The organism is Butyrivibrio sp. INlla21 (genome assembly GCF_900116875.1).
GTDB lineage: Bacteria > Bacillota > Clostridia > Lachnospirales > Lachnospiraceae > Butyrivibrio.
Window position 1 is genome coordinate 1 of sequence record NZ_FPCC01000007.1, and the last position, 115343, is coordinate 115343.

Below are 115343 nucleotides of genomic sequence, written 5' to 3' on the forward strand. Positions count from 1 at the left end.
GCTTTTGTTCTGTCCGTTAATTTACTAATTTGTTCTGAATTATTCTCTTGGAATTTTTCAGGGTTGCATTACTGTTTATTTGTCAAGGTACTTGTGTTCTTGCAGCTTAGCGCCGCAACTCATTTAGAATATCACAGGAGCTTGTCACTGTCAAGAACTTTTTTAAAACTTTTTTCGAAACCCGCGCTGTTCTGCGGTTTTCGGCCCCTCTCTCGAGCGGGCAAAAGTTATTATAGCAAAGGGAATACCCGAATGCAACACCTTTTTTCAGAATTTTTCAAAAATTATTTTGGCCACTATATATTGTGTTAAAAGCAGTCTGCAACTACAATTTCAGCGCTTTCGATGCCTTCCCGAATGCTTTTATTCTATTATCATCGGACTATTTTGCGCTCTTACGACGCAAATACCACATAAAAAAAGGAGCCCTTAGGCTCCTTAAACTTATTATCTATCTCTTATCTTATTATATAAGAAAACTCCCAAGGTTATAAATCCTTGAGAGCTAAAACGGAGAAAGCGGGATTTGAACCCGCGCACCGCGTGAACGGTCTACACCCTTAGCAGGGGCGCCTCTTCAGCCACTTGAGTATTTCTCCATGCCTGAATCCCTCTACCAAATATGGTTTGAATTCTCTTGGCCAAACAGCCAAGACGCAAATGTAATTATACAAAGCCGCTCAGGCTTTGTCAATTCTTTTATTGTTTTTCTTTGTTATACAATTTATCGGCTGTCTCATATAAGTTGTTACCCTGTGAATCAATTACAACAATCGCAGGGAAGCGTTCTACCTTAAGTTTCCTAATTGCTTCTGTCCCGAGGTCATCGTATGCAACAACTTCAGACTCTGTTATAGCCTTGGATAAAAGTGCTCCTGCTCCTCCAATTGCAGCGAAGTAAACTGCACCGTTACGAACCATGGCATCTATTACTTCCTTAGATCTTTTTCCTTTTCCGATCATTCCGCCAAGTCCCAGATCAAGAAGTCTGGGTGCGTACTTGTCCATTCTGCTTGCCGTTGTGGGGCCGGCAGATCCTATGGGTCTACCCTCTCTTGCCGGAGACGGTCCCATATAATATATGAGGTTTCCCTTCATATCTATAGGAAGCTCTTCACCATTTGAAAGCGCCTCATCCATTCTCTTGTGCGCGGCATCTCTTGCCGTGTAAATAGTTCCTGTAATATATACCATATCGCCCGCACGAAGCTCTTTTGCTACTGCCGATTCTATAGGCGCTTGTATCTCTTTGTTCATCTTTAGTCCTTCTCACATAATCGTACTTATTACATATAAGAATATGTTTCGTTTTTGGAAGATATAACACGCATCACACGGTAACGGTGACATGTCTGTTTACGTGACAACAGATATTGACCGCAACGGGAAGTCCCGCGATATGTGTCGCATAGCTGTTGATGTTGACCGCAAGAGCCGTCATCCTTCCGCCAAGTCCCGCAGGACCTATACCGGTCTTATTGATCCTATCAAGGATCTCCTCTTCCATCGCCTTAATATGCTCTTTATCAGAGTGCTCGCCCACAGAACGTGTAAGCGCCTCTTTTGCCATCTCGGCGCACTTCTCGAACGTTCCTCCGACTCCGACTCCGACAACCATAGGCGGACACGCGTTGGGGCCTGCATCTTTGACTGCCTGTACAACTGCGTTCTTGACGCCTTCCTCTCCATCCGCAGGCTTAAGCATGTATACTTTGCTCATATTCTCGCTTCCAAAGCCCTTGGGTGCGCAAGTGATAACCACTTTGTCTCCCGGAACTATATCATAATGAACAACAGCAGGAGTGTTGTCGCCTGTGTTCTTTCTTATAAGAGGGTCTCCCACAACGGATTTTCTAAGATATCCTTCTGTGTAGCCCTGTCTTACGCCTTCGTTTATGGCATCCGAAAGGTCGCCGCCTACGAAGTGCACATCCTGTCCTATCTTGAAAAAGAAAACTGCCATTCCTGTATCCTGACAGATCGGAATATCATCGTTTTCCGCTATTTCCAGATTCTCCATCAGCTGGGCAAAAATCTGTTTTCCAAGCTCTGACTCCTCCTTGTCTTTGGCTGAAAGCAGAGCCTTTTTCATATCATCTGAAAGAGTGTAATTGGCACTGATGCACATACCCTTAACAGCTTTGGTTATTTCAGAAACATCTATCTCGCGCATTACAAACTCCCATTAAGCATTGGTAATAATATTCTTGATCTCAACAAGTTCTTCCGGAGAAGGACTGGTGGGTTTCCACAAAATATGCTGTCCGTCGTCTTTATATCTGGGAATGATGTGAAGATGGAAATGCATAACGGTCTGACCTGCGGTTTCTCCATTGTTCTGAACAAGGTTAAGTCCGTCGCATCCAAGCTTCTCTTTCATGATTCCGGCAACCTTCTTGGCAACTTTGGCAGCTCCTGCCACAGTCTCTTCGGGAATCTCAAAAAGATCCGCATAGTGCTTCTTGGGAAGAACGAGCGCATGTCCCTTAGTCGCAGGACCCAGATCAAGAATCACTCTGAAATCATCATCCTCATATATTGTATTACTCGGAATCTCTCCGTTTGCGATCTTGCAAAAAATGCAATCACTCATTATGCCAATCCCTCCATATCTTTATTGTTATTCATGATAACTATATTAATGTATCCCATGATAAATCCCGTTATAAAACCTCCAAGATGAGCGACTGTGTTGGCTCCTTCCTGGAAAAAACAGGAATCGATAATAAATATAGTAAGAAACACTATTCTAAATAGAAGATTTCTGTTTTTTAATATGCCTTTTTTATTGGCAAATATCCAAAAAGCAAGATATCCGACAATGCCCATTGTACCGCCGCTTGCTCCAAGTGAATATCTGACTATGTGTCCTACGATCTCATACATCATGCTAAGAACATTACCTACTATGCCTGATGCAAAGAACATAATCCCATAATACAGATGTCCGGAGTGCTTTTCAACAATTCCTCCGGCCAAAACAAGCATTAGCATATTGGAAAAAAGATGATTAAGATCCGCATGGAGAAACATAGATGTTATAAATCTATACCATTCTCCGCGAGAAAGAATCCAATCAGTTGCCATTATACCTATATCATATATCGAGGTATTAGCAAGGCACGCTATAAACACCAAAACATTAAGTGCAAGAATCGCTATGCTGACATAAGCAGTCTTATAAATCTGTGACTGCTTGTTCCAAAAATCATCGACGTTATTAAAATCTCTGTTCTGTGTATCTTCCATAATTACCGATCACTTATTTCTAATATATTGTCCGTGTCACTCGGATTTAAGCGCAAAAAGCTGATCCATGCTTCTAAGAAGCTTGAAGTCGCCTTTCATCTTAACACTTCCGTCCATGAATGCTCTCTGGAAGGTTATTCTTCCGTCCAAGATCTCCTCAAAAACCTTCTGATCGGATGTTATTACAACATCACAATCTCCTTCGTCACCTGTCCTGAAGTCACACTTGCTGTTATCTACATCAATGACAACCGGCTTAAGCTTGGCGTTATCAAGGAATGCAACTTTAAACTTGGCGCTGATTCCCGCAACGGGAGTAAATGCCTTTTTAAGGACCTTAACATATTCATCAGAACTTCCCGATGTCGAATCATCTCCCATCTTATCTCGGAATATGCTTGCAAGCTCCTGAAGATCCTCTTTCTGCTTGCGAACAAACTTATCATCGGATGCGTACTCAGAGAGTTGCTCTGATTCCTGCGGAGTAAGATCCATGCTCTTTGCTATCGATACTTTATTGATAACAGCCTGATTGCTTGCGGGAAGAACAGGAATCTTCTGGTTTATCATCCTGTAAAAGTTCTCTGTTTTCTTCTCGATCACCTTGGTGTATTCAGAGCTGTTCTCGAGTCTTGTCGTATCAGCTATATAGCCGCAGATTCCGTCACATACCATTCCGCCAAGCATCTCCCACGCAGACGAAAGACTCATCATTCCCTCGCGTTCTCCGTGAGTTGTCGACATTACAACAGGCGCCATGTATATGCTCTTTATCTTATCCTTATCGCCGTAAAGCCAGCATGCATCAAGAAACTGCATCATATATCCGCCGACACCATACCACTCCACTGTTGACGCAAGGATAACACCGTCCGCATCTTTAAGAGTGTTGGGCAGCGCTGTGATACCGTTTCTCTGCTCATATAGATTGTACTGCTGAACCTTGACATTAAGCTCATTTAAAACTGTAGTGATCTGTGAGATTACGCACAAAGTGGGATCGTCAATTATCCCTCTTCCGCCGTAATAGATATTAATCTTCATGAGAACCCCTCCAACCGGTTAAGGGTATTATATCATATAATGCGGTGATGATAGAATCTATCTGCAATCAAAACATACTCTTCCGATTTTTATCTCATCTCCTTCTTCTATATAATTCTTTTCCTTTGGAGAAAGTCTGACGCCGTTTTTGAAGGTACCATTGGTTGAACCTAGATCCATAATAGCTACCCTTTTCCCGTCATTTACGAACTTACAGTGTATCCTGGAAACGCTCATATCGCTTATTATCTTATCCACGCAGCCTTCCATTTTTCCTATGACAACCGGCAACTTATCAAGGCTTATCCTTACGGTTTTATCAAGGTTTCTGCTGTAAAGAGTCATATTCTCATCTTCATCGCACTCAAGGACCATCGTCTCATCGCCATTCTTGCTTACTCGCTCATCATTTTTTACTATGGAATCCTCTGTCTTAAAAGAAGATGTTATCTTAATGGGGCTCCTGTATACGTCTTCATATGCATAATCCTCATCATCGTAATCATCAGCATAATCATCTCGGCTCTCGTGCTTTTTTCCGTTTCTGTACTCCTCCTTTGCTTTTCTTATCCCTCTTGTTCCCGATATAAAAGCCACAACTCCTGTAATTCCCGACACAAGCATGACTCCCATGGACAAAAGATTCTCCTCCTCCGACAGGATGTAATTCATTCTTATATACGTTACCGCTCCTATCACGCACGCAAAAAGAAGGGAAAAAAGAAGCTGCGTTTTTCCTCCAAGCACTTCTTTACTCATCTTCATTCTGCTGCGGACAGCCGGTTCCGGAACTTCCTCCTGTTCTTCATATGTGTAATCGAAGGCGTCTTCTTCATATGTTTCTTTAACCTCTTCAACATCTTCTCCTTTGTCGGTTTCCGAATCAATCCCTAGTACGTCGTCAATAACTGAAAGAATCATCGCCCCTTCTTCTTTTGCTCTTTCACAAAGTTCATAGATGAGCGTCGAAGCCCTGTCATCTTCATAATCAACATACTCTAGCAATTCCTCGCAGAATTCAGCGAATCCGGGGTTTTCATCCGAATAAGGAAAGAACATAAATCCAAATTCATTCGATGACAATCCGGTAAATACACTACCAACCTCGAATATTATTCCCTCTTCTCCCAACAGAAATTCCGACATGCTCTCAAGCATATTTTTCATATCTGTCAAAAGAGCTCTGACCTGCTCATAATTCATTTTCTTAACCGAAAATCTGTCTTCCAAGCTCATCATGGAAGTTACGTCGTAATACAAAAAACTGTCATCATTTATCTGTCGTAGACTACAAGGGAGAAGCTTTTTTACTCGTTTCCCTTCCAAAACTTTAAGTTGGTATCTATATCCGGGAGTATTCTCATCCTCTTTTACATCTACTATTGCATAGCTATGCTTTAAATCCCTGTAATATCTATGTTCCATTATGATTTATCCTTCCTGTTTAGTAGGTTCTCTCCAATATCTTTTACTCGTTTAACCATTCTGATATGCTCTATCTGTTCCAGCTTTCTTGCTTTTCCCGCTGCTTCGTAGTCCCATCCGCTCTTGGGCTTTAAGAAATAGCTTCCCATTGCCCTGCTTCTTACCGTCGTCTTTCCGGAAACCCTTACTTCTTTTCCGTTTGTGCTGACACTGATGACAGGCTTATTTGCTCCGAAATACTTCCTCCCAAGCACTCTCTCCTCTTTCTCTGAGACTACACTCACGGCATCTTCAGAAGAAATTGAAGCCCTGAAAGCCAGAATATAAGTATCCTGTGATAAGATGCATCTTCCGTAAAGGTAGTAGGAAAAATAGATTAAAAGTGCAAAAACACAGATTATCATCGGAACGACCAAAGAAGCTTCAAGTGTCATATATCCTTTAAATTTTCGCAAAGTAAGCCACCGCCGTTCCCAGAGTTATAAAAGGCACAAAAGGAATTCTGCTTTTTCTCTTAGCTTTTTTTACGAAAACAAGAATCATCGAAAAAACTCCGCTTCCAAAAAATGCAATCAACAACCCTATAATCAATATTTCTATTCCAAGCGCAGGTCCCAAGATCAGCGCAACAAGCCCATCTCCGTAACCTATCTGCTGCCTAGTCACAAAAGATAACAAAAGCAATAAAGCTCCCGGTAAAAGAGAAAGCGCGATATCATAAAGGCTCATATTATCTATAAGAACCCCGATCAAAGCTCCTATTACCGAAATAATCATTCCTATTATCAACAGTTTTGCGGAAATCTCTTTTCTTTTTATGTCCTGCACAGAAAGCGCCAGCATAACAAATAACATCAATATATAAATAACCATTTCTTACCTCCCACAGCTGCTACACGGTCTCCTTCCACCGACTTCCGAGATAGGGATCGTGTAAATCTTTCTCTTAAGTCCCGGACAAGATACGCTGCTGTGATATCTGTCTCCATAATCTGTTATGAATACGCTTCCCGCCGAGATTCTTTTTGCGCAATATTCGCACGCATAATATTTTCCTCTGTCTGCGTTCCTGGCATTTTTGACAGACTCATAATTTATGGTATGAACATTCAACTTAAGATGTTTACAATTTATATTTCTGTGATAAACCTCTCCGTGTTCAGTGACATAAACCATCTCCTCTTCGGGCCGTTCGCTTCCTCCTTCACCGGTTATGTCGTAGCCTGTCCACGCATGTCCGTAATATCTTCCTTCAACAGGAAACTCCTTGAAGCCTATCAGCGAAATAAGCGGATGGACCTTGTAATCTACAACGATATCCACAATATCGTTACCGGCCATTATTCGGGAATTTCTAAAAGACATTCCGGAGAAACCGTCTGTAACGCAGCTCTTATCTATCCCCTCGCCAAGATACTCATGAACAAGCTCTTTTGCATAAAAAATTGAAGCAACACCCGTCGCAAAATCTATAGCTCCTGCATCTTTAACAATGGTCTGTGCCGCCTCCTTCTCATCATATGAGATAAGACATATCCTGTTTCCAGCTTGATGAAGCGCAGCTTCAAGATCCGTTTGCACCTTGATGATATTGAACATCACCAGAATATTTGCAAAAAAGAAAATAAAAAGCGGCAACGCGATCGAAGACTCCACAGTCATGGAAGCGGTTAGAGACACTTCTTTCCTTCCTGTCGCCCGGAAAAACGATCGTTTTATTTTTTTGTAAAAAGCTTCTAACTTAAAAGAAGTGCCTTTATCCGCTCCCGGACTATTCTTCATATCCGTAAATCCTTTCTATCTTGGTTTCATATCCGTATGATGTCTCCACGGTTATTTCCCCGCAAAACGTATCCAAACAATGGTCTATCATAAAAGAATCGTTTCCCGGCGTAAGTCTTATATCCATTTCAATTATGTCCATAAGCCTTTTTGTCTTTTCTTCATGACCGGTCATAAGCAATCTGATCCTTAAGTAATCTTTATAATAAAGACCTGAGCCACAGTCTCCTTTTCCCAGGTTGTTTCTAAATCCAAGCATTTCCCAGAATCCAAGCTGCCATGTATCATCGCTTTTAAACAACGGAACACGTCCGCCTCCCAAAAGTATTGATATGTCGGAAATACTCTCTGCAAAAGACCAGGCAAAGAGAATCGAATACTTTACAGGCTCCTCCAGTTCAGACACCATCAACACCGCTGTGAGTGCTGTGGCTGCAGTTTCCGCGGCACTGACCTTGCTTGAGCTTGTGAGAATATACGCAAGATTAGAAGCCTCTCTCCAAAAAAGAAGTGTTTCTGCCATCTTTTCAAGATTTTTCCAATCAGAGTTTTCCCCGTAGCAAAGATACTCAAGCTGATATTTTAAAAGAGATTCATCAAGCTCATTTCCGTATCTTCCACACTTTTCAAAGTAATATTGTTCAAGGAGAATTTTATCCATGACAGATAATTCGCATCTGTCATTCAAGCCCGTTCCTTTATTCTTGGATCTATGGGAACTGTATTCATTTAAATTGGCATACGCCTCCGATATTTCATATCTTCCGCCTACTGCCAGATTAAGAACGCCCACACCTTTTTGCGAATTAACTTCATCGGCCGGATTTGCAAGGCTGACCTCCTCTTCTTCACCATCCTCATTAATGATCGTAGGAAGCTCTATGGAATCAATTTCCTCCTGGTTAGCTCTTGCCATCTCCTCGACATCGGTTGTATCAAATCCCGCTTCTTCAAGCTGTCTTTTGTTTTCCTGTGCTTCAAACAGTGCATGTTCTATAGGTTCTGCTTTCATATAAGCGAGAATCTGTCTGTTAAGAACCGCTCCTGCGTTGTCAGTTGCGTAGGATGTTCCGCTTATTCTCGCATCTTTGCAATAAATCGAAGTCATTGTCTGTGCATTTCTCACCTTGCCTTCCAGACTTCTCGAAAAGTTCTTTTGAGCATAGTTTTTTAAATGTTCCTCGGTATTCGTTATTGAATGATTACCGCTACCGTATGACGTCTCGACCATCAGTAATGAAAATCTGTCGAACAATTCCCTGTTGTACTCTGCCAGAATCGAATTCATGGAAACATCCGCCACACATTCGGTCTTCATCTTCACCGCACCTATCCTGGCGCCCTGGTAGAGCGCCAAGATAAGTGACAAGATGATTGTTATTGACAGCGATAAGAATACCGTTGAGTATCCTTTAACCTGTGATGATATGTGTATCTTCTTTGATTGACTTAAATACATCTTCAACAATTCCGGCAATCTGCTGTTTAAATACAATTACAAGTCCGATAAGAACAACAATGATAAGAATAACTTCTACGGTTCCCATTCCCGATTCATCGTTCCAAAATCCTTTCACGGCGTTTTTGATTCCTCTTCCGAGATTTCTTGTTTTTTCAGCTAATTTATTCATTCTTTTTCCTTCTTTCTTTTTAATAGTCTTTAAAATGACAGATATGCAGGGATCATAATAATGACCATTACAATCACAAGCATCATGATCATGGGCAAAAGAAGTCGTGTTCCGGCTTCTTCTCCAAGTTTTCTGACTCTGTCCATTCTCTCCTCAAAAGCCTTTTTTGATTCCTCTTGAAGAATTTTCAGCATCTCACTGTTTCCCTTCCTAAGATTCTGGGATAAAAGCGCGCTTAATCTTGTATATTCCCTGTTCTGGCAGCGAAGCCCAAAGTTCTCATACGCGATTGCCTCCGGTACCCCCGCTCCCATTTCTCTTACTGTTCGCAATATTTCTTCATATACGTATCTGGAAGGCGCTCCTCTCTCTCGCTTTTTCGCATAATTAATCCCAAGTCTTTCGAAAATATTCCTCATTGTCATGCCTGCACCAAGATACAGTGCCAATCTTGAAACCAGCTGCGGATAATCACTAAGCATTTGCATCGACCGGTTTTCGATCCCTCTTTTCAGCTCCTTGTCTCTAAGTACATACGACGCAGCGCCGCCGATAAGCGTAATGATAAGTATCATCAAACTGTTGTCTTCTACATGTTCACTCCAGCTCACATGCTTTCCCTGAATGTCTTTTGGAAGTTCAAAACTTCCCTCATTTATTGTCTGTTCATCATTTTGCTTAATCAGCTTTCGTAAACTTTCATATACCTGCTCGCTCGCAGACAGCTGTCTTGCTACAAGATTTGCATGCAACACCTGCGAATAATCGTAATCGCCATACTTATATTTCGCAGTGAGCGATACGATTTCCCCTTCCTTTGAGATCAGATCCTTTTCCAATCTTCCGTCGTAGTGGACCAGTTCGTAATTGTCCACGCTCCACGAAATACTAAACGGATAGCCATCAAGTTTTTCCGGAAGCTTAAGATCCGATTCCACCCTATCAAGCGATTCATTATCCAAAAGGATCACTCGTTCCATTTCCTTAGAAGCACTTTCAAATAGTGCATCTGTTTCCTCTTTTGTATAAACCCTCTCTTTTACAGAAACGTCATATCTTCCGAGCTCATTTCCGGATTCATCGCTTGCGATCAAGTGCGCAGTATATTCGCCGTCACCGTCTTCGTTTCTTTGGAGTTCTTTTCCTTCTATGAGCTTCTCCGAAGAGCCCTGGCTTACATACATAAGAATCGATAAAAAGCTTCCGGCAAGCGCCATTAGGATCACTATGCTTATCTTTCTTATGTAGTATTCCGTTTCAACCCTTTCTATATCTCTCTTATCGTTAAGCGTCTTTAGGTATCCGCGTACCTTTTCTCCGGCAAAAGACATCCTGTTTTTAAAGAGTTTGTTGAAAATAAAAAGAGAAATCTTCAAGACTTCACGGGTTATCCCCGTCTCTTCCATCCCCGAAGGTAACTCATACTCTTTTGACAAAAACCAAAGTATGAATATTCCTAGGGGAATAGCCAAATATAAAACAATCATTTTTAAAATAATCCTTTGATCAAATTGTGATGTTTACGATTTTTTCAGATAAAAGATATGCCGCAAAATATACGAACATACAGATTGTCATCAAAATGACTCCGGGAAAATTATGATACAGCGGAGCAAAGAAACCGGGGCTCGTTATACTTATGTAAAAGATAATAAAGAAAGGCACAAAGTTCATGATCCGTGCCTCAAGTTTCTTGGCACTTATAAGAACTTCTATTTCTTTTTCCACGTCCATTTTTCTTGAAATAACAGATATTGTTCGTTCAATCGTCTCCGTCATATTACCTCCGCTTCTTTTGGCGATGGCAAAAACTCCCGCAAACTCCTCAATATCCGCATTCCCGCTTTCTTTTCCAAAATTTAAAAGAAGCTTCTCAAGAGGTACGTTGTTCCTTAAACCCTTGTACACTTTATCCATGTACCGGCTTATATAGCTCTTTTTCCCATATAGAAGATTTATGTCCCTACCGGCTTCTCTGAATGCATTCTCTACGGAGTATCCGGCCTTAAGGCTGGTCAAGACGGAACTTATAGCATCTCTAAATTGAATTCCCACAATTCTGCTGATGCGAATTTTCTCTGTCTTTTTCCTGTAAATAAACCATGGGATAACCAGCGGTAAAAGTATTATGATCGCTATGACAGAATCATAAAAAAGTTTTCCGAAAAGAGCCGCGATACCGATTCCCTGCAATAAAACAGGAAGATCGCTAAGGCATGGACGGTAGTTTATAACCTGATGAAAATAGTTTTTCAGTATTTTTAATTTCACCTACTTTCCTCCATTCTCCTTTTATCATTCCCTCTTCATTTTCACCCGTCTCTTCAAACCTAAAGAGTGGATTTGTAAGAATCTTTCCCGAAATCGGATCAAGTTCTTTTTTGATCTCGCAGATTTCAAGAAGTTTTCTGGACCTGTCGCGAAGTCTTCCCAGGTGGACAATTATATCTATTCCCGAAGCAATCTGACCTCGTATCGCGGGAAGCGGTATATCCATTCCCATAAGTACCATGGTCTCGATTCTCGCAAGCATGTCCTCCGCGCTGTTTGAATGACCGGTCGACATCGCGATATGTCCCGTATTCATGGCCTGTAGCATGTCCACACACTCGCTTCCCCTGACTTCTCCAACGATAATTCTATCGGGACGCATTCGGAGAGACGACTTTATGAGATCCCTTATCGTTATCTCTTTGCAGCCTTCAACATTAGCGTTTCTGGCTTCAAGCCTTACTAGGTTCGGAACCTCTCTGATCTGAAGTTCCGCGTTATCTTCGATGGTAAGAACTCGACTGTCCTTGGGGATATAATTTGAAAGTGCATTTAAAAATGTCGTCTTTCCCGAACCGGTTCCTCCCGAGATAAAAATGTTGTATCCGGCTTTTACAAGTATCGCCAGATAATCTCTCAGATAGTCAGTAAGCGCCCCGAACCCAATGAGTCTTTCCATTGTCATAGGATTTTCCGGAAATCTTCTTATTGTTATCACAGGACCGTTTAATGCTATCGGAGGAAGAACGATATTCACTCGGGATCCGTTCTCAAGTCTTGCATCCACTATAGGTGAAGCCTCATTAACAACCCTATTACAGGAAGCAACTATCTGCTGAACAACATCCTCAAGTTTTTCTTTTGACTCAAAGATAGTTTCATGTCTTGATAGTTTGCCGTCTCTTTCTATAAAGATGCTGTCTGCTCCGTTTATCATTATTTCTGTAACCGACGGATCATCGACAAGCTGCTGCAAGATATCGAGCTTTCTTATTGAGTGAAAGATACCCGTTCGAAGACGCTTTCGATCTTCAACGGAAACAGCCAGATTCCTAAGCTCTTTCGCCATGAGATCATCGATAATGGAAAGCATCTCTTCATCTGAGATGTCTTTTGAAAAGTCCATCTCACGTATGATCTTTCCCTTTATCTCACTCCTTAATACGTCAAATCTTTTCTCCACTTCTAGATTTCCTCCGCGTACAGAAGTTTCCTTGCGCACTCCGAAAGCTCCATATCTCCTGCTCCGTCCGGTATAGAAACTTTTATTCCGGACGCACAGATATCCTCATATCCGTTTTGGCTCAGTACTTCTTCGTAGCGCCTCAGCTTATATATTTCTGCTTTGGTTTTTCCCGTTATTGTGAAAACCTTATTGCAGAATCTCAAAATATCAAACAATCCGCTCGGAAGATCGCTAAGATCAAGCACCACATTCTCATATCCACACTCTTCAAAAATAAGCTTTATAAGACTTCTCAATCTTTCATTGTCTATCTCCTTGATCTGCATCGCGGTTGCCGCAGGCGGGATATAATCAAATCCTCCTATGCTCTGCTTGATTTTTTCAAGATAGATACAGAATCTGCTTTTTTCGCATTCCGAATAATACAAAAGATCCGTTATATCGCCTTCCGTATGACTACCTAAGATCATCGGAAGAGGTGAAAAATTATCAAAATTTAAAAGTAGTGTTTTTCCGTGCTTAGACAGTTCTTCGCACATTTTTAGGGCTAAAGCGGTCTGTCCGCATCTGGCTATCGGAGAATAGAGTCCGATCACCGTTCCTTTCCCGTCACCGCGTCTTATGCCGACATTCTCAAAATCATCGGGACTCTTGACGCAAAGATCCAGAATATGACAAACGATCTCACTTGCCGGACTGAACTTACTTATATGTTCTGCATTTACTTCCCCAAGCAAGCCTTCCTCCGGTAATCCGTCATCCTCTCTGATAACTGATAGTTCTTCATCAAGGATCAGGATATTTTTTATGCCGGATTCACTTACTCTTGTTTTAAGTTCTTGTACCGCACTCTGTGCAATAACAAGTAATGAAATAAGATTTTTTCCGGCGAACTCCTCCAAACTTTTTACCTGCGTAAATGCATGTATATCGAATGAAAGATTTAGATTTTTTCTTAAATATTCATCCAACCTCCCGCAATACCTGCTTTCTGTATCACAGATGGCCAGTACCGGTCTGCTCATAGCGTACCTCCTACCGAAAAGAGAACGCCCACAAGTGCAGGTATCGCGAAATGGATTCTAGCTTCTTTGTTTCTTTTTATGATGAGAACAGCAAGCGAGATAACGCCTGCAACGACAAATGCTGTAATAATACTTGAAACCGTGTCCGATACGGACAGAAAAGATGCCGCTGACATGAATAATTTCACATCTCCTGCAGCAATTCCTTTAAAGAAGTAAACAGGAATCAGTAATAAGAATGCTATGCCGACCGCAGTCAGCGAAGCGATTAACGAGCTTTTGCCGCAGATCGCGGAACAAGTGATACCCGTCAGAAGTCCGGGGATTACCCAGAAATTGTAGATCTTATCCTTGTACAGATCGGTAAAAGCCGCACCGGATAAGAGTAAGAATAATAGAACTTGTATAAGATCGACTCCTCTCTCGTAATGTTTATTGCGAGCTCACGATTTAGAAATCTATCACTTGGTTTTTTCTTTGTAAACCCCCGAAAAGTTTTTTGACAGGTTGCACAATTAATAATTTAAAAGAACTTTTTCCGGAAGTTCTTTTTTCTAAAAACCCCAACAAAAATGCGGGGAAGGAAACAATGACAAACTCTAAGTTCCCGCCCCGCATGACGAATTGGCAAATATTTATATAGTTTTATATCGTAAAAATCGTCTGAAAATTAATACTCTTAAGATTTTCTTAAGATGGATATTTTTATCTGTTGTTTCTGTTCTTAAAGTAAGCAAACAGGCTCTGGAGGATGATGAAGAAGCACAGAAGTGCCGCTGTCATGATGTTACTCCAGCTTGAAAGGAGCTTACCGTTTGTGGTAACGAGCGTTGAGATCGTTCCATTAATGAGAACACCAAAGAGCGATCCTATAACGTTACCTACACCACCTGTAAGAAGCGTTCCACCGATAACGGATGAAGCGATAGCGTTCATCTCGAAGCCGAGCGCCTGCTGAACAGAACCTGACATTGTGTTGAGGCAGTAGCAGATTCCGCCGATGGAGCAAAGGAAGGATGAAAGGATATATGCCTTCATCTTGGTAGCCTTAACGTTAAGTCCCATCATTGTTGCAGACTGCTGATTGCCACCTACTGCGTAGAGATTTCTTCCAAACTTAGTGTACTTAAGTATGAAGAAGATAATCGCTACAACAAGAAGTGCGATTACAACGGTAGGTCTGATGAAAGGAACTACTGTCTTACCCTTCTTGTTCACATAACCAAGGAATCCCGGAAGATTGATCTTGGCATTGGCCCATTTGTAGAACATGGGGTTCATATCCTGGGTGATCGAGATCTGGTCTGTACAGATAACCGCTGTCATACCTCTTGCAAAGAACATTCCCGCCATCGTTATGATAAACGGCTGGATCTTGAGGTAACCGATAAGGTATCCCTGAACCGCACCGAATACAAGTCCGATAACGAGGATCAGGATGATAAGCGGGATACAAGGCCATCCCTTAACGCCCATTCCGTAAGCAAGGATCATACAATCCATCGCGATAAGCGATCCTACGGAAATATCAATTCCACCTGTAAGCATTACACAAGTCATACCACATGCAACGCAGATAAGTCCTGCATTGGTGATAAGAAGGTTTAGGAAAGTCTGTACGTGTGTAAAGCCTTTCGCTGAGTAAATAACACAGCCTACTGCATACATTGCTACAAAAAGAACGATGGTGATCAAAAGAAGCACTGTGTTTCCGCTGAATTTGTTTATCTTCTTCATGCCTTCTGACCTCCCTCTGCCGCAAGGGCTCTCCTCTTTGCTTCGCTGTTTGAAAGCCATTCTTTAAATGTAGGTGCCTGAACTACTACTATGATAACAACGATGATGGCCTTGATAACCGGTGCCTGGTCAGTTGAAACACCCATGGCAAGAAGGGTTGTCGTGATAGCCTGGATCGTATATGCACCTACAACGGCACCTGCGAGATTGAACTTACCGCCTCCGAGTGAGTTACCGCCGAGGGCAACAGCGAGGATGGCATCAAGCTCGTAGTTAAGTCCGATATTGTTGGAATCTGCGGAATAGATACGGCTGCTGGCAACCATGCCTGCGATACCTGCGCAGAGACCGCATATTACGTAGCATACAAAGCAGATAAGTGCAGAGTTGATACCTGAAATTCTTGCTGCTCTGCTGTTGATACCTGCTGACTGAATATAGAGACCGAGCGCCGTCTTCCTAAGGAAGATCGATACGACTATGATAACCGCTATGGTTACGAATATCGCTGTCGGAATGGGACAGCCCGGTATAAAGTTACCCAGATATTTGTAAGGCTCGTATCTAATGTATGTAATCTGGTTGTTGCACAAAAGAAGTCCGATAGCCCTTGCCGCTGTAAAAAGAATAAGAGTTGCAACCATGGGCTGTATCTTGAGCTTGGCAACGAGTGCACCGTTAATGCATCCGCACACTCCGCCGAGTAAGATACCGAAGAGTATTCCAATCCCCATTGGAACCGCCAGCTGCGTTGTAGAGTTTACACCGTATCCTGCGAGCATCATGCATGTTCCGCAGGCTGAGAGGCTCATTACGGAACCTACGGAAATATCTGTTCCGGCTGATACGGCAACTACAAGCGTCTGACCCACCGCAAGGATTGCTATCTCACTTCCTCTGTTTAAGACATCTATTAATCTTCCATACAACACTCCATTTTGAATGCCAATGTTAAAAAATGTAGGACTCTTTATAAGATTTATAAGTAATACTAACAGAAGGCAGAAGAAGGGCAAAAATAGCTGCTGCTTCGTTATTTTCTTAATTGTATCCATTACTTCTCACCTCCCGCGATCGCACTCATTACGCTTTCCTGTGTCATGTCTCCTTCTATCTCGCCGACTTTTTCGCCGTCTCTCATGACACACATTCTTGTACAAGTACGAAGCATTTCTTCTATCTCCGAAGATATGAATACGACGCTCATACCTTCTTTGGCAAATTCTAATATAAGCTTCTGGAACTCTGTCTTGGTTCCGATATCAATACCTCTTGTGGGCTCATCCAAGATAAGGAAATCAGGATGTGTGCAAAGCCATCTTGCAAGAATAACCTTCTGCTGATTTCCGCCGGAGAGCTGAGAAAGAGGTGTTTCCCTGCTTGCAGTCTTGATCTGAAGCATGTCGATAAATTTATCCGCTATCTCGATCTGCTTAGCTCTGGGAACTTTCTTAAACATTCCGTTTCTTGCCTGAAGAGCAAGAATAATATTGTCTCTAACCGACAATTCACCGATACATCCGTCGGCTTTTCTGTCATCGGGAAGGTATGCCATACCTTTCTTTATTGCATCAATAGGTGCTTTAATATTGATCTCTTTGCCCTTCATGTACTCTTTACCGGTCTGAGCTTTATCTGCACCATAGATGCAGCGCACCATTTCGCTTCGGCCGCTTCCCAAAAGACCTGTTACGCCCACAACCTCACCTTTGTGAATCTCAAAATCAAAAGGCTTAACGGTTCCCTTATGGCTGAGTCCTTCGGCTTTTAACATTACTTCGGGGCTGATGTTTGCATCTCCCTCAGGCTTGATGGCTGCAAGATCGTCGAAATCTTTACCGAGCATGGCAGCTACAAGCTTAACTCTGGGAAGTTCGCTTATTGAGTAATCTCCTACAAATCCGCCGTTTCTCATAACGGTGATCCTGTCACATACTGCATAAACCTGCTCAAGGAAATGTGTAACGAATATAATTCCTACACCCTTTTTCTTGAGATCTCTCATTACGTCAAAGAGCTTTTCTACTTCGTGATCATCAAGAGATGATGTGGGCTCATCGAGGATAAGTACTTTACAATCCATGTCCACTGCTCTTGCGATAGCTATCATCTGCTGAATAGCCAGTGAATAATTCTCAAGCGCAACGGTAACATCGATCTTTATTCCAAGGCCGTCCATTATCTCTTTTGCCTTTTTGTTCATAGAGCGCCAGTCTATCGTTCCCAGCCTTGTAACAGGTTCGCGCCCTATAAAAAGATTTTCTGCAACCGAGAGGTTGGGACAAAGATTGACCTCCTGATAAACCGTTGCAATTCCTATTCTTTGCGCATCCTCAGTAGAGTGATTATAGACGTTTCCCTCTACGCCCTGCACATATACTTCTCCGGCATCACGCTCGTATACACCTGTGAGGCACTTGATAATGGTTGACTTTCCCGCTCCATTCTCGCCCATAAGTGCATGGATCTCGCCTTTATGAAGTGTAAGCTGTGCGTGATCCAGTGCAACGACACCGGGAAAGACTTTTACTATGTCACGCATAACGATAAGTTCATTCTGCTCCATAAAAAATACCTTCGCTTCTCCTTTTATTACTTCTGTTAATTAAATAGGGTAGTTCTTTCGAACTACCCTATTAGTTTTTTGCCTAAATACCTAAATTAGTAAGCTGCCTCAACTGTTGCTGCGTCAACTACTACAAGGGGTTCTGTTACATCCTGGCCTGCGTTGTTCTTGTAAGAGATATCCTTAAGAACATCTTCTGCTACATACCAAGGCTCAGCCATGAATGTCTGCTTCTCAATTGTCTCACCCTTCTGAAGAGCCTGGATAAGCTTTAAGCAGTCAGGTCCCTGAAGAGGATTGCACTGGAAGTCTGCGTTGATAGCTTTGTCGAGAACCATCTGAAGTCCTGCTGTGCAAGCGTCAAATGAGATAACGATTACGTCTTTGTCAACACCGTAAGAAACGCCTGCTGCCTTCATAGCATCGATAGCACCGAATGCTTCGTTATCGTTCTGGCAGATAACTACGTTGAACTTGCCTGCATAAGACTTGCAATATGACTCCATAACCTGCTGTCCGCCGTCCTGTGTGAAGTCTCCTGTCTGTGAATCGAGGAGGTTCCATCCCTCAGAATCAACATACTGATGGAAGCCCTTTGTACGTCCGATCTCAGCTGAAGAACCTGTTGTTCCTGTGATCTCGAGGATGTTGAGTTCCTTGATGCCCTTAGCTTCTGCGTAAGCCTTAAGCCATGCACCTGCTGCAAGTCCCTCGTTTGTGAACTCAGAACCTACCCATGATACATACTTATCGGAATCATCGATTGTACGGTCGATAACGATTACAGGGATTCCTGCGTCGTCAGCTTCTGTAAGAACTGTATCCCAACCTGTTGAAACAATAGGATCGATTACGATGTAATCAACGTCCTGCTCGATGAAGTTACGAACTGCTTCGAGCTGTGCTGCTGAATCGTTGTCACAGTCTACAAACTGAAGATCAATGCCGTTCTCATTTGAAAGAGCAGCCTTAACTGAATTTGTTGATGCTGTACGCCAATCTGACTCATGTCCAACCTGAGCGAAACCAACTTTGATAAGTTCGCCGTCTGCTGCGGGAGCTTCTGCCTCAGCAGCGGGAGCCTCTGCCTCAGCTTCATCTGCTGCAGGAGCTTCTTCCTCTGTAGCTGCGGGAGCTTCAGGAGCAGGAGCTGCGCCCTGTGAACCACATCCTGCAAGCAATGAAAATGACATTGCTGCAGCAACAATAGTTGCCAATACTTTCTTTTTCATGTTGTACCCTCCATTTACTTTATAATGGTTTTATTAAGCACATTTTACTTATTCGCATCGGGTATTCATAGTGCACAAAGTCACAATGCACAAGTTTCTATATTTTGACAATACAAATCTGCATGTTATACTGATATAAAAAAGTACAAATTTTTCGTAAAGCGTTTTCCAAAACTAATTTTGGTAAATTTCTTTATATTATTCAGAAAATTTTTTGGATAAAAAATTTTTTGACCGAAAAACCACTTTGATATTTTGAATAACCGCCACTGATTTTTCGATGATTATTTTTTATGGATGCAAAAAAGACAATTTTTTTACCCTTAAATTTTTATCCGGTTGAGGAAAAAAATGACCAAGACAGAAAATATTACTCATAAACTCCATGAAGAAATATCAAAAAGACTCATATCGGGTGACATGCTTTTTCCGACCGAAAAAGAACTCTGCGCTCAGTATTCGTGCAGTCGTCAGACTATACGAAAAGTCCTTTTGAATCTGAAAGAAGATAAGCTTATAACTTCCAGACAGGGAAGCGGATACAGACTTACGGGCATAAGCCCCGATTCAAAAAGAAATCATGTCTGCCTTTTATTTGCTCGCCCCGATGATTACATTTATCCGTCTCTGATATATGACATCGAAAAAGGAATCTCTCACGGACACGATGTTCCGATGACCGTATCCGTGTTTGAAACAGGAGCTGACTTTTATAAAGAAAGAAGGATATTAAAAGAGCTGCTTAAAAACCCGCCGCTTGCGATCCTGGCGGAATGCTTTTCACTTATGCCCAATCCCAATGCGGATCTGTATAAAGAGCTCGAAAAAAACGGCTGCGTTCCGATCTTTCTTTACGGAACCTACAGAAACATGAACTCGTATCCTTCGATTTCCGAAGGTGCTTACGACGCGGTTTATAATCTTATAAGAAAGCTTGTCCTTACGGGACATAAAAAAATCTGCGGTGTTTTCAAGGACAACAATCCGCAGGAGATTTCCAAATTATATGGATTTATCTCGGCGCTTCGAGACAACGATCTGGATTTTGGAAGTGACAGATACTTGCTTGCAAGGCCGGAGGTCGATTATTCGGCTCTTGCTTCTTTGTGCCAAAAGTCCGATGCCGTTATCTATTGCTGCGACGAGCTTGCCTATCCGGGTGTAAGGTGGTTACGTGAGCGGGGAATCATTAACCTTAACGACAAGCCGGTTTACAGCTTTGACAACAGCTATCTGTCGCAGGTCAATTCATTCAATCTTCCGAGCTTCCACCATACAAAACAGCCGCTTGCGCACGCCGTATCGAAAAGAATTCTTTCAATAATAAAAGGACAACCGAAAATTTCGATCGTCCTTCCTTATTAACTCCTATATGATCAGCCTGTCTGATTTCTGTATTCCTTGGGAGAAAGACCGTACATCTTTCTGAACACAAAGCTGAAATAGTGAGCATCCTTATATCCGACAGCCGCTGCAACATCCGCGGTGTGCATTCTCTCTTTTGCAAGGAGCTCTCTTGCTTTTTCCAAACGTTTAGAAGTTAGGAACTTTACAAACGTGGTATCCATCTCTTTACTGAAGATCGTGCTGAGATAACTGCTGTTTACGGAAAGCGCCTCGGCCACATCAACAAGCGAGCAGCCCTCGTTCATGTAATTCTCATCTATATATGCGATGGCGTCGCTGATAAGCTTATTTCCTCTTGTGTTGGAAGCACCGTCTCTTAGCTCCATCGCACTCTTTATAAGCTCCGTCAAGTATTCTCCGACCATCTCGCTTTTAATATCATAGCCACCTTCGGGGGCCGCGAGCTTGTCAGTTATCTCTTTTTTGGAAACGCCGCAGCTTTCAAGGAAGCTGCTTGCAGCAAACAGTGCATTAAGCACGAAGAAGTTTCTGAACACATGTCCCTTGAGCGCATCTCCCAGACTTGCCAGATACTCTGAAACAAATTCCGCGATCTCGCTCTCGCTTCCCGTCGATAAAAAGCTCTTAAGAACATTTCTGTCGACTTTGGCACTGTCGATGTTTTCTATTGAACCGTCGGTCTGCGATGTTGTGTACTTGGCCGATGTCTCTTCAGTCAAAATATGAGTGTCCTGCACAAAAAATCTGCAGGCAAATGCGTGATTAACCGTATTAAAGCAGTCCTCCAACGCACTGAATCTCTCGACGGGCTTACCCGCGGAAACATACCATTCTATCTTGTTATCTTTTCCCTCGCAGATCTCCGTTATCTTGGAAACGCCTCTGTCAACATACTCAGAGACAATTTCTTTTTCACCTTTAACAACAACAATATATGTGTTGAGCGACCATCTCGATAATATGTACGCGGGGAATCTCAGAAAATAGCTCATCAGCTCCTCGAGTGCCTTACAATATTCCTCAGATCCTATCTCTTCGAAGGGCTTCTCCTTATCTTTTATTGAAAAGAGAATAAGGCTGAATGCGGACGCTGTGATATCAAGCGACAACTTTCCCACTTCCACATATATATCTTTGACCGGCATGGTTCCCGTAAGAACCTTCTCAAGAAATTCTCTTCGCTGGAGCTGCTCATATTCCTGCGTCTCCATCTGATACTGCATAAGATAGCCTTGCTGCGTACGCTCGCTTTCTATCTTAGCCTTTACACTGTCAAGCGCCTCTTTCATTCCGAGCTTGGTTATCGGCTTTGAAATGTAATGATCAACGCCTTCTTTGATGGCGCGTCTTGCGTATTCGAAATCGTCATATCCGCTCATGATGATCATGCGCATCGACGGAAATTCTTTTCGCACGATATGACACAGGGATAAACCGTCCATAAACGGCATCTTGATGTCTGTGATAAGGACGTCGGGGGCCGTCTTTCTGATAAGCGGAAGAGCCATCTCGCCGTCACTTGCCTCTCCGACAAAGCTAAAGCCGTACTCTTCCCAGGGAATATTATCCCTGATACTTGCCCTCACAACACTTTCATCCTCCACAAGAAAAACCTTCAGCATAAAATAAAAACCTTCCCATTACTTAATAATTTCTGTCTTCAATGTAATCATCGACATTCTCTTTGGTAAAAACCATCTCTTCCATGTAGTTCGTCTTGTCCACATTCTTCCCCGCCTCAAGATCATTGATTATCTGTGCAAGAAGCTCTCCCGAATTGGGATTGCATTCAACGTCCACATTTATAACACCCTCTTTTACCAGCTCCAGAGCCTTCTTGGTTCCGTCAAAGGAAATAAGTATCTTATCTCCTTTCTCGCCGGTTGTGATCCCCGCATCATTCAGAGCTTCGAGTGCTCCGAATGCCATATCATCGTTCTGACAAACGATGACATCTATGTCATCAAACTCCCGAAGGAGTCTCTCCATAGTCTCTTTTCCCTTGGCCTGAGTAAATTCGCCGTTGGCGGATGCCTGCATCTTCCAGTTCATGTGCCGCGCCGCGATGGCTCCAAAGCCTCTTGTTCTTCCGACCTGGGCCGAAGAACCGGTTGTACCTTCAAGAACAACAATATTGATGTCCTTATCACTCACACCTTTTTCCTCAAGATATGCTTCAAGCCATTTGCCCGCAGCCGCTCCCTCTGCGTACATATCTTCTCCGACAAAAGTCGTATAAAGCGAATCATCATTGACTGCGATATTTCTGTCGAGCAAGATCACCGGTATTCCGGCCTCCTTGGCTTCAGAAAGTACCATGTCCCAGCCTTCCTGGATAACAGGACAGATGACGATGTAATCAACTCGCTGTGATATAAAACTTCTTACAGCCTTGAACTGTTTCTCCTGCTTTTGCCTAGCGTTGTCAAATATGAGAAAGAATCCGTTTCCCGTTGAAAGAGACGCCTTAACCGACTCGGTATTGGCACTTCTCCATGTAGATTCGCTTCCAAGCTGCGAAAATCCTACGCTTATAAGCTCATCATCTGCCTTGGTCTCAATGTCACCTTCTTCGGCCGTAACTTCGGAAACAGATAATCCCGTAAACGGACCGCAGCCCGTCAGTAAGATCGTAACCCCTGTCAAAAGAGCTGCTGCCTTATATCCTATTTTTTGTAATCCCTTAACTTTATTTATCCCCATTCTTATCCTCTTCGTTATAGTACGGCAACATCGGAAGAACCACGGATACTTTGGTTCCCTTTTCGGGAGTCGATTCGATGGATATTCCGTATCTTTCGCCAAAGTTCATCTTGATCCTCTCGTTAACGTTGGCCATACCAAAACCGGTGTCAGTATCCTTGGCAGGTTTGTTTATTTCTCTTCTTAAATGAAGGAGCATGTCTTCGTCCATTCCGACTCCGTCATCGCTTACTTCAAATCTGACAAGCCCATCAACTTCCCTTCCCGTGATCCTGATAAGTCCTGCACCTCGCTTATTCTTGATGCCGTGATAGAGCGCATTTTCTACAAGCGGCTGCAAAGTCATCTTAAGGATCTTGTAGTTGTAAAGCTTATCATCTATATCAATATAGTAGCTTAGGATATCCGAGTATCTTACGCGCTGGATCTCCAGATAGCTTCTGATATGCTGTTCTTCTTCGCGGATCGTGATGAAATCTTTTCCGTGGCTTAATGATATCCTAAAGAACTTAGAAAGGGATACAACCATATCTTCCGCTTCCTGGTTCTTTCCATCCTCGATAAGCCACACGATCGTATCGAGCGTATTGTATAAGAAGTGAGGATTGATCTGCTCCTGCAGGAGTTTGGCCTCCGCCATTCGCATTTTCTTTTCATCCTCTCTGATCTGCTCCATCTGGATTTCCAAATGCGCCGCCATGTCATCGACACTTTCCGACAATACCGATATCTCATCTTCCAGGTCAAAAGAGGTTCTGACGGTGAAGTTTCCTTCCGCGATCTCTTTGGTCGCCGAACCCAGGGCCTCTATAGGCTGAACTATGCTCCTTGCGACTTTGTCGGTTGTTATTATCGTACATAGGATTCCGAGAACCAAAAGAAGCACCAGCACAACAAGCAGCTCCTCCATCTCTTTGGTCAGACCCCTGTTTATTACTTCGATCGTCTTGGTCTGATAATAGATGTAGTACTGGATATTATCCTGAATAAGTTCTGTAAGTGAATAAATGTTGGAGTCAAGCATTTCTACATCTTCGTCGTAGTGTCCGCCCGCTTCAACGCTGACTCTTATATCATCAAGTCTGTCATTTAGCGTATCGACGTTTCTAAGAAGCGTTTCAAGCCAGGTCTTACTGTTTACCTCTGTCGTGATCGTCTTAAGGCGCGTAAAATCATTCCTTATGCTATCGACAAGGACATACGGATCATCCTCTTCCCCGCTTCCGAACACATCTCTTCCGACGATTATTCGGTAGACACTCTCATCCATCTGCTCCTTAAAAGTCAGGTTGTAGCTGTTTGCTACGGTCAGATTACTTACGATCGTGTTATAGGCATTACCGTAATTGATAAGCGAATAGACCATGTACAGAATGATAAGAACAAAAGGCACAGTGGTGCCCGCCGCCAATATGATCAGCCTCCTTCGAAGGGGCCTCTTAACCTTTGTTTTGTTATCCGCCAACTTAGTTTTCATACTGAGTTTAGTATACTACAAAAGCGAGAAAGACGTGACTTTTTTAGTCTGTCATCTTTCCCGCTTTTTTGGGTAAACCATATATTCACATCGGTTGTAAAGTTTGTTTTATGCCATGTATCCTCTGTTCATTGAAACTGCGGATACATCCTCGTTTAAGCTGTATTTACCGTATGTAAGTCCGGCATACACCGTCTGGGTATTTCCCATGATCGGAGTGCTGTTGTCTTTTTTCTCAAGCTCTTTGTATGAAGCGCAGAGCATTTTGAAATTCTGTCCTACCTTCCATACGCGGTGAATACTTCCGCTTGCTCCTGCCGCTATAAGCTCTTTTTTTGAAAAGATATATATTCCGTGGAGCATTCTTCCAAGCTCGTATTTAAGATCAACCGAGTGGATAAGCTCATCTATGCAGTTCTGCGCATATCTGAGATTCTTTTCCGCCTCTTCTTTTTTACTGATGCCGAGGGCATCTATAGCATCCTCGAGATATTCAATGACCATCTCATAAAGTATTGTTATCATCTGTGTCTTGTTGGCCTGCGATATCTTAAGGGTAAATTCCTGCTTTTTTTCCTGTGTCATATTCGCGCCTTTCTTTTGCTCAGACTCTTTTTACCAAAAAATATTACTGTAAAAGCTGCAATACCTGTGAGGGTCTTTCGTTTGCCTGTGCCATCATGGATGTTCCGGCCTGTGAAAGTACCTGCTGTGTTGAGTAAACAGTCATTTCTTCAGCCATATCCACATCCATTATTCTTGAATAAGCTGCTGTCATGTTCTCAACTGTTATATCCAGGCTGCTTACGGTGTGCTCGAGTCTGTTCTGATAAGCACCGAGTCTGCTTCTGATCGAATTTATAGTTTCAATCGCACCCTTGACGCTTTCGATAGCTTCTTTTGCACCCTTCTCGGTTGCCATGTCAAGGTTGTAAAGTCCGAGTGTTGTAAGTGATACTTCGGGAATCCTGATATCAAGAGTCTGGCCTTCATTGGCGCCAACCTGCATGGTCATTGCACCTGCTGCCGCGATCTCAACTTTAAGTGTTCCCGTATATTTCTCATCCATCTGAATCTGGATCTTTTTACCTGTGCTGTCGGAAAGTGTAAGTACATCCTCATTAACATCAGCGATCATGTTACTTGTCATGTACTTCTCTTCATTTCCGTTTTCATCGATCTTGTATATCTCGATGTTCTTCTTTACGGCTTCCGTGCAAATGAGCGCCTTCTTATCAACGCCTGTCTTTCCTGTAAGATTTATGAAATCTACGTCGATTCCTCTTATCTCATATTTTCCGGCTTCGAAGTTATCTGAATATGAACTTACTCTGAAATTGGGATTGGTCTTTCCCGAAGCATCGGTCACATAGCCTTTAAGGTCAAAAGAGCCGTCGAGAATGCTCTGTCCGTTGAACTGAGTTGTCTCGGCCATTCTGTCTATCTCTTCCTTAAGCTGGGTAACCTCTTCCTGGATGGTCTTTCTGTCATTCTCCGTAAGAGTTCCGTTGCTCGCCTGAATAGCAAGCTGGTTCATTCTCTGGAGAATTTCTTGAATCTCAGACAATGATCCGTCCGCAACCTGAACGATCGAGATCGCATCATTTGAGCTGTCATTAGCCACTCCGAGTCCTTCTATCTGTGAATTCATTCTTCTTGACATTGCAAGTCCGGACGGGTTGTCCTTGGCATTTGCAATCTTAAGACCGCTTGATAATCTCTGAAGAGATTCTGAAAGAAGCTTATCGTTTTTCTGTAATGCGTTGTTTGCTACCATCGCGGATATGTTGTAATTAACCTTCATCCTTACCTCGTTTCCGCACGTGTGGAGATCAGATGGCCTCCACAAATGCTTTTGCCATTTTTAGAAGTGTTCCCGTATCTGTAATGTTTTCTGTTTTGCCTTCCATGGCATTAGCACTCGTGCCTACTCCTGTAGGCTGAAGCTGTGCGTTGTAAAGGATAGCGATCTTTGTTTGGTCTACACCTGCTTCCTCTACCTTTTCCGTTAATTTCTCGCACATTCTCTTCTTTAAGCTTTCAAGATATTCGACCTCGTCTGCACTCTGGCTGTTTGTTGTTGTAAGCATTCCGTTTATTACTCCGTCCTGCTTATAAAGACTTGCCGTTATGAGTCCGTATTCAAAGGTCTGAACACTTGCTTCCATCCTTGAAATATTGCTGTTATCACTTTTTAGTGTGATGTGCATTGTAACCTTGCTTCCATCTATCTCGATGGGAACCTCAAAGCTTCCTCTCTCAGAGTTGTGAGACATTACCGACATCTGCTTTTGCATGAGCGTTATCGCTCTAAAATCGATGTAGGTATCTTCAGGGTTCATTAATATATCGGTCATCTTCTCTGATACATTAGCAAGTTTTTCTTTATAAATTTCTTCGTAGTTTTCTTCTCCGAGAAGATCCGTTACTTCCTTAAGCTCGTCATTAATTTCTTCATTGTCGAGCTCATCTGCCTTCTCCCAAATGTTTCCGGTCCTTCGATCTCTCCTGTTGGCGATCATGGCCTCGAGATTGTTGTATGTGACCTCAACTCCGTAGAAATTCATCTCGTTAAGAGCAGCCTCAGCACCTTTATTTCCTGCTGTCTGTCTAATCTGTCTTACCTGCTCCTCGCAATATTCTTTTTCAAGCTGCTCATCAATCTGTTCTTGTAAAAGAGCATTCGCAAGATCCGGTAAAAGAGTGTTGTTATCGGGTTTTGCAGCCATGAGCTTCTCAGGTTCGAGGTTCTCATATACTATATCGGCTTGAGCACTGTAAAATCTGAAGGCTGAATTTATCTGTTCATCAATTTTTACAGAAGTACTATCTTTTACTCCGAGTCCTCCGAAGCTGTCATCAACTGTATAATCAAGACCTCTTCTCGATGTCTTTTGAGTTCTTGTGGCGTCCAAAAGATTTCCGATCGTCATATCGCGACCTGTCTTTAAGATAGATCCTATGGCCTGATGGTCGGTAACCTTAAGCGTATGGAAAAGTCTGTATATTCCTATAAAAGAGGCTTTTTCAGCGCTTGTTATATCGCCCTTTTTCTCAAGCTTATAGAGGAACTTGGCATATTTCTCTTCGCCTTTTTTGGAGTTTCCGCCGTTTTCATTCTCTCCGTCCTTCATAAGGTTATCGAGACTTTCTGAGAGTTCTTCTATAGTCATGTTAAGAGGGTTCTTGCCTTCTCTTATAAGGTCAAGCACCGCACCGGGCTTAAGTCTTTCTATGGTTGCTTTGAGCTTTTGATCCCATGCACGCACGTTTTCAAAGTTCTCTTCATTTATTTCCATGCTGTTATAGCCAAGGATCCTTACGGCTCTTCTGTTTACTTCGTCGGTTTCATATCCCATGTCATTAAGGATATTGTCAACGTTTCCGAATGCCTTTCTCATGCTGTCGCCAAGATCGGATCTGGGCTTGGTCATCATGGTCTCGTATCCCTGACCTGCTGCCTTGAACTTCATGGCAAGGTTCTCGGATGCGCTGCTTATCTTACTGAGTGTCGCGGTCTCGAATTCACCCACAAGCGCACCTGACACATCGGCAGGTCCTCTGCTGATGATGTTTACTCTGGAAACCGTAAGCGAAAGCATTCTGACAACATTTCCGCCGGCAACCACAGGTGTGGTATCTGCATTTTTATCATTGGAAGCGGATGCTATATTTCCAAGCATCTCTTTTAACTTATCTATAAGCTGTTCCATTGGAGCCGTATCAACGGAAAATCCGCTGTCGAGCAAATTCTTGTTTGCTTCAACGGTCATTTTAAGGCGAACTTCTTCAAGCTGTAATCTCGCCTGTATAAGCTTTGGATCGTTTTCACTTATCTCATTTACAACAAAGAGATTCTTGGAGCTTTCCTGCCCGTTTGTTATATCTATGAGATTTTTAAGATTAACGTCTTTTCCCTGTGTAAGGGTCTTTTTTATTGCTTCGTCGGTTATCTTCCCTGTGTTTTCCACAAGCTTCATGGCTTTTTCAAGATTACTTGTGGGATCAAACAGATTTCCTTCAAAAGCTTTTTTGCCGTCAGAAATAGCTGCTGCCATAGCATTTGCCGCAGCCTCATCACTGATGGGGAAGTCCACATTTCTGATCTCGCTGAGCGAAATAAGATTCTCGGCAGTTAAAGGAATACCTTGGATAACCATCCACTTGGCATTTTGTTTGGAGGACTCATCCGCTGTATCAAGTCCTGCCTCTTCTATAACTTTATCCATCTGAGGCTCAAGCTGCTGCCAGTTGTAATCCTCAGCTTTCTGCGCATAATATCCGCCCGTCTCCTGGGCATAAAAACCTTTTCCCGTAGCGCTCTGTCCGTTTGTGCTGTGATTTGCAAAGTACAGATTGCCGATCGTCGGTCTTAAATTATTCAGAACCATGTATTTGATCGCATCGTCTGAAGGCTCCGATATGTTCGAAACCTGATCGTATGCGCCTGCCACCGCTCTTATGTTTTCTTGTGTTAATGGGATATCGTTCTCTGAAAAGCTCTTTTTGATAGCCATGGCAAAAGACTCGTTGCCTGTTATCTTGGCGAGTTTCTGCGTGCTGAGGTCATCGTTATATCCAATGATCTCCTCTCCGGACTCCAAAAGAACACTCTTGATCTTATCAAGAATGGTCACTGTCTCCGAGCTATTTAGATTCTTAATATCAAATCCGTCTTCAAGAGCCTTTGCATAGTCCTTCTCAGACATGGTATTTGATAATAAAGCCATATAATTATGCTGCGTCAAAACATCCGTGTTTTCTGCCATTTTGCTTATGTCATCTAAGCTTCTGGCACGCTGCGCATAAGCATCATTACTGAATATGCTTGTGTCCAGGTCTACAGCGAACGCACTACTGCTTGCTGCAGAAACCTTTCCGGCACTCATACCGATCCTCTCATCGGATTCCATTCCGGTGCGAAATGAGTCATCGGCTTTCTTGTTGCCGGCGATGGTCTGAAAATTAATGTTCATACGCGCCTCATATATTAATCGAAAAAAGGTGATGGACTATCCATCACCTTCTATTTCGGCTCTTATAAAATAATTCTTAAGTTTTTGATGACTTTTTATTTTCAGTATTTTTTGAAGCTTTCTTTTTTGCAGGCGCTTTGGTCGTTTCCGGACTTTGGAAAAGAAAAACCTCGGCTCCGTAAGGCGGAAGATTGAATGAGATACTGTAATCCTTGTAATCACATAGCCCTTTCACAGCCTTTATTTTGGCGGGGATATCACTTCCCGGCCCACCGAAGCGTTCCTCTGCGCTGTCAAGCAGATGTGTGTAGATTCCGCTGAAAGGAACTCCCACCATGAACTCTTTTCTCTCTACGGGAGTCATGTTTATTACAAAAAGGAGATTGTCCTTTCCGTTTATGGCTCTTCTGTAAAAGCTATAGGTGCTTCGCTCCTTGTCATCTGCGTTGATCCACTCAAAGCCGCCCCAATCGTTATCCACCTCAAACATTGCGGGATATTTTCTGTATATCTTAAGAAGATTGGAAACGTAGGCCTTCATTCCTTTGTTGAGTTCATTCTCTAAAAGAAACCAGTCAAGCTCTCTCTTTTCGCTCCATTCCCTCTCCTGGCCGAAATCCTGTCCCATGAAGAGGAGTTTTTTGCCTGAGTGACCGAACATATAGGTATAGCCTGCACGCAGATTGGCGTATTTATCAACCTTGTAACCGGGCATCTTCTCAACCATCGAGCATTTAAGGTGTACAACCTCGTCATGTGACAGCGGAAGGATGTAGTTTTCCGAGCTGTTGTAGCTCATCGCAAAGGTCATCATGTTGTGTGCGCCCTGCCTGAAATACGGGTCGAGCTTCATATATTCGCAGAAGTCATGCATCCAGCCCATGTTCCACTTAAATGCGAATCCAAGTCCGTCCTCTTCCGGAGGCGCTGTGACCTTGGGCCACGCCGTAGACTCTTCCGCGATCGTAAGAAATTCGGGATAAGTTCCCCTTACAACGCTGTTAAGATGCTTGAAGAACTCGATCGCGTCGAGATTCTCCTTGCCGCCGTTTTTATTCGGAACCCACTGGCCGTCTTTTTTGCCGTAATCAAGATACAGCATGGATGCGACCGCATCTACTCTGAGGCCGTCAACATGGAATTTCCTTATCCAGAAAAGAGCATTTGCTATAAGGAAGTTTTTAACTTCGGGCTTGGCGAGGTTAAAAATCTTGGTTCCCCAGTCGGGATGCTCTCCTTTACGCGGGTCCGGATCTTCATAGATACACTGTCCGTCAAAGCAGGCGAGACCGAATTCGTCAGTTGCAAAATGCGCAGGAACCCAGTCAAGTATTACTCCTATGTTGTTCTTGTGGAGTTTGTTGATAAGATACATAAAGTCCTTGGGCTCTCCGTATCTCGATGTCGGAGCATAATAACCCGTGACCTGATAACCCCATGAGCCGTCAAAAGGATGCTCTGCGATTCCTATGAGCTCGATGTGGGTATATTGCATGTCTTTAAGATACTCGACAATCCTATCCGCGAATTGTCTGTATGTATAGAATCCGTCTTCCGTGCCGTCGGGATGTTTCATCCATGATCCGATGTGGCACTCATATATCGCAAGCGGCTGTCTCGTGATCTCTTTTCCCTTGATATGGTCATACCACTTGGAATCGGACCACTTAAAGCCGTCAAGATCTGTTGTTTTTGAAGCATTTCCGGGGCGAAGCTCCGCAAAATTGGCATAAGGATCGGCCTTGTAGAGCTTACGTCCGTCCGGCGTCGTAATAAGATACTTGTACATTTCTCCTATTCCGACTCCGGGAATAAATGCTGTCCATATATTTCCGACCTTGGTTCTTTTAAGAGGATGCGAGGTTTCGTTCCAGTTGTTAAAAGAGCCTATGACATGAACGTCAGCCGCATTCGGTGCCCAGACCGCAAAAAAGTAGCCCTTTTTGCCTCCTTCTTCAGAAGGGTGCGCACCGAGTTTATCATAAATATCGTAATGTGTTCCCTGACCAAACAGATACTCATCCGCTTCAGATATGAATACTTTCTTACCCATACAAAATCCCCCTCGATGACTGTACAAGCATTAGTGCATAAAATCTTTTTCCCTAAGAATGATCATATCGTTTTCGTCGTAACGCTTATTTACGATTATATCCATAAGATGCGATACGGAATGCTTCTCCGCATAGTAGATGGCATCATCAATGATGTCTCTTACTTCGGAAACCGTAACCTCATGGTCAAGCGTCTGTCTCTCGGAAATCTTGGTGTGAAGCGCAAGTATTCCGAGGTTGTCGATGGCGAACTCTTTTTCAAGAGCATACTGCTTGGCGTATGCTACGAGTGAATCGTCATCAAGCGCCTCTATATCTACTCTTACATTGAAGCTCTGCTTGAGCGCAGGGTTCTTATCCAGGAATCTGTTGATGTCTTCCTTGGTATCTTCCATGATGACAATGATTCCTTTGTTCTCCTGCTGAAGAACTTTAATGAAATCGGCTACCGTCTCAGCCTCAAGATCGGCCGCTCTCTGAATAATAAGCGCTCCGTTTGCGAGCTTCTCAAATATCGCTTTGGGGCTCTTCTTGTTGAGAGTATTGGCCGTGATCTTGGCAACCTTTCCGCTGAAGTTGGAATCTGATGCCTGAACCGCACGAATAAGTCCCTTTGCAAGGTTGACGGTTCCGGCGCCTTCTTCACCGGTAACTATGGCATTTCCGCTGTAAGCATCCATGCTGAGGTTGTCGATAGCGTTTATGATCTGTCTTCTGGACTTCTTATGGTGGATATAAGGTCCAAAGAGCTCTTTCTCCTCGGGAGTCATTGTTCTTACGCGCTCATCAAGCTCTCTGTTACCCATATGGTGCTTCTTGGCGCGGTTCTGGTTCTGGTCCTGATTCTGGTTTTGATTCTGGTTTCCGGAACCTTTTCTATTTCTGTTCTTATTCCTTCTGCCTTCTTTTCCTTCTGAATTGGAAGGTTTCTTGGAATTAGCGTTATCATCTGCTTTATCAGACTTCTCCTCAGCATTTTTATCATCTGAATCTTTCTTTTCACCCTCGGTATCGGAAGCTGCTTCTTTGTTTTCGGAATCCTCAGAAGTCTCTTCAGCATCTTTCGAAGTCTCTTCGGAAGTGTTGTCGTCTTCCTTCTTTTCTTCGGGTGCCTCATCCTTAACCTCAGCATTCTCAACAGAAGTATCTTCTGCTTTAACGCTCTCATCCTCGGGCTTGGAATCTTCTTGTGTATCCTCGGTGTCAACGCCCTCGTTGTTTATAACTTCCGCAACGGCATCGTCTATAACATCGCTGTTATTTCTGGTCCAATCACCTCTTCCGGAAGCCTTGTCATGGCGTTCCTTCTTAAGAGCATCGGAAATAGCCTGCTCGATCTTTTCCTGAAGTCCTTCTTTGGTCTTCTCATCGTAATCGGCAAACATATCGCCCGTCTCATCGGCAACAAGCTTCTTAACCTGCTCGAACTGCTTCTGCTGTTGCTGTTTCTTGAACTGTTCCCAGTTCTCTATGTACTCGGAAATACTGATCTGTCCTGTGATCTGCTTCTCAACCTGAGGTTCAGGCTCAACAGCCATGGAAATCTGACCGTCATATTCCTGAGAAAGAATATTGTCAAAATGGCTGTGCATCTGGAAATTTGAATTGGGATGAATAACGGCTCCGGGAACCTCCTCTTCGAGAGGCTTGTCCTGATACACCGGTATGGATGCATAATCAAGGATTTTCTCCTCACCGAGTATAGGTCCGTTTCCGCCATACTTAATATCTATATTGAGCTTATGCTCTTCAAAATCCGTTTTCTCTTCTTCGGAATCTACATCGTCCTCGTCAAAAGCTGCTTCTTTTGCCTCTGCTATGAGCTCTTTTTCCTCTGAAAGAGCTTCGTCTTCCGGCTCATCTTCGTCAGCTTTTTCGCCCTTTGCATCTTCTTCATAAGGCTTGAAGTCCGCTTCGGAAGTCTGCTCGGATTCTCCTTCGGTTGCATCAAAAAATACTTCCTGCATGGCTCCCTGTGAATCATCTGCAGCTACTGCTGCCATAGGTGAAAAGACTCCGCTGTTATCGCCATCTTCTTCGTCGAAGATCTCCGCTGTGTCGGGCTTAATTACTGCTCCCGTAAATCCTTCGGCAGGAGCGGGCTCACTCGCCTCCTCGCTCTTATCTTCGTCGTTGTCGATAAAGCCCTTAAGCTCTTCCGCCAGGGCCTTTTGAAGATTCATTGTGTTGTACTGACTGACATCAACAGACGGTTCTTTTATCTCATCAATATGAGGATAAACTATCTTGTCGCTGTCAACGAGCTCCTGAGTAGGAGCTGCGATAACCGGATCGACACCTGCAGGCGCAGCGTACTGTGCCTGTGCTTCGTTTACGGCTTCGCCATTATTGAATGCATTTATAACCTCATCGGTCACAGGCGGCATTTCCTTGGTAGGCTGCTTGATCTCTACCGTTCCGGGCTCATCTTTTCCAATCTCATCCTTATCATAAACGATGGATCTGTCTACATATCCGCCGTGCTTTTCCTTATATCTTACATATCTGTCCTGCTGCTCGGGAGAAAGAGGCTCATGAAGTGCCTTAAGCTCAAGCGCTTTCATAACATATCTTCCGTCTCCAAGCCACAAAAACATCTCATCGCATGTCTCGATACACTCTGTTGTGAGACCCACGCGATGATAAAGATAAGCGAGCTCATACACCCACTTCTCTCTGTAGTCGTGCTTCTTGAACTCCTCAAGAACAGCAATCCTCTCTTCAAGGCTTACTTCCTGTGCCTCATAGAGCTTGTACTGCAAAATGTATCTGCCCGTATCTCTGGGCGCAATCCTTACGAACTCCTTGTAGTACTCAACCGCCTGAACAAACTCGCCCATCTTGATGGCAAGCTCGCACAGAGAATATACGATCGCTCTTCCCGTAGGATATCTGTCATACGCCATGAGAAGAACGTCTTTACTCTCCTCAAAACGACGATTAATCTTATATAAGTCGCTGATCATGCAAAGCATCTGTACACTCTTAACTCGTTTCCAGTCGATTGTGTCAGCTATCTTAACAGCCTCAGCGAATCTGTTTTCCCCAATCAAAGCTTTGATCTCGTCGGCTCTGATCTTGTACTCGACCTTATCCAAAATATCTACCTCATTGGTGCCAAAAATACTATATCTAGTAGTTAGTTTAACATAGCGTACTAGCTTTGTAAAATATCCGAAAGGGCTGCAAACTGAGAAAGTGTAAGGACTTCGCCCCTTATTTTCTCGTTAAGTCCCATGCTTACCAGTGCTTCCACCACTTTCTCTCTGGACACTTTCAAAGCAGGATTGTTTGATAATGAATTACTCAAGGTTTTCCTTCTTTGATTAAAAGAAGTTCTTATGATCTCAAACATGTATTTCTCATCTTTTACTTCTACCGCAGGCTTATCGAATCTCTTTAGATGAACAACGGCAGATCCGACTCCGGGCTGCGGTATAAAGCTGCTTGGAGGAACGTCCATAACAAGCTCTGCCGAAGCATAAAAGCCAACCGCAAGCGAAAGAGATCCGTAGTCCTTGTTTCCGGGACCCATGGACATTCTGTCCGCAACTTCCTTCTGAACCATTACCGTTACGCTCTCTATGGGAGCGCCGCTCTCAAACAGCTTCATAATAATGGGTGTAGTTATATAGTAAGGAAGATTGGCTACAACCTTGATCTTCTTGTTGTCGTTGTACTCTTTTATTATCTTGTCTATGTCTACTTTTAATATGTCTTCATTTATTACCGTGACATTGTCGTACTCGGAAAGGGTGTCGCCGAGCACCGGAATAAGGCTCTTATCTATCTCAACAGCGACAACTCTTTTGGCTGACTCCGCAAGATACTGCGTAAGACTTCCGATTCCGGGTCCGATCTCCAGAACGCAATCGTCCTTCGTAACGCCCGATGCATCCACGATTCCGCTAAGGACATTTGCATCTATAAGGAAGTTCTGTCCGAACTTCTTCTTGGCGCTCATATTATATTTACTAAGCACTTCCTTGGTACGTGCGGGATTTCCAAGATATGCCATTTGTTACTCCTTTATAAAAAGAAAATTTGATCTGAAATCATTACAAATGAAGATTGTACATTGTCTTCGCATTATTTTCCGTTATGCGGATCACTTCTTCTGCACTTATGTTTTTGATCTTTGCGATCTCTTCTACAACATAAGGAAGATAAAGGGAAGAATTTCTTTTACCCCTGTACGGCTCAGGTGCAAGATAAGGACAATCCGTTTCCAAAAGAATCTTCTCTATCGGTGTGATTTCAACGACTTCCCTAAGCTTCTTGCCGTTCTTAAAGGTCACAACACCTCCGACTCCTATGTAAAAGCCCATATCAAGGCACTCTTTTGCAATCTCTTTGGTGTATGAAAAGCAGTGCACAACGCCGCCTATTTCCTCGGCGTGCTCTTCCTTCATGATATCTACGGTATCCTTGGCCGCATCGCGGGAATGAATAACAACGGGAAGCTGTTTCTGCCTTGCAAGATCCAGCTGTCTCCTAAACCACTTCTTCTGAAGCTCTCTTCCGGGTTCCGGCCAATGGTAATCAAGACCTATCTCGCCTATTGCAACGCATCTGCCATCCTCACTCCATTCACGTAGAAGCTCGAAGCTGTCCTCTGTAAGCTCCTCCACTTCACTTGGATGCACTCCGACTGCAGCGTAAATAAAATCATATTTGTGCGCAAGCTCAAGCGCTTTCCTTGTAGTATCTACGCTCGCGCCTATATCAACCACGTTTCCGATGCCCGCTTTTTCAAGCGAAGCGATAAGACTGTCTCTGTCTTCATCAAAAGCGGGATCGTCATAATGGACATGTGTATCAAAAATCATTTCTTTTCCTCTGTAAAAAAACCGAATATATCTAATAATTTACCACAAATGAACATCTCTGAAAACCGCGCAAACACAGAGAAAATCAAATTTTTGGAAGTTTTTCAAAAAAAATTGAAAAAAGTACTTGCATTTCTCTTTTTGGCGTAGTAATATATCACTTGTCGTTGAGACACGGCAACAGAGCCGAATACAGAATGCGCTGCTAGCTCAGTTGGTAGAGCACCTGACTCTTAATCAGGTTGTCCAGGGTTCGAGACCCTGGCAGCGCACGCCGAGTACTGTTTTCGTAGGTATATCCTATGGGGATGGTACTTTTTCTTTTGGAATAAAACTCCAAGCGAAGCGGTTCCGAGTCTGTCGGCATGGCCTTCACCCTCTCATCAATTCTTTTTCATGATCGCGCAGCCACTTCCTTCTATCTTTGTAATCCGGAATAACCCTTTCCACTTCTCCCCAAAACGCCTTCGAATGATTCATATGTATCCTATGGCACAGCTCATGCACCACCACATAATCCACTATTTCTTCCGGCGCCCTCATCAGAACGCAGTTAAAGTTAAGATTCCCTTCCGCGCTGCAGCTTCCCCATCTCGTCTTTTGATTCCTTATCGTGATCCTTCCGTAAGTCACCCCTATAAGCTCTGCAAACTTCCTTACCTTTACGGGTATGACCCTCTTGGCTCTCGTTACAAGAAGTCTCATCTCCTGATCGCTGATGGGTTTTGACTCAGACTCTTCCTGCTGCCTTTCTTCCATCTTTTTAAGATGTCTGCTTATCCAATCCGCCTTTTCACCGATGAAACGGTCGATAACAGTCTTAGAAGCCCCATACGGCGCCTTTACAACGACGCGGCAGTCTGTAGTTATCTCTATCGCTATTGTCCTTCTTTTGCTTCTTATAAGCTCAATATCCATTGTCTATCCTATTTATATGATCTTTTCTTCCAAATAGTAAAAGAGATATACTCTCAATTTATCGAAAGTATACCTCTTGTAATATCGTTGTCAGATGCTGTCGTTCGCCTTCTCGGGGTGCTCAAGCATCTCCTGCATTGTGTGCCAGCCAAGAACCGCACATTTAACTCTTGCGGGCATATGGCTCACATCTTGAAGCGCTGCTGCTTCATCAAGGATCTCGAGAGTCTCTTCATCTGTGATCTCTCCCTTGACCATTCCCATGAATGTAGCAGCAAGCTTAAGAGCCTCTTCTTTGCTCTTACCTATTATCTGATCGACCATCATATCAACAGAAGCCTGTGAGATGGCGCATCCGCTGCCTTCATACATTCCTTCTGTTATAATGCCGTCCTTTATCTTAAGCTGCAATGTAATGTCATCTCCGCAACTGGGATTGACTCCTCTAAGCACAAGATCCGGATTTTCAAGCTTGCCCTTGTACATCGGATGAAGATTGTGCTCATTAACTATTTCGCGATATAACTGCTTAAGCTCCATAGCCCATAACCTCTCTTACCTTGGCGATCTTATCAAGGAAGATATCCACTTCCTCTTCTGTGTTGTAGAAATACAGGCTGGCTCTTGCCGTTGAGCCGGCGCCGATAAACTGCATCAAAGGCTGTGCGCAGTGATGTCCTGCTCTTATGCACACGTGATCGTCATTAAGTACAGATGAAATATCATGAGGATGAACTCCATCGATTGTAAATGTAACGATTCCGCAGTGCTTCTTGGGATCCTTTGATCCGTATATCTTGACGTAAGGAAGCTTGGAAAGACCTTCCATAAGTTTCTTTGTAAGCTTCTCTTCCTGTGCTTCTATATTATCATATCCGACGTTTCTAAGATACTTGATTGCTTCAGCAAGTCCTACCGCGTCTCCTGCGTTAACCGTACCAGCTTCAAACTTGTGAGGGAGTTCTGCATATGTCGCATCTTCTCTTGTAACGTACTCGATCATCTCTCCGCCTGTAAGGAAAGGACTCATGTTAAGAAGGAGCTCTTTTCTTCCGTAAAGAACACCGATACCCATAGGCGCCATCATCTTATGTCCGGAGAAGGCAAAAAAGTCTGCTCCGAGATCCTTAACGTCAATCTTCATATGTGGAGCTGACTGCGCTCCGTCAACTACGACGGTTGCTCCCTTGGAGTGCGCATAAGCCGCGATCTCTTTTACCGGATTGGTCACACCCATAACGTTGGAAACATGACCTATCGCAACGATCTTAGCCTTGTCTGTGATCTTGCTCTCGTATTCTTCTTTGGTAATTGTTCCCTCTTCGTCGGGCTCCATATATACGAGCTTGGCTCCGCGCTTCTTGGCAACCATCTGCCAGGGAAGAATATTACTGTGATGCTCCATTACAGAGATAACAATCTCATCACCCTCTTTTACGGTATCAAGTCCGTATGTGTAAGCCACAAGATTAAGAGACTCTGTGGTGTTTCTTGTAAAGATGATCTCTTCAGTGCTTACGCCTCCGACAAAATCAGCTACAAGAGCTCTCGCATCCTCATAGCTCTCTGTTGCCTGCATGCTCCAATCATATAATCCTCTCAAAGGATTGGCGTTTCTCTCTTTATAAAAGTTTGATACTGCGTCCAAGACCTGCCTGGGTCTTTGTGATGTTGCCGCATTATCAAAATATACATAGTCGCCGTTTACAAGGATATCAAAATCCTTACGAAAATCTCCCGGTGTGCTCATTACATGTCCTCACTTATTAGACAATGGTACTGATGTAATACTGAACCTTCTCCGCGATCTCGGGATCGGGTATAAGTCTTGCAACGCTGTCAAGCTTAGCCCTTACCATCAGGCGCTTGGCTTCGTGCTCATCGATACCTCTTGAATTGATATAGAATAAAAGGTCCTCACCCAACTGACCTATAGTTGCTCCGTGTCTTCCTTCAACATCTTCTTCCTGACAAAGAATAACAGGCATACTGCGATTTATAACATCGGGGCTAAGAAGAAGTGTATCCTCCTGCTCATCGCCGACAGAAGCCGAACTTCCGCTCTTAAAATCAAGTGTTCCTCTGTATGTCTTAACGGCCTTATCCATAAGTACGCCCTTAACATTCATAAGAACGTTGGTCTTCTTACCGCGCTGATCGGCAACATAGTTGATATCAAGTGAATGTGAATCCTTTACAAGATATCCCTGGTTGCTGATAAATTCAGTCTCGTCTTCACACAGATTGATATAACATCCTGTCCAGGATTTCTTGGCTCCAAGCTCAAGAGACACTACATTTATCGCACCCTTCTTAAAACAAGCTCCGCCGATATCATCAAAATGAATGAAGCCGTCTCCCAAGGTTTGTGTCTTTATAAGATTGATCTTGGCACCTTCCTCTGCAAGAAGTCTTGTGCTTATTCCGTGAAATCCGGATGCATTTCTCTCGGAAGTATAATCCATGATAACCGTGATCTCGGAATCTTTCTTGGCATGGATCACCTGGCTTGTAAGGCTACCCTCGCCGTCATTAAGGTTGTATCTGATAATGATCGGCTCCTTGGTCTTAACGCCTTCCTCTGCGGTAAACACATCTGTTGTGATGCCGTTCTCGAGCATGAGATTCTCAATATCGATTCCCATTCCCGTTCTTACCGCCTGTGCGTCGTCTCTTCCGGATGTATCACCGTTGGGAACTCCGGGAACACCTGCATCTACAAGTATTCTCTTTTTATTATCTTCAAAAAGCTTTCCTGCTTCTTTGTAAGAAACTCCGCGAGTTACGGTAACTCCGTCCGGAACATTCTCAGCATCGGGAGTGTTAAGAAGCTCGATCCCGATACCGTCTTCCTTGATCTTACTGTCGTTAACGTGTAAAAAATTATAAGTCAAAGCGGGAAGTACATTGACCCGCATATCCAAATTCTTGTTCATCGAATCCCCTCCCTTAATGTCCGCTCATCTCAAGCTTGATGAGGTTATTCATTTCTACGGCATACTCCAAAGGAAGCTCTTTGGAAACGGGATTGGCAAATCCGCTGACGATCATCGCCTTGGCATCCTCTTCGCTAAGACCTCTGGACATAAGATAGAATACAGCCTCGTCGCTGATCCTTCCGATCTTAGCCTCGTGTCCTACGTCGGCGTCGTCCGTTCTTATATCCATTCCGGGAATGGTATCCGCTCTTGAGATACTGTCAAGCATAAGAGAATCACATGATACGGAAGCTTTGGCTTTCTTTGCTGTGCTCTGGATCACTACGCTGCTTCTGTATGTTCCGATTCCGCCGTCCTTGGAAATAGACTTACTGTTGATAACGGATGTCGTTCCGACTCCCTGGTGAACAACCTTGGCTCCGGTATCAAGATTCTGACCCTTGCCCGCAAAGGTTATTCCCGTAAATTCCATCTTGGAATGATCTCCCTTTAAGATGGTCATGGGATATAGGTAAGAAGTATGTGAACCAAAAGAACCCGAAACCCATTCCATTACACCGTTCTCTTCAACGATTGCTCTCTTGGAATTGAGGTTGTACATATTCTTGGACCAGTTCTCAATGGTTGAATAACGTAGTCTGGCGTTTTTGCCGACATAAAGCTCTACGCAGCCGGAATGAAGATTGGCAACGTTGTACTTAGGCGCGGAACAACCCTCTATAAAGTGAAGGTCCGCTCCCTCATCGACTATGATAAGTGTATGCTCGAACTGTCCTGCTCCCGCAGCGTTTAATCTAAAGTATGACTGCAAAGGGATATCAACCTTAACTCCCTTGGGAACATATACGAAAGAGCCGCCTGACCAAACAGCTCCGTGAAGAGCCATCATCTTGTGATCTGTGGGTGTAAGGAGCTTCATAAAGTGGCTCTTTATCATATCTGCATACTCTGTTCTGAGTGCACTCTCAATATCCGTATAGATAACGCCCTGCGCAGCTACTTCGTCTTTGATGTTATGATAAACAAGCTCTGAGTCGTACTGTGCTCCGACACCTGCAAGAGATTCTCTCTCGGCCTGAGGAATTCCGAGTCTCTCAAATGTATTCTTTATATCCTCGGGAACGTCTTCCCAGCTGCCCTTCATATCCTCTTTATGTCTTACATAAGAAGATATCTTGTCCATATCAAGGCCTTCAACACTCGGGCCCCAGTCAGGCATTTCCATCTCGTTATATAATTTGAGGCACTTAAGTCTGAACTCTCTCATCCAATCGGGATCGTTCTTTTCTTCGGAAACCTTGAGTACAGTTTCCTCGGTAAGTCCCTCTTTTAATCTATAGAATTCTTTTTCATTTTCTATATCTTTAAAATCATATGCACTGCGGTCTATCTCAACCACAGTCTGTTTATTATCACTCATAGTTAACCCCTACTCACTCTGCATCTGAAACGAAACGCTCGAAACCATTCTTATTGATCTCTTCAACAAGTGACGCATCTCCTGTGTGGATAAGGTTACCCTTTACAAGAACGTGTGTGTAATCAACATGAAGAGATTCCAATATCTTTGTGCTGTGTGTAATTATAAGAAGAGCTCCGTCCTTCTTTTTCTGATATTCCATGATTCCCTTGGAAACAGTACGAACAGCATCGACATCAAGTCCCGAATCGGTCTCGTCAAGGATGGCGAGCTTGGGATTGAGCATAAGAAGCTGAAGGATCTCAGACTTTTTCTTTTCTCCTCCGGAGAAGCCTACGTTAAGATCTCTGTCCGCATACTCATCATTCATAGAAAGAACTTCCATTGAAGACTTGAGCGCTTTCTTGTATGCAAGAAGCTTGATAGGCTCACCTGTCTGCGCATGGCTTGCGTTTCTTATGAAGCTTGAAAGTGAAATTCCGGGAACTTCGTAAGGATTCTGAAAAGATAAGAACATTCCGGCTTTCGCTCTCTTATCGGCAGAAAGCTCTGTGATATCCTGTCCTTCAAAAAGAATTTTGCCTTCTGTAACACAGTAGTGGGGATTTCCCATTAATGTATAACCGAGAGTAGACTTACCTGCTCCGTTTGGTCCCATGAGCACATGTGTCTCTCCCGGTTTAATATCTAAATTGATCTTATGAAGAATGGGCAATTCATTATCAATTGCCACCGATAAATCTTTAACCTGTAATAATGACTGCTCTGCCATAACTATAGTCCTTTCTCCCTTTTCCTACTAACTTGGTAGGAATCATGATAACACCTTGCCATTTCGTTGTCAATTGACAAACAATGTAAAGTTTATCACAAAAGCTATTGACATACTACCGAAAAGTCTTTAAAATACAATCTTGTCAGTACCAAGCGGGTGTAGTTCAATGGTAGAACACTAGCCTTCCAAGCTAGATACGTGGGTTCGATTCCCATCACCCGCTTTTGTCATGCCCATAATTAATGATCATAAAAGAAATTACCGGCAAGTATTTCGCTTGCCGGTTTTATTATGCCCAAAAAAGAGCACAGAAAAACCCCGATGCACGAATGCACCGGGGCTCTATGTACTGACTAAAAGCAATTGATTAAACTAGTACTACTTGGTGTTAATTAAATCTAATTGAATTAGTTATTATTTTGCAGATGAAGCGTCTGCTGCTGCATCCTCAGATGAAGCCTCTGCTGCTGCGTCCTCAGATGAAGCGTCTGTAGCTGCGTCCTCAGATGAAGCCTCTGCTGCTGCGTCCTCAGAAGTAGCCTCTGTAGCTGCCTCCTCAACAGTAGCCTCTACTGTAGCCTCAACAGATGTCTCCTCTACAGATGTATCAGCTGCTGCCTCACCACATCCTGCAAGGATAGCTGCTGAAAGTGTTGCGATTGCAAGTAAAGTTACGATATTCTTCTTCATAATTATAATCTCCTCTTTTCTGTATACTTTGCAATTATAATGATTGCAAGACAATTGCTTCAGTACAAGTAGAGATTATAAACTGTATGACGTGTAATGTCACTGACATATCCGTGCATAAATTCTTAAGATTTCCTTAAGATTTTGTGTAATTTTCACAAATCGTTATAGCTGCCGATCTCGGCCTTTCCCGCTCCTGTGGCGGAATCCAGGCTAATTACAAGGGCAATTCCTTCTTTGTCTGCGGATTTGAGATCTCCGCACTCAAGTGTGTGTGAGGTATTGTTTTCGTCTTTTATAACGACCTCCCACTCCGAGCTCGTAACATTTACGTCAAGAACCGCGCCCATGAGGGTGTAGCCCTGTTCAAGGACAACTCCTTCGCCCAAAAGATTGTCTGAATATGTATCAGCTGTAATATCATGAATCTTAACTTCAATAATATTAAGCCCCGTCTTGTTTATTATGTAGGAACCCAAGTCCATGTGCTTGGCCGCTTCGTCTTTTGCATTCTTTTCAGAAGAAAGAGTTGCGTTCAGCGTACTCTGCAAACTCTGATACTCCTGCGTAAGTCCTGTTATATCCGGAAGAACCGCATCAATTTTTTTATCGCTCATCTTGGTAAAATCGATGCTTTCGATCTCGGCCTCCCTCTCAGCAAGCGCTTCAAGTTCACTCTTCTTGGAAGAATCCGTTATATCAAGAAAGGTTTCCTCCGCTGCTTTTTTGGCTTCAATAAGAACCTGCCTTGTAGTCTCAGCTTCATTTAGCTTTTCCTCAGACGGTTTGCAGGCTACGAGCATTGTTCCCGTCAAAAGAACTGTCAAAGCGCCTATCATAATTCTTTTTTTCATAATCTATCCCCCGAAATATTTAATGCGTATTCGGGTTCATTGTAATAGTAATCAAGAATTAGTGCAACAACATGTGTATAACTTACTTTTCCCGTAAGCACACCGTTTACTTTGAGATTGGTATCTATAAATGTATCCGCTGCCTTTTTTACCGTTTCAGTCTTGATAACAGCGTGCTTCTCAACACGTTTCCAAGCCTCTTTGGTAACGAACTGATTGTCATACTTAACCCTGGCGGATATCTTTACATGTGAGTCATACTCCTCTTTACTGACCGCTCTGTAGAAATCGTTGTTTATGTAATTGAGAACACCCAGATAACCGCTGTATCTAAATACCACATCGTCGGATCTGATGCAGGCAAGGAAGCCAAAGAAATTAGCCTCGTCTTCATATATATATCCGTGTGTGTGCGCAAGCTCGTGGCACATCGTAAAAGGCTTGTTCATGATAGACATCGAGGTGTTGTAATTAGCTTCCATTGAGAACGGAAAATAATAACCCTGCATATACTGCTGACACATAAAATCAGAGTAATGGAGCGGTTTGGGTGTCACATAGTAACCGCCAAGTCTGGGATATTCCAAGGAAAGATTCTGCATTGCTCTTATCGCAGTCTCTTCCATATTTCCTTCGTAAATGACATTGCCGTACTCATCATGAGGAACTTTTTTCGACAGATCATTGCACTGCATCACGACAAAATCACGCAGATCCGCAAGCTGCTGAAGATCATATCTTCTTTCCATCGGAGCATCATACACTCTCAGTTTGGAAGTGTGATAAAGAACAAAACAGTTAAGCGACATTACAGCACATACCACAGCCATCAAAAAAGGTGTTATTCGATAGAGCTTTCCCGAAATAAAATCAAACACTCTTTTTAACTTGAAAAAGCCGAATCCAAGATTTCTCGCACCCTTCTCATAAATGAGCACGAGCGTGTGAAGCATGATAAATATGACCACGAATGCGATAAACGCAACAAGGATCACCAACATCACTTCTCCTATCGAGAATCCAAAAAGGCTTGTAAGCCTTCCGTAGAATCCCGTAATGACCGGAAAGACATTGGTGACATAGAAGTCAGAAAAAGCCGCACTTCTCCATGCAGCCACGTTCAAAAAAACTGAGAACAAAATAAGCGAAGCTATTGTCGTGAAATAAGCTCTTTTACCCTTACTCATATATTCCCGCCCTCATCATTATTGTATAAAAATTCTACAATACAAATATGGACGCAAAATGACCAAACAGGCGCTTCTTCGTTCATATTTTGGACATATTTTATCCTGCTCGTTGAACGACAATGTTCACCCCGATATAATTGTTATTATGAAAAGAGATATCGAATACATTTATGAAGATGAAGACATATTGGTGTGCCGTAAGCCGGCCGGGATTGCAACGGAAGGTGCCGGTGTTTGTGAAGCGGATCTTGTAAGCCTTTTACGAAACTATCTTGCAAGAAAAAACCGCGGATCAGGCAGCACAAAATCTCCTTATATAGGAACTCTCTACAGACTTGATAAGCCCGTAGAGGGTGTCGTTGTCGTTGCCAAAAACAAAACCGCAGCTTCAGATATCGCAAAGCAGATCAAGAATCACTCTACAGAAAAATACTATTACGCTGTCTGCTACGGAAGCTTACCTAAGACTTCGGGTCGCCTTGAAAACTACCTTGTAAGAAGAGAAGACAACGGCCTTTCCATGACCGTCTCCAAGGATGAAGCCGATACACTTAAAGATAATTCGATCACTCTTTTATCAGGGGAAAAAATAAGGATAATCGGCGGTGATGTAAAGAAAGCCGTCCTTGATTATAATGTCGTAAAAAGAAATCCCGAAACAACTCTCGTTGAGATAAAGCTTTTAACAGGACGCTTTCATCAGATAAGAGTTCAGTTCTCTGCGCTCGGGTTTCCTCTTATTGGCGATGACAAATACGGCTCCGATGCGTCAATTGCCTACTCTAAAGAGAACGGAATCAAAACCGTTAATCTTGCCTGTTACAAGTTTGGTTTTAAGCATCCGAAAACTCACAAAAAAATGTCTTTTCAAATAACTCCGACCGCCTTTAATATCTGATTCTATGGTATAATATATACATCTAATGGAACCCGCCGTCTTTGTCTTTTCCGGGAGGTATCTGCTATGTATAAGAAAGGCGATAAAGTCATCATTCTGGATTACAATCAGAAGCCCATTGTTCCTAATGTTGTTGCAGTTGTTGAGGATGTGATCAAAGAGGATCGCGTCAGGCTCCTTATGCCGGACAACGGCTGCTGTCTTGAGTTCACAGAGCATCTTTCCAAAATCAGCGAAGATAAATATGAGAAGATTCTTAATGCTGTAAAAGAAAGGGAAAAAGAACTCCCTGTCGATCTGCAGCTCGATATAAGAAAGTTTGCTTCCAAACACCCTCGTCGCAGAAAAGACGAGATCCTTCAGATGTTTGAACAGGACAAGAGATATGTTTCTATTCTGAATGCGTACACAGGCAGAGTAATGATGTACGGAAAGGAAAACATCAACTCTCATTTCCTGTATGAGTACAAGGATGCACTTTATGGAATCGTAAAGACAAGAACATTCTTCCATGAGCTTGATGATTCTATTCCCGTGCCTGATCTTGTGTGATTTCACTTGGCTCTTCTTTTGTGATGTAGAGAGAATAACCAAGAAGTAAGAACGCATAAGGCGTTGAAACAACGGTAGAAAAAGATACAAGACCGTTTATTAAATATGCAAATATCGGAAGCGCGCAGATTACCGCTGCGTGCTTCTTTTTATCCGCTGCTTTTATGAGTTTAAAAAGTATATGACCGAAAACAAAAAGATAGCTCAAAAGACCCATTGCGCCATTTTCTATCAAAAGAGTCAGATACATATTGTGCGCATTGGTAAGTCTGTTTCCGTCAAAGACATTTATAAAAGATTCGCTCCAAAAGGGATTTCCGTAGGCATATGAATAAAAGCAGTCCTGTCCCACTCCGACAATCTTTCTGAACGGATCGAGACTTCCATACATATCTAAAGACATTCTCCAGATAATACCTCTTCCGTTTCCGAAATCATCGCCGTAAATTCCAAATATAAATATTGCTGCTGCCACCGCGCCGATTATCGTCAGTACGAAAAAGAGCTTTCTGTATAAACTCTTTTTCCACTGATAGCTGACCTCTTCCATAAATCTTGTAAGTCTGTAGACAAAAAGAGCCAGCGCCATCAGTACTATTCCGATGTGATGCATGCACAGACGAATCAGTAAATTGTCTTCATAGGTATATCTTTTCCCAAAGAATAATAGTAATAGATACACGCTCGCCATCGCGATTCCAAGGGTAAAGAGCTGGACCAAAAAAGCCTTGAAGAGCTCTCTGTCACTTAATCCCAAGAACAAAAGAAGCAAATAAGTTCCCTTGATTATCAAAAAACCGCTTTCGCTTCCCTGAACAAAAAGCGCTACGGTACCTGTGATCACATATGTTTCGCATATGAAAAACTCTAAAGAAAAACGCTTTCTTGTCGCAGCGATCCCGACTCCGAATGGTACAAAGATTGATAAATAAGCCGTGAACCAATTTATATTTCCGATAGTTGAAAGAAAACTTCCGTCAGAAGCGGAAACTCCAAGCGGATATATCCCGAATCTTCCTAGTATCGCCAGGATGCTTATCGCAAAAGGAATCAAAAGAACTGTCGCATAAGCTCTTTTGACCTCAATGCCGTCTGAAAGAACACATGCAAAAAAGATAATAAAAAGAAACGATAGAAACCCCATTCTCCATCCGTCGAGGCCGAGGAATGCAGTCTTTTTATCAAAAGAAAAAATAAATGTGGTAACGCCTGAGAATAACAGCGCTCCAAAAACACCGATGTTTAGGCGTAATTTAAAACGCAGCATTGTAATAACGCATACCGCAAAAAACACTCCGCTAAGCGCCATGAACAATATCCCTTTTGCCTCGCCGAGTTTATAAAAACCGTCCTTCGTAAAAAGCGGAAGGACGGTGATTATTAATAATAAATATAATAAGGTTATTTTCTTATATGTTCTCATATCAGGTCATACTTTGAAGCGGTATCCAACGCCCCAGATTGTCTCGATATACTGAGGATTGGAGGTATCGTATTCGATCTTCTCACGGATCTTCTTGATATGAACCGTTACGGTTGCGATATCACCGATGGAATCCATGTTCCAGATCTTTCTAAAGAGCTCTTCTTTGGTAAATACGTGATTGGGATTTTCCGCAAGGAAAGTAAGAAGATCAAACTCCTTGGTAGTAAAGCTCTTCTCCTCATCATCAACGTATACTCTTCTGGCTGTCTTGTCGATCTTAAGACCTCTTATCTCGACAAAATCATTTTCCTCATGACTCGATCCAACGAGTCTTGAGTATCTTGCCATGTGTGCCTTAACACGGGCAACAAGCTCCGAAGGGCTGAAAGGCTTGGTGATATAATCGTCTGCTCCAAGGCCCAGTCCTCTTATCTTGTCGATGTCATCCTTCTTGGCTGAAACCATAAGGATCGGCACATCTTTCTTTTCTCTTATTCTCTTACATACCTCAAATCCATCCATTCCGGGAAGCATGAGATCCAAGATAACAAGATCAAATTCCTCGGCAAGTGCCGTCTTAAGTCCGGCATCTCCTGTGTTCTCGATAGAGACTTCAAAATCGCTAAGTTCAAGGTAGTCCTTCTCAAGATCAGCGATAGCCTCTTCGTCTTCAACAATAAGTATTCTGCTCATCCTTTTCTGCCTTTCTTTGCGTTATGATTCGTGGTCTACTGTGACTGTTTCCGAACTGTTTGCATATTCGATGTATTTCCTCAAAACGAAATGCATACACGTTCCTTCTCCCTCATGGCTGGTCGCCCAAATGTATCCGCCATGATCCTCTATTATCTTTTTAACTATTGATAATCCTATTCCGCTTCCGCCCTGTCTTGAGTTTCTGGAAGCGTCCGTTCTGTAGAATCTGTCGAAGATGTTCGGTATGTCTTTCTGCGCGATTCCCTTACCGTTATCCTCAAGCTCTACTCGAATGGAATCAACCTCATCAAGAATTCTGATATCGATCTGACCGCTGTCATCGTCTCTGTCGAGATACTTGACGCTGTTGCTTACAATGTTGTTGACTACCCTCTTTATCTGCTCGGGGTCTGCAACTATCTGTGTATCGGGACCCGTGAGGTTCGAGTAGTTAAGCTTGATCGACTTACTCTCGAGATCCGCTCCGATTTCCTCGATACAATCACCAAAGTATTCCGCAACATTTAACTTGACGAAGTTATACGGAATTCTGTTGTTGTCTATGCTTGAATACAATGTCAGCTCATTTATAAGGTTGTTCATGTCGTTAGCCTTGTTATAAATGATCTTGACATATTTTTTCTGTTTCTCTGGATTGGCCGCAACGCCTTCCAAAAGTCCCTGCGAATATCCCTTGATCGCCGTGATGGGCGTCTTAAGGTCATGAGAGATATTACTTATAAGCTCTCTGTTCTGCCGCTCTCGTTCTATCTTTTCCTCAGCGGACTCCTTGAGCCTTAGTCTCATGTCCTCATAGTTACGATAAATCGCTCCGATCTCACCTTTTTCTTTTACATCCGTAGGCAGCATATAATCAAAATTACCGTCCTTGATATGCTGCATCGCGACGTTAAGTTCGTCTATCGGTCTAAAGAAGCTACGTCCGATCCATGTCGTCAAAAGAATACTTGTCAAAAGAAGTATCAGTATGATCGCTACGAACATGTAGATAAGAAGCGATGTCGTAAATGCCGTCCGGATTCCGGATACTATGTATAAACTTCCGTGAGCTCCGTCCGAAAACTCAAAATCATATTGTCTTACAAGGTGCTTGGAGCTGGTGTAGTAAACGCCTTCAATTCCCGAGCCGTAACCGGGAAGCTCATCCACAACTTCTTTGGCCCGCGCCCTGCTTTTGACGTAGTAAATATTGTCGTCTTTTTTTACTATTATATAGGAATATCTGGATGCTATCTTCTCATCCAATTCCTGTAAAAACTGACCACTTTCCAATGTATAGGGGTAAATGCTTCTCATGAGATTGATCTCGACAACAATGTTGTCGGTCATTCTGGCGAACGTTCCGCCCGGATCTGACACCATTCCGTAGTCCACAACACTGGTATATTCCTGAATCTTTTGGTCATAGAGTATATACCTGCCGACTACAAGAAATGTACCCACAGCAAGTATAAGTGGTACTACTACTATTGCAAGTGATGTGATAATAAGCTTAGTACGGAATCGCATAACTTCCCCCTACATACTACAAGTATACCATATTTTTCGTAACTTTTACCCTTATCTTCTTGATATGACAAAATATCTTTGATACACTTTTAAGCGAATGGCGGAATACGTTTTCCAGCCGACAGGAGGATTTATAATGGTTAATTGGAAAAATCTGGATACACTCGCATCCTATGGCGAGCTCAAGAAGGTTTCCCGTGTGAACCTGGCTGAGGTGATGTCAGGCGATAACGGCGCAAGCAGAGTTAAAAATTATTCCGTACCTATGGCTGCGGGACTTAACTTTAACTACGCTGCAAAAGAAGTTGATGACAATGTTTTAAACGCTCTTAATGCTCTTGCCAAAGAGGCACAGCTCTCTGAGAAGTTCGAGGCTCTCTACAACGGCGAAGTGATCAACACAGGTGAGAAGAGAATGGTTCTTCACCAGCTCACAAGAGGTCAGCTCGGTGGAAATGTTGTTGCTGACGGCGTTGATAAAAGAGATTTCTATGTAAAAGAGCAGAAGAGAATTGCTGATTTTGCAAATAAAGTTCACTCAGGCGAGATTGCTAACGCAAAGGGTGAAAAATTCACAACAGTTGTTCAGATCGGTATCGGCGGAAGTGACCTTGGTCCCCGCGCTATGTACCTTGCTCTTGAAAACTGGGCACACAGAACAGGCAACTTCAAGATGGAAGCTAAGTTCATCTCTAACGTAGATCCCGATGACGCTTCCGCAGTTCTTAACGGAATTGATGTTGCTCACTCTATCTTTATTCTTGTATCTAAGTCAGGTACAACACTTGAAACACTTACAAACGAATCATTCGTTACAGACGCTCTTAAGAAGGCAGGTCTTGACGCTTCCAAGCATATGATCGCAGTTACATCAGAGACATCTCCTCTTGCAAAGAGCGATAACTACCTTGAGGCATTCTTCATGGATGACTTCATCGGCGGACGTTACTCTTCCACTTCAGGAGTTGGCGGAGCAGTTCTTTCACTTGCTTTCGGTCCCGAAGTATTCGCTGCTTTCCTTGACGGCGCAGCAGAAGAGGACAAGCTTTCAGCTAATCCCGATATGCTTAAGAACCCTGCAATGCTCGATGCCATGATCGGTGTTTACGAGCGTAACGTTCTTGGCTATGACAGCACAGCAGTGCTTCCTTACTCACAGGCACTTTCACGTTTCCCTGCTCACTTACAGCAGCTTGACATGGAGTCAAACGGTAAGAGTGTTAACCGCTTCGGCGAGCCTATCGATTACGTAACAGGCCCCATCATCTTTGGTGAGCCCGGTACAAACGGCCAGCATTCATTCTACCAGCTTCTCCACCAGGGAACAGACATCATTCCTCTTCAGTTCATCGGCTTTAAGAACAGCCAGCTCAGAAATGATGTAAACATCCAGGACAGCACAAGCCAGCAGAAGCTCTGCGCTAACGTTGCCGCTCAGATCGTTGCATTTGCTTGCGGTAAGAAGGATGACAACCTCAACAAGAACTTCAAGGGTGGCCGTCCTTCAAGCATCATAATCGGTGAGGAGCTTGATCCCAAGGCGCTCGGCGCACTCCTTGCTCACTTCGAGAACAAGGTTATGTTCCAGGGATTTGTTTGGAACATCAACAGCTTCGATCAGGAAGGTGTTCAGCTCGGTAAGGTCCTTGCAAAGAAGGTTCTTGCTCACGAGACAGACGGTGCTCTTGCAGAGTACTCCAAGCTTTTGAACATCTGATGTTGACACATTTAGTGCACTAACATACAATAGCAATAACTTAATAACAATAATCTTCAGGGCAGGGTGCAAGTCCCTACCGGTGGTATAGCCCACGAGCCGAAAGGCATGAATCGGTGAAACTCCGATGCCGACAGTATAGTCTGGATGAAAGAAGAGCTGTGAGAACTTGCTGAGGTTTTATCGAAGCTAGTTCGAACGTCTTACGTCGAGCGTAAGCGAGAGCGTAAGTTCATTGTTTATATATGTTTATTCCAAGCCCTGAACAAAATGTTCAGGGCTTTTTTGCGCAGAGCACTTAGCGAGGTTTTTTCGAGCTTAGTGCGAGCCATGGGGATGTACTTAGTGAGGTCCTTCCGAACTTAGTACATATCCCAATTGCCCAATGTACAGAAAGGAGCATCGCATGACCGACGAATATTACATGAATAAAGCGATACGACTTGCCAAAAAAGGTGAAGGCTTCGTAAGCCCCAATCCTATGGTGGGAGCCGTCGTTGTTAAACGCGGCGTAGTTATAGGAAAAGGCTATCACCAAAAATACGGAGATCTCCACGCAGAAAGAAACGCTCTTAAAAACTGCAGCGAAGATCCAAAGGGTGCAACCCTCTACGTTACTCTGGAGCCTTGCTGCCATCACGGCAAGACTCCTCCTTGCACAGACATCATCATAGAAAAAGAGATCGCAAGAGTCGTTGTCGGAACAACGGATGTCAATCCACTTGTTGCGGGAAAAGGTATTGAGATCCTGCAAAAACACGGGATTGAAGTTAAAGTTGGTGTTCTTGAAGATGAATGCAAGGCACTTAATAAGATCTTCAATAAGCACATAACAACAGGATTTCCTTATGTCATCATGAAATACGCTATGACTGCCGACGGAAAGATTGCTACAAGAACAGGAGAATCGAAATGGATCACAAGCGCAGGTGCAAGAGAGTCTGTACACAAGCTACGCAAAGCACTCAGCGGAATTATGGTCGGTGTCTCAACCGTGATCGCGGATGATCCGATGCTCAACTGCCGATTAAGTGAGCCTCATATTGATCCCGTCAGAATAATCTGCGATACAAACCTTAGAACGCCTCTTACATCTCAGGTTGTAAGGACTGCGAATGAAATTGAAACGATAATCGCTACTTCCGTAGACCCTTCCAAGGCCTCCGAATATGAAAAGCACGGCTGTAAGATCATGCAGATTCCCAAGAAGGGCGATCACCTTGATCTTCGAATACTTTTTAAGGAGCTCGGATCCCACGGAATAAACAGCATCCTTCTTGAAGGCGGCGGAACACTTAATTTCAGCGCCCTGTCTGAACATCTTGTCGATGAAGTCTATGTCTACATGGCTCCCAAGATATTCGGAGGAAGCGCAAAATCTCCCGTCGAGGGAATCGGAATAGAAAAACCAAGCGATGCTATCAAACTAAATACCATGAAAGTCACGGGCATCGGCCCCGACATACTTATACAAAGTGAGGTTGAATATCTATGTTCACCGGAATAATAGAGGAAATCGGATTCGTAAAAAGCATAGTTAAAAGTGCGGAAACAGGTACCATAAACATCGCCTGTAAAAAAGTTCTTGAAGATGTACATATCGGCGACAGCATCAGCGTTTGCGGAGTTTGCCTTACCGTAACAAGGTTCGCCAAAGACAATTTTTTTGCCGACGTCATGAATGAGACTTTTAACCGCTCTATCCTGTCTCTTTTAAAAAAGGGATCGAGAGTAAATCTTGAAAGAGCCATGCGCGCAGATGGACGCTTCGGCGGTCACCTTGTCTCGGGACACATAGACGGAACCGGCAAGATAGTATCCATAAAAAGAGACGGTAACGCAGTCTGGCTTGAGATCTCCGCTCCTTCAAACATCATGGAGGGTATAACGCAAAAGGGTTCGATAGCTATAGACGGAATAAGTCTTACCGTTGCAAAGCTTGGGCTTAACTCTTTCTGGGTTTCGGTAATCCCGCACACACTTGTTGAGACGACGCTCGGGGAAAAGAAGATCTCCGATGAAGTTAATCTTGAGACCGACATGATCGGAAAGTACGTTATGAACTTCCTAAACAGAGATTCCGAAAAAGAAAACAGTCCGCAGATAACAAGAGAATTTCTTTTATCTAACGGCTTTTAATTAAGAGGGGTAAAAATGGAAAAAGAAAAAATTATCAAAGCACTGACTGACCTTAAAGAGGGACAGCTCATCCTTGTGACGGATGATGAGAAAAGAGAAAACGAGGGCGATTTTATCTGCTCGGCGCAGCTGGCTACAACAGAGAGCATCAACTTCATGGCAACTCACGGTAAAGGTCTTATTTGCATGCCGATGAGCGAAGAATTTGCACGTAAGCTCGCACTTGCTCCGATGGTAAGCCATAACACCGACAATCACGAGACTGCTTTTACCGTATCTATTGATCATATCGACACAACAACGGGCATCTCCGCTTTAGAAAGAGCTCTCACCGCGGTGAAGGCTTCGGAAGACGATGCAAAACCCGAAGATTTCAGACGTCCCGGCCATATGTTTCCTCTTGTTGCAAAAGAGGGCGGAGTTCTTGTAAGAGACGGTCATACGGAAGCCACTGTAGATCTTATGCGTCTTGCGGGCCTTAAAGAGATCGGGCTTTGCTGCGAGATCATGGGCGATGACGGCAAGATGCTCACAGGAAAAGCTCTGGAAGAGCTCGCCGAAAAATTTGGAATAACCATGATATCCGTTGCCGATATCAAAGAATACAGAAAGGTCTATGACGATCTTGTAGAGTGTGCATCCATCGCCAAGATGCCGACTAAGTTTGGTAAATTCACCGCTCACTGCTATATAAATAAACTCAGCGGAGAGCATCATGTTGCACTCGTTATGGGAGATATCTCGGACGGGGAGGACATTCTTTGCAGAGTTCATTCGGAATGTCTTACCGGTGACGTATTCGGATCACTTCGCTGCGACTGCGGACAGCAATTTGACAGAGCTATGGAAATGATCGCGGAAGAAGGAAGAGGAATACTTCTGTATATGCGTCAGGAAGGACGCGGCATCGGTCTTGTTAATAAGCTTAAGGCTTACAAGCTTCAGGACGAAGGCATGGATACTCTCGATGCGAATATAGCACTCGGCTTTCCCGGAGATATGCGTGAGTATTACATAGGTGCTCAGATTCTCCGCGCTCTCGGTGTTCATTCACTTAATCTACTTACAAACAACCCCGACAAAGTCTATCAGCTTGCGGATTACGGAATCGTAATAAATAAAAGAGTCCCCATAGAAATCGAAGCCAATCAATTTGATAAGTTCTATCTTCAGACCAAGAAGATAAGAATGGGACATATTTTGAAAGTCTGATGTCCTAGGAATAAAGCAGACATTAAAACATAAAAATATAAATCACAATAAGGAGAAGGTTATGAAAATTTACGAAGGAAATCTGGTATCGGAAAAAATAAAGGTGGGAATCGTCGTTGCAAGGTTCAACGAGTTTATCACATCTAAGCTCCTCGGAGGCGCTGTTGATGCTCTTAAAAGAGAAAACGTTGCAGACGACGATATAGAAGTAGCCTGGGTTCCCGGAGCATTTGAGATACCTCTTATCGCCGATAAGATGGCAAAGAGCGGAAAATATGACGCCGTTATCTGCCTTGGCGCCGTTATCAGAGGATCAACATCTCACTATGATTATGTATGCGCGGAAGTTTCAAAGGGCGTTGCTCAGGTTAGTTTAAACAGCGGTATTCCTGTAATGTTCGGTGTTCTTACAACAGACAACATTGAACAGGCCATCGAAAGAGCCGGAACAAAGGCCGGCAACAAGGGCTTTGAATGTGCCCAGGGCGCTATCGAGATGGTAAATCTTATCAGAAATATCGGATGATAAAGGCCTGTGATAATTAATCTTATGAGTGTTTGAGGAATAAAAAAGACGCTTGATGCTATGCACCAAGCGTCGTATTTTTTTGTATCAAAGCTCTGCGATAAGCTCCATTACAAGGGCTGCACAGTCTTTTGCTGCTTTTGCTTCAAATGTAGGATAATCAACTTCAGCACTTCCGTCTGCCTTATCCGAGATTGCTCTGATGATAAGGAAAGGAACTCCGTTAAGATAACTTGCCTGAGCGATTGCTGCGCCTTCCATCTCTGCGCACATTCCGCCGTGGTTCTTGATTATGTCATCCTTAACTTCTTTGCTGCTGATGAACTGATCTCCGCTGCAAACTCTTCCCTCGTAAACTCCGATGTCGGGAGCAACCTTCTTGATTGAGGCCTTTGCTTTTTCTCTCATCTCTTTATCAGCTTCAAAATTAACTGCTCCGATCTGAGGAACTTCGCCCTTAGCGTATCCGAAGATTGTGATGTCTACGTCGTGATAGCAAGCATCAACGGAAAGAACAATGTCTCCGATGTTGAGCTTGGAATCAAGTGATCCGGCAACACCGGTGTTGATTACATGTGTAACATCGAAAAGATCTACAAGTATCTGTACGCAGATACCTGCGTTTACTTTGGCAATACCGCTTCTTACAACAACTACGTCTTTTCCGCCTATGATTCCTTCATAGAATTCCATAGATGCCTTTTTTACGATGCGATTTACCGTCATGTTGCTCTTAAGTGCCTGAACTTCAACCTCCATGGCACCGATAATACCTATTTTCATTATTTGTCTCCGTTTTTCTTTTGAGAATTTTTCTTAGAAGATATCGTGATCACTCGGGATATACAAGATGCTTTTCATCAATGTTGTAAAGCGTGTTATCGAGATATCTTTTTGCAAGGAAATTAGCCATTCCAAGGTTCATGTCGAGATAATTTCCGCAGTCTCTGGGACTTGCTCCGGGAACGTCTCCCTTAAAGTCTCTCATAAACTCATACATTCTTGTTACAAGAGGAACGATTGTCTTGGAATCCAGGTCTCCTGCAAGAACAATGTAAAAGCCTGTTCTGCATCCCATGGGTCCGAAATAGATTGTCTTATCCTTGTACTCTTCGTCGTTTCTAAGGAATGTTGCTCCGAGATGCTCCATTGTATGAATCTCTGCTGTGTTCATTACAGGCTCTCTGTTGGGAGCTGTCATTCTAAGATCAAATGTTGTGATGGTTTCCTGTCCAACCTTGTCCTTTCGGGAAACATAAATTCCCGGCTCAAGGTCGATGTGGTTAACCGTAAAGCTAGCGATTTTTTCCATTATGTCTCACTCCTTGTTGGTTTCGTTAAATACCTCATATGAATATTTGAGATATTCTTTTATATTGTCATAATCGCGATTAGCCACCGCTGTATAAATTGTATCCACAAGGAACAACTGCGCAAAACGTGAGCTTGTTATTCCGCTCTTTTTATCTATCTCGGGAGATGTTGCAAAAAGAACCAGATCGCATCCCGTAGTAAGCGGATTGTTGCCAAGCTTGGTTATGGCGATAAGTGTAGCCGCTGTTTCTTTAGCTATTCTAAAGAGCTGCATTATTTCCTTGTTGTTGGCATTGTCGCTAAAGAACAGTATAACATCATTTTCCTGCGCCTGCGAGACTGTCATCATATTCATATGTTGATCTTGATCGAACACTACGTTGTAGTGTATTCTTCGAAGCTTACAATAAAGATCGTACGCTGCGATTCCGGCTGTTCCCACTCCGAATATCTGAATTTGCCTGGCCGCAACGAGTCTTGTGACAACTTCGTTGAAGGTGCCGGCATCAAATAATCTGTATGTAGTTTGAATTGCCTGAACGCTTGTCGCACAGATATTGTCTGCGATAGATTGAATCGAAGTATATTCGTTCACATCTTTAAAAGAAATTCTGGGGCCGCCTTTTTCTGCCTGCATAAGCGAGGTGTTGATCTCCGCATAATATGCGTTCTTCAGATCTTTTAACCCGTTATAGCCTATGGCCTGAGCAAAGCGAGTCCATGAAGCCTGTGTTGTGCCCGACAGTCTTGCCAGTTCTTTTATGGGATATTGGAAAAGATCTCCCTTTTTTTCAAGAACATAATCAGCAACCATCTTTTCTGATGAAGGCAAAGAGTTATAGCAACTTTTGATTTTCTCACTGACAATATTCATAGGCGCCTCCGCGATATATTATTGAACTATAACCGATATATGAATAGTATATCGCACTTTTCTATATAGAATGAAATTAATTTTCAAAGTTTTTATTACAAGGCATTAAAGTTTTATAAAGCTTACTTTTGGTGCGTTCTTTATGATATAGTCAAAGAGGCTGAATATATTTAGAACTATTTAATTGCGAAAGGAGATTATTTCTATGAAATGGGTATGTCAGGTTTGTGGCTATGTTCATGAAGGCGATCAGCCCCCGGAGGCTTGTCCCGTATGTAAAGCACCCGCTTCCAAATTCTCAAAACAGGAAGGTGAAAAGGTTTGGGCATGTGAGCATGTCCTTGGTGTAGCTAGTGAAGCGCCTGAAGAAATAAAGAACGGTCTTCGCGAGATGTTTAACGGTGAGTGTTCCGAAGTAGGAATGTATCTTGCTATGGCTCGCGTGGCTATAAGAGAGGGTTATCCCGAGGTCGGAGCTTTCTATGAGAAGGCTGCTTGGGAAGAAGCTGAGCACGCTGCTCAGTTTGCCGAGATGCTTGGTGAAGTTCTTACAGACTCAACCAAGAAGAATCTTGAGCTTCGTGCAGATGCTGAGTACGGCGCAACTCAGGGCCGTGCAGATCTTGCTAAGAAGGCAAAAGAGCTTAATCTTGATGCGATTCATGATGCCGTTCATGAGATCGGAAGAGATGAGGCCAGACACGGAAAGGCATTTGAAGGTCTCTTAAAGAGATATTTCAGCTAATTATGTAATAAGATAAATATAAATAAGGCTGAGCGAATCTTGTATTGATTCGTTCAGCCTTTTATTTTGCCATCTAAAATTCTTTCAGCTTTTTAAGGAAATCTTTAAGCTGCTCTATAGGTATTGGCTTGGAATACTTATAACCTTGCAGATATCTTGCATGCATGTTTGTGCAGCGGCCTTCATCTTCATCGTCCTCAACCCCTTCATACAGCACATCATAATCAAGATCGCTAAACATGTGCGCCAGGTGAGATACGAGTGTTTCAGATTTAGGATCGTTTCTGCTTGCAACTACAAGCGATCTGTCAAATTTTATGATATCAAACGGGATTTCCAATATTCTCTCAAAATTGGAATAGCCTGTTCCGAAATCATCAAGATAGAAGGTGATTCCGCTCATCTTAAGCTCATAGATCTTATCTTTTAACTCTATAAAGTCTTTCTCGTTCTGGCTTTCCGTGATCTCTATAGCGAGCTTATCAAACGGTATCTCGCATCCGCTCACCACATTTCTGACTTTCCTACAGAAATCTTTATCTCTTACATCAAGTATTGAGAAGTTAACTGAGATCCTTGATATGAAATAACCGTCTCGTATCAGTTTCTTTATCTCTTTGCAGGTTTTGGAAAGAATAATCATTGTAAGTGAGTTTATATAATTGTGGCTTTCCGCTATCGGTATGAATCTATCCGGAAATACCATTCCGAGATCCGCAAGCTTAAGTCTCATAAGTGCTTCGGCGGTGTCGAAGCATCCGGAAGTTATGTTGTAGACGGGCTGGCAATATACAAGGACTCTCGGATCATCCATATCGCCTTTTTCACTTATATCCGCAAGCTGATCCACGATGTATTTATGTTCGTAGAATTTCTTTATATCTTCAGCTTGAACCATTTTAATCTCTTGTTCAGGCATTCTTCCTTCAACATATTCTATAAGCCTTAGGTAATCCGCCGGTTCTTTTATACTGTTGCTTGACTCGGTAATTACTATCTTGTAGTCATCCTTATATATTTTATGCTGCTCATGGAACAGCTCCATCATCTTAACAGTCCTGGCTTCATGATCGGGATTGCTCTCTTTATCAACGATAAATATCATTCTTCCGGGAGATATCTGGAAAAGCGTGCCACCTCTAAAGAAATCCATTGTGACTTCCCTTAGTTTTTCTCTGATCTCTTTGGGGTACTTACGGTTATTCTTTTCAAATTCATGCATGAAAAGACTGAATACCAGGATTCCCATCTTTTTCTTGGAAGCGGTATCGATCCTCTCTTCAAAGGAATCTATGTGAAGGGATCCCCACTCAAGGTCGTACGGATTTGCATGGAGCAGATAAAGAACCGCTACTATCGGGAATAGGAATGTCGCTGTGGTAAAAGATTGCTGCCTATTATTTGCCTGAATGACCATAACAAGAGCCGCTACCGCTATAACCCCGATAAAAGCCGTAACGATAGGTCTGTAAGTTCTGTTTCTGTATCTGATGAGCAGATACAACAACAGCAATACCATAAATAGATATCCTGCGGCAAACATTTGATGTCCGGTTTGAAGATTGCCGTTTGTATCAACATAAAACCCCGTTTTGGTTATTGTTTGGATCACTTCTGCAGCAGTAATTCCGATTACCGCAAAAGATGCCAGCAACTCATATCGCTGCTCGCCTTTTTGGACAAGCTGGAACGGGTTTTTCATATATACAACGTATAATCCCAGATTGGTATAAAGAAGGAAATGGTACAAAAATCTAAGTAGATAGACCATGGGAAGTGAAATGACCGATACATGCGTCAGTAACTGATGGAAAAGTATATTACAAATAGCCGCAGCTACAAGGCTTATCATAATGTATCTGAATATGGTAAACTCTCTGCTCTGCTTGATATATGCAACACGAATAAGAACGGTGATAACCATAAGTATCGCCATTACCAATATGTCGCCAACCGGGCTATAGGATGCAAGATAGCTCTCCACATTCATAGTCATTCTATTTCTCTCATTAAAGAAGAAAAAAACTTTCTAATTATATGATAACTCATTTAACAAAAAAGCGTATTAAATGCCTATAAATTTTTTTAAAAATTGTTGAATTATGATCAAATATTGCCGCCTACTTCGCTTTCTATCAGCTCAACAATTGTGTTTGTCGCACTGTGAAGATTGCTGTTTTTCATATTTTCTATGAAGGTCTCTCTTCTTTCATAGAGATCTTCAATGGTCTCGACAAGAATATCCTCGTCAAGATCGTCATTATCTATTACAAGGGAGAATCCTTGCTGCTCAAAAGATTTTGCGTTCAGCATTTGATCTCCTCTGCTCGATTTAGTGGACAGCGGAATAAGGATATTGGGCTTTTTAAGAGCAAGAAGCTCGCAGATTGAGTTGGCGCCCGCTCTTGATACCACTATATCCGCCATAGCAAAGATATCTTTTAGCTCGTTCTTAACGTACTCAAACTGCTTATATCCGGGAACGGTAAGCTTAAGATTATCCATCTTTTCTTTTCCGCAGATATGTACAACGTTGAAATTGGGAAGGAGTCTGGGAAGTGCGTATCTAACGGTCTCATTTACCGACTGCGCACCAAGGCTTCCTCCGATTACCATAAGTACGGGCTTGTCGTCCGTGAACTCACAGAGCTTCTTTCCCGCTTCCGCAGAGCCCATTCCAAGCTCTTCTCTTATGGGTGTGCCCGTAAGAACAGCTTTTTCTGCAGGAAGGAGTTTCATAGTCTCTGGGAAATTACAGCATATTCTCTTAGCTCCCGTCATGCTGAGTTTGTTGGCAAGACCGGGAGTCATGTCTGATTCATGAACTATATACGGTATCTTAAGTGCTCCTGCCGCTCTTACAACCGGAACACTGACAAAACCGCCTTTTGAAAATACAATATCGGGTTTTATGGTCTTAAGGAGCTTTTTGGCTTCTCCGAATCCCTTGAGAACTCTGAACGGATCGGTAAAATTCTTGGGATCGAAATATCTTCTGAGCTTACCGGTTGCTATTCCGAAATACGGAACGTTATAGTCCTCGATAAGTTTCTTCTCGATTCCGTTATATGATCCTATATAGAAAATCTCATATCCTGCTTTCTTAAGAGCGGGAATAAGCGCTATATTGGGTGTTACGTGTCCTGCGCTTCCGCCGCCTGTAAGCACGATTCTTTTGGTTTCATTGTCGCTCAACTTCTGTTCCTTCTTCCATAAAAAATATTAAGGCACAAAGATTCAGTCTCTGTGCCTTATAGTATACCATTTTATTCGGTAATTTCATACGTTAGCATGTCTTTTTCTTCGTACGGGACTATAAGCTCTTTCACGATCTTGTCGGAAAAATCTTTTACTCCGTCAAGCACTTCTTCGTAATTATCCAAAGTCATCTCGCCTTCCCCACTGACTATCTTATCAAGCATGAGCTTGTTTATATCAGGCGAGAAATGAAGCGAGTCCATATAATATTCAAGGTTCGTAGCTATATCTCTGTCGTTCTGGAAGCAAAATACCCGCGCATTGTCATATTGCAGAAGTGCCTTCGTTATCTCTTTTTCGTTATAAATATATGCATCTCTTTCGCCGGTCCTTACTATTCCGTCCCACCATAGCATGGAATATACAGGGTAAAAGAAAATAAACTGTGTTTCCGGGTGAGAAGCGACCTCGCTTGTCAAAAGAGCTATATTCTTCTCAAGGTTTTCGGTGTAAGCGGTCTCTTCCATCATGTCCTTGACTTCTCTTGGTCTGTAATATAGACCGAGCGCCATGTGGGGGCCGAATTCTTTCCACTTTGCCCAGTTGTAGGAAAGCCCTTCGTCGTAGCCCGATGATAAAGCATTGGCCAGCTGATAAGGTATCTTTTCAAAAAGAACATCCTTATTGAAAAGATACTGTACATCATTAAAGGGATTGTTGTCATACAGATACATTGGGCAACCCGTTGATTCATAGGTTGTTTCTGCATCCGCAGACAGCGATGAAGGATCGATATTGTAAAAGACATATTTGATGTCATGATCCTTAAAGGCCTCGTCCAAAAGGTAGCACAGATCGGCTGTCGCGCCATATGATCTGATGGCTTTTATAGACTTTACATTGTAGGCTTCATCGTACCAGGCATTGTTGTTGTTCTCCATAACGGAAGAACCGACAATAAGCGCGTCATAGTCAAAGTTTCGAAGTGTTCCTATGCACTGATATTCTTTATCATTAAGAACGGCTTTCATTCCAAACCATGGCTTGTGAAAATGATAAAATGGATCAAACGCATAAACCACCGCTCCGATGGCTATCGCAAGCACTATCGCCGTTACGATAAGTCTTTTTATGAAATTTGAAGAGTTGTTTTCTTTTTTCATAGTTCTTTTGTTTTATCCGATGATCAGAATTTAAAGTAAATAAAGGTACTGACATTTGAAAGCGAAATGAATGACAAGATGAAAAGAATTGCATAAAAGGCCACTTCCTTCTTGCCATATCTTTCTTCTTTAATGATCTCCTGTGTATTCTTTCTTGTCATAACGAAAGCGCCGAGTGCAATATAGAAGATCATTGTGATCATTAAAACAGTGTCCGCGCTTCCTATTCCCAGCCTGGTGAAAACCTGCCTGAGCACGTAGTTCTCCGCCATCTCAAGTTTTCCTGCCGTTCTGGTAAGAAAGCCGGGGTATGTCCAGAAGAAAGCTCTTTTAAACATTCCGAATGCATGCGCCAGATCCTCCGATCTAAAGAACACAAGCGATACAACGAACATAAAAAACGTAAAGGCATTGCCAACGGCACGCGGAACGGTTAAGAGGGGATTTTCTCTAAATAAATATTTTTTCTTTTTACCAAGGCCGTCATCTACTCCGACTATTCCAAGGTCATCCCATACAACAAGAAGTCCCTGCATAAGTCCCCAGCAGATATATGTCCAGCCTGCGCCATGCCACAGCCCGCTTAAGACAAATACTATAAGCACATTTATTATCGTACGGCGTTTTCCTTTTCTGCTGCCGCCGAGCGGTATATAAACATATTTAATGAAGAATCTGGAAAGCGTCATGTGCCAGCGCTGCCACAACTCTTTTGCCGTTGAAGCTTTGTACGGTGAGTTAAAGTTAACGGGAAGCTCTATACCAAGCATCAGGCTTACACCGTTTGCCATATCACAGTATCCCGAAAAATCAAGGTATATCTGGAATGTATATGCGAGCATGACTGCAATCACCGTCAGAGTGTCGAGGTAATATGCCTGTTCAAATCCGTAATTTGCCATTCTTGCAAGCGTATCTGCAAGGATAACCTTTTTGGAGAGACCTATGATAAAGGATTTTAGCCCTTTCGCGAAATTATCGGCGTCAAAAGTTCTTTTTCCTTCGTCCCTAAACTGGTCGATCATCTCTTTATGAAAGGCTATGGGACCTTGAATGAGCTTGGGAAAATAAACGGTGTACAAAACGTATTGCAAAAAAGGATAATGTTCTGCCTCGCCGTTTGCTCTGTCCACAATAAAAGATATCTGTCCGAATGTAAAAAAGCTGATTCCTATCGGCATAATGATCTCTTTTACAGAAAAATTTGATCCTATTACTGCATTTATGTTATCTACGAAAAATCCAAGGTACTTAAAATAGAATAAGAGCCCTAAGTTAAAGAGCACTCCTATAACTTTGAGCGCTTTAAGCGTATTCTCTTTTGACCTTGTCATTATGAAACTAAGCAGGTAATTTACACAGATACTGATGACGAGCACGATCAGGAATGACGCGCCGAATGTGTAATAGAAATACAGTGACATAAGAGTCAGAAACCCGTCTGCCACTGTATTTTTATGAATTCTGTTAAGCATGTGCCATCCCGCCAAAAGGACAGGCAGGAAAAGCAATATAAATTTAAAGGAATTAAAGCCCATTTGCTATCTCCATGATATCTGATTCATGAAGAGTATAACACAGTTTTATTTGGCAAGTCTAATTACATTCCAGCTTCTTGCGGGAAGTTTGCTTGTAAGGATACCCTTGGTAACCTTGGTTGCCTTGGTGTTGTCTACAGGCTTAACGTTGTCAGGATTCTTCTCGGTATTAACAGCCTTGAGGTCCTTATGTGTAAGAACGCTGTGCTCAACTACCTTGTATCCTGCATACTGACGAAGATCACAGGTAAGATCAAAGTCATCTTCAAGACTCTTGTTTACAGCAAAGATAGTAAGTGCTTCGTTCTCTTCATCTGCCACAACTACGCTGTCTACGAAAGGAGCATCGCCGTGCTCTGACTCGTATGTAGGAACCTTAACCACTGTGTTGAGGACCTCTCCTCTTCCGTATACGCTGGTCTGCATATAAGGATAGAAGATTGTCTGCTTCCATGCTCCTGTATCTGATGTCATGATAGGTGCGATTACATTAACGAGCTGTGCAAGACATGCGATCTTTACTCTGTCGGCGTGTCTTAAGAGTGTGATAAGCATTGAGCCTACAAGGAGAGCATCTTCAAAGTTATAGACATCCTCGAGCTGATGAGGATGCTCAACCCATTTCTCAAGCTTCTTGTCCTGTTCGTTGGAATGATACCAAACGTTCCACTCATCGAATGAAAGGTTTATCGTCTTGTCAGATCTCTTTATCGCTTTAACATAGTCACAGATGCTTACAACCTGGCTGATGAACTTATCCATTGCTACGCTGCTTGCAAGGAAATTCGGTGTATCATCCTTCTGGTTTCCGTAATATGTGTGAAGTGAAAGATAATCTGTAGTATCATAGCTGTTCTCAAGAACGATTCTCTCCCACTCTCCGAATGTTGCCATTCCAAGTCCCGAAGAACCGCAAGCAACCGTCTCAATAGTGGGATCTACGAGTTTCATGATATGTCCTGCTCTTCCGGCCTTGCGTCCGTATTCCTCTGCAGTCATGTGACCCATCTGCCATGGTCCGTCCATCTCGTTTCCGAGGCACCAAAGCTTAATGTTATAAGGATCCTTGACTCCGTTCTTGATTCTCATATCACTGTAGAGAGTTCCGCTCTTAATATTGCAGTACTCTACTACGTTCTTGGCATCTTCGATGCCTCTTGTTCCCAAGTTAATGGCATACATGGGCTCGGTCTTAACCTTTTTACACCAGTTCATGAACTCATCAAGACCGAATTCATTGGTCTCAACAACACCCCATGCGAGTTCGATTCTTCTGGGTCTGTTCTTCTTGGGTCCCACACTGTCTTCCCAATTGAACGCAGAAACGAAGTTTCCGCCGGGATATCTTACGATAGGCACCCCAATCTCTTTGATAAGCTTAGCTACGTCTTTTCTGTATCCGTCCTTGTCCGCGAACTTGTTTCCGGGCTGGTATATACCTTCGTATACCGCTCTTCCGAGATGTTCTATAAAGGAACCGTAGATACGCTTGTCGACTTTACTTATGGTAAAGTCACGATCAATACAAATCTGTACTTTGTTTTCTGTTTTTTGCTTTTTCATTTTAAATACCTCTAAAATAATTCAACGTTATATAAAACAATATACTCTATTCTTTACAAAAAGAAAATGGAAAAAAGCGATTATTTTCAAAAAAAATGATAATATATATGTATCCTTATTGGAAAACTACGATAAAACGCAACAGGAAGGAACCATCATGGCTAAAAAGAATATTTTTTTGAAGCTAGGAATTGCATCTGCGCTTTTCAGCGGCATTTATGCTTTCAGTAATTATATTTATAAAATTTCTTCTTTTCCGCACCAGCACAAGGACAGTGATCCCGACTTTTCTCCCGAGATCACAGGCGGAAGGATGTTTATCAGAAATCACCCCGACAAGAGAGATATGTATATAGACAGCATTGACAGCCTCCGTCTTCACGCTTCTTACATCCCGTCTGAATCGGAGAGTCATAAATATGTTATCCTTATCCACGGTATCTGGAATAATTCGGAATACTGCGGTATCTATGCCAAGCATTATCTCGAAAGAGGCATCAATTGTCTCCTTCCGGACCTTAGAGGCTTTGGTAAGAGCGAGGGTAAATACGTTGGTTACGGCCTTGATGACAGGCTTGATATCATGGAATGGATCTATTGGATCGTTAAAAGAGATCCCGATGCACATATTCTTTTACACGGAATGTCCATGGGTGCTGCAACAACACTTATGACCACGGGCGAAAGACTTCCTTCAAACGTTAAGGCGGCGATATCCGACAGCTCTTATTCAAGACTTGTTGAGCAGTTTGCTTCTTCGTACAAATTATTCAAGGGCTCATTTGTTCCGCTTCCGATAGCTCTTTTTGTATCAAGGATCGTGATCCTGCTTCGTTCGGGATTTGATATCAACAAAGTCAATCCCGTTGACGCGGTTAAAAGATCTGAGACACCGACACTCTTTATTCACGGTGATGACGACACTTTGATCGATCCTCATATGTGCTCCATTCTGTATGAGGCTGCGAAATGTCCCAAGAAATACTGCATGATCCTTGGTTCGGGTCATATCGAAGCTGTTGTAAAAGATCCTGAGAATTTCTGGGGTAAGATCCGTACGTTCCTTGAATCTACTGAGTTTTAAGAAGATAATTTCCAATTAGCATAAAAGACGTAGCTAAAAAGCTGCGTCTTTTTTTGTTTTATTATAAAAATCAATAATCAAAAAAATCTTATACAAGTCCCAATGATTTTAATATAAAGAGCCAGAAAGTCAGTGAAAACGAGCATCCGAAGGTCGTAAGCATTACAATGCTGCTACTTAACACGCCGTCGTGTCCCATACTCTTGGCCATAATATAGCAGCTGACTGTTGTTGCAGAGCCGAGCATTACGAGTATCGCGATAAGCTGCTCTCCGGAAAAGCCTAACTTAACCGCTATTGGCAAAAAGATTGCCACAAGTACAAAGAGTTTAATTATTGATGCAATAACTGCCGGCTTTACTTCCTTTAATGCTTTCTTTATATCAAAAGCCGCTCCCATTGCCATAAGTCCGAGCGGAGTAGCAAGTCTTGCTACATTTCCGACAAGTGTTTCAAATATTTTCGGCTGCGGAATATGTAATATCGACCATAGCATTCCAACAAAAATTCCTATAATGATCGGATTTTTTATTATTCCTACAGCGGTACTTTTTATCAGCTTGCTCTTTTCGCTTTTTTCAACCGCGTTTCCGGACGCGTCTTTTTCTTTTGCCGAAAAAGCTTCTTCACTGTCATTTGCTGTAACCATAAGGATTATGACTGCAAAGATATTGTAGAGAGGAACGCTTCCAAGTATCATAAGGGGTCCCATTCCGGAACTCATTTCGCCGTAAATATTTTGGATAAATGCTATCCCGAGAAGAGCTGCGCTACTTCTGTAAGCGCCTTGGATAAATTCTCCTCTTTTAGCTTTTTCTTTTACAATGAATTTGGAAATCAAAGATATAACAGCTATGCTGAGTGCTGTTACAAAGAAACAGAATAAAACAAATTTTCCATCCCATGTGCCCGCAAAATCCTGACTCGCAAGATCTTCAAACACCAATACGGGGAGTGCTATCTTAAAAACAAATTTATTCATCCATGAGGATGCTTTTTCATCAATGATGCCGAGTTTATTGAATATATAACCCAGCACCATCAAAAGAAATATCGGTAATGTGACGTTTAAACTAAAAATTAAATTATCCATAATCTCGCTTCGTATGATCCGGTCTTATTTTAATATTATGCCTACGGGGCAGTGATCGGATCCGAGAGCCTCGCTGTAAATCTTTGCGTCCTCAACTTTTGACATGAAATCTTTGGATACAATAAAGTAGTCAATACGCCAGCCGGCGTTCTTTTCCCTTGCATGGAATCTGTATGACCACCAGGAATATGCTCCTTCAAGGTCAGGATAAAAATATCTGAATGAATCAACCAGATCTGAAGAAACAACATTATCAAACTTAGCTCTTTCTTCGTCTGTAAATCCGGCATGTCCCCTGTTGCTCTTGGGATTTTTAAGGTCGATCTCTTTATGTGCTACATTAAGATCTCCGCAATAGATCACCGGTTTTTTCTCTTCGAGTTTCTTGATGTATTTAAGAAAATCATCTTCCCAAACTTGTCTGTACTCTAGTCTTGAAAGGTCTTCTTTGGCATTGGGAACGTAAACCGTTACCAGATAATAATCAGGATACTCGGCAGTTATAACTCTTCCTTCATGGTCATGTTCTTCTATTCCCAGACCATATGTAACCGATATCGGCTTTTCTTTTGTAAAAATAGCGGTTCCTGAATAGCCTTTCTTTTCAGCGTAGTTCCAGTATTCTTCATATCCCGGAAGATCCATCTTGATCTGTCCTTCCTGAAGCTTCGTTTCCTGAAGGCAGATCACATCAGGATTTTCTTTTTCCATAAATTCCTGAAAACAGCCTTTTGATACGCAGGCTCTCAGCCCGTTAACATTCCATGATACAAGTTTTATTCCCATTCTTAGATGTTTCCTTTTATTCGTTGTAAGCTCTCATCCGTCTCTTTTAACATCTGACGAAGTGAGAGATTCTCTTCATAGCTGAATTCGCAGATTGAATACTGCAGGTGGTTGATATATCTCTTGGATTCACTAAAGAGCTTGGTATTTTGAACCGACATCTCCTCGCGAAGCGCCTCTGAGCGATCTTCATCATCGGTTATCTCTATAACCGCAAATTCATCGCCTCTGATCCTTCCGATAATACAATCGTCAAATACCTTCTGTAGAATATCCGCAACCTTTTTAACAACGCGGTCTCCCTCTTCATGACCGTATATATCATTTATGTTTTTGAGAGATTCCATGTTTATGTATGCTACTATCGCGGTTTTTCCTTCGTTGAAGTTTTCTTTCAAAAGGTCATATGCCTTTGCAAAGAATCCTCTTCTGTTAAGTCCTCCGGTGAGATAATCCTGATCTCCTATATGATCGAGAACCGAGTCGTCTCTTGCGAGCTCTTCCTGCACATCATAAAGTTCTTCTCTTGTCTCCTGCAACTGTCTTTCAAGATATGATAATCTTGAAATGCCGGTAAGTATACCTGTTATACTGTCAAAAAAGTTATCTATCAGGAATTTCTTATGGAAATCCACGATCATTGCACCAAGCTGACAATCTCCGACAAAAAGATTTCCCATGATAAGCACTTTGTTACTATCCCTGGTAAACAAAGAAATAATTTCACTTGTCTCGGTCTCAAGCTTACCGTCATCAAAAAGTGCTTCTTTTCCGTTGATTATTGCAGCCTTTACGCCTATTTTCTCCGGAATCTTCCATGTATTCTTCTCATTGTTTTTGACTTTTTTATCATAAAGGAAAATTCCACAGTCTTTTAGTCCGTTCTCCAAGGCTATATTTGTAACTACCTTGTAAGAAGCCTCAGATTCATATTTTCTGTGAAGAATCTTTCTTCCGATCTCTGCTATATTTATAAGTGCCTTGTAATCGGGTTCAGGATTAAATTCAAATTTTTGATTGGGTTCTGCAGGCGGAAGTACCTGATTCTTTACATAGAAAATCGCATCGCAAACAGCTTCATATCCAAGCTGTTCGAAATGCTCTTTTTCATTTTCCACCTGATTAACGCATGTATAACCTTCTTGTTCCGACAATGTAAGTAAGGGAATATCTTTGAATTTGTTCAGGAATGCTTCTTTCCTTAAGATAGTCACATTCTTGCCTATTCTCTCTATGTCAACAAGAATGACATCGAAACTAATCTGCTTGGCATAGTCAAAAAGGGCATTGTACTGATAATCGAAATCATCATCTTTAGCTGTACCTTTTTTGCTGCAAAGTTTTTTACCCGGCATAATGACAAGGGTTACTTCCTTGTCATTAGCCGCTTTTACTGCACCCATGCATATTTTCTTTACTATTTCATCTTCAGGTTCAGAAACTAACAGTCCAATATTCATTGAGTCCCCTCACAGTCAAAGTATATTAAACTTCTTCTTCGCTTACATCTTCGATATCGTCAAGCTCTTTATCTCCGTCGGAGATTTTCTCTCTGACTTTGGCTATCTTGGCAACCGTAACATCCTTATCAAGGTTGATCATCTTAACACCGGATGTAACTCTTCCGTGAACGGTAATCTCATCCATTCTCAGCTGAATGATAATACCGGCACTTGTGATCATCATGATCTCGTTATCGTTGTTTACTGCTTTGACGCCGATTACGGAACCTGTCTTTTCAGTGATCTTATAACACTTAACACCTTTTCCGCCTCTGAACTGGCTGTGGAATTCATCTAGAGTTGTTCTCTTTCCATAACCTTTTTCGGAAACGATAAGAAGTGAATCTCCCTGAGTATTGAGCTGCATTCCTACAATCTCATCTGTATCATCGAGCATCATTCCTCTTACACCCATTGACGATCTGCTGGTTGTACGAACATCGCTCTCAGCAAAGTGGATACACATTCCGTTCTTGGTAACAAGGAATACTTCTGTATCCTGCTTAAGTGTCTTAACTTCTATAAGTTCGTCATCATCTCTTAAGTTGATGGCTGCAAGTCCTGTCTTTCTTACATTTGAGAAATCTACGATAGGTGTCTTTTTAACAGTACCCTTCTTGGTAACCATGAACAGACACTTATCTTTGTCCTCAAAGTCTTTTACAGGGATCATTGCCGTTATCTTTTCTCCGGGCGCAAGCTGAAGGAGGTTGACGATAGCCATTCCTCTTGATGTTCTTGATGCCTCGGGAATCTGATAAGCTTTAAGTCTGTAAACTCTTCCGGTGTTGGTAAAGAACATAACGTAGTTATGTGTTGTTGTCATAAGGATATCTTCCACAAAGTCATTGTCGATCGTGGTGATTCCCTTAATTCCTTTGCCTCCGCGGTTCTGAGCTTTGAAGTTATCGATAGACATTCTCTTGATGTATCCTAAGTTTGTCATTGCGATAACGGTATTAACGTTGGGAATGAGATCCTCCATATCGATGTCGGAATCGTCATGTCCTATCTGAGATTTTCTGTCATCTCCAAACTTGTCGGAAATCTCTGTAATCTCAGTCTTGATTACTCCAAGAAGGAGCTTTCTGTCTGCAAGAATTGCCTTTAATTCTTCGATTTTCTTTAAGAGTTCTGCGTGCTCCTGCTCAAGCTTGTCTCTTTCCAAGCCTGTGAGAGTACGAAGTCTCATATCAACAATGGCCTGTGCCTGAGCATCTGAAAGGCCGAAACGACCCATCAACTGCTCTTTTGCAATGGCAACTGTTTCACTTCCTCTGATAATCTTGATTACTTCATCGATATTATCAAGGGCAATGAGCAAACCTTCCAAAATGTGGTTACGCTCTTCTGCCTTGTTAAGATCATACTGTGTTCTTCTTGTAACTACTTCTTCCTGATGCTTGATGTAGTGCTTAAGCATCTCGGTAAGACCAAGAACTTTGGGCTGATTGTTTACAAGAGCGAGCATGATGATTCCGAAGGAATCCTGCATCTGAGTGTGCTTATAGAGCTTGTTGAGCATGATGTTAGGGTTAACATCATTTCTAAGCTCGATTACAACACGCATACCTTCTCTGTCAGATTCATCTCGAAGAGCTGTGATTCCGTCAAGCTTCTTGAGCTTAACAAGCTCAGCGATCTTGGAAATCATATTTGCCTTGTTTACAAGGTAAGGAAGCTCCGTAACAACGATTCTGTTCTTTCCGCCTGACATAGGCTCAATATTTGTAACGGCTCTTACTACTACTTTGCCGCGTCCTGTTCTGTATGCTTCCTCGGCACCTCTTGTTCCTAAGATGATTCCTCCCGTAGGGAAGTCGGGAGCTTTAACGATTGGAAGAAGCTCCTCTATATCTGTTTCTCTGTCTTCAAGAACGCGGTTGTCTATCATCTTAACTACCGCATTTATTACTTCGCGAAGGTTATGAGGAGGAATATTTGTTGCCATTCCTACTGCAATACCTGTTGTTCCGTTAACCAAAAGGTTGGGATAACGGCTGGGGAGTACTGTAGGCTCTTTCTCCGTTTCATCAAAGTTTGGAGTGAAATCTACGGTATCTTTATTGATATCGGCCGTCATCTCCATTGAGATCTTGGTGAGTCTTGCCTCTGTATATCTCATAGCGGCAGCGCCGTCACCATCCACGGAACCAAAGTTTCCGTGTCCGTCTACAAGACAGTATCTCATGGACCAAGGCTGAGCCATGTTAACCAAAGCACCGTAAATAGAGCTGTCACCGTGAGGGTGATATTTACCCATTGTATCTCCGACGATACGCGCACACTTACGATGCGGCTTGTCGGGACCGTTGTTGAGCTCTATCATGGAATACAGGATTCTTCTCTGTACGGGCTTAAGTCCGTCTCTTACATCGGGAAGCGCACGAGATGCGATAACACTCATGGCATAATCGATATAATCTGATTCCATGGTCTTCTGAAGATCAACCTCTTTGATTTTGTCTATTGTAACCTTCTCAAAAACGTCATCTGACAGGTTATTATTGTTGTTATTGTTATTATTTTCTGCCATTTTTTTCCTCTGTTTACACCGGATTCTTAGATATCCAGGTTCTTAACGAATTTAGCGTTCTTTTCGATGAATTCTCTTCTGGGTTCAACCTTGTCTCCCATGAGAGTTGTAAATGTGACATCAATGTCTGATTCCGATTCTTCATCGATCGTTACTCTAAGGAGTACTCTTCTCTCAGGATCCATTGTTGTCTCCCAAAGCTGCTCGGGATCCATCTCTCCAAGACCCTTATAACGCTGTATCTTATTATTCTGATCTCTTCCAACATCCTGAAGAATCTTATTAAGTTCTTCATCGCTGTATGCATACCAGACTTTTTTGTTCTTCTCAAGCTTATAAAGAGGCGGCTGTGCAAGATATACATGGCCCTCTTTGATAAGTTCGGGCATGAACCTATAGAGGAAAGTAAGCATAAGTGTTGCAATATGCGCACCGTCTACATCGGCATCGGTCATGATGATGATCTTGTTGTAACGAAGCTTGGAAATATCAAAGTCTTCGTGAATACCGGTTCCGAATGCAGTGATCATAGCCTTGATCTCGTTATTGGCATAGATCTTATCTACTCTTGCCTTCTCGACATTGAGGATTTTTCCTCTGAGAGGAAGAATAGCCTGTGTCGCACGACTTCTTGCTGTCTTAGCGGATCCGCCGGCGGAATCTCCCTCAACTATGAATATCTCACAGTTCTTGGGATCTTTGTCTGAACAATCCGCAAGTTTACCGGGAAGTCCAAGTCCGTCAAGCGCTGATTTTCTTCTTGTGAGATCTCTTGCTTTTCTTGCGGCATCTCTTGCTCTCTGAGCTAGAATGGCTTTCTCAAGAATCTGCTTGGCTACGTTGGGATTCTGCTCAAGGAAATATGTGAGCTGCTCACCTACGATACCTGCAACTGCTCCTCTTGCCTCGGAGTTTCCAAGCTTCTGCTTGGTCTGTCCTTCAAACTGAGGATCCTCGATCTTAACACTTATGATAGCTGTCAGACCTTCTCTAATATCCTCACCTGTAAGGTTGTCCTCATTATCTTTGAGCATCTTGTTTGCTCTTGCATAGTCATTGAAAGTCTTGGTAAGAGCAGCCTTGAAGCCCTCAAGATGAGTTCCTCCTTCAGGAGTGTTGATGTTGTTTACGAATGTATAGATACTCTCTGTATAAGAATCATTGTGCTGAAGAGAAACCTCAACCTGTACGTTGTTCTTGTTTCCTTCAAAGTACATGATCTCATCATAAAGAGATGTCTTACTCTTGTTGAGATATTCAACGAATTCCTTGATTCCGCCTTCATAGTGGAATGTCTGGCTTGTAGGTTCCTCTCCTTCTTCCACTCTAAGGTCTGTAAGTGTGATCCTAAGACCCTTGGTAAGGAATGCCATCTCTCTAAGTCTTTGCTTAAGAATGTTATAATCGTAAATTGTTGTCTCTTTAAAGATCAGAGCGTCAGGCTTAAAGTATACTCTTGTTCCTGTAGCACCTTCGGGTGCATCACCTACGACCTTAAGAGGATAACAAACTTTTCCTCTTTCGTATCTTTGCTCATATACTTTTCCGTCTCTTGTTACCTGAACTTCAAGCCACTCTGAAAGAGCATTAACTACAGATGCTCCTACGCCGTGAAGACCACCGGAAACTTTGTAACCGCCACCGCCGAATTTACCGCCGGCATGAAGGATTGTAAATACAACCTCAACTCCGGTAAGACCTGACTTGTGGTTAACATCAACGGGAATACCTCTTCCGTTATCTTTTACAATGATCGTGTTATCCTCATTGATGGTCACTTCGATATGATTACAAAAACCCGCAAGGGCTTCATCAACCGAGTTATCCACTATCTCGTAAACAAGATGGTGAAGACCTCTGCTGGCCGTCGTTCCGATATACATACCGGGTCTTTTTCTAACCGCTTCAAGTCCTTCAAGAATCTGGATTTGGTCAGCGCCATACTTTACTTCTTCGTTTCCCATTTTAAGCTCCGTTTCTTAGTTTTCGCTACTTACTGTTCCTTCTGTTACCTTGAACAGCTTATCTATTTCAAATCTGTTGTTTACAAATTCATCAAGTCCGGTACAGGTTATGATTGTCTGTATATTACCGATAGTGTTTAACAGGTAATTTTGTCTGTTACTGTCAAGCTCCGACAAAACATCATCAAGCAAAAGAACCGGGTTTTCTTTTTTAGCTCTTTTTACAATCTCTATCTCTGATAATTTTAGTGATAAAGATGCTGTTCTTTGTTGTCCCTGCGAGCCGTATTTCCTGATATCTATTCCTTCTTCATCAGGATTTTTCCTGACTATAAAAGAAAAATCGTCTTTGTGTGGTCCAACAGTAGTCTGCTTGGAATAAATATCTTTTTTCCTGGAAGCAGTAAGCTTTTTTTCAAATTCATCACTTTCCACATTCGGCTCATAATAAACGGACAGGATTTCTTTTTCTCCCGTCAATTTACTGTGAATAGGTCTTATTATTTCATTAAGATCTTTGATGAATTTTTCTCTTGTTTTGATTATGACGGATCCGTACTCGCATAACTGCTTGTCCTGAACATCAAGAAGAACACTGTTTTCGGGATGTTCAAAAAGATCCTTTAGAACTCTGTTTCTTTCGACTACTAATTTGTTGTACTTAGAAAGACTGTTCAGATATATCTGATCCAACTGGCACAACTCCATATCCATGAATCTGCGCCTTTCTGAAGGACCATTTTTGATAATACTAAGATCTTCAGGCGAGAAAAATACTACATTTAACATACCTATAAGGTCGGAAGCTCTCTTGATCTTTTGAGAATCAATGGCTATTCCTTTTGACTTATTCTTTCTAAGATGCATGTCTACGCGATATTCTGCGTTATCTTTTTCAAGAATCGTTCTGATATGGGCTTCTTCTTTGCCAAATCTTATTATTTCTTTATCTTTGCTACCCTTATGTGACTTAGTGGTTGCAGAAACAAAAATTGCTTCGAGAATATTGGTCTTTCCCTGAGCATTGTCACCGTATAAAATATTTGTACCGCTGCTGAAATCAATCTTTACATTCTCATAATTCCTGAAATCAGCAAGTTCCAGTGATTTTATTATCATTTTTCTATCTTAACCTGTCGGCCGTCGTATTCAAAAACATCTCCGTCGTACAATTTACGACCGCGTCTTGTCTCGACTTCTCCGTTTACTTTAACCATTCCGGCTTGAATATCCATCTTCGCATCTACTCCGGAACTTTCAAGACCTGCTTTTTTCAGAGCTTGTCCAAGTTTTATAAACTCATCCTGCGCTCTTAAATTTATAATATCCATTTATTTGTCCTAAAATCTTTAATCTACTGTTGTGAAATTAACAGGAAGTACGAGATAAGTGTAAGTTGAATCTTTATCTCTGATAAAGCAAGGTGCCTTAGGATTAACAAGATAAATATCAACCGTCTCATCTTCAATCGCACGAAGAGCATCAATGAGGAACTTGGGATTGAATCCGATCATAAGATCCTTACCCTGTTTATCAATATCTATCTCTTCATCCATGCTTCCTATAGCTGAATTTATCTTAAGTTCCATCTTTCCGTCAGTCACAGAAATAATGACAGGCTTCTTATCTCCCTCTTTTACAAGAAGAGTTGCTCTGTCTATACAATCAAGGAATTCTTTTCTGTTAATATTCATCTTGGTCTCGTAGTCACTTGAAAGCATCTGATCAATGCTGAAGTACTCACCTTCTATGAGACGTGAAACAACGATAGTTTTATCAAACTCAAAGAGTACATGCTTGTCGGTAAAATAGATATTTACCATTTTCTCTGTGCTGTCGCCGAGAATCTTACTGATTTCTCCGAGTGTTTTTCCAGGCACTATAACTTTCTTGTAAGAATAATTTCCTCCAAGTTTTACTTTTCTGATCGATATTCTGTGTCCGTCAAGAGAAACAAGCTTTAAGTTTTCTCCGTCAACTTCAAAAAGTTCTCCGGACATCATCTTATTTGCATCATTTTCTGAAATTGAAAAGATAGTCTGCTGAATAACATTTCTAAGAGTAAACTGTGAAACAGTAACTCCGTCTATTTTCTCGATAGATGGAAGATAAGTGAAATCATCACCTTTTCTTCCGATGAGGTTAAACTTTGCTTTTTCGCAGCTGATAGTAACTTTGTTAGAATTATCAGACTCTATGGTAACGTCGTTATCAGGAAGTTTTCTTATAATGTCAAAGAAAATCTTGGCATCAAGAGCTATAAATCCTCTTTCTACAATGTTTCCTTCCACTACAGTCTGTATTCCCAATTCCATATCGTTGGCAATGAACTTTATCATTCCTTCTGTTGCATCAACAAGAATACATTCAAGAATAGACATTGTTGTTTTTGAAGGAACTGCCTTCGACACAATCTGTAATCCACTCACCAGATTAGATTTTGAGCATACAAATTTCATTTAAGTAATTACTCCCTTCGCGCATGCAAATATAAAAATAATATAAATAAATAATAAAAGAATTAATAATAGCTGTTGATAAGTGTAAAACCTATTCTATTATACAATTTGTGAGGCTTTTTTACAAATTTTTGGGTGTTGATAATAAAAATTTTGATGTTGAAAAAATAAAAGTTATAAACAAGCCAAATTTTGGCATATAAGCCAATAAAATATTATCCACCCTCAAATAACAATTAATCCCAAACTAACTACACACATTTCTACATAGTTATCCACAATAATTGTTTATATTATAAAGAAGGATTGAGTTTCTTCATTATAATATCTATGTTTTTATTGAGCTCATCATCAAAAGACATTTTCTGTTTGATCTTATTGATACCGCTCATTACTGTTGTGTGATCTTTTTTACCGAGAATCTTTCCTATCTCCTCGAGAGAAGCGTCTGTATATTCTCTGCAAAGATACATAATGATCTGTCTTGGAAGAACAATCTCGGAATTTCTCTTTTTGGAGATGATATCGTCTTTCTTGGTTCCGTACTGTTCACAAACAGTATCAATGATGAGCTGAGGTGTGATGACTTTGGATTTATCGGGATAAATAATATCCTTAAGAGCTTCCATTGCATTTTCTAAAGTAACATCAACGTTGTTAAGTCTTGAATAAGCGATGATCTTATTATATGCACCTTCAAGTTCTCTGATGTTGGACTTGATGTTTGTAGCGATATAATCGATTACTTCATCATCAATGTTCTTGCCGTAGTTCTCAGCATTCTTACGAAGAATAGCCATTCTTGTCTCATAATCGGGAGACTGGATATCAGCAATAAGACCCATCTCGAATCTGGATCTGAATCTTTCTTCCAGAGTTTCCATTTCTTTAGGAGGCTTATCGGATGAAAGAATAATCTGTTTTCCGGCCTGATGAAGCTCGTTGAACGTGTGGAAAAACTCTTCCTGAGTTGATTCTTTTCCTATAATAAACTGAACGTCATCGACCATGAGAACATCAACGGTTCTGTATTTCTCACGAAGCTTGGACATACTTTCCGTTTTACCGCTTCTGATCGATTCGATAACTTCATTGGTAAACTGCTCGGAAGTTACATAAAGAACCTTGGCTTTATGATTGTGTTCCATAATGAAGTGACCGATAGAATGCATAAGGTGAGTCTTACCAAGTCCGGGTCCTCCGTATAAGAAAAGAGGATTGTAAGATGTTCCGGGTGACTCGGCAACAGCAAGTGAAGCTGAATGAGCAAACTTATTGTTGCTACCTACTACAAAGGTATCAAATCTATATTTAGGATTGAGATTGGAATGTTCGTAGTTAATGTTGCTTGAATAGTGGCTTTCCTGATCATTTACGAGATCATTTTCAGGTGTTTCTTCATTATTAATAGCATCTTTTTTAAGAATGAAAGAAACGTCCACCATATCTTCAAGAAATTCCGAGATGGCAACTTTAATAAAATCCATGTAATGGCCTATTATATATTGAAGTGCCATTGAATTATCAGATGGAATAAGTATTTTAACATTATTATCTTCCATACTGTACACAGTAAGAGGATCGATCCAGGTCTTATAGGATATTTCCGTTATACCAGATTCAATCTTGATAGTGTGCTTGATTGATTCCCAATTCGCTTTTAATTTTTCTGTGATTTCTGATGTTGATTGCATGAAAAAACTCCCCAAACTAGCAAAATTATAGACTTTTACTATTTTATATTAAATAGTGTCAAATATCAAACAACGACGCTTTGTGGATAACTTTGGTAAAAAAAATTTTGCAAAACACGCTATTTTTTTCTTGTGGAAAAATGATACTTTTTCCACCTAAAACTATCTACCGTTATAAATGGCTTAAATATGCGGTTTTAAATCAGTTGTGTCCAAATTATGCCCTAGGTTTTCCACAAAATTGAGAAAAAATGTGGATAAAAAGAGGTTAAAAAAATTAATCAACAGGTTTTCCACAAAATCAACATTTTGATGTGGATAACTTTTATCGACACAATATATTGTCAAATATTTTTTTTAGTTTTTTTTTGAAATGCTCAACCCTAATTTTCTGAGGTTTTATGGGTTGACTGCTATGTTTTTATTTATTATAATTATAAAGATTTTTTCCACACAGGATGTAATCTGTAATTATTTAGATAGTTTCTGAGTAATTATATATACTTAGTTTTTATTTAGTTTGTGTAAGAAGGAGGTGTTTCCGACTATGAAGATGACATTCCAGCCTCATAAGCTTCAGAGAGCCAGAGTTCACGGCTTCAGAGCAAGAATGGCTACTAAGGGCGGCAGAAAAGTTCTCGCAGCCAGAAGAGCAAAGGGAAGAAAGAGATTATCTGCTTGATAGTAAAGGTCACAAGTGATGTGGCCTTTTTTCTTCTTCCGAAAAAATAAAGGATAAACAGATGCTTTTTTCAGAATCAATGAAAAAGACAAGTGAATTCCGCAATGTTTATGGTAACGGTAAGAGCTATGCCAATAAATTTATAGTTCTTTATGTGTGGAAAAATAACGGTTCTACCAATAAACTTGGGATTTCATGCAGTAAAAAGATTGGGAACAGTGTTGTAAGGCACAGATTTGCAAGACTTGTTCGAGAAAGTTACCGGCTACACGAAGATATGTTCAATAGTGGTTTGGACATAGTAGTCGTTGCCAGAGCCTGTGCAAGAGAAGCTTCTTATTTTGATATTAAGGATTCTCTATTAAGCTTGGCAGGGAAGGCCCGCATAATAAAAAATGGCGGTATTTAAATGAAAAAGATATTGATCTATCTAATTAAATTTTATAGGAAATATCTGTCTCCGTTAAAAAGAACAAAATGTCCGTATATTCCCACATGTTCGGAGTACGGACTAGAAGCAATAGAAAAGTACGGAGCCCTTAAAGGGGGACTACTGGCTGCTTGGAGGATATTAAGATGTAATCCTTTTTCAAGCGGTGGATATGATCCGGTTCCGTAAATGCTAGGAGGAGGTTAAATTTGTTAGCATTATTCTTTTCTCAAGATCAGGGAAAAATACTTAAGCCCATAGTATGGGTACTCGGTCAGATAATGAATGCGATCTTTAATGTTTTGAATATGATCGGCGTTCCAAATATCGGACTTGCAATTATTATTTTCACTATTGTAATTAATCTTTGTTTACTTCCTTTGACTTATAAACAGCAGAAGTTTTCTAAACTTCAGTATAAGATGAGCCCGGAACTTAAGGCTATTCAAGAGAAGTATAAAGGAAAAAAAGATAACGATTCAATGCTTGCTATGCAGCAGGAGACCAAAGAGGTCTATGCCAAGTATGGCGTATCTCAGACCGGAAGTTGTTTGCAGCTGTTAATTCAGATGCCTATTCTTATTTCACTTTATCGTGTTATTTATGCTATTCCGGGATATGTAGGTATCGTTAAAAATGCATTTTACCCTCTTGTTGAGCAGATTCGCACAACTGACGGAGCACTTGATTATATAAAAGAATCAATTTCAAGCGCAAAGTCTTTTCAGGGACAGTTCAAGAATGATCTTTTTGTAAACGGTGATATCAAATATGTGGAGAATACTATTATTGATGTTCTTAATAGAGCTTCTTCCGCAGATTGGTTGAACTTTAAAGAGAAATTTGCCGGATTGTCTTCTTCGATTGATAATACGCATGCACTTTTAAGTAAGTACAATTCATTTCTTGGTCTTAATATAGCTGATTCACCCGGATTTATGGTAAAAACAGCTTTTGCAAATAAGCAGTTTTTACTTCTTCTTGGAGCAATAGCTATTCCTGTTCTTTCTGCATTTACTCAGTGGGTTTCTGTTAAGCTCATGCCTCAGCCCGCTCAGGCAGATGGTAAGGCCGATCAGAACGATCCTACAGCTCAGATGCAGCAGTCAATGAAGACTATGAATGTTATGATGCCTCTTATGTCTGCGGTATTCTGCTTCAGTTTTCCTGCAGGTATGGGTATTTACTGGATTGCAAGTGCGGTAGTAAGAGCTATTCAGCAGGTTCTTATCAACAAGCATATTGATAATTCAGACATCGATGCTCAGATTGCCAAGAATATTGAGAAGTACAACGAGAAAAAAGAAAAGATGAAGGCTACACCTTCCATGAACAGATATGCCAACATGAATACCAGAAGTATTTCTTCTGTTGCATCTAAATCATCTGCATCTATGGAGGAGAGAGAAGCCGAGCTTCAGAAAGTAAGAGATAATTACTCCAATAAGGAAATACGTAAGGATTCTCTTTTTGCTAAAGCAAACATGGTTAAAGAGTTTAACGAGAAAAATAATAAATAATAATTCCTATAGGGGAGGGAACGATGGAATATAGAGAGTTTACGGCAAAAAACGTTGACGATGCCATTACAGAGGCATGCGAAGCTTTACTTGTTACCAGTGACAGACTTGATTATGAAGTTGTAACGAGCGGTTCATCAGGATTCCTTGGAATCAACGCTAAGCCCGCTGTTATCAAAGCAAGAATTAAAGAAGATAAACCTGAAGAAAAGGTTGAAGTTAAAACTTCAGAACCTAAGAAAGAAGTTAAGAGTGAGCCTAAGAAAGAAACCAAGAAAGTTTCAGAAGAGCCTAAGGTTTCTAAGGTTTCGGATATTGATGCCGGCAAGCTTACATCTAAAGCAGATGCTTTCCTTAAGGAAGTATTCGATGCTATGAAAATGGAAGTTGCTATTGAATCTAAGTTCAACGCAGAAGACAATATTTTAGATATCGAGCTTAGCGGAGCAGAGATGGGAGTCCTCATCGGTAAGAGAGGACAGACTCTTGATTCTCTTCAGTATCTTGTTTCTTTGGTAGTTAATAAGGAATCCGCTGATTACATTCATGTAAAAGTTGATACCGAGAATTATAGAGAGAGAAGAAAAGCAACACTTGAAAATCTTGCAAAGAACATTTCTTATAAGGTTAGAAAGTCAAGACAGTCAGTTGCTTTAGAGCCTATGAATCCTTATGAGAGAAGAATAATTCATTCAGCTCTTCAGGGTGACAGATATGTTACTACTCATAGTGAGGGTGAAGAACCATTCAGAAGAGTAGTGGTTACTTTAAAGAAATAATTATAAGATCCCCCTCTGAGCAAATGCTTTGAGGGGGATTATTTGAGTTTATTGATTCTTTTTTTTCTTACGATATTTCTATCGGAGGATAGATATGCCAAGTGTACTAAGTACCTTCAGTAACGATACGATCTGTGCCATTGCTACAGCTATGTCCGATGCCGGAATCGGTATTATCAGAGTTAGCGGACCGCAGGCACTTTCTATCTGTGATACTGTTTACCTTTCATCAAAAAAAGAACATACTCTTTTATCGCATGAACCAAATACGATCAAGTTTGGTTATATTTGTGATGGAGATGAAATTATTGATGAAGTAATGATCTCATATATGAAGGCTCCTCACAGTTACACTATGGAAGATGTGATTGAGATCAACTCTCACGGCGGAATGCTTGTGATGAACAGAATTCTCAATCTTTTATTGGATAAGGGCTGCAGACTTGCCGAGCCCGGTGAGTTTACCAAGAGAGCTTTTTTAAACGGCAGGATTGATCTTACCAAAGCTGAAGCAGTAATGGATATCATCAGCGCTCAAAATAATTTTGCGTTTGAAAGTTCCAAAGGTCAGCTCCAGGGTAAGCTCAGTTCAAAGATTAGAAGCCTTCGTGAAAAGATTCTTTATGAGATGGCTTTTATCGAGTCTGCTCTTGATGATCCGGAAAACTATGATCTTACAGGTTATCCCGATAAATTAAAAGCAATTGTAGATCCGATGAAAAAAGAGATTGCTTCTTTGATTGAGACGGCCGATGAAGGTAAGATCAGAAAAGAAGGTATAAAAACCGTTATTGTCGGAAAACCTAATGCCGGAAAATCATCTCTTTTGAATGCTCTTACCGGTGATGAAAGAGCTATCGTAACCGATATTGCGGGAACAACCCGAGATGTTATTGAGGAAACAGTCAGACTCGGTGATATTGTTCTTCATGTTATTGATACGGCCGGTATCAGAGACACAGAAGATATTATAGAAAAGATCGGTGTTGATAAAGCAAAGAGCAAGATCGAAGAAGCAGATCTTATTTTATATATTCTTGATTCTACCAATGAGATCGATAGCGAAGACAAAGATATTATAGAGCTATGTAAGTCCAAGAAGACGATAGTTCTTTTAAATAAAAACGATCTTTCTGATAATATTAAAATAACAGAAGATATCATTCGTATGCATTTTTCAGACTCTTCAAACGATCATTTGCCTATTATCAGAACTTCTATGTTAAAAGGAAATGGCATTTCCGAGTTGAAAGATGCTATCTCGGAATTATTCTTCAACGGAGATATTGTTCCTAAGCAGGAAATATATATTACCAATGTAAGACATAAAGATCTTTTGAATAAAGCTTTTGGTAGTTTGGAGCTTGTACTTGACAGTATTTCTAAGAATCTTTCCGAGGATTTTTATACTGTCGATCTGACAGGTGCATATGAAGCACTCGGAGAAATACTTGGTGAAGAGATTGGAGACGATCTTGTAGAAGAAATCTTCTCCAAGTTTTGTATGGGTAAATAATTTATGACTATTGTTAAAGAGAAATTTGATGTTGTTGTTATAGGTGCCGGACATGCCGGTTGCGAGGCCGCTCTTGCTTGTGCAAGACTCGGTCTTGAAACTATTGTCTTTACGATGAGCGCCGACAATATTGCATTTATGCCTTGTAATCCTCATATCGGAGGATCCTCCAAGGGTCATCTTGTCAGAGAAATTGATGCTCTTGGCGGAGAGATGGGTAAAAATATAGATAAAACTTTTTTGCAATCAAAGATGCTTAATACCTCCAAAGGTCCCGCCGTTCATTCACTCAGATGTCAGGCGGACAAGATGGAGTATTCCAAAGAGATGAGAAAAGTTCTTGAAGCTCAGGAACATCTTTGTATTAAACAGGCCGAAGTTTCTGAGATTCTTTTTGAGGAAGTTTCCGATGATCTTAAAAAAGAAGGCTATACCAATAAGATTGTCGGAGTAAAGATTTTCTCCGGAATTATTTATGAGGCTAAGGCTGTTATTCTTTGTACAGGTACTTACTTAAAGAGCCGCTGTCTTACAGGTGAAGCGATTACATACAGCGGACCTAACGGACTTCTTCCTTCTAATCTTCTTTCTGCTTCACTTATTGATGCAGGAATAGAACTTAGAAGATTTAAGACTGGAACACCTGCTAGGATGGATGGAAATACAATTGACTATTCCAAAATGTCTGAGCAGTTTGGAGATACTCCCGTTGTTCCTTTTTCTTTTGATACAGATCCGAAGGATGTTCAGCGTCCACAGGTTTCATGTTGGTTGACATATACTAACGAGAAGACACATGAGATAATTAAGGCTAATATCGACAGATCACCTATTTACGCAGGAATCATAGAAGGTGTCGGTCCGAGATATTGTCCTTCTATTGAAGATAAAGTTATTAAGTTCCCCAATCATGAAAGACATCAAGTCTTTGTTGAACCCGAAGGAACTTTTACCAATGAAATGTATATTGACGGAATGTCTTCTTCTATGCCTGAAGATGTTCAGATTGCTATGTACAGAACTGTCCCCGGACTTGAGAATTGTCGAATTGTAAAAAATGCTTATGCCATTGAGTACGACTGCTTATGTCCCGGTCAGCTTCATCCTAATCTCGAGATCAAAACTACAAGAGGTTTGTTTAGTGCCGGTCAGTTTAACGGAAGCAGTGGTTATGAAGAAGCTGCGGCTCAGGGACTTTATGCCGGAATCAATGCCGCAATGCAGATCTTTAATAAAGAGAGTTTATACATAGACAGATCTGAAGGATACATAGGTGTTCTTGTTGATGACCTTGTTACTAAAGAAAATCTTGAGCCATACAGAATGATGACTTCAAGAGCAGAGTATAGATTGTTACTCAGACAAGATAATGCAGATATCAGACTTCGCAAAAAGGGATATGAGATAGGACTTATTTCCGAAGAGCAATATAATAAGCTTTGTATCAAGATAGAACTTATTGATAAAGAAGTTACCAGATTAAAAAATACTGTGGTCGGAGCCAATGCAACTATCCAGAAATTTATGGAGAAGGTCGGTACGCCATCTCTTAAGACGGCAACTTCTCTTGCGGAACTTATTTGCAGACCCGAGCTCTCGTATAAGCTTATTGAAGATATTGATCCGGACAGAAAACCTCTTCCCGATGATGTAATAGAACAGGTTGAGATCACAATCAGATATGAGGGTTATATCAACAGACAGGAAAGACAGGTTGAGCAGTTCAAGAAACTTGAAAAGAAGAAAATCCCTGCAGATATAAATTACGATGATGTCGGAAGTCTTAGATTGGAAGCAAGACAGAAGCTTGAAAGATTCAGACCGACCAATATAGGACAAGCTTCCAGAATCGGTGGAGTTAATCCTGCCGATATTTCAGTACTTATTATTTACCTTGATTCACTTAGAAGAGGTAGTGCCGATGAGAATTAAATATGCTGATATGATAAATGACTTTAAGGCTTTAGGTATAGAACTAAGTGATAAACAGCTTGCTCAATTTGATAAATACTATGAACTTCTAATAAAGTGGAATGAGGTCATGAATCTTACTGCCATCACCGAGTTCGACAGTGTATGCAAGCTTCATTTTGTTGACAGTATTTCCGCTTATAAGTATTTTGATTTTTCCAAAGAAGAGTATTCGCTTATTGATGTAGGAACCGGAGCAGGCTTTCCCGGAATTCCACTTAAGATTGTTTTTCCGAAACTCAAGATCACTCTTCTTGATTCTCTTAATAAGAGACTTAACTTTCTTAATGAAGTGATCGATGAGCTTGGACTTAACGATGAAGGTAGTATCGTAACCTTACATGGAAGAGCGGAAGATTATTCTTCTATAGGCAATAAAGATTCTCTGAGAGAAACTTTTGATATTGCTGTTTCAAGAGCGGTTGCCAACCTCTCAACTTTATCCGAGTATTGTCTTCCGTATGTAAAAGTAGGTGGAAGATTTATCGCTTATAAAAGTGAAAAGGCCGGGGAGGAATTATCCAAGGCAAAAGGAGCAATTCATCTTCTTGGAGGAAAGCTTATAGAAAGTCCGGAGTTTGTTCTTCCCGATTCAGAGTACAGCAGAACCATTTGTATTATTGAAAAGAAAGAAAAAACTTCCATACAATATCCTCGTAAGGCAGGAGTCCCTTCTAAGAAACCTTTATCATAGATATTGTGTTATTGATTATTATGTTTCACGTGAAACATTGAACTCAGATACAATTCATAATACAAAAAATTGTTTCACGTGAAACATTGAAACACAAAATGTAGTAAAAAACTCCGTGAAACATACAACTTGATAATATAATTGTGTGGTGAAACAAAACAATTTCAAACACAATATATAGAAATTACAATCATAAACACAGACAATCAAACCGATTTGTAATACCATAAGCATTATAATGTGGTAAAATCAGATTAGTGTTTAAATAGCTTGGAGGAGTAATGGGTAGAGTAATTGCAATCGCAAACCAAAAAGGTGGGGTCGGAAAGACCACTACTTCTATTAATTTGTCAGCAGCATTGGCAGAAAAAGGAAAGAAAGTTCTAGTCATTGATACAGATCCACAGGGAAATACAACCAGCGGATTCGGACTTGATAAAAATGAATTAGAAAATACCATCTATGAACTCATGATAGGTGAGTGTGAAACCAATGATGCAATCGTCAAAAATGTCGTTGAAGAAATAGACGGAGTAGATATCATTCCGTCAAATGTAAACCTGGCTGCTGTAGAGATAGAACTTATCGATGCAGAGCAGAAGGAATTCATCTTAAGGGAAGCAATCGGAAAAGTTAAAGATGACTATGATTATATAGTTATAGATTGTCCACCTTCTTTAAGCATGTTGACTGTCAACGCTATGACAACAGCCAACACAGTTCTTGTTCCTATTCAGTGTGAGTACTATGCTCTTGAAGGATTAAGTCAGCTCGTTCATACAGTTAATCTTGTAAAAGACAGATTGAATCCTGAACTCGAGATGGAAGGTGTAGTATTTACTATGTTTGATTCTCGTACAAACTTATCACTTCAGGTAGTTGAGAACGTTAAAGAACATATTCAGGAAAATGTTTATAAGACGATCATTCCAAGAAACATACGTCTCGCTGAGGCGCCCAGTTATGGAATGCCGATAAATGTGTATGAACCCAAGTCAGCGGGAGCAGAAGCGTACAGACTTCTCGCGGGCGAGGTAATAGATAGAAAGTTTGATTAAACCGGAGGGGAACATGGCAGCTAAGAATGTGAAAAGAGGATTAGGTAAGGGACTTGATTCCATAATACCGGCAAAGGTATCATCCTCAGCAAAAGAAACAAAGATTGTTGAACAACACATTGAAGGACAGGTAGTTAAGGTCAACATCACCAAGGTTGAACCAAACAGAAATCAGCCAAGAAAAACATTTGATGAAGACAGTCTTATAGAACTTTCAGAATCAATCAAGCAGTTCGGAATTATAAATCCCATCATTGTTACCGATAAGAAGGATCACTATGAGATCGTCGGCGGTGAGAGAAGATGGCGCGCAGCAAAAAAAGCCGGACTTAAAGAAGTACCGGTTATTATAAAAGATCTCAATGAGCAGGAAATTGCAGAGATAGCACTTATCGACAATATTCAGAGAGAAGACATCAATCCTATTGAAGAAGCTATCGCATACAAAAAACTCATTGATGATTTCGGTTACACACAGGACGTTGTCGCTGAGAAGGTATCAAAGAGCAGAGTTACAATAACAAACTCTCTGAGACTACTTAAGCTTTGCGACAAAGTAAGGGAGATGGTTGTTGAAGGACTCCTTTCCACAGGACATGCCAGAGCACTTATCCCGGTAGACAACGAGGAAGAGCAGATTACACTTGCTCAGAAAGTATTTGATGAGAAGCTCAGCGTACGTGAGACTGAAAAGCTTGTAAAGAATCTTGGAAAAACCAAGAAGCCCAAGAAGGGCGTTGTTAAGAACGAAAGCATTGATGCGATTTATGCATCACTCTCTGAGAAATGCAAACAGGCAGTAGGAACAAAGGTAGATATTATCTCCAAGGGAGACGGAACCGGAAAGATAGAGATCGAGTTCTACAGCAATGACGACTTAGAGAAAATTACAGATAGACTATGCAGAGGATAATCGGAGATAATTAATATGGAAAGCCAGATATTTAATTCAATGGGTCTTGGAAATCTTGACCCCGCAATTTTATTTTTTGTACTGATCGGAGCACTGCTCATAATGATCATTGTATCAATAGTACAGACATCCAGAGTTAAAAAGCTTGAGAAAAGATACAACAAATTCATGCAGGGAAAAGAAGCAGAATCCCTTGAAGATGAGATCGTAGGTCTTTTCCATGACAACAGACTTATCAGAACAGAGAACGAAAAGAACAGAAAAGATATTCAGGATATCAACAAGAGAATGCAGAAAACATTCCAGAAGATCGGACTTGAGAAGTATGATGCATTTAATCAGATGGGCGGAAAGCTCAGCTTCGCTCTTTGCATGCTTGATGAGAACGATAACGGATATCTGCTCAACTCAGTTCATAGCACAGACGGACTCAATTACTGCTATTCAAAAGAGATAAATGGCGGGGTTGCAGATGTAGAACTCAGCGAGGATGAGAGAGCAGCACTTGAGAAAGCATTATCAAGCACGGGCAGATAAAGTGCTTAATATTAAATTGTAAAAAATCTATTTAACATAGAAAATCTGTGGAGGACAAAACGGGATGATAGACATTAAATTTTTACGTGAGAACCCAGACGTAGTAAGAGAGAACATCAAGAAAAAATTTCAGGATGAAAAGCTTCCTCTTGTTGATGAAGTAATTAAGCTTGATGAAGAAAGAAGAACCAATCAGCAGAAGGCTGATGAGCTTAGAGCAAACAGAAACAAGATCTCAAAAGAGATCGGCGGACTTATGGCACAGGGCAAGAAGGATGAGGCAATGGCTCTTAAGGAGCAGGTTGCAAAAGACGCCCAGACACTTGCCGAGCTTGAAGAGAAGCAGAGTAAGCTTGATGAAGAAGTTACTAATAAGATGATGATCATTCCTCAGATAATCGATGATTCGGTACCTGTGGGAAAAGATGATTCTGAGAACGTAGAGATCGAGAAATTCGGAGATCCCGTTGTTCCCGATTTTGAGATTCCTTATCATACAGATATAATGGAGAGCTTCAACGGAATCGACCTTGATGCGGCAAGAAGAGTTGCAGGTAACGGATTCTATTATTTGATGGGCGATATCGCAAGACTTCATTCGGCAGTTATTTCTTATGCAAGAGATTTCATGATAGAGAGAGGATTTACGTATTGCGTTCCTCCTTTCATGATCCACGGAAATGTAGTAGCAGGCGTAATGAGTTTCCCTGAGATGGAAGCCATGATGTACAAGATTGAAGGCGAAGACCTTTATCTCATCGGAACAAGTGAGCACTCAATGATCGGTAAGTTCATCGACCAGATCATTCCCGAGGAGCAGGTTCCTCAGGCTCTTACAAGCTATTCACCTTGCTTTAGAAAAGAAAAAGGTGCACACGGAATCGAAGAGAGAGGTGTTTACAGAATCCATCAGTTTGAGAAGCAGGAAATGGTTGTAATCTGTAAGCCCGAAGAATCTAAGACATGGTACGACAAACTTTGGAAGAACACAGTAGATCTTTTCAGATCTATGGATATACCGGTGCGTACACTTGAGTGCTGCTCAGGAGATCTTGCGGATCTTAAATGCAAATCATGCGACGTAGAAGCATGGTCACCCAGACAGCAGAAGTACTTTGAGGTCGGAAGCTGCTCTAACCTCGGAGATGCACAGGCAAGAAGACTTAAGATCAGAATTAAGGGCAAGGACGGAAATTACCTTGCACACACACTTAACAATACAGTAGTTGCTCCTCCGAGAATGCTCATCGCATTCCTTGAGAACAACCTTCAGGCTGACGGAAGTGTCAAGATTCCTGAAGTGCTTCGTCCTTACATGGGTGGCAAAGAAGTACTTGTTCCCACAAAGAAATAATTATTATAAAAAGGGAACCGAAAAGAGGTGAAGTAGTAGTTGCATAAATTCCTAAGAGCAGTGGGATTTTCAAATATCAAAAACAGAAAAGAGATAACGCAGCTGATCGTTAACTCTGTTCAGAATCCCTCAAGCAGAAATTACATCACATCCAATGAGAATGAATTACTTGCGGAATTTATGAAAGACTACTCCGAAGGTTTAGGTCTGGCGGTTTGCGGCGAGTTTGATGAAGAAGATAAGTTCGTTTACGAATATTATTACCCATATCTCATTCCCTCAAGAGTCAGCACCGAGGAAGATATCAGTGTAGAAAGACATGCAGCACAGCATTCATATGCCGGAATTTGTAATGAGAACAGAATCGGCGTGTCACTTGTCTTTTACCTTCTCAATATGGTTTCCTATATGAAGTACGAGAACGAGGATCATTTCCCTATAAGAGGAACGACCCTGAGTTTGTCGGCGCTATCAATAAAGGGGCAGATTCTTATGCCCATTGCCAAGACGGAAGAAGAGAAAAAAGTAGTCAAGAAGAGGACCAATTACAGGAACAACCTTATCAACAACGCAAGAAAAGGCGATGAAACTGCAATTGAGTCACTGACCCTTGATGACATGGATCTTTACACCACACTTTCACGTAAGATAAGAAAACAGGATGTCTACAGTCTTGTTGATACCTACTTTATGCCTTACGGAGTTGAGTGTGATCATTACTCGGTTCTTGGCGAGATCACAGAGACTAGAAGAACAGTCAACTCCCTCACCAAAGAAGCTGTTCATATTATGAGGATCAACTGCAACGATCTGGAGTTTGATCTGTGCATAAATGAAAAAGACCTTCTGGGAGAGCCCGCGGTTGGCCGTAGATTTAAAGGAAATATATGGATGCAGGGATATATCAATTTCCCTAAATAAAAATGAAAGGAGAATAGATATGGCAACACCTCACAACAGTGCTGAAAAAGGAGATATTGCAAAGACCGTCCTTATGCCGGGTGATCCTTTAAGAGCAAAGTTTATCGCAGAGAATTTTCTTACAGACATCAAGTGCTTTAACGAAGTAAGAGGAATGCTTGGATTTACCGGTAAGTATCAGGGAAAAGAAGTTTCTGTCATGGGACACGGAATGGGAATTCCCTCAATCGGTATTTATACATATGAGCTTTACAACTTCTATGATGTAGACAACATCATCAGAGTAGGAAGTGCAGGAGGACTCAAGGAAGACGTCAACGTTATGGACATCATATTTGCTATGGGTGCCCACACTGATTCCAACTACGGATTCCAGTACGGACTTCCCGGAACATTCTGTCCTACAGCAAGCTATGACATCCTTGAGAAGGCTGTAGCAATAGCAAAAGAGAAGAACGTAAGATACCACGTTGGAAACGTTCTTTCATCAGATGCTTTCTACAAGAAGTGCAACGAGAGTGAGCTCTACAAGAATATGGGTGCTCTCGCAGTAGAGATGGAAACAGTTGCGCTCTACATGAATGCAGCAGAAGCCAAGAAGAACGCGCTCACAATACTTACTGTTTCAGATCACCTCTTCAAAGAGGGAGAGCTCTCAGCAAAAGAGAGAGAGACAGGCTTTACGGATATGATGGAGATTGCACTTAAGACAGCAATCCAGCTTTGATCACAATATTGAAATGTATAGAGGCCTTGGGAACGTAGTTCTCAGGGCTTCTTTTTTATTGTTTACGGATAGGTGTTGACAAAATAGAAAGAGGGCGTTATTGTACTAGGGGAATAGTACAACTAAACAATTAAAATAATCTATAGAAAGGAATAGAGTAAAAAATGGAAAATCTTAAACTACTATTTGGACTAATATTAGGACTAGCCATTTCAATCGGATGCATGTTCTTTGGTGATACTCTTATTGCCACGCTTGTACCTTCTGAACCATTTATCGGACTGGGTGAATTAGCACTCAGGTTAATATTGTTGCTCATCAGCAATCTTATTATCAGGAAGATGTACAAGAAAAGCATCACTCCATCTACAAATAACTTGAAAAAAGGACTATTCGTATATGGCGCCGCAATGTGGATAGTGATCATCTTGAATCTCATAATGGAATACCAGATTCCAGAGATACCTTTAGCATCTGCCATGCCTTCCATTATTGGTTTGTTTTTCAGCGAGATGGGAACCGGAGTTTTAGAAGAGCTTACATTCAGGGGATTCTTTTTTAATGCATTCTTAGATCGCTTTGGAAATACCAAGAAGGGCGTAATTGCTTCAATGGTGCTTTCATCATCAGTATTTGGACTCATTCATTTGACCAATCTGATCGGCAATCCTGAATATTTCGTATCAGTAATGGCTCAGGTAATTTATGCTACACTGCTCGGTTGTTTTTTCTGCATTATCTATTATCGCACCAAGAACATCTGGCCGTGTATCATACTCCATGGACTCGTGGACTTCACAGGTAGTTTCTGGTATGTGTTAAATACCAACCCGGTACTTGATGAATCTTTGCTCTATGGCGTGTTGGAAGTTACCATTTGCGTAGTTGTATTCATATCAGCAATAGTACAGCTAAACAAAATGTTCAAGAATAAAAAAGAAACACCTGCCGGCGAAATTGCCCGCAAATAATTGCCACATTTATCAATAATAAAAAGCATGCACATTCTCCAAACGTGCATGCTTTTTTATATATTCTTATTTCTATTTCTCACCCCAAAGCAACACTCGAAGATATTAAGAGTAAATTGACAAAAAGAGAAGCCCTATTTATAGGACTTCTCAGCGTCCACGAGAGGATTCGAACCTCCGGCCTTTCGCTTAGGAGGCGAACGCTCTATCCTGCTGAGCTACGTGGACTTAGTGTTATCAAGGAGTTGACGACCATAGAAAAATGGTGTCACTCATTGTCACTCACTTATAAAATTGTCAAAACCCAATAACCAAGCGGATTATGAGCAATTAACGTACCGCTTAGGAGGCGGACGCTCTATCCTGCTGAGCTACGGAAACATGACTTATGTATATTAGCACATTATTGAGGCCAAATCAACAAAAAGGAATCGCCGGGCATGGACTGAATTATCATCAATCTCTTAAGCCCGGCGAAAAATCAACTAAGTTGAAATATGGAGTCCTATTATTCTAAAGAACTATCAAGCTGCCTCTTTTTTATCCTTGTTCTTGAACTGCTGGATAAGAGTCTTAGCTCCGATAACAGCAAGGATTACAGAAAGTACAACCAGAAGGATTGCGATGAGAGCCTGGATAAGTGCCCATACATCAGCAGCGCCTGAGTTGTAAGCTGTGAGCTTAGCCTGGATTGTCTGAACAAGTGAGCAGATTGTAACTGCAAGCATGAATACCATAGGGATGTAGAACATCTTGTTGTTCTTACCTACAGCACCGAGCCATGTGCAAACAGCAAGGAGTCCGATTGCTGCAAGAAGCTGGTTAGCTGCTCCGAAGAGAGGCCAGATCTTGGTGTATCCTGTCATACCAAGGCTTACACCGAGTACAACAGTGATTGCTGTAGCAACGTAAGGATTGGCAAGAACTTTCTTATATCCTGTAAGATCTTTGACTGTCTGTCCGTTTTCTACGAAGAACTCCTGGAACATGTATCTTGCAAGACGAGTAGCTGTATCAAGAGATGTGAGACAGAATACAGAAACAGCAAGGATAAGAAGCTGATACATCATGTTCTGTGCACCGGGTGCGAAAGAACCGATCATTGCTGAAAGGCCGCCTGCGAATACCTGTGTGGGGCTTGCGTAATCACCGTTGGCTGCAGCAACCCATACAAAACCTACTGCGCAAAGTGAAATAACAGCAACAACACACTCGATAAGCATTGAACCAAATGCAACGGGCTTGGCATCCTTCTCGTTATCAAGCTGCTTAGCAGTTGTTCCTGAAGAAACGAGAGAGTGGAAACCTGAAATAGCACCACATGCGATTGTAACGAAAAGTGCAGGGAAAGCAGTACCTGTTGTGAATACGCCTGTTCCCTTAAGTGCTGCGTCGCCCATAGCAGGAATAGCAAAAGAGCTGTTACCTGTAACTACTGAACCAATGATCGCAATGATTCCGGCTGCGATCATGAAATAAAGAAGGAATGAGCTAAGGTAATCTCTTGGCTGAAGAAGAATCCAGACAGGAGTTACGGAAGCTATAAGGATATATGCTCCGAGAATCCACATCCATGCATTGTAAGTAAGTGCAATGGGGTGGAAGTTAAGTCCGATGAAAACTACGGCAATAATGCCAACGCATCCGATAACGGAAGAGATTCCGATAGGAGCATTCTTTCTGTATACAAAGAAACCAAAAACGATAGCCAAAAGAATGAATAAAATAGAGATCATGGCTGTTGACTGGTTAGCTGCCAAAGTAGCACCTTCAACTGCAGCGCCTGCTGCTGTTGTAATACCGAATGTACTTGCAACGATCGATGAGAAAGCTGCAACTACAAGAAGAAGTGTAAGGTAGCCGAACGTGATGAACAGCTTCTTTGCTGTCTTACCCATTGAATCATCGATGATCTCACCGATTGACTGACCCTTGTGGCGAAGTGAAGCAAAAAGAGCTCCGAAGTCATGTACGCCACCAAAGAAGATACCGCCGATAAGTACCCATAAAAGAACAGGAACCCATCCGAAAACGGCTGCCTGAATAGGTCCGTTGATAGGGCCTGCTCCGGCGATTGATGAGAAGTGGTGACCCATAAGCACAGGTGCTTTGGCGGGAACATAGTCAAGACCGTCCTCAAGCTCATGTGCAGGTGTCTTACGACTTGGATCAACACCCCACTGTTTAGCAAGCCATCCGCCGTAGAGAACATATCCCACAGCAAGAACGACAATGCTGATGATTAATAATACTGCTGCATTCATACTTTTTTCCTCCTAATTTTTGTAGATATCACACAACATACTTTTTAGCTCTTTTCCGCCATAATTTGTGAGCACTTCCTGCGTATCGGTCGATGTGACCGCAAGCCTGGCTTCGCTGTGTCCTCTAAAATTAAAGAGGTAACCCTTATCAAACTTAAATTTCTTGATCGCCTTTTTGGTAGCGGCGTCAGGAGCTTTATCGCTGATAATGACAAAAGTCAGATAAGAACACATATGGTCCTTTTCCGGGTATTTTTCATTTTTCCTAACGAGAACAGGCTCGATCGACTCCCTTATTAAATCGAGCAGCTTCTCAAGATCGCCACAATCAACGGACTCTTTTTTTATAAAAAAGACGTGCTCGAAAATCGTGACAGCCCAAAGCTGAGCTTCCCTCTTAAGAACGTATTTCTCGCTCAGAGAATGAAACCATGCATATGCAGGAAATGTACAATCTCCTATAGTAAAGTTTTCTGTGATATCGAAACTTGCCTGATATCGGAGCAGAAGCTCCTTCAAATACATGTCTGATGAAATCATCTCATCACCTTTCAGGTCAAATTTATGGATGTGGAAAAGATAGTCCACTTTTTACTTTACCACGATGACGTGTTATTGCAAGATAATAAAATTAATATAATGGATAAAACATTAATTTTGTAATGTACAAAAAAAGTGAGTAAAATGAAAATAAAAAAATACAGGAGAAAAGAAAATGCCTTTTATAAACTCAAAGATAAGCGTTAAGATTACACCCGATCAGGAAAAAAAGCTTAAGGAAAAGCTCGGACAGGCCATCTCGATAATCCCCGGAAAGAGCGAAAGCTGGCTCATGACAGGATTTGAAGACGGATACCATCTTTATTTTAAAGGCGACAATTCAAAGCCAATGGCATTTGTGGAAGTAATGGTGTTTGGCGGACCCAACAAAGATGCCTTTAAAAAACTCACAGCCAAGATAACGGAAATATTCGGACAGGTTCTTTCAATCGCGCCCGATAATATATACGTAAAATATACTCCCGCAGACGACTGGGGATGGAACGGAAGTAACTTCTAAAAGTGTATGAAAAAGTAATCGGACATTTACATAAGCCGGCGATAGCGCTTTTGACAGCAGTGGCAACACTGCTGCTTTCGGCATGCGCGCAAAGCGGAAGGGACAAAAGCATTGATTACATATCACAAAAATATGCCGTCCCTGAAGATAATCAGCTTATAGTGTACACGTCACATAAAGAAGAAGTTTACCTTCCCATCATCCGAGAATTCGAAAGCCGAACCGGCATCTGGGTCGACGTTCACGCAGGCGGAACAACCGAGATGATGAGGCAGGCGAGAGAAGCCTCCGAAAACGGAGAGTGTGACATCATGTTTGGAGGCGGAATCGAAAGCTTCGAAGCGCAGAAAGATTTTTTTATGCCATACAAGGCAGAGAGCATTGAGGCTCTCGATAGGACCTACGCTGCTTTCGATAATTCATGGACGGTCTTCACGGAACTCCCGATAGTGTTTATCTATAATAAGAAGCTTGTTCGTCCCAGCGAAGTTCCGAGAAAATGGAGCGATCTTTTTGACGAGAAATGGAAAGGTCAGATTGCATTTGCCGATATCAAAAACTCGGGAACCAGCTATACCATTCTTTTTACAATGGAACAGATTCTTGGAGAAGAGTCAAAAGAACTGGTGCCAAGATTCTACGAGCAGCTCGGAGAAAATATTCTTGATTCGTCGGGAGAAGTTATTCCCGATGTTTCCGACGGAACGTTTCTTATAGGAATAACACTCGAAGAGACAGCCAAGAAATATATGGCGCTCGGATACGACATAGCACTTATATATCCGGAGGACGGAACCAGCGCCATTCCGGACGGATGCGCGATGGTAAAGAACGCGCCGCACAGCTACAACGCCGGAAAATTCATAGATTTTGTTGTCGGCTACGATACACAGAAATACGCAATGGAAAACTTCTACAGAAGACCAGTGCGAAAAGACGTTGAACTTACCAAAGATTTTGGAGAAGCTTCTTTTATAAGATTGGATATAAAAGAGTCGGCGGCCAAAGAGGAAGAAGTGTTCAAGATCTGGAATGAGCTTGAAGGCGGGGAGGACTGAGTATGAAAGGTGTGATAAAACAGTCCTTCAAAAGGCAGATATTCGTGATATTCCTAGCCGTAACACTTGCTCTTGTCATCATCGGCGGAATACTTACGATACAGGGATTCCTTACAAAACTGTCTTCCGATTATGAAAAAAGAGATCTCGAGCAGTTTTCTGTGATAAAAAAGAATATGGAACGCGACCTAAAGATGTCCGAGGAAGCGCTTGATAAGCTCTCAAAAAGCAGAGTCATAAAAGCAACGATTGAAAACGACTACTCCAATTCTCTTGATATATATACGTCACTCTACGAAGCCTCAAGAGGAATTAGAGATTTTGCGGGAGTCGGAATATACAAGGGTGGCCGGTGCCTTTACAGCACCTGGACAGACACCGGAAGCAAAGATCTTCCGCAGAATTATTCCGTCCTTGGACAGGCACAAACACAAAAAGGAAAAACCGTTTATTCGCTTGATCCGAGATCCTCATCGGAAAGAGGAGCGGCTCTTTTGATGGCAAGACGGATCACGGAAGGCGCAGAGAACGGATATATTGTAATAAGAATAGAACAAAACGCGGTAAAAGAGAGACTTAGCAAAGAGATAAATTCCAAAGACGGTCTCATGCTTACAACAGGTTTCTTAAGACCCATATGTTTGCTTGGAACGGCAGAAGACGGAAGCGAGCTTTCCGGTATCAGGAAGAATTTCCTTATAGGACAGAAATATACCTTCGGAAGCACCAACAACATATATATCACAGAGCTTGCGGATACAGGTCTTTTGTGCATATATGTTACACCGCCCGCGCTAGGCGAAGGAGCGGCAAGAGCCGGATATCAGATTGTCGTTATACTCTCTATCATAAGCGTACTTGTATGCTTGTTGGTCGCATCGAGGATGAGCGAGTACTTCTCAAAGCCGATAGCGGCGCTTTCATCGGCGATGAAGAGATTTAGAAAAGGTGATTTTGACACCAAGATCGAGCTTGAAAGAGACGACGAATTCGAGCAGCTCGCGACGGGCTTTAACAAAATGACCACGCAGCTTAAGACCACCATGGAAGAGAGAGTCGAGGCTGAAAGAAACGTAAACGAGACAAGAATAAAGATGATGCAGGCACAGTTAAATCCGCATTTTCTTTATAATACCCTCGATACCATAAAGTGGGTTGCCAAGGCGCACGGAGTAAACGAAGTAGCCACACTTTCTTCGTCGCTTGCGGGAATACTAAGGACGGGAATTTCCGAAAAACAGTTCTGCAAATTATCAAATGAGCTTGAACTTGTTCAGAATTATTGCGATATTCAGAAGATAAGATTTGATGATAAATTTGACATAACGATAGATGTGCCGGAAGATGTTATGAACGCAGTCATACCTAAACTGATATTGCAGCCGATTGTAGAAAACGCCATCATTCACGGAATGGAAGAGATGGATGACGGACATATCTACGTTGCTGCCGTTCATGACACAGCAAACGGAAACAACCTTCTTAAGATATCCGTTCAGGATAACGGAAAAGGAATCAGCGACGAGATGCTCAATGCGCTCAACAACGACGACGTTGAAACATTAAAAGGGCACCTCGGACTAAACAATGTCAATACCATCATAAGATTGTACTACGGAAAAGAGTACGGAGTCATGGCATTTAGGCCATCCGAGGGCGGAACCGTAATGATAGTAACGCTTCCCTACTCAGAGGATCAGCCATAACAATGGAGAAAAGAGAAAACGATGACATCGGTAATGATAGTAGATGATGAAAAAAATGTAAGGCAAGGCATAATAACGGAAACCGACTGGGACCTTATCGGCTGCGAAGTTGTGGCTGAGGCGTCCAACGGCGAGATGGCGTATGAGCTGGCGATCAAGCACAGACCGGATCTAATTATCTCAGACATCAAGATGCCTAAGATGACGGGAATTGAGCTTGCGGAAAAGATTCACGAAAGATTTCCCAACACCAAGATAATATTCCTTACGGCATATGATGAATTTGAGTATGCAAGAGCTGCGATAAAACTCGGCGTTTCGGATTATCTTTTGAAACCTTTTAAGGACGGTGAGCTCGAAGGCTCCGTTCAAAAGCTCCTTCACCTACATCCGATGACTTCGAATGCTGACGATGCCCTGCTTGAAGACGAGCTTATAAATCTTAAGAAAAAAGAGGATATCTCAAACAGGTATGTTCAGAGCGCGATCGAATACATCGAAAATCATTTTTCGGATGCGGATTTTGCGCTTGGAAAACTTGCGGAGTCCATGGGCGTGAGCGAAGGTCATATCAGCAGACTCTTTAAAGCGGAGACAGATATCAGTATCGGAAACTACCTCACAAGATATCGAATCAGAAAGGCCATGAACCATCTTAAGAACGTTCAGGTCAAGGTATATGAAGTTGCCGAGAAGGTTGGATATCAGGATATAGCATATTTTTCCAACACGTTTAAAAAACTTGTCGGAAAATCTCCCTCTGATTACCAGGCAAAAGGGCTTGAATAAGCCAAAAACGAAAGATGTCATTATTCAACAAATAATATCAGATTTGTCTTATATAAATGACTAATATGCACAACTAAAATGGATGTATCAAGTAAATACACGCTTGATGCATCCATTTTTAATTGGAATCAAAGGAGGAAGAAAAGTGAAAAAGAAAGTATTATCAGCTATTCTGACATTCACAATGGTAGTAACTGCTCTCGCAGGCTGCGGAAATACAGCAGCAAACACAGCACCTGCAGGCGATCAGGCAGCACCGGCGGCAGACGCACCTGCTGACACAGCAGCAGACAGCGCAGCTCCCGCAGCTGAGCTTACAGGCATTGATGCCATCATCGCAGAGGCAGAGACAATGACAATGGAAGAACTTGCAGCTAAGGCTATTGAGGAGTCTAACGGCAAGACTTTCTACGGCGTAGGTAATTCCAGCCGCGGAAAATCAGCACTTCCGTTATTTATTGAGTACTTACAGTCAATCGATTCTTCATATTCAATGGAATTTGAGTGGCAGCAGCCCAAGAACAACAAGATCTTCGAGCAGCTCACATCAGATTCACTTAAGAGCGAAGGTACTTTCGCTATGACACTTATCCAGGACGGAAATCAGATTCAGTCCAAGATGGTCGACACAGATATCTTAAAGACCTTTATTCCTAAGGAGTGGGCTGAAGCAAATAATACGTCTGCGGATTCTTATGAGGGATTCCTTCCTCTTCAGACACTTAACAAGGTATTTATGTACAACAGCACAGGAAGCGCAACATACAACAACTGTTGGGACTTCGTATATGACGGAGCACATCCTCTTTTCATGGGTGTTGATTCCGAGATCGTAGGAAAGAACTTCCTTATGATGCTCACAGAAGACAAGTACGCTACATGGCTCAAAGAAGCATACGACAAGCTCGACGATACCAAGAAGGCATACTTCGAGCCCACTATCAAGGCTATGCAGGCTGACGCCAACGACCTCGGACTTGGCGCAAACGGAGCATACGCTCTTGCATGGATCAAGCTCTGGGTTAACAGCTACAACGAGCAGACAGATGACGGCCCTATCTGCAACACACTTGTAGATGCATCCGCAAAGGATCAGGCAGGACTTCTTGTTTACTCAAAGCTTCGCTCTGTAGAAGAGTCAGCAACAGTGTCTGTTAACAACATCAAAGTTGCAGCATACGAAGACGGCTACACAGGAATCGGCGGATACGGCTATTGCCACTACCTCTTCCTTACAAAGAACAGTCCTCTTCCTTGGACATCATGCGCATTCATCGCTTTCATGACTTGCACAGAGCAGGGATTTGAAGCATGGGGCAAAGACATGGGCGGATATTCATCCAATCCTAAGGTTGCAGAAGAGATCGAAGCTACATTCCATCACTCACAGGGCGGCGGAGATGAGTTCCCTGCAAAGAACGACCGCGGATATGACTGGTGGACAACAAACGGCGAGCTCATACTTGAGGATCCCGTATATTGTTCAGAAGTATCCTTCTCAGTAGGAAGCTGGATCGACGTTCTCGACCACTATACACCCGGAGAGTGATTCTTAAGTGAAAATCAAAGGGATGTCGCTTTTTCCTAAATAAGTGGCATCCCTTTTTAAGGAAAAGAGGTAAAAAATGCAAGCAATCGCAAAACCAGACAAAAGTGCGATTTTCAAAAATAAGGTAAAGACTTGGTTTTCCCAACCTCAGAACATAATACTTTTGCTGTTTGGGATTGTTTTAACCTTTAGTACTGTCGCACCTATCATAGCAATTGTAAAAGATACATTCAGTATCCATCCCGGAACCATCGATCAGCATCTGACCAAAAAAGTTTCGGGCTATACGATAGTAAACTACATCGATCTTTTTACCAGCAGACTGGCCAGAGCCAATCTGTGGACACCGCTTCTTAACACGGTGATCCTTTCGGTACTTACCTGTATCATTTCTATTTTATTCGGTGGATTGTTTGCCTTCCTGGTAACAAGAACCGACATGAAATTCAAGAAATACCTAAGCTCGATCTTTATTTTTCCTTATATCATGCCACAGTGGACACTCGCTGTAGTATGGCAGCACATGTTCTATTCCAACAAAGTAACGGGAACAAGCGACGGGCTTTTGGCAGCAATATTCCATGTGTACTTCCCAAACTGGTGGTGCCAGGGAGTATTCCCAAGTGCAATGGTACTCGGCCTTCACTACGCACCTTTTGCTTACATCCTGATTGGCGGAATATTCAAGAACATGGATGCAAACCTTGAGGAGGCGGCAACAATTCTTGATACACCCAAGTGGAAGATAATGTTCAAAGTAACACTTCCCATGATCAAGCCCGCCATTCTCTCAACAATACTTTTGGTATTCGGAAGCGCAATGGGAAGTTATCCCGTTCCGCACTACTTAAACCTTACAACACTTTCAACCAAGTACATTTCAATGAACAGCACCTACACCGGTGAAGCAAGTATCCTTGCGATCATCATGATGGTATTCGGTGTGCTGATCCTTGGAATGAACCAGATGAGCTTAAAGAGCCGCAAGAACTATACAACGGTTACCGGAAAATCCGGACAGCTCACCAAGCTTACCATCGGAAAGATGGGAAAATACATTGTGGGAATCGTTTTCATTCTCATTACATTCTTCACAAGTATTTGGCCGATAGTTCTTTTTGCACTAGAGACCTTCCTTCCCAACCCCGGTGATTACAGCTTCCTTTACACAGGAAACCTGGCTCATCTTACAACAAAGTGGTGGGTTACAAACGAAAACGTGACTGAAAACGGAATGTACGGTCAATCCGGAATTCTGTATAACAATACAATATGGCATGCATTCTTCGGAACCCTGTTCCTTGCAGTTGTCTGTGCACTCATCGCAGGAACCATCGGAACACTTATCGGCTACGCAGTTGCCAAAAAGAGAAGAAGCAAGTGGGCCAATTACGTCAACAACGTGGCATTCTTGCCTTACCTTATGCCATCAATAGCGGTAGGAGCAGCATTCTTTATCCTGTTCTCCAATGAGCACATCAACCTCTTTAACACATACACACTGCTTATCATCGCAGGTGTGGTTAAGTACATTCCTTTTGCATCGAGGAGTTCACTTAACTCCATGCTCCAGATAAGCAACGAGCTTGAAGAGGCTGCGGTCATCATGGACACACCTTGGATAAAGAGAATGACAAGGATCATCATTCCTATCCAGAAATCGTCGATCATAAGCGGATATCTGCTTCCGTTCATGACGTGCCTTCGAGAGTTGTCATTGTTCCTTCTTCTCTGCACGCAAGGCTTTATCCTTTCGACAACACTCGACTATTTCGATGAGATGGGACTATACGCATTCTCAAGTGCGATAAACCTGATACTTATCGTGACAATCTTAGTATTTAACACACTGGTTAATAAGCTGACGGGCGCAAGCCTTGACAGTGGCATAGGAGGAAAGTAATCATGCCGGAAATCATTTTAGAGAATATAACAAAACGCTGGGGAAAATTCTTTGGCGTAGATAATGTAAGCCTTAATATACCAAACAACTCTTTTATCACACTCCTTGGACCTTCGGGCTGCGGTAAGACTACGATCCTTCGAATGATCGCAGGTCTTGAGACTCCGACCGAAGGAAAGATCACAATAGGAGATAAGGTTGTGTTTGACTCTAATGCGGGCATAAACATTCCCGCCAACAAAAGAAGAGTCGGCTTCCTTTTCCAGAACTACGCGCTCTGGCCCAACATGACCGTATATGAGAACATCGCATTCGGCCTTAAGAACATCAACGAGAAAATGCCCGTCGTTGATATCGAAGCTAAGCAGACTGCCGACATGATAAGAGCTCTTCAGAACGGTAACAAGGTAAAAGAGATTGTGGAAGAGTGCAGGGATAAGAACGGTAAGCTCGATGAAAACAAAGCTTACGTTAAGCTTATCGATAATTACAGCCTTTCAATCTTTACCGCAAAAGAACTTTACGGATTAAATATTCAGGGTGCGCAGGATGCAGCAGCTGCAGCAAAATCCAAGCTTTCCGAATACGAGGCTAAGCTCGCTTCAATAAAAGAAAAATACAGCAAGGATTCAAAAGAGCTTAATGACAAATTCGAAGTGGTTAAGAACGGAGTAGTTGTCGAAGAAGTAAGAAAGCTTACAAAAGAAGAGATAGATTCAAGAGTCAGAGCTTGTTCAAGAATAGTTAAGATCGGAATGTTCATGGACAGATATCCCGCGGAGCTTTCGGGTGGACAGCAGCAGAGAGTTGCGATTGCACGTACACTTGCTCCCGAGCCACAGGTTCTTTTCATGGATGAGCCTTTGTCAAACCTTGACGCCAAGCTTCGTCTTGAGATGAGATACGAGCTTCAAAGACTCCATGTCGAGACAGGAAGCACCTTTGTATACGTAACACACGATCAGATGGAAGCCATGACACTTGCAACAAGAATCTGCCTTATCAACAACGGCGTTCTTCAGCAGTATGCGGCTCCTTTGGAAGTTTACAACAGACCTTCAAATCTTTTCGTAGCAGATTTCGTCGGAAATCCTTCAATGAACTTTGTTGACGGAAAAGGAAGCCAGCAGGCAGACGGAAGCGTTTCTCTTGATATCCTCGGAGGAATCAAGGCAAAATTCGTTCCGAATGATAGTCTTAACCTTGATGAGTGGAGAGCTCAGAGAGATAAAGAAGCTGAGGATAAGCTCGAGCTTGAAAGACAGAGACTTATGAAAAAGGGTGCTGTTGAAAAGAGCAACAAGGATGAGGTATTTAAGTATCACATCCAAAAGGTTGAGGAAGAGGATGACAGCATCATGGACGAGCCTGTTATAACCGATGAAGATTTCGTTATCGGCATTCGTCCCGAGGCAATAGACATAGATCCAAACGGAAAGCTCGACACAACTGTTTACGGTGCGATGCCTACCGGAATGGAGTCAACACTTAAGCTTTGCATAGGTGAATTCCTCCTTACGGGAGTAATCTTCGGCGGAGTTATCTACAAGATCGGACAGGAAGAGAAGATCAGTATAAACGGAAACGATATCCTTCTTTTCGATCGCCGCTCAGGAAAGCTTATCTGTGCAGGTAAACTGGAGTTGTAAGATATTTGCGTTAGTCTAAAATACTTGTTTTCGGCTGCGCAGTGATTTACTGTAATTTAAAAGCAGGAAAATGTCTCATTTCGTGTTACTCATAGAAATCGACATTTTCCTGCTTTTTTCATTACGTAAATCATCTGCTCGTCCGAGAACTGCGCATTTTAGACCGAACGCAAAAACTAACAGCTTCCGTCTTACTTGGATAGAACTCTTCCGAGGTAGATAACGATGCAGGCGCCAATGGTTGAAACGATTATCGAACCAAGGAAACCTGAACCGTGAATACCGATGAGTCCAAGAACAAGATTACCGACAAAAGCACCGACAATTCCAAGAATAATATTTCTTACAAGGCTTCCGTTGGACTTCATGATCTGTCCGGCTGCCCAACCTGCAATGCCGCCGATAATAATTGCCATGATAATAGATGAAACAAAAGTACTTACTGCGAACATTTTTATGCTCCTCCTATAACCTGATTTAAATATTTGAAATGATAATAACTATAAGCTTAATTCATGTCATTTCATAGATAAATATAGCATAAAATTGTGATAATATGTATGATATAGGGGCAAAAAGTAAAAACGGAGCAATCCGTATATCATATATGATTATGGTTTGCGTGTATGAACAACTTTTTTGGAGGAACGACATGGATAACGAGAACAGACCTGTTGGAAGAAAAAAGAAAATAACCGAAGGTGGATCAGGCGTCCATAAAAGAGGCGAAGGCCTGGGAACAGGGCCTGTAGGACAGGGCGGCGGAATGTCACAGGGTCCGCAGTCTTCCGGCGATGATGAAGGAATGAGACGATCATCCGGAAGAAGTCCGTTTTTCATGATAATAATATTACTTGTATTATTCCTTGGAGGCGGCGGAGGCCTGAGCACATTACTTGGTGGTGGCGGTTCGCAGACAGGAACGGCACCTTCTCAGGGACCTACAATATCGCAGCAACAAGGAACAACCACAGGAACAACACCCAATGTTGCGACAACTCCAAGCGACTCTTCACAGATGGGCTCGGGGCTTTCTACTCTTGCACAGCTCTTTGGCGGAGGAATGGGTTCATACTCCGGAGCAAACGTAAGCTCTGCTGCATGGAGCGGTGATGCCAACACAGGCACACTCAACAGAGAGGTTGATCCCAAGGCAAGAGCTAAGCGCACTGTTATCAAAGGAAACGGACAGGATACCGTTACTATCATGATGTACATGTGCGGAGCGGACCTTGAGTCAAGAGGCGGCATGGCATCCAAGGATCTTCAGGAGATGTTAAAGGCCAATATTGGAAACAACATTAACCTCCTAGTATATACGGGCGGCTGCAGACAGTGGCAGAATAATGTGGTTTCTAGCAAAACGAACCAGATATATCAGATCAAAGACGGAAAGATGTCTCTTTTGGTTGATAATGTAGGAAACCTTCCTATGACCAAGCCCGATACTCTTTCAGCCTATATCAAATGGTCTGCAAAGAACTTTCCCGCAGACAGATATGAGCTTATTTTCTGGAATCACGGCGGCGGATCGACAGGCGGCTACGGCTATGACGAGCGCTTCGTTTCAGCGGGAGCAATGTCACTTGCTGGTATAAACACAGCACTTAAAGACGGCGGAGTTAATTTTGACTTTGTCGGATTTGATACATGCCTTATGGCAACGGTTGAGAACGCTCTTGTAGTTTCCAACTATGCAGATTACCTCATCGCATCCGAGGAGACAGAGCCGGGTGTAGGCTGGTACTATACAGATTGGCTTACTGCATTTGGAAGCAACACGTCAATGGAAACTCTTGATATCGGAAAGAATATCATTGATTCCTTTACGGCAGCATGCGCTCAGACATGTCCGGGACAAAAGACAACGCTCTCAATGATTGATCTTGCGGAGCTTTCACAGACAGTTCCTACAGAGCTTGCCGATTTCTCCAAGGATACAACAAATCTCATTAAGCAAAATGAGTTTGCGACAGTATCAAAGGCAAGAAGCAGCACGAGAGAATTTGCACAGTCAAGGATCGATCAGGTCGACCTTATCGACTTCGCAAACAAGATGGATACAAAAGAAGCCAAGGAACTTGCCGATGTTCTTCGCGGAGCCATCAAATACAACAAGACAAGCAGTAACATGACCAACGCATACGGTCTTTCAATCTACTTCCCTTACAAGACAGGAAGTAAGGTTGATTCGATGGTAAATACTTACCAGGTTATAGGAATGGACGAAGATTATGCAAAGTGCATTCAGAACTTTGCTCAGCTCGGAACAGCAGGACAGGTTGCAGGCGGCGGAACGCAGAGCCCGATGCCTTCTCTTTTCGGAGATATGCCAAGCAGTTCAGGCGGCGGATCTTCAGCGGAGCTTATAGGACAGCTCCTTTCAACCTTCCTTTCAAGTGACTTTAGCAGCATTTCAGGTCTTTCATCTTCAAACACAGACTTCTTCGGAAGAGACCTTGATATTGAAAAGACCGCGCAGTATATAGCAGACAACAGATTTAATCCCGAAGCACTTATCTGGACAACCAACGATAACGGCGAAGATGTTATTTCATTAACCGAAGACCAGTGGTCCAAGGTTGAGAACCTCGCACTCAACATGTTCTATGATGACGGTGAGGGCTACATCGATCTTGGAATGGACAATGTCTTTGAGTTTGATGACAAAGGAAACCTTAAGTCTCAGAACGACAAGACATGGCTTGCGATCGACGGCCAGGTTGTTCCTTACTATGTTGTCGACGTTCAGGGAGACAGCAGTGCATATCAGATAACAGGTCGCGTTCCCTGTCTTCTCAACGAGGAGCCTTCAAACCTTATCATCGTGTTTGATTCACAGAACGAAGACGGCTATGTTGCAGGTGCGGTAAGAGATTACAAGGACGACGAGACAGAGACTATCGCCAAGAATTACACAGAGCTTGAAGAGGGCGATACCATTGACTTTGTCTGCGATTATTATACATATGACAAGAAATACCAAGATAGTTACCTTCTCGGAGAGCAGATGGTCGTAAAGGGCAAAATGTCCGATATGGAGATCAGCAACGTATCCGTTGGAGAGGGAAAAGTGCTTGAGACATATCGCTTTACCGACATCTTCGGTCAGGACTACTGGACACCTGCACTTGAGCACTGATAAATGCCAAAAGGCCGGCAGATCATAATAAACTTTTCGGAGAATTACATGGACCGCTGTTTGACAACACTTTGTTATCTTGAAAGAGATGACATGTACCTAATGATGCATAGGGTTTCCAAAAAGAATGACATAAACAAAGACAAGTGGATCGGCGTCGGAGGTCATTTTGAGGAAAACGAAAGTCCCGAGGACTGCATAAAAAGAGAAATCTTCGAGGAAACGGGATATGACATCAAAGAAGAGAAGATAAAATACAGGGCCGTTGTAACTTTTATTTCCGACAAGGGCGACTATGAGCTCATGTCCCTGTTCACGGCAAAAGCCCCGGACTCGGAGCCAAAAGAGTGCGATGAAGGGGAACTTTCATGGGTCAAAAAGAGTGATGTATTCAATTTAAATCTCTGGGACGGAGACAAGATCTTTTTAAAGCTTCTGGAAGACAGCAAAGATTTCTTTTCCCTAAAGCTTTCTTATGACATAAACGACAGACTTAAGGAAGCGGTACTTAATGGGAAAAAACTGGATTACAAAGCAATACTTAATAAGATAGACGAATAATTACTCTGCGGGCGGCCCACGGGTCGCTCGCAGCATTATTTAAAGAGGTTATAAGTTTTGGAAGAAAAGACACGGGATTTCCTCGCAGGTCGAATAAAAGATCTGGCAACAAGGGCATACATGAATAACTTTGTCACCCACACCGATTTTCTCTCGGTGTCGGAGCTTGCCTGCTTTTATCAGATACTTGCAAGCGAAGGAGTCTCATCAAACAGCAACATATACTGCGGCGCCAGGTTCGTTGTTTACGGCGGGGCAAAAGAAGCAGAGCGAGCGATGGTCTGTTTTTTACCCGATTACCTGGACGAAGAGAGTTTTCTTTTGGCAGAAAAAGAGGAACCGACGGTTCTTGAATGTGTACGCATAAGGCCCGTAAACGCGAAGTTTGCGGATGATCTTAATCACAGAGATTATCTTGGATCCGTTATGAATCTCGGAATCGAAAGAGATCAGATAGGAGATATCCTTATAGATGAAAGGCAGGCTTTTCTGTTTGCGACATCAGACATTGCAGAAATGCTCTGCAAGGAGCTGATTCGCATCAGACATACCTCGGTAAAATGTGAAAAGGTAAAGGTAAGTGATTGCAATGTGGAGCCCAGATTTGAGGAGGTTAGCGGAAGTGTTGCTTCTGAACGAATTGATGCAATTCTGGCCTTTGTATATCATCTCTCCAGATCGGAGGCTCAGAAACTGATAGAATCCGAGTCGGTGTTTATCGACGGAAAGACGGCATATAGCGGCGGGTATGATCTTAAACCCGGCGCAAGGGTGTCTGCGAAAGGCCACGGAAAGTTTATATATCTGGGGACCACAAATACAACAAGAAAAGGCAGGTTGTTCGTAAAGATAAAGCTTTTTGCCTAATGGTTTATAAGAGCTTTTCCACGCATGAAGCTACATCGGACATCTTCTGAGTGGGCTCAAAACGAGCAACAACGTTGCCGTTCCTATCAATAACAAATTTGGTGAAGTTCCACTTGATGTCGGGATTATTCTTGTAATCCTTATCGATCTTCTTGAGCATTACATTCATGGCAAGGGCAGCAGGTCCTTTTCCGAAGCCCTCAAATCCCTTCTGAGACTTGAGATATTCATATAAAGGAAGCTGATTCTCGCCGTTTACATCAGACTTGGTCATCTGAGGGAACTTGGTGTTGTAATGAAGCTGACAGAATTCATGGATCTCTTCATCGGTTCCGGGAGTCTGACCTGCGAACTGGTTGCAGGGGATATCAAGAACTTCAAAGCCTCTGTCATGGAACTTCTCATACATCTCTTCGATATCCTTGTAATGAGGAGTAAAGCCGCAGCCCGTAGCAGTGTTTACAACGAGCACGACCTTATCCTTGAAGGAATCGAGTTTAACCTCGTTGCCGTTTGTATCGGTAACAGAATAATCATAAAAATTCATGGTAAATACCTCCGTGAATATAAAACAAAAACAACAAACAATTGATTTAACTAAATTATATTGCGCACAATCTAAAATGTCAATACCTGTTGCAAATATTTTTGGTGGACCTTATAGTTTAATAAGGATATAAGGCGGATGAGGAATGAGTAATTATATTATTTTTGACCTTGAATGGAATCAGGGTGAAGCACCGGTCACGGTTGACGGTAAGACTCTCTCTTTTGAGATTGTTGAGATAGGTGCTGTTAAACTTAATGAAGAAAAGAAAAAAGTAGGCGAATTCAGTAGACTGATAAAGCCTCAGATACATAAGCAGATGCACAAGATAACGGGGAAACTGATACATCTTTCGATGGAAGATCTTGAGGACGGTGTTTCTTTTCAGGAAGCAGCTTCGGATTTCCTTGAATGGTGCGGCGAAGATCCCAAGTTTTGCAGCTGGGGACCTCTTGATCTGACCGAGTTTCAGCGCAATCTTGATTTCTTCGGAATGCCTCTTCTTTCGGACAGGCCACTTCCTTTTTACGATGTTCAAAAGCTTTACAGTCTTGCGTATGACGACGGAAGGACCAGAAAATCTCTTGAATCCGCTGTGGAAGAATTGGGACTTGAAAGTGATATTCCTTTTCACAGAGCGCTTTCTGACGCAATCTACACGGCCGAGATATTTAAGGGCTTCGGAGAAAAGATACTTAGCAAGATCTCTTTTGACACCTATGTAACACCCAAGACCAAGAAGCAAGAGATCAAGATTATCTTTGATAATTATGAGAAATATATCTCCAGGGAGTTTGACACCAAAGAGGATATTCTTGAAAATATGGAGATCATGAGCACCAAATGCTATCTCTGTAAAAAGAACATCCGAAGGAAGGTCAAGTGGTTTACTCCAAACGGTAAGCACTATTATGCAGTGGCTTATTGCGAGAAGCACGGATTCATGAAGGCCAAGGTTAGGATAAAAAAGGCTGAGAACGGAAGACTCTTTGTGATAAAGACCTGCAGATTTATTCCGGTTGAAGATGTCGAAGACATGAAGGCCAAACAAAGAAAAATAAAGAAAAGACAAAAGCCATGACCTCTAAAAAATCATGGCTTTAATTATATAATTATCAGATCAGAATTTTCTGGATCCCGAACGCCATTTCTTGAATTCGCGTTTTCTTCGTTTATATCTGATCCTATCACTTTTTGAAGAAAACTTACGGTTTGATGTGACTTTTGTTGACATCGAACCTGAGAACAGCGAGATCAGAACAATCGCGGCGGCTATAATAAGAAGGATCTTTACATTTATAAATATCGGTTTTGCCGCATGAACTTCATTGGCGGTTGAGCCCTGTTGTCCTGAGTAGGAAACAAGCGCTTTTCCCACGGGAGTTTTGTTATAAGTATAAGTAATCTTGGCAACGGCCGAAGGATCTTCCTTTTTATCTTCGTCCGTGAGGTCATATGAGACCGTGTATTCAGTATCTTCAATCTTGGCGGTCTTTGGAAGGATCACCTTATCGGAACCGTTAAGACTCAGGATCGTACCGGACTTACCGAAAACGTCATTGTCCGATTCAAAGAAAAGTGAGTCATCAGGCATATATCTTGTATCGTTGTCTGCGATATTTACCGCTCCGAAGTTGTTGAATGCATAATCAAACAAAGTGACCGTATCAATGAACTGCTCGGGAGAATCCTCCATGAAGACAACGCAGATCAGTCTCATTCCGTTCTTTTCAGCACAGGTTACAAGAGTTTCTTTTGCAAGATCCGTGTATCCCGTCTTTCCGCCGATGATACCTTCGTAGCTGACTTCTCCGGTAATAAGCTTGTGCTTGTTATTCAGATAGAAGTCATCGGGCTGCGTTGAAGTAGCCGTGAAGTGATATCTTGGAGTGTTTGCCACCTTACAGAGAAGTTCGTTATTAAAAAACTGTCTTGATATAAGTGCAAGGTCATAGGCGCTGGTATAGTGATCGGCGCGCTGAAGACCGTTGGTGTTTGAAAAATGGGTGTTGGTACATCCGATGTCCGCAGCTCTTTTGTTCATGAGATCAACAAAAGCATCTATACTTCCGCTCACATGCTCGGCTACGGCGTTGGCAACTTCGTTGGCACTTCCGACCATGATTCCGTAGAGAGCCTGCTCAAGCGATATTGACTGTCCGACATCCATTCCGATGCTCGAACCGTCGTGAGGAACACTGAAAACGGCCTCGTTTGAGAATTTAATCTTATCATTAAGATTGGCGCCTTCAACAGCGAGAAGACAAGTCATGATCTTGGTGGTACTGGCCGGATACAGCTCTTCATTAATGTTCTTGGCATAGAGGATCGTACCGGTCTCTGCTTCCATAACAATGGCTGATTTGGCATTGATGGAAGGCCCCTGAGGCCAGCTGTCTATAAGATTGCTCTGTATCGGAAGAGCTCTCCTCTCTTCAGCCTCCATCAGCTTACCGGGATCGCCTTCTTTGACTTCTTCCTCCGCATAAATGGTTTGTGTCAAAAAAGAAAACGATAAAGCGATTGTCAAAAGGGCTAAAGATATTTTATTTAATTTTTTCCTGTAATTCGCATGTAGTATGTTGTTCATCGTATGTAAATAATACAATACTTCCAAATCGAGGGCAAATGTTGTAAAATTCTTTTATAAGATATACAGGTAGGAATAGAAATGCGTTTACGTAATATTGCGGGTTCAAGAGAAGTTATTGCGGAGAGTAAGTTCACCGTCAAGGAGCCCGAGAAGATGAAAGGCCTCTGGAAAAAAGAGGTATTTGGTAATGACAATAAGATCCATATTGAGATAGGAATGGGTAAGGGAAGATTTCTCATGGACATGGCAGCCCTCCATCCCGATATCAATTATGTTGGAATAGAGAAATATTCAAGTGTTCTTTTACGTGCCATCCAGAAGCAGGAACAGCTCCTTCTTCCCAATGTTATTTTTATAAGGATGGATGCGGAGAATATATGCGACGTGTTCGCTCCTTCAGAGGTCGACAGAATATATCTTAATTTCTCAGACCCCTGGCCCAAGGACAGACACGCCAAGAGACGCCTTCCTTCAAGAGAGTTTCTTAAGAGATACGACAAGATACTTGTTCCGGACGGCGTGGTTGAGTTTAAGACGGACAACGAAGACTTGTTTAATTTTGCACTTGAGGAGGTTGAGCCGGCAGGTTGGACATTGGATGCAGTCACGCGTGATCTTCATAACGATCCCGTTATGAACGAGAACAACGTGATGACCGAGTATGAAGAGAGATTCTCTTCCATGGGCAATCCGATTTTTAAATACATCGTAAGCAGAAAGGGGACCTAATTATGGACTACAGTTTAAACAGCCAGAATTTCGAAGCGGAAGTTTTACAGAGCAAATTGCCGGTATTAGTTGATTTCTCAGCTGACTGGTGTGGGCCTTGCAAGATGATGGCCCCCATGATGGATGAGTTTGCCGAGGAGTATGAAGGCGAGCTTAAGGTTATGAAGATCAATGTAGATCAGTCACCCGACATAGCCCAGAAATACAATGTTATGTCCATACCGATGTTTGCATTCTTCAAAGGCGGAGAAGTCGTAGACACAGCGGTTGGAGCACTTAACAAAACAAAATTACAGGGAATAATCGATAAGGTGCTGGCTTAAAAAGCCAGCACTATTTATAGAGGAGTAAAGTTTTGGCGGATAAGATTACAAATTTCGAAGACTATAAGAAAAAAGCCGTATCAGATCCCGTTGAACAAACAGACCCCGTTAAAGAGGAAAGTCCTGTTGTAAAAGAGGAGCCTGTAAAGAAACCGGACCTGAGTGACACTACGGTCATAAACCGCATAGAGATCGAGGATCCGTACAATTTCTTTACGGAAGAGGAAAGAGAAGCATATTTCCGCGAGAGACAGAAAGCGGAGAGAGCAAGGAAAGAACCGGGGAAAGAGACGGTCAAAGAGGAGCGTGGGGATAATGCGCCCAAAAAAGAAGATCCTTTGAAACAGGAGACTGCAGAGGTTAAAAGACCTGAGAAAGCACCCGAACCGGCTATCAGACCCAGAAGAGAAAGACCTCGCAGGGAACGCAGAGAAGATTACCACGAGGATGATGTTCGTGACGAGTTTTATGAAGATGATATTCATAGAAGGGATTACGACCGTTACGATGACGATGAAGACTACGACAGAGATTATGACAGAGACTACGACGAAGATTATGACGATGACGAATATGATGAGTCTGAAGATAAACTTATGAGGATCGTTGTCAGGATCGCTTCGGTCTTGACGGGAATTGTTATTCTTACACTGATCGGACTTGCCGTTGTATTTAAGGCCGGAGGTTTTTTCCATAAAGATCCCGAGGCTTTGGGACCGGAAGAAGTGGTGACCGAATCACCTGCAGAGGAACAGAAAAAATTTGAAGTTCCGGAAGGCTATACTGCCGTAGATGATACCGTTACGGTCATAAACAATGATCTTAACCTAAGGAATAAGCCCAAGAATGAAGAGGGCAGCGAAGTTGTTGCCGTAGCCAAGGTGGGCACACAGCTTAAGAGAGTAGCTGTAGACGGCGGCGGATACTGGGCAATCGTAGAATTCGAAGGCCAATATTTATACGCATCAATGAATTATTTA

At 42.2% G+C, this 115343-nt stretch carries 104 protein-coding genes, 4 tRNA genes and 1 riboswitch (2 of these 109 only partly in view); of the genes, 41 read left to right on the top strand and 67 right to left on the bottom strand.

Going from position 1 to position 115343, the window contains the following annotated elements; genetic code table 11:
* Positions 1-511: 511 nt before the first annotated feature.
* The 21 genes from BM377_RS05425 to BM377_RS05525 form a co-directional block, all read right to left on the bottom strand.
* Positions 512-599, bottom strand: a tRNA-Ser gene (locus BM377_RS05425).
* A gap of 100 nt (positions 600-699) precedes the next feature.
* A complete protein-coding gene (locus BM377_RS05430) occupies positions 700-1257 on the bottom strand; it encodes a Fe-S-containing hydro-lyase (RefSeq protein WP_092244916.1) in 558 nt (185 codons plus the stop codon).
* 73 nt (positions 1258-1330) lie between these two features.
* A complete protein-coding gene (locus BM377_RS05435; RefSeq protein ID WP_092244919.1) occupies positions 1331-2173 on the bottom strand; it encodes a fumarate hydratase in 843 nt (280 codons plus the stop codon).
* Between the two features lie 12 nt (positions 2174-2185).
* Complete coding sequence (locus tag BM377_RS05440; RefSeq protein ID WP_092244922.1) at positions 2186-2593, bottom strand: HIT family protein; 408 nt, start codon at positions 2591-2593, stop codon at positions 2186-2188.
* Positions 2593-3249 carry a rhomboid family intramembrane serine protease gene (locus BM377_RS05445; RefSeq protein WP_092244925.1) on the bottom strand — a complete coding sequence of 219 codons (657 nt, stop codon included), beginning with the start codon at positions 3247-3249 and terminating at the stop codon, positions 2593-2595. Before BM377_RS05445 ends, BM377_RS05440 begins: the two co-directional genes overlap by 1 nt.
* 36 nt (positions 3250-3285) lie before the next feature.
* A complete protein-coding gene (locus tag BM377_RS05450; protein ID WP_092244928.1) occupies positions 3286-4293 on the bottom strand; it encodes an SCP2 sterol-binding domain-containing protein in 1008 nt (335 codons plus the stop codon).
* A gap of 57 nt (positions 4294-4350) precedes the next feature.
* A complete protein-coding gene (locus BM377_RS05455; protein ID WP_092244931.1) occupies positions 4351-5718 on the bottom strand; it encodes a DUF6382 domain-containing protein in 1368 nt (455 codons plus the stop codon).
* Positions 5718-6173: a pilus assembly protein gene (locus BM377_RS05460; protein WP_092244935.1), complete on the bottom strand. Its 456-nt coding sequence runs from the start codon at positions 6171-6173 to the stop codon at positions 5718-5720. Before BM377_RS05460 ends, BM377_RS05455 begins: the two co-directional genes overlap by 1 nt.
* On the bottom strand, positions 6160-6591 hold the full coding sequence (locus tag BM377_RS05465; protein WP_092244938.1) for a prepilin peptidase: 432 nt from the start codon (positions 6589-6591) through the stop codon (positions 6160-6162). The genes BM377_RS05460 and BM377_RS05465 overlap by 14 nt, the downstream gene beginning before the upstream one ends.
* 3 nt (positions 6592-6594) lie before the next feature.
* Complete coding sequence (locus BM377_RS05470; RefSeq protein WP_092244943.1) at positions 6595-7500, bottom strand: TadE/TadG family type IV pilus assembly protein; 906 nt, start codon at positions 7498-7500, stop codon at positions 6595-6597.
* Complete coding sequence (locus BM377_RS05475; RefSeq protein WP_177223808.1) at positions 7490-8959, bottom strand: DUF5702 domain-containing protein; 1470 nt, start codon at positions 8957-8959, stop codon at positions 7490-7492. Before BM377_RS05475 ends, BM377_RS05470 begins: the two co-directional genes overlap by 11 nt.
* Positions 8913-9131, bottom strand: coding sequence for a Flp1 family type IVb pilin (locus BM377_RS16685; RefSeq protein WP_177223809.1), 219 nt, complete (start codon positions 9129-9131; stop codon positions 8913-8915). Before BM377_RS16685 ends, BM377_RS05475 begins: the two co-directional genes overlap by 47 nt.
* A gap of 29 nt (positions 9132-9160) precedes the next feature.
* The gene (locus tag BM377_RS05485) at positions 9161-10537 is read right to left on the bottom strand and encodes a type II secretion system F family protein (protein WP_177223810.1); all 1377 of its coding nucleotides are present in this window, start codon (positions 10535-10537) and stop codon (positions 9161-9163) included.
* A gap of 100 nt (positions 10538-10637) precedes the next feature.
* Positions 10638-11402, bottom strand: coding sequence for a type II secretion system F family protein (locus BM377_RS05490; RefSeq protein WP_092244955.1), 765 nt, complete (start codon positions 11400-11402; stop codon positions 10638-10640).
* Positions 11341-12528 (bottom strand): TadA family conjugal transfer-associated ATPase, encoded by a 1188-nt coding sequence (locus BM377_RS05495; protein WP_092245309.1) that lies wholly within the window; start codon positions 12526-12528, stop codon positions 11341-11343. Before BM377_RS05495 ends, BM377_RS05490 begins: the two co-directional genes overlap by 62 nt.
* 59 nt (positions 12529-12587) lie before the next feature.
* Entirely contained in the window at positions 12588-13613 is a 1026-nt protein-coding gene (locus BM377_RS05500; protein ID WP_092244957.1) for a P-loop NTPase family protein, read from the bottom strand.
* Positions 13610-14020, bottom strand: coding sequence for a prepilin peptidase (locus BM377_RS05505; protein WP_092244960.1), 411 nt, complete (start codon positions 14018-14020; stop codon positions 13610-13612). Before BM377_RS05505 ends, BM377_RS05500 begins: the two co-directional genes overlap by 4 nt.
* A gap of 298 nt (positions 14021-14318) precedes the next feature.
* Positions 14319-15350 carry an ABC transporter permease subunit gene (locus BM377_RS05510; RefSeq protein ID WP_092244964.1) on the bottom strand — a complete coding sequence of 344 codons (1032 nt, stop codon included), beginning with the start codon at positions 15348-15350 and terminating at the stop codon, positions 14319-14321.
* Positions 15347-16405 carry an ABC transporter permease gene (locus tag BM377_RS05515; RefSeq protein WP_092244966.1) on the bottom strand — a complete coding sequence of 353 codons (1059 nt, stop codon included), beginning with the start codon at positions 16403-16405 and terminating at the stop codon, positions 15347-15349. Before BM377_RS05515 ends, BM377_RS05510 begins: the two co-directional genes overlap by 4 nt.
* Positions 16405-17916: a sugar ABC transporter ATP-binding protein gene (locus BM377_RS05520; protein WP_092244969.1), complete on the bottom strand. Its 1512-nt coding sequence runs from the start codon at positions 17914-17916 to the stop codon at positions 16405-16407. Before BM377_RS05520 ends, BM377_RS05515 begins: the two co-directional genes overlap by 1 nt.
* Positions 17917-18011: 95 nt before the next feature.
* Positions 18012-19148 carry an ABC transporter substrate-binding protein gene (locus BM377_RS05525; RefSeq protein WP_092244972.1) on the bottom strand — a complete coding sequence of 379 codons (1137 nt, stop codon included), beginning with the start codon at positions 19146-19148 and terminating at the stop codon, positions 18012-18014.
* A gap of 351 nt (positions 19149-19499) precedes the next feature.
* Here BM377_RS05525 and BM377_RS05530 point away from each other — a divergent pair, with 351 nt between their 5' ends.
* The gene (locus tag BM377_RS05530) at positions 19500-20513 is read left to right on the top strand and encodes a GntR family transcriptional regulator (protein ID WP_092244975.1); all 1014 of its coding nucleotides are present in this window, start codon (positions 19500-19502) and stop codon (positions 20511-20513) included.
* Between the two features lie 11 nt (positions 20514-20524).
* On the opposite strand, the gene BM377_RS05535 is transcribed toward BM377_RS05530, so the two are convergent.
* The 10 genes from BM377_RS05535 to BM377_RS05580 form a co-directional block, all read right to left on the bottom strand.
* The gene (locus BM377_RS05535) at positions 20525-22138 is read right to left on the bottom strand and encodes a response regulator transcription factor (RefSeq protein ID WP_092244978.1); all 1614 of its coding nucleotides are present in this window, start codon (positions 22136-22138) and stop codon (positions 20525-20527) included.
* 22 nt (positions 22139-22160) lie between these two features.
* On the bottom strand, positions 22161-23219 hold the full coding sequence (locus BM377_RS05540) for an ABC transporter substrate-binding protein (RefSeq protein ID WP_092244982.1): 1059 nt from the start codon (positions 23217-23219) through the stop codon (positions 22161-22163).
* Positions 23206-24630, bottom strand: coding sequence for a sensor histidine kinase (locus tag BM377_RS05545; protein ID WP_242948096.1), 1425 nt, complete (start codon positions 24628-24630; stop codon positions 23206-23208). The genes BM377_RS05540 and BM377_RS05545 overlap by 14 nt, the downstream gene beginning before the upstream one ends.
* Positions 24631-24804: 174 nt before the next feature.
* The gene (locus BM377_RS05550; protein WP_092244988.1) at positions 24805-25281 is read right to left on the bottom strand and encodes a flagellar protein FliS; all 477 of its coding nucleotides are present in this window, start codon (positions 25279-25281) and stop codon (positions 24805-24807) included.
* Between the two features lie 43 nt (positions 25282-25324).
* Positions 25325-26500, bottom strand: a complete 1176-nt coding sequence (locus BM377_RS05555; RefSeq protein WP_092244991.1) for a flagellin N-terminal helical domain-containing protein — start codon at positions 26498-26500, stop codon at positions 25325-25327.
* Positions 26501-26528: 28 nt separating this feature from the next.
* Complete coding sequence (locus BM377_RS05560) at positions 26529-29672, bottom strand: DUF6240 domain-containing protein (protein WP_092244993.1); 3144 nt, start codon at positions 29670-29672, stop codon at positions 26529-26531.
* Between the two features lie 76 nt (positions 29673-29748).
* Positions 29749-31725: a 1,4-alpha-glucan branching protein GlgB gene (glgB, locus tag BM377_RS05565; protein ID WP_092244996.1), complete on the bottom strand. Its 1977-nt coding sequence runs from the start codon at positions 31723-31725 to the stop codon at positions 29749-29751.
* A 30-nt stretch (positions 31726-31755) separates the two neighbouring features.
* Complete coding sequence (locus BM377_RS05570; RefSeq protein WP_092244999.1) at positions 31756-34824, bottom strand: hypothetical protein; 3069 nt, start codon at positions 34822-34824, stop codon at positions 31756-31758.
* A gap of 59 nt (positions 34825-34883) precedes the next feature.
* The gene (gene rsmA, locus BM377_RS05575; RefSeq protein WP_092245002.1) at positions 34884-35744 is read right to left on the bottom strand and encodes a 16S rRNA (adenine(1518)-N(6)/adenine(1519)-N(6))-dimethyltransferase RsmA; all 861 of its coding nucleotides are present in this window, start codon (positions 35742-35744) and stop codon (positions 34884-34886) included.
* Between the two features lie 40 nt (positions 35745-35784).
* Complete coding sequence (locus tag BM377_RS05580; RefSeq protein ID WP_092245006.1) at positions 35785-36555, bottom strand: TatD family hydrolase; 771 nt, start codon at positions 36553-36555, stop codon at positions 35785-35787.
* Between the two features lie 199 nt (positions 36556-36754).
* Between BM377_RS05580 and BM377_RS05585 the strand changes: the two genes are divergently transcribed.
* Positions 36755-36827 (top strand) — tRNA-Lys (locus BM377_RS05585).
* A gap of 100 nt (positions 36828-36927) precedes the next feature.
* Here the strand turns inward: BM377_RS05585 and BM377_RS05590 are convergent.
* The 6 genes from BM377_RS05590 to sufC form a co-directional block, all read right to left on the bottom strand.
* Positions 36928-37473 carry a M48 family metallopeptidase gene (locus tag BM377_RS05590; RefSeq protein ID WP_092245009.1) on the bottom strand — a complete coding sequence of 182 codons (546 nt, stop codon included), beginning with the start codon at positions 37471-37473 and terminating at the stop codon, positions 36928-36930.
* Positions 37474-37563: 90 nt separating this feature from the next.
* Positions 37564-38013, bottom strand: coding sequence for a Fe-S cluster assembly sulfur transfer protein SufU (sufU, locus tag BM377_RS05595; protein WP_092245012.1), 450 nt, complete (start codon positions 38011-38013; stop codon positions 37564-37566).
* Positions 38003-39223, bottom strand: a complete 1221-nt coding sequence (locus BM377_RS05600; RefSeq protein ID WP_092245015.1) for an aminotransferase class V-fold PLP-dependent enzyme — start codon at positions 39221-39223, stop codon at positions 38003-38005. The genes sufU and BM377_RS05600 overlap by 11 nt, the downstream gene beginning before the upstream one ends.
* Positions 39224-39239: 16 nt before the next feature.
* Positions 39240-40409, bottom strand: coding sequence for a SufB/SufD family protein (locus tag BM377_RS05605; RefSeq protein ID WP_092245018.1), 1170 nt, complete (start codon positions 40407-40409; stop codon positions 39240-39242).
* A 13-nt stretch (positions 40410-40422) separates the two neighbouring features.
* Positions 40423-41832 (bottom strand): Fe-S cluster assembly protein SufB, encoded by a 1410-nt coding sequence (gene sufB / locus BM377_RS05610; RefSeq protein ID WP_092245021.1) that lies wholly within the window; start codon positions 41830-41832, stop codon positions 40423-40425.
* Between the two features lie 13 nt (positions 41833-41845).
* Positions 41846-42604 (bottom strand): Fe-S cluster assembly ATPase SufC, encoded by a 759-nt coding sequence (sufC, locus tag BM377_RS05615; RefSeq protein WP_092245024.1) that lies wholly within the window; start codon positions 42602-42604, stop codon positions 41846-41848.
* Between the two features lie 155 nt (positions 42605-42759).
* On the opposite strand from sufC, the gene BM377_RS05620 reads away from it, so the two are divergent.
* Positions 42760-42830 (top strand) — tRNA-Gly (locus BM377_RS05620).
* 191 nt (positions 42831-43021) lie between these two features.
* Here the strand turns inward: BM377_RS05620 and BM377_RS05625 are convergent.
* From BM377_RS05625 to BM377_RS05635, 3 genes are all read right to left on the bottom strand, one after another.
* Entirely contained in the window at positions 43022-43297 is a 276-nt protein-coding gene (locus BM377_RS05625; protein WP_092245027.1) for a hypothetical protein, read from the bottom strand.
* Between the two features lie 155 nt (positions 43298-43452).
* A complete protein-coding gene (locus BM377_RS05630) occupies positions 43453-44151 on the bottom strand; it encodes a hypothetical protein (RefSeq protein WP_092245029.1) in 699 nt (232 codons plus the stop codon).
* A complete protein-coding gene (locus BM377_RS05635) occupies positions 44148-45338 on the bottom strand; it encodes a DUF3810 domain-containing protein (protein ID WP_092245031.1) in 1191 nt (396 codons plus the stop codon). The genes BM377_RS05630 and BM377_RS05635 overlap by 4 nt, the downstream gene beginning before the upstream one ends.
* A gap of 58 nt (positions 45339-45396) precedes the next feature.
* On the opposite strand from BM377_RS05635, the gene BM377_RS05640 reads away from it, so the two are divergent.
* Positions 45397-46239: an RluA family pseudouridine synthase gene (locus BM377_RS05640; RefSeq protein ID WP_092245034.1), complete on the top strand. Its 843-nt coding sequence runs from the start codon at positions 45397-45399 to the stop codon at positions 46237-46239.
* A 66-nt stretch (positions 46240-46305) separates the two neighbouring features.
* Positions 46306-46791 carry a hypothetical protein gene (locus BM377_RS05645; RefSeq protein WP_092245037.1) on the top strand — a complete coding sequence of 162 codons (486 nt, stop codon included), beginning with the start codon at positions 46306-46308 and terminating at the stop codon, positions 46789-46791.
* Here BM377_RS05645 and BM377_RS05650 read toward each other — a convergent pair.
* The 3 genes from BM377_RS05650 to BM377_RS05660 form a co-directional block, all read right to left on the bottom strand.
* Positions 46766-48100 (bottom strand): O-antigen ligase family protein, encoded by a 1335-nt coding sequence (locus tag BM377_RS05650; protein ID WP_092245040.1) that lies wholly within the window; start codon positions 48098-48100, stop codon positions 46766-46768. The two genes, BM377_RS05645 and BM377_RS05650, sit on opposite strands and share 26 nt — an antisense overlap.
* Positions 48101-48220: 120 nt before the next feature.
* On the bottom strand, positions 48221-48910 hold the full coding sequence (locus BM377_RS05655; protein WP_092245043.1) for a response regulator transcription factor: 690 nt from the start codon (positions 48908-48910) through the stop codon (positions 48221-48223).
* A 21-nt stretch (positions 48911-48931) separates the two neighbouring features.
* Positions 48932-50443, bottom strand: coding sequence for a sensor histidine kinase (locus BM377_RS05660; RefSeq protein ID WP_092245046.1), 1512 nt, complete (start codon positions 50441-50443; stop codon positions 48932-48934).
* A 136-nt stretch (positions 50444-50579) separates the two neighbouring features.
* Here BM377_RS05660 and BM377_RS05665 point away from each other — a divergent pair, with 136 nt between their 5' ends.
* The 5 genes from BM377_RS05665 (at position 50580) to ribH (ending at position 56037) form a co-directional block, all read left to right on the top strand.
* Positions 50580-52160 carry a glucose-6-phosphate isomerase gene (locus tag BM377_RS05665; RefSeq protein ID WP_092245049.1) on the top strand — a complete coding sequence of 527 codons (1581 nt, stop codon included), beginning with the start codon at positions 50580-50582 and terminating at the stop codon, positions 52158-52160.
* Between the two features lie 48 nt (positions 52161-52208).
* Positions 52209-52323, top strand: a riboswitch (FMN riboswitch).
* A 243-nt stretch (positions 52324-52566) separates the two neighbouring features.
* On the top strand, positions 52567-53667 hold the full coding sequence (gene ribD / locus BM377_RS05670) for a bifunctional diaminohydroxyphosphoribosylaminopyrimidine deaminase/5-amino-6-(5-phosphoribosylamino)uracil reductase RibD (RefSeq protein ID WP_092245052.1): 1101 nt from the start codon (positions 52567-52569) through the stop codon (positions 53665-53667).
* The gene (ribE, locus tag BM377_RS05675; RefSeq protein ID WP_092245055.1) at positions 53652-54299 is read left to right on the top strand and encodes a riboflavin synthase; all 648 of its coding nucleotides are present in this window, start codon (positions 53652-53654) and stop codon (positions 54297-54299) included. Before ribD ends, ribE begins: the two co-directional genes overlap by 16 nt.
* A 15-nt stretch (positions 54300-54314) precedes the next feature.
* The gene (gene ribA / locus BM377_RS05680; protein WP_092245058.1) at positions 54315-55511 is read left to right on the top strand and encodes a GTP cyclohydrolase II; all 1197 of its coding nucleotides are present in this window, start codon (positions 54315-54317) and stop codon (positions 55509-55511) included.
* 61 nt (positions 55512-55572) lie between these two features.
* A complete protein-coding gene (gene ribH, locus BM377_RS05685; RefSeq protein WP_092245061.1) occupies positions 55573-56037 on the top strand; it encodes a 6,7-dimethyl-8-ribityllumazine synthase in 465 nt (154 codons plus the stop codon).
* A gap of 87 nt (positions 56038-56124) precedes the next feature.
* On the opposite strand, the gene BM377_RS05690 is transcribed toward ribH, so the two are convergent.
* From BM377_RS05690 to BM377_RS05700, 3 genes are read right to left on the bottom strand one after another with little or no spacing between them, the layout of a single operon-like run.
* Positions 56125-56820: a 5'-methylthioadenosine/adenosylhomocysteine nucleosidase gene (locus BM377_RS05690; RefSeq protein ID WP_120686039.1), complete on the bottom strand. Its 696-nt coding sequence runs from the start codon at positions 56818-56820 to the stop codon at positions 56125-56127.
* 49 nt (positions 56821-56869) lie between these two features.
* Positions 56870-57349 carry an S-ribosylhomocysteine lyase gene (locus BM377_RS05695; RefSeq protein WP_092245067.1) on the bottom strand — a complete coding sequence of 160 codons (480 nt, stop codon included), beginning with the start codon at positions 57347-57349 and terminating at the stop codon, positions 56870-56872.
* Between the two features lie 6 nt (positions 57350-57355).
* A complete protein-coding gene (locus tag BM377_RS05700; protein ID WP_092245070.1) occupies positions 57356-58225 on the bottom strand; it encodes a MurR/RpiR family transcriptional regulator in 870 nt (289 codons plus the stop codon).
* 205 nt (positions 58226-58430) lie between these two features.
* Between BM377_RS05700 and BM377_RS05705 the strand changes: the two genes are divergently transcribed.
* Entirely contained in the window at positions 58431-58970 is a 540-nt protein-coding gene (locus BM377_RS05705; RefSeq protein ID WP_092245073.1) for an NADH peroxidase, read from the top strand.
* 73 nt (positions 58971-59043) lie between these two features.
* Here the strand turns inward: BM377_RS05705 and BM377_RS05710 are convergent, their stop codons facing one another.
* From BM377_RS05710 to arfA, 5 genes are all read right to left on the bottom strand, one after another.
* Positions 59044-60966, bottom strand: coding sequence for an EAL domain-containing protein (locus tag BM377_RS05710; protein ID WP_092245076.1), 1923 nt, complete (start codon positions 60964-60966; stop codon positions 59044-59046).
* Positions 60967-61076: 110 nt separating this feature from the next.
* Entirely contained in the window at positions 61077-62165 is a 1089-nt protein-coding gene (locus BM377_RS05715; protein ID WP_092245079.1) for an undecaprenyldiphospho-muramoylpentapeptide beta-N-acetylglucosaminyltransferase, read from the bottom strand.
* A 71-nt stretch (positions 62166-62236) separates the two neighbouring features.
* Entirely contained in the window at positions 62237-63331 is a 1095-nt protein-coding gene (locus BM377_RS05720) for a hypothetical protein (protein WP_092245082.1), read from the bottom strand.
* Between the two features lie 23 nt (positions 63332-63354).
* On the bottom strand, positions 63355-64806 hold the full coding sequence (locus tag BM377_RS05725) for an MBOAT family O-acyltransferase (protein WP_242948097.1): 1452 nt from the start codon (positions 64804-64806) through the stop codon (positions 63355-63357).
* 108 nt (positions 64807-64914) lie between these two features.
* On the bottom strand, positions 64915-66432 hold the full coding sequence (gene arfA / locus BM377_RS05730; protein WP_092245088.1) for an arabinosylfuranosidase ArfA: 1518 nt from the start codon (positions 66430-66432) through the stop codon (positions 64915-64917).
* Between the two features lie 157 nt (positions 66433-66589).
* Between arfA and BM377_RS05735 the strand changes: the two genes are divergently transcribed.
* Entirely contained in the window at positions 66590-67516 is a 927-nt protein-coding gene (locus BM377_RS05735) for an alpha/beta hydrolase (RefSeq protein WP_177223811.1), read from the top strand.
* A gap of 88 nt (positions 67517-67604) precedes the next feature.
* Here the strand turns inward: BM377_RS05735 and BM377_RS05740 are convergent, their stop codons facing one another.
* The 9 genes from BM377_RS05740 to dnaA all read right to left on the bottom strand — a co-directional run bounded on the left by BM377_RS05740 (position 67605) and on the right by dnaA (position 79550).
* Positions 67605-68609 (bottom strand): AEC family transporter, encoded by a 1005-nt coding sequence (locus BM377_RS05740; protein WP_092245091.1) that lies wholly within the window; start codon positions 68607-68609, stop codon positions 67605-67607.
* Positions 68610-68633: 24 nt separating this feature from the next.
* Positions 68634-69395 carry an exodeoxyribonuclease III gene (locus BM377_RS05745; protein WP_177223812.1) on the bottom strand — a complete coding sequence of 254 codons (762 nt, stop codon included), beginning with the start codon at positions 69393-69395 and terminating at the stop codon, positions 68634-68636.
* A 2-nt stretch (positions 69396-69397) separates the two neighbouring features.
* Entirely contained in the window at positions 69398-70855 is a 1458-nt protein-coding gene (locus BM377_RS05750) for a GGDEF domain-containing protein (RefSeq protein ID WP_092245094.1), read from the bottom strand.
* A gap of 25 nt (positions 70856-70880) precedes the next feature.
* Positions 70881-73433: a DNA gyrase subunit A gene (gene gyrA / locus BM377_RS05755; RefSeq protein ID WP_092245097.1), complete on the bottom strand. Its 2553-nt coding sequence runs from the start codon at positions 73431-73433 to the stop codon at positions 70881-70883.
* Between the two features lie 26 nt (positions 73434-73459).
* Complete coding sequence (gene gyrB / locus BM377_RS05760) at positions 73460-75397, bottom strand: DNA topoisomerase (ATP-hydrolyzing) subunit B (RefSeq protein WP_092245100.1); 1938 nt, start codon at positions 75395-75397, stop codon at positions 73460-73462.
* A gap of 15 nt (positions 75398-75412) precedes the next feature.
* Positions 75413-76516 carry a DNA replication/repair protein RecF gene (recF, locus tag BM377_RS05765; protein ID WP_092245103.1) on the bottom strand — a complete coding sequence of 368 codons (1104 nt, stop codon included), beginning with the start codon at positions 76514-76516 and terminating at the stop codon, positions 75413-75415.
* Entirely contained in the window at positions 76513-76728 is a 216-nt protein-coding gene (locus BM377_RS05770) for an RNA-binding S4 domain-containing protein (RefSeq protein WP_092245106.1), read from the bottom strand. The genes recF and BM377_RS05770 overlap by 4 nt, the downstream gene beginning before the upstream one ends.
* An 18-nt stretch (positions 76729-76746) precedes the next feature.
* Positions 76747-77856, bottom strand: a complete 1110-nt coding sequence (gene dnaN / locus BM377_RS05775) for a DNA polymerase III subunit beta (protein WP_092245108.1) — start codon at positions 77854-77856, stop codon at positions 76747-76749.
* A 293-nt stretch (positions 77857-78149) separates the two neighbouring features.
* Positions 78150-79550: a chromosomal replication initiator protein DnaA gene (gene dnaA, locus BM377_RS05780; RefSeq protein WP_092245111.1), complete on the bottom strand. Its 1401-nt coding sequence runs from the start codon at positions 79548-79550 to the stop codon at positions 78150-78152.
* A 547-nt stretch (positions 79551-80097) separates the two neighbouring features.
* On the opposite strand from dnaA, the gene rpmH reads away from it, so the two are divergent.
* The 15 genes from rpmH (at position 80098) to BM377_RS05855 (ending at position 93623) form a co-directional block, all read left to right on the top strand.
* Entirely contained in the window at positions 80098-80232 is a 135-nt protein-coding gene (gene rpmH / locus BM377_RS05785) for a 50S ribosomal protein L34 (RefSeq protein WP_013282343.1), read from the top strand.
* A gap of 61 nt (positions 80233-80293) precedes the next feature.
* The gene (gene rnpA / locus BM377_RS05790; RefSeq protein WP_092245114.1) at positions 80294-80641 is read left to right on the top strand and encodes a ribonuclease P protein component; all 348 of its coding nucleotides are present in this window, start codon (positions 80294-80296) and stop codon (positions 80639-80641) included.
* On the top strand, positions 80642-80851 hold the full coding sequence (gene yidD / locus BM377_RS05795) for a membrane protein insertion efficiency factor YidD (RefSeq protein ID WP_092245116.1): 210 nt from the start codon (positions 80642-80644) through the stop codon (positions 80849-80851). It abuts the gene before it with no gap.
* Positions 80852-80871: 20 nt separating this feature from the next.
* Complete coding sequence (locus BM377_RS05800; protein ID WP_092245119.1) at positions 80872-82182, top strand: YidC/Oxa1 family membrane protein insertase; 1311 nt, start codon at positions 80872-80874, stop codon at positions 82180-82182.
* Positions 82183-82205: 23 nt separating this feature from the next.
* On the top strand, positions 82206-82961 hold the full coding sequence (gene jag, locus BM377_RS05805; protein ID WP_092245122.1) for an RNA-binding cell elongation regulator Jag/EloR: 756 nt from the start codon (positions 82206-82208) through the stop codon (positions 82959-82961).
* A gap of 94 nt (positions 82962-83055) precedes the next feature.
* Entirely contained in the window at positions 83056-84477 is a 1422-nt protein-coding gene (gene mnmE / locus BM377_RS05810; protein WP_092245125.1) for a tRNA uridine-5-carboxymethylaminomethyl(34) synthesis GTPase MnmE, read from the top strand.
* Between the two features lie 3 nt (positions 84478-84480).
* Complete coding sequence (mnmG, locus tag BM377_RS05815; RefSeq protein ID WP_092245128.1) at positions 84481-86409, top strand: tRNA uridine-5-carboxymethylaminomethyl(34) synthesis enzyme MnmG; 1929 nt, start codon at positions 84481-84483, stop codon at positions 86407-86409.
* On the top strand, positions 86399-87142 hold the full coding sequence (gene rsmG / locus BM377_RS05820) for a 16S rRNA (guanine(527)-N(7))-methyltransferase RsmG (protein ID WP_092245131.1): 744 nt from the start codon (positions 86399-86401) through the stop codon (positions 87140-87142). Before mnmG ends, rsmG begins: the two co-directional genes overlap by 11 nt.
* Positions 87143-87423: 281 nt before the next feature.
* Complete coding sequence (locus BM377_RS05825; protein WP_092245134.1) at positions 87424-88200, top strand: ParA family protein; 777 nt, start codon at positions 87424-87426, stop codon at positions 88198-88200.
* 13 nt (positions 88201-88213) lie between these two features.
* A complete protein-coding gene (locus tag BM377_RS05830) occupies positions 88214-89113 on the top strand; it encodes a ParB/RepB/Spo0J family partition protein (protein ID WP_092245137.1) in 900 nt (299 codons plus the stop codon).
* Between the two features lie 15 nt (positions 89114-89128).
* On the top strand, positions 89129-89650 hold the full coding sequence (locus BM377_RS05835) for a DUF4446 family protein (protein ID WP_092245140.1): 522 nt from the start codon (positions 89129-89131) through the stop codon (positions 89648-89650).
* Positions 89651-89714: 64 nt separating this feature from the next.
* The gene (serS, locus tag BM377_RS05840) at positions 89715-91004 is read left to right on the top strand and encodes a serine--tRNA ligase (protein WP_092245143.1); all 1290 of its coding nucleotides are present in this window, start codon (positions 89715-89717) and stop codon (positions 91002-91004) included.
* Positions 91005-91043: 39 nt separating this feature from the next.
* Positions 91044-91925: a DUF3881 family protein gene (locus tag BM377_RS05845; RefSeq protein WP_092245146.1), complete on the top strand. Its 882-nt coding sequence runs from the start codon at positions 91044-91046 to the stop codon at positions 91923-91925.
* A gap of 19 nt (positions 91926-91944) precedes the next feature.
* Positions 91945-92652: a purine-nucleoside phosphorylase gene (gene deoD / locus BM377_RS05850; protein WP_092245149.1), complete on the top strand. Its 708-nt coding sequence runs from the start codon at positions 91945-91947 to the stop codon at positions 92650-92652.
* A gap of 164 nt (positions 92653-92816) precedes the next feature.
* Positions 92817-93623 carry a CPBP family intramembrane glutamic endopeptidase gene (locus BM377_RS05855; RefSeq protein WP_092245153.1) on the top strand — a complete coding sequence of 269 codons (807 nt, stop codon included), beginning with the start codon at positions 92817-92819 and terminating at the stop codon, positions 93621-93623.
* A gap of 154 nt (positions 93624-93777) precedes the next feature.
* On the opposite strand, the gene BM377_RS05860 is transcribed toward BM377_RS05855, so the two are convergent.
* The 3 genes from BM377_RS05860 to BM377_RS05870 form a co-directional block, all read right to left on the bottom strand.
* A tRNA-Arg gene (locus BM377_RS05860) sits at positions 93778-93851 on the bottom strand.
* 296 nt (positions 93852-94147) lie between these two features.
* Entirely contained in the window at positions 94148-95887 is a 1740-nt protein-coding gene (locus BM377_RS05865; protein WP_092245156.1) for a carbon starvation CstA family protein, read from the bottom strand.
* A gap of 12 nt (positions 95888-95899) precedes the next feature.
* Positions 95900-96427 carry a DUF8052 family protein gene (locus tag BM377_RS05870; protein ID WP_092245159.1) on the bottom strand — a complete coding sequence of 176 codons (528 nt, stop codon included), beginning with the start codon at positions 96425-96427 and terminating at the stop codon, positions 95900-95902.
* A gap of 175 nt (positions 96428-96602) precedes the next feature.
* On the opposite strand from BM377_RS05870, the gene BM377_RS05875 reads away from it, so the two are divergent.
* From BM377_RS05875 to BM377_RS05905, 7 genes are all read left to right on the top strand, one after another.
* Entirely contained in the window at positions 96603-96947 is a 345-nt protein-coding gene (locus BM377_RS05875) for a phenylpyruvate tautomerase MIF-related protein (protein WP_092245163.1), read from the top strand.
* Positions 96948-96949: 2 nt separating this feature from the next.
* Positions 96950-98005 carry an extracellular solute-binding protein gene (locus tag BM377_RS05880; protein WP_092245166.1) on the top strand — a complete coding sequence of 352 codons (1056 nt, stop codon included), beginning with the start codon at positions 96950-96952 and terminating at the stop codon, positions 98003-98005.
* Between the two features lie 2 nt (positions 98006-98007).
* Positions 98008-99711 carry a sensor histidine kinase gene (locus tag BM377_RS05885; RefSeq protein WP_092245169.1) on the top strand — a complete coding sequence of 568 codons (1704 nt, stop codon included), beginning with the start codon at positions 98008-98010 and terminating at the stop codon, positions 99709-99711.
* A 21-nt stretch (positions 99712-99732) separates the two neighbouring features.
* Positions 99733-100500 (top strand): response regulator transcription factor, encoded by a 768-nt coding sequence (locus BM377_RS05890; RefSeq protein WP_092245172.1) that lies wholly within the window; start codon positions 99733-99735, stop codon positions 100498-100500.
* A gap of 145 nt (positions 100501-100645) precedes the next feature.
* A complete protein-coding gene (locus BM377_RS05895; protein ID WP_242948098.1) occupies positions 100646-102049 on the top strand; it encodes a hypothetical protein in 1404 nt (467 codons plus the stop codon).
* A gap of 76 nt (positions 102050-102125) precedes the next feature.
* The gene (locus BM377_RS05900) at positions 102126-103952 is read left to right on the top strand and encodes an ABC transporter permease (protein WP_092245175.1); all 1827 of its coding nucleotides are present in this window, start codon (positions 102126-102128) and stop codon (positions 103950-103952) included.
* 2 nt (positions 103953-103954) lie between these two features.
* Entirely contained in the window at positions 103955-105601 is a 1647-nt protein-coding gene (locus tag BM377_RS05905) for an ABC transporter ATP-binding protein (RefSeq protein ID WP_092245178.1), read from the top strand.
* Between the two features lie 191 nt (positions 105602-105792).
* Here the strand turns inward: BM377_RS05905 and BM377_RS05910 are convergent, their stop codons facing one another.
* On the bottom strand, positions 105793-106053 hold the full coding sequence (locus BM377_RS05910; protein WP_092245181.1) for a GlsB/YeaQ/YmgE family stress response membrane protein: 261 nt from the start codon (positions 106051-106053) through the stop codon (positions 105793-105795).
* 200 nt (positions 106054-106253) lie between these two features.
* On the opposite strand from BM377_RS05910, the gene BM377_RS05915 reads away from it, so the two are divergent.
* The 3 genes from BM377_RS05915 to BM377_RS05925 are packed head-to-tail and all read left to right on the top strand — an operon-like array spanning position 106254 to position 110171.
* Positions 106254-108743 (top strand): clostripain-related cysteine peptidase, encoded by a 2490-nt coding sequence (locus BM377_RS05915; RefSeq protein ID WP_092245184.1) that lies wholly within the window; start codon positions 106254-106256, stop codon positions 108741-108743.
* A 48-nt stretch (positions 108744-108791) separates the two neighbouring features.
* Positions 108792-109304, top strand: a complete 513-nt coding sequence (locus BM377_RS05920) for an NUDIX hydrolase (RefSeq protein WP_092245187.1) — start codon at positions 108792-108794, stop codon at positions 109302-109304.
* A 57-nt stretch (positions 109305-109361) separates the two neighbouring features.
* Complete coding sequence (locus BM377_RS05925; protein WP_092245190.1) at positions 109362-110171, top strand: YlmH/Sll1252 family protein; 810 nt, start codon at positions 109362-109364, stop codon at positions 110169-110171.
* Between the two features lie 4 nt (positions 110172-110175).
* Here BM377_RS05925 and BM377_RS05930 read toward each other — a convergent pair whose 3' ends face one another.
* Positions 110176-110718 carry a glutathione peroxidase gene (locus BM377_RS05930; protein ID WP_092245193.1) on the bottom strand — a complete coding sequence of 181 codons (543 nt, stop codon included), beginning with the start codon at positions 110716-110718 and terminating at the stop codon, positions 110176-110178.
* A gap of 145 nt (positions 110719-110863) precedes the next feature.
* Between BM377_RS05930 and BM377_RS05935 the strand changes: the two genes are divergently transcribed.
* On the top strand, positions 110864-111799 hold the full coding sequence (locus tag BM377_RS05935) for a 3'-5' exonuclease (RefSeq protein WP_092245196.1): 936 nt from the start codon (positions 110864-110866) through the stop codon (positions 111797-111799).
* Between the two features lie 39 nt (positions 111800-111838).
* On the opposite strand, the gene BM377_RS05940 is transcribed toward BM377_RS05935, so the two are convergent.
* The gene (locus tag BM377_RS05940) at positions 111839-113221 is read right to left on the bottom strand and encodes a D-alanyl-D-alanine carboxypeptidase family protein (protein WP_242948099.1); all 1383 of its coding nucleotides are present in this window, start codon (positions 113219-113221) and stop codon (positions 111839-111841) included.
* A gap of 168 nt (positions 113222-113389) precedes the next feature.
* Here BM377_RS05940 and trmB point away from each other — a divergent pair, with 168 nt between their 5' ends.
* The 3 genes in view from trmB to BM377_RS05955 are tightly spaced (at most 32 nt apart) and all read left to right on the top strand, a layout consistent with a single transcriptional unit that may run on beyond the window.
* A complete protein-coding gene (gene trmB, locus BM377_RS05945) occupies positions 113390-114040 on the top strand; it encodes a tRNA (guanosine(46)-N7)-methyltransferase TrmB (protein WP_092245204.1) in 651 nt (216 codons plus the stop codon).
* Positions 114041-114042: 2 nt separating this feature from the next.
* Positions 114043-114363: a thioredoxin gene (gene trxA / locus BM377_RS05950; protein ID WP_092245207.1), complete on the top strand. Its 321-nt coding sequence runs from the start codon at positions 114043-114045 to the stop codon at positions 114361-114363.
* A gap of 32 nt (positions 114364-114395) precedes the next feature.
* A protein-coding gene (locus BM377_RS05955) for an SH3 domain-containing protein (protein ID WP_092245210.1) crosses the window boundary here: on the top strand, positions 114396-115343 show its 5' portion. 12 nt of this gene lie beyond the right edge of the window; 948 of the gene's 960 nt are visible here — the first part of the coding sequence; it begins with the start codon at positions 114396-114398; its stop codon lies off the right edge, out of view.
* A protein-coding gene (locus tag BM377_RS05960) for a hypothetical protein (RefSeq protein WP_143104470.1) crosses the window boundary here: on the bottom strand, positions 115341-115343 show its 3' portion. The gene runs 447 nt beyond the window's last position; 3 of the gene's 450 nt are visible here — the last part of the coding sequence; its start codon lies off the right edge, out of view; it ends in the stop codon at positions 115341-115343. The genes BM377_RS05955 and BM377_RS05960 overlap by 15 nt on opposite strands.

Coding starts and splice junctions, on each gene's coding strand:
- BM377_RS05430 (WP_092244916.1), bottom strand. CDS start 1,257: ATGAACAAAGAGATACAAGCGCCTATAGAATCGGCAGTAGCAAAAGAG.
- BM377_RS05435 (WP_092244919.1), bottom strand. CDS start 2,173: ATGCGCGAGATAGATGTTTCTGAAATAACCAAAGCTGTTAAGGGTATG.
- BM377_RS05440 (WP_092244922.1), bottom strand. CDS start 2,593: ATGAGTGATTGCATTTTTTGCAAGATCGCAAACGGAGAGATTCCGAGT.
- BM377_RS05445 (WP_092244925.1), bottom strand. CDS start 3,249: ATGGAAGATACACAGAACAGAGATTTTAATAACGTCGATGATTTTTGG.
- BM377_RS05450 (WP_092244928.1), bottom strand. CDS start 4,293: ATGAAGATTAATATCTATTACGGCGGAAGAGGGATAATTGACGATCCC.
- BM377_RS05455 (WP_092244931.1), bottom strand. CDS start 5,718: ATGGAACATAGATATTACAGGGATTTAAAGCATAGCTATGCAATAGTA.
- BM377_RS05465 (WP_092244938.1), bottom strand. CDS start 6,591: ATGGTTATTTATATATTGATGTTATTTGTTATGCTGGCGCTTTCTGTG.
- BM377_RS05470 (WP_092244943.1), bottom strand. CDS start 7,500: ATGAAGAATAGTCCGGGAGCGGATAAAGGCACTTCTTTTAAGTTAGAA.
- BM377_RS05475 (WP_177223808.1), bottom strand. CDS start 8,959: ATGTATTTAAGTCAATCAAAGAAGATACACATATCATCACAGGTTAAA.
- BM377_RS16685 (WP_177223809.1), bottom strand. CDS start 9,131: ATGAATAAATTAGCTGAAAAAACAAGAAATCTCGGAAGAGGAATCAAA.
- BM377_RS05485 (WP_177223810.1), bottom strand. CDS start 10,537: ATGGAAGAGACGGGGATAACCCGTGAAGTCTTGAAGATTTCTCTTTTT.
- BM377_RS05495 (WP_092245309.1), bottom strand. CDS start 12,528: ATGGACTTTTCAAAAGACATCTCAGATGAAGAGATGCTTTCCATTATC.
- BM377_RS05500 (WP_092244957.1), bottom strand. CDS start 13,613: ATGAGCAGACCGGTACTGGCCATCTGTGATACAGAAAGCAGGTATTGC.
- BM377_RS05510 (WP_092244964.1), bottom strand. CDS start 15,350: ATGAAGAAGATAAACAAATTCAGCGGAAACACAGTGCTTCTTTTGATC.
- BM377_RS05515 (WP_092244966.1), bottom strand. CDS start 16,405: ATGGATACAATTAAGAAAATAACGAAGCAGCAGCTATTTTTGCCCTTC.
- BM377_RS05520 (WP_092244969.1), bottom strand. CDS start 17,916: ATGGAGCAGAATGAACTTATCGTTATGCGTGACATAGTAAAAGTCTTT.
- BM377_RS05525 (WP_092244972.1), bottom strand. CDS start 19,148: ATGAAAAAGAAAGTATTGGCAACTATTGTTGCTGCAGCAATGTCATTT.
- BM377_RS05530 (WP_092244975.1), top strand. CDS start 19,500: ATGACCAAGACAGAAAATATTACTCATAAACTCCATGAAGAAATATCA.
- BM377_RS05535 (WP_092244978.1), bottom strand. CDS start 22,138: ATGCTGAAGGTTTTTCTTGTGGAGGATGAAAGTGTTGTGAGGGCAAGT.
- BM377_RS05540 (WP_092244982.1), bottom strand. CDS start 23,219: ATGGGGATAAATAAAGTTAAGGGATTACAAAAAATAGGATATAAGGCA.
- BM377_RS05550 (WP_092244988.1), bottom strand. CDS start 25,281: ATGACACAGGAAAAAAAGCAGGAATTTACCCTTAAGATATCGCAGGCC.
- BM377_RS05555 (WP_092244991.1), bottom strand. CDS start 26,500: ATGAAGGTTAATTACAACATATCCGCGATGGTAGCAAACAACGCATTA.
- BM377_RS05560 (WP_092244993.1), bottom strand. CDS start 29,672: ATGAACATTAATTTTCAGACCATCGCCGGCAACAAGAAAGCCGATGAC.
- glgB (WP_092244996.1), bottom strand. CDS start 31,725: ATGGGTAAGAAAGTATTCATATCTGAAGCGGATGAGTATCTGTTTGGT.
- rsmA (WP_092245002.1), bottom strand. CDS start 35,744: ATGGCATATCTTGGAAATCCCGCACGTACCAAGGAAGTGCTTAGTAAA.
- BM377_RS05580 (WP_092245006.1), bottom strand. CDS start 36,555: ATGATTTTTGATACACATGTCCATTATGACGATCCCGCTTTTGATGAA.
- BM377_RS05590 (WP_092245009.1), bottom strand. CDS start 37,473: ATGGATATTGAGCTTATAAGAAGCAAAAGAAGGACAATAGCGATAGAG.
- sufU (WP_092245012.1), bottom strand. CDS start 38,013: ATGGAGCTTAAGCAGTTATATCGCGAAATAGTTAATGAGCACAATCTT.
- BM377_RS05600 (WP_092245015.1), bottom strand. CDS start 39,223: ATGAGCACACCGGGAGATTTTCGTAAGGATTTTGATATCCTTGTAAAC.
- BM377_RS05605 (WP_092245018.1), bottom strand. CDS start 40,409: ATGAACAAGAATTTGGATATGCGGGTCAATGTACTTCCCGCTTTGACT.
- sufB (WP_092245021.1), bottom strand. CDS start 41,832: ATGAGTGATAATAAACAGACTGTGGTTGAGATAGACCGCAGTGCATAT.
- sufC (WP_092245024.1), bottom strand. CDS start 42,604: ATGGCAGAGCAGTCATTATTACAGGTTAAAGATTTATCGGTGGCAATT.
- BM377_RS05625 (WP_092245027.1), bottom strand. CDS start 43,297: ATGAAGAAGAATATCGTAACTTTACTTGCAATCGCAACACTTTCAGCA.
- BM377_RS05630 (WP_092245029.1), bottom strand. CDS start 44,151: ATGAAAAAAAGAATTATGATAGGCGCTTTGACAGTTCTTTTGACGGGA.
- BM377_RS05635 (WP_092245031.1), bottom strand. CDS start 45,338: ATGAGTAAGGGTAAAAGAGCTTATTTCACGACAATAGCTTCGCTTATT.
- BM377_RS05640 (WP_092245034.1), top strand. CDS start 45,397: ATGACCAAACAGGCGCTTCTTCGTTCATATTTTGGACATATTTTATCC.
- BM377_RS05645 (WP_092245037.1), top strand. CDS start 46,306: ATGTATAAGAAAGGCGATAAAGTCATCATTCTGGATTACAATCAGAAG.
- BM377_RS05650 (WP_092245040.1), bottom strand. CDS start 48,100: ATGGCGCTTAGCGGAGTGTTTTTTGCGGTATGCGTTATTACAATGCTG.
- BM377_RS05655 (WP_092245043.1), bottom strand. CDS start 48,910: ATGAGCAGAATACTTATTGTTGAAGACGAAGAGGCTATCGCTGATCTT.
- BM377_RS05660 (WP_092245046.1), bottom strand. CDS start 50,443: ATGCGATTCCGTACTAAGCTTATTATCACATCACTTGCAATAGTAGTA.
- BM377_RS05665 (WP_092245049.1), top strand. CDS start 50,580: ATGGTTAATTGGAAAAATCTGGATACACTCGCATCCTATGGCGAGCTC.
- ribD (WP_092245052.1), top strand. CDS start 52,567: ATGACCGACGAATATTACATGAATAAAGCGATACGACTTGCCAAAAAA.
- ribE (WP_092245055.1), top strand. CDS start 53,652: ATGTTCACCGGAATAATAGAGGAAATCGGATTCGTAAAAAGCATAGTT.
- ribA (WP_092245058.1), top strand. CDS start 54,315: ATGGAAAAAGAAAAAATTATCAAAGCACTGACTGACCTTAAAGAGGGA.
- ribH (WP_092245061.1), top strand. CDS start 55,573: ATGAAAATTTACGAAGGAAATCTGGTATCGGAAAAAATAAAGGTGGGA.
- BM377_RS05690 (WP_120686039.1), bottom strand. CDS start 56,820: ATGAAAATAGGTATTATCGGTGCCATGGAGGTTGAAGTTCAGGCACTT.
- BM377_RS05695 (WP_092245067.1), bottom strand. CDS start 57,349: ATGGAAAAAATCGCTAGCTTTACGGTTAACCACATCGACCTTGAGCCG.
- BM377_RS05700 (WP_092245070.1), bottom strand. CDS start 58,225: ATGAATATTGTCAGTGAGAAAATCAAAAGTTGCTATAACTCTTTGCCT.
- BM377_RS05705 (WP_092245073.1), top strand. CDS start 58,431: ATGAAATGGGTATGTCAGGTTTGTGGCTATGTTCATGAAGGCGATCAG.
- BM377_RS05710 (WP_092245076.1), bottom strand. CDS start 60,966: ATGACTATGAATGTGGAGAGCTATCTTGCATCCTATAGCCCGGTTGGC.
- BM377_RS05720 (WP_092245082.1), bottom strand. CDS start 63,331: ATGAAAAAAGAAAACAACTCTTCAAATTTCATAAAAAGACTTATCGTA.
- BM377_RS05725 (WP_242948097.1), bottom strand. CDS start 64,806: ATGCTTAACAGAATTCATAAAAATACAGTGGCAGACGGGTTTCTGACT.
- arfA (WP_092245088.1), bottom strand. CDS start 66,432: ATGAAAAAGCAAAAAACAGAAAACAAAGTACAGATTTGTATTGATCGT.
- BM377_RS05735 (WP_177223811.1), top strand. CDS start 66,590: ATGGCTAAAAAGAATATTTTTTTGAAGCTAGGAATTGCATCTGCGCTT.
- BM377_RS05740 (WP_092245091.1), bottom strand. CDS start 68,609: ATGGATAATTTAATTTTTAGTTTAAACGTCACATTACCGATATTTCTT.
- BM377_RS05745 (WP_177223812.1), bottom strand. CDS start 69,395: ATGGGAATAAAACTTGTATCATGGAATGTTAACGGGCTGAGAGCCTGC.
- BM377_RS05750 (WP_092245094.1), bottom strand. CDS start 70,855: ATGAATATTGGACTGTTAGTTTCTGAACCTGAAGATGAAATAGTAAAG.
- gyrA (WP_092245097.1), bottom strand. CDS start 73,433: ATGGCAGAAAATAATAACAATAACAACAATAATAACCTGTCAGATGAC.
- gyrB (WP_092245100.1), bottom strand. CDS start 75,397: ATGGGAAACGAAGAAGTAAAGTATGGCGCTGACCAAATCCAGATTCTT.
- recF (WP_092245103.1), bottom strand. CDS start 76,516: ATGATAATAAAATCACTGGAACTTGCTGATTTCAGGAATTATGAGAAT.
- BM377_RS05770 (WP_092245106.1), bottom strand. CDS start 76,728: ATGGATATTATAAATTTAAGAGCGCAGGATGAGTTTATAAAACTTGGA.
- dnaN (WP_092245108.1), bottom strand. CDS start 77,856: ATGAAATTTGTATGCTCAAAATCTAATCTGGTGAGTGGATTACAGATT.
- dnaA (WP_092245111.1), bottom strand. CDS start 79,550: ATGCAATCAACATCAGAAATCACAGAAAAATTAAAAGCGAATTGGGAA.
- rpmH (WP_013282343.1), top strand. CDS start 80,098: ATGAAGATGACATTCCAGCCTCATAAGCTTCAGAGAGCCAGAGTTCAC.
- rnpA (WP_092245114.1), top strand. CDS start 80,294: ATGCTTTTTTCAGAATCAATGAAAAAGACAAGTGAATTCCGCAATGTT.
- yidD (WP_092245116.1), top strand. CDS start 80,642: ATGAAAAAGATATTGATCTATCTAATTAAATTTTATAGGAAATATCTG.
- jag (WP_092245122.1), top strand. CDS start 82,206: ATGGAATATAGAGAGTTTACGGCAAAAAACGTTGACGATGCCATTACA.
- mnmE (WP_092245125.1), top strand. CDS start 83,056: ATGCCAAGTGTACTAAGTACCTTCAGTAACGATACGATCTGTGCCATT.
- mnmG (WP_092245128.1), top strand. CDS start 84,481: ATGACTATTGTTAAAGAGAAATTTGATGTTGTTGTTATAGGTGCCGGA.
- rsmG (WP_092245131.1), top strand. CDS start 86,399: ATGAGAATTAAATATGCTGATATGATAAATGACTTTAAGGCTTTAGGT.
- BM377_RS05825 (WP_092245134.1), top strand. CDS start 87,424: ATGGGTAGAGTAATTGCAATCGCAAACCAAAAAGGTGGGGTCGGAAAG.
- BM377_RS05830 (WP_092245137.1), top strand. CDS start 88,214: ATGGCAGCTAAGAATGTGAAAAGAGGATTAGGTAAGGGACTTGATTCC.
- BM377_RS05835 (WP_092245140.1), top strand. CDS start 89,129: ATGGAAAGCCAGATATTTAATTCAATGGGTCTTGGAAATCTTGACCCC.
- serS (WP_092245143.1), top strand. CDS start 89,715: ATGATAGACATTAAATTTTTACGTGAGAACCCAGACGTAGTAAGAGAG.
- deoD (WP_092245149.1), top strand. CDS start 91,945: ATGGCAACACCTCACAACAGTGCTGAAAAAGGAGATATTGCAAAGACC.
- BM377_RS05855 (WP_092245153.1), top strand. CDS start 92,817: ATGGAAAATCTTAAACTACTATTTGGACTAATATTAGGACTAGCCATT.
- BM377_RS05865 (WP_092245156.1), bottom strand. CDS start 95,887: ATGAATGCAGCAGTATTATTAATCATCAGCATTGTCGTTCTTGCTGTG.
- BM377_RS05870 (WP_092245159.1), bottom strand. CDS start 96,427: ATGATTTCATCAGACATGTATTTGAAGGAGCTTCTGCTCCGATATCAG.
- BM377_RS05875 (WP_092245163.1), top strand. CDS start 96,603: ATGCCTTTTATAAACTCAAAGATAAGCGTTAAGATTACACCCGATCAG.
- BM377_RS05885 (WP_092245169.1), top strand. CDS start 98,008: ATGAAAGGTGTGATAAAACAGTCCTTCAAAAGGCAGATATTCGTGATA.
- BM377_RS05890 (WP_092245172.1), top strand. CDS start 99,733: ATGACATCGGTAATGATAGTAGATGATGAAAAAAATGTAAGGCAAGGC.
- BM377_RS05900 (WP_092245175.1), top strand. CDS start 102,126: ATGCAAGCAATCGCAAAACCAGACAAAAGTGCGATTTTCAAAAATAAG.
- BM377_RS05905 (WP_092245178.1), top strand. CDS start 103,955: ATGCCGGAAATCATTTTAGAGAATATAACAAAACGCTGGGGAAAATTC.
- BM377_RS05910 (WP_092245181.1), bottom strand. CDS start 106,053: ATGTTCGCAGTAAGTACTTTTGTTTCATCTATTATCATGGCAATTATT.
- BM377_RS05915 (WP_092245184.1), top strand. CDS start 106,254: ATGGATAACGAGAACAGACCTGTTGGAAGAAAAAAGAAAATAACCGAA.
- BM377_RS05920 (WP_092245187.1), top strand. CDS start 108,792: ATGGACCGCTGTTTGACAACACTTTGTTATCTTGAAAGAGATGACATG.
- BM377_RS05930 (WP_092245193.1), bottom strand. CDS start 110,718: ATGAATTTTTATGATTATTCTGTTACCGATACAAACGGCAACGAGGTT.
- BM377_RS05935 (WP_092245196.1), top strand. CDS start 110,864: ATGAGTAATTATATTATTTTTGACCTTGAATGGAATCAGGGTGAAGCA.
- trmB (WP_092245204.1), top strand. CDS start 113,390: ATGCGTTTACGTAATATTGCGGGTTCAAGAGAAGTTATTGCGGAGAGT.
- trxA (WP_092245207.1), top strand. CDS start 114,043: ATGGACTACAGTTTAAACAGCCAGAATTTCGAAGCGGAAGTTTTACAG.